124 protein-coding genes, 3 tRNA genes and 1 riboswitch (1 of these 128 only partly in view) are annotated in these 106908 nt (G+C 66.4%); of the genes, 76 read left to right on the forward strand and 51 right to left on the reverse strand.

Translation table 11 applies throughout. From position 1 onward, the window contains the following. Positions 1-78: 78 nt before the first annotated feature. The 3 genes from gmk to ACODRZ_RS09305 form a co-directional block, all read right to left on the reverse strand. Positions 79-744, reverse strand: coding sequence for a guanylate kinase (gene gmk, locus ACODRZ_RS09295; protein WP_488973027.1), 666 nt, complete (start codon positions 742-744; stop codon positions 79-81). A gap of 159 nt (positions 745-903) precedes the next feature. Beyond that, on the reverse strand, positions 904-1341 hold the full coding sequence (locus tag ACODRZ_RS09300; RefSeq protein ID WP_488973026.1) for a hypothetical protein: 438 nt from the start codon (positions 1339-1341) through the stop codon (positions 904-906). 30 nt (positions 1342-1371) lie between these two features. Continuing rightward, positions 1372-1866 (reverse strand): SspB family protein, encoded by a 495-nt coding sequence (locus tag ACODRZ_RS09305; RefSeq protein ID WP_488973025.1) that lies wholly within the window; start codon positions 1864-1866, stop codon positions 1372-1374. 184 nt (positions 1867-2050) lie between these two features. On the opposite strand from ACODRZ_RS09305, the gene hisB reads away from it, so the two are divergent. The 16 genes from hisB to ACODRZ_RS09385 all read left to right on the forward strand — a co-directional run bounded on the left by hisB (position 2051) and on the right by ACODRZ_RS09385 (position 12163). Further along, positions 2051-2653 carry an imidazoleglycerol-phosphate dehydratase HisB gene (gene hisB, locus ACODRZ_RS09310; protein WP_271181994.1) on the forward strand — a complete coding sequence of 201 codons (603 nt, stop codon included), beginning with the start codon at positions 2051-2053 and terminating at the stop codon, positions 2651-2653. Further along, entirely contained in the window at positions 2653-2949 is a 297-nt protein-coding gene (locus ACODRZ_RS09315; protein WP_488973024.1) for a YciI family protein, read from the forward strand. The genes hisB and ACODRZ_RS09315 overlap by 1 nt, the downstream gene beginning before the upstream one ends. Then, entirely contained in the window at positions 2946-3569 is a 624-nt protein-coding gene (hisH, locus tag ACODRZ_RS09320) for an imidazole glycerol phosphate synthase subunit HisH (protein WP_488973023.1), read from the forward strand. Before ACODRZ_RS09315 ends, hisH begins: the two co-directional genes overlap by 4 nt. A gap of 135 nt (positions 3570-3704) precedes the next feature. Then, positions 3705-4436: a 1-(5-phosphoribosyl)-5-[(5-phosphoribosylamino)methylideneamino]imidazole-4-carboxamide isomerase gene (gene hisA / locus ACODRZ_RS09325; protein ID WP_008831786.1), complete on the forward strand. Its 732-nt coding sequence runs from the start codon at positions 3705-3707 to the stop codon at positions 4434-4436. Then, the gene (locus tag ACODRZ_RS09330; protein WP_488973022.1) at positions 4433-4675 is read left to right on the forward strand and encodes a hypothetical protein; all 243 of its coding nucleotides are present in this window, start codon (positions 4433-4435) and stop codon (positions 4673-4675) included. Before hisA ends, ACODRZ_RS09330 begins: the two co-directional genes overlap by 4 nt. A 5-nt stretch (positions 4676-4680) precedes the next feature. Then, positions 4681-5442, forward strand: coding sequence for an imidazole glycerol phosphate synthase subunit HisF (gene hisF / locus ACODRZ_RS09335; RefSeq protein WP_488973021.1), 762 nt, complete (start codon positions 4681-4683; stop codon positions 5440-5442). 154 nt (positions 5443-5596) lie between these two features. Next, positions 5597-5764 carry a PEP-CTERM sorting domain-containing protein gene (locus ACODRZ_RS09340; protein ID WP_488973020.1) on the forward strand — a complete coding sequence of 56 codons (168 nt, stop codon included), beginning with the start codon at positions 5597-5599 and terminating at the stop codon, positions 5762-5764. 42 nt (positions 5765-5806) lie between these two features. Beyond that, entirely contained in the window at positions 5807-6133 is a 327-nt protein-coding gene (locus ACODRZ_RS09345) for a phosphoribosyl-ATP diphosphatase (protein WP_488973019.1), read from the forward strand. 13 nt (positions 6134-6146) lie between these two features. Continuing rightward, complete coding sequence (locus ACODRZ_RS09350) at positions 6147-6524, forward strand: histidine triad nucleotide-binding protein (protein WP_008831782.1); 378 nt, start codon at positions 6147-6149, stop codon at positions 6522-6524. A gap of 241 nt (positions 6525-6765) precedes the next feature. Beyond that, complete coding sequence (locus tag ACODRZ_RS09355) at positions 6766-7251, forward strand: YbgC/FadM family acyl-CoA thioesterase (protein ID WP_488973018.1); 486 nt, start codon at positions 6766-6768, stop codon at positions 7249-7251. Beyond that, complete coding sequence (tolQ, locus tag ACODRZ_RS09360; protein ID WP_488973017.1) at positions 7248-7955, forward strand: protein TolQ; 708 nt, start codon at positions 7248-7250, stop codon at positions 7953-7955. Before ACODRZ_RS09355 ends, tolQ begins: the two co-directional genes overlap by 4 nt. Then, positions 7955-8398, forward strand: a complete 444-nt coding sequence (locus ACODRZ_RS09365; protein WP_211149742.1) for an ExbD/TolR family protein — start codon at positions 7955-7957, stop codon at positions 8396-8398. The genes tolQ and ACODRZ_RS09365 overlap by 1 nt, the downstream gene beginning before the upstream one ends. Before the next feature lie 24 nt (positions 8399-8422). Then, positions 8423-9439 carry a hypothetical protein gene (locus ACODRZ_RS09370; RefSeq protein WP_488973016.1) on the forward strand — a complete coding sequence of 339 codons (1017 nt, stop codon included), beginning with the start codon at positions 8423-8425 and terminating at the stop codon, positions 9437-9439. Further along, positions 9436-10827: a Tol-Pal system beta propeller repeat protein TolB gene (tolB, locus tag ACODRZ_RS09375; RefSeq protein ID WP_488973015.1), complete on the forward strand. Its 1392-nt coding sequence runs from the start codon at positions 9436-9438 to the stop codon at positions 10825-10827. The genes ACODRZ_RS09370 and tolB overlap by 4 nt, the downstream gene beginning before the upstream one ends. A gap of 160 nt (positions 10828-10987) precedes the next feature. Further along, on the forward strand, positions 10988-11533 hold the full coding sequence (pal, locus tag ACODRZ_RS09380) for a peptidoglycan-associated lipoprotein Pal (RefSeq protein WP_488973014.1): 546 nt from the start codon (positions 10988-10990) through the stop codon (positions 11531-11533). Positions 11534-11629: 96 nt separating this feature from the next. Beyond that, entirely contained in the window at positions 11630-12163 is a 534-nt protein-coding gene (locus tag ACODRZ_RS09385; protein ID WP_488972881.1) for a J domain-containing protein, read from the forward strand. 370 nt (positions 12164-12533) lie between these two features. Here ACODRZ_RS09385 and infC read toward each other — a convergent pair whose 3' ends face one another. Further along, positions 12534-13055: a translation initiation factor IF-3 gene (gene infC, locus ACODRZ_RS09390; protein WP_488972879.1), complete on the reverse strand. Its 522-nt coding sequence runs from the start codon at positions 13053-13055 to the stop codon at positions 12534-12536. A gap of 165 nt (positions 13056-13220) precedes the next feature. Next, positions 13221-13913, reverse strand: coding sequence for a ligase-associated DNA damage response endonuclease PdeM (gene pdeM, locus ACODRZ_RS09395; protein WP_488972878.1), 693 nt, complete (start codon positions 13911-13913; stop codon positions 13221-13223). Between the two features lie 89 nt (positions 13914-14002). Between pdeM and hemF the strand changes: the two genes are divergently transcribed. Next, positions 14003-14866, forward strand: coding sequence for an oxygen-dependent coproporphyrinogen oxidase (gene hemF / locus ACODRZ_RS09400; protein WP_488972877.1), 864 nt, complete (start codon positions 14003-14005; stop codon positions 14864-14866). 35 nt (positions 14867-14901) lie between these two features. Further along, complete coding sequence (locus ACODRZ_RS09405; RefSeq protein WP_488972876.1) at positions 14902-16164, forward strand: MFS transporter; 1263 nt, start codon at positions 14902-14904, stop codon at positions 16162-16164. 4 nt (positions 16165-16168) lie between these two features. On the opposite strand, the gene uvrB is transcribed toward ACODRZ_RS09405, so the two are convergent. Then, positions 16169-18355, reverse strand: coding sequence for an excinuclease ABC subunit UvrB (uvrB, locus tag ACODRZ_RS09410; protein WP_488972875.1), 2187 nt, complete (start codon positions 18353-18355; stop codon positions 16169-16171). A 117-nt stretch (positions 18356-18472) separates the two neighbouring features. On the opposite strand from uvrB, the gene ACODRZ_RS09415 reads away from it, so the two are divergent. Together ACODRZ_RS09415 and ACODRZ_RS09420 are read left to right on the forward strand one after the other, a co-directional pair. Then, on the forward strand, positions 18473-19042 hold the full coding sequence (locus ACODRZ_RS09415) for a DUF3617 domain-containing protein (RefSeq protein ID WP_488972874.1): 570 nt from the start codon (positions 18473-18475) through the stop codon (positions 19040-19042). A gap of 21 nt (positions 19043-19063) precedes the next feature. Then, positions 19064-19840: an esterase/lipase family protein gene (locus ACODRZ_RS09420; protein WP_488972873.1), complete on the forward strand. Its 777-nt coding sequence runs from the start codon at positions 19064-19066 to the stop codon at positions 19838-19840. 103 nt (positions 19841-19943) lie between these two features. Here ACODRZ_RS09420 and ACODRZ_RS09425 read toward each other — a convergent pair whose 3' ends face one another. Together ACODRZ_RS09425 and ACODRZ_RS09430 are read right to left on the reverse strand one after the other, a co-directional pair. Then, positions 19944-20705: a hypothetical protein gene (locus tag ACODRZ_RS09425; protein WP_488972872.1), complete on the reverse strand. Its 762-nt coding sequence runs from the start codon at positions 20703-20705 to the stop codon at positions 19944-19946. A gap of 17 nt (positions 20706-20722) precedes the next feature. Then, on the reverse strand, positions 20723-22231 hold the full coding sequence (locus tag ACODRZ_RS09430; protein ID WP_488972871.1) for a YifB family Mg chelatase-like AAA ATPase: 1509 nt from the start codon (positions 22229-22231) through the stop codon (positions 20723-20725). A 144-nt stretch (positions 22232-22375) separates the two neighbouring features. On the opposite strand from ACODRZ_RS09430, the gene ACODRZ_RS09435 reads away from it, so the two are divergent. The 11 genes from ACODRZ_RS09435 (at position 22376) to ACODRZ_RS09485 (ending at position 31875) form a co-directional block, all read left to right on the forward strand. After that, positions 22376-23134 (forward strand): alpha/beta hydrolase, encoded by a 759-nt coding sequence (locus ACODRZ_RS09435; protein ID WP_488972870.1) that lies wholly within the window; start codon positions 22376-22378, stop codon positions 23132-23134. Positions 23135-23202: 68 nt separating this feature from the next. Next, a complete protein-coding gene (rpmH, locus tag ACODRZ_RS09440; RefSeq protein WP_008831762.1) occupies positions 23203-23337 on the forward strand; it encodes a 50S ribosomal protein L34 in 135 nt (44 codons plus the stop codon). Between the two features lie 228 nt (positions 23338-23565). Further along, positions 23566-23949 carry a ribonuclease P protein component gene (gene rnpA, locus ACODRZ_RS09445; protein WP_488972869.1) on the forward strand — a complete coding sequence of 128 codons (384 nt, stop codon included), beginning with the start codon at positions 23566-23568 and terminating at the stop codon, positions 23947-23949. Beyond that, positions 23946-24191 (forward strand): membrane protein insertion efficiency factor YidD, encoded by a 246-nt coding sequence (gene yidD / locus ACODRZ_RS09450; protein ID WP_330705127.1) that lies wholly within the window; start codon positions 23946-23948, stop codon positions 24189-24191. Before rnpA ends, yidD begins: the two co-directional genes overlap by 4 nt. 81 nt (positions 24192-24272) lie before the next feature. Beyond that, positions 24273-26078, forward strand: a complete 1806-nt coding sequence (gene yidC, locus ACODRZ_RS09455; protein WP_488972868.1) for a membrane protein insertase YidC — start codon at positions 24273-24275, stop codon at positions 26076-26078. A 23-nt stretch (positions 26079-26101) separates the two neighbouring features. Continuing rightward, the gene (gene yihA, locus ACODRZ_RS09460; protein WP_488972867.1) at positions 26102-26731 is read left to right on the forward strand and encodes a ribosome biogenesis GTP-binding protein YihA/YsxC; all 630 of its coding nucleotides are present in this window, start codon (positions 26102-26104) and stop codon (positions 26729-26731) included. 364 nt (positions 26732-27095) lie between these two features. Beyond that, positions 27096-28229: a DUF47 family protein gene (locus ACODRZ_RS09465; protein ID WP_488972880.1), complete on the forward strand. Its 1134-nt coding sequence runs from the start codon at positions 27096-27098 to the stop codon at positions 28227-28229. A gap of 9 nt (positions 28230-28238) precedes the next feature. Next, positions 28239-29240: an inorganic phosphate transporter gene (locus ACODRZ_RS09470; protein WP_488972866.1), complete on the forward strand. Its 1002-nt coding sequence runs from the start codon at positions 28239-28241 to the stop codon at positions 29238-29240. Positions 29241-29405: 165 nt separating this feature from the next. Then, on the forward strand, positions 29406-30071 hold the full coding sequence (locus ACODRZ_RS09475; RefSeq protein WP_488972865.1) for a glutathione S-transferase family protein: 666 nt from the start codon (positions 29406-29408) through the stop codon (positions 30069-30071). A gap of 2 nt (positions 30072-30073) precedes the next feature. Then, positions 30074-30934, forward strand: a complete 861-nt coding sequence (locus tag ACODRZ_RS09480) for a S1/P1 nuclease (RefSeq protein ID WP_488972864.1) — start codon at positions 30074-30076, stop codon at positions 30932-30934. Positions 30935-30966: 32 nt separating this feature from the next. Continuing rightward, the gene (locus ACODRZ_RS09485) at positions 30967-31875 is read left to right on the forward strand and encodes a DMT family transporter (protein ID WP_488972863.1); all 909 of its coding nucleotides are present in this window, start codon (positions 30967-30969) and stop codon (positions 31873-31875) included. 6 nt (positions 31876-31881) lie between these two features. On the opposite strand, the gene ACODRZ_RS09490 is transcribed toward ACODRZ_RS09485, so the two are convergent. The 3 genes from ACODRZ_RS09490 to ACODRZ_RS09500 all read right to left on the reverse strand — a co-directional run bounded on the left by ACODRZ_RS09490 (position 31882) and on the right by ACODRZ_RS09500 (position 34561). Next, positions 31882-32661: an SDR family NAD(P)-dependent oxidoreductase gene (locus tag ACODRZ_RS09490; protein WP_488972862.1), complete on the reverse strand. Its 780-nt coding sequence runs from the start codon at positions 32659-32661 to the stop codon at positions 31882-31884. Between the two features lie 87 nt (positions 32662-32748). Then, positions 32749-34074 (reverse strand): NupC/NupG family nucleoside CNT transporter, encoded by a 1326-nt coding sequence (locus ACODRZ_RS09495; RefSeq protein ID WP_488972861.1) that lies wholly within the window; start codon positions 34072-34074, stop codon positions 32749-32751. Between the two features lie 289 nt (positions 34075-34363). Next, complete coding sequence (locus ACODRZ_RS09500; RefSeq protein ID WP_488972860.1) at positions 34364-34561, reverse strand: hypothetical protein; 198 nt, start codon at positions 34559-34561, stop codon at positions 34364-34366. A 243-nt stretch (positions 34562-34804) separates the two neighbouring features. On the opposite strand from ACODRZ_RS09500, the gene ACODRZ_RS09505 reads away from it, so the two are divergent. The 11 genes from ACODRZ_RS09505 to ACODRZ_RS09555 all read left to right on the forward strand — a co-directional run bounded on the left by ACODRZ_RS09505 (position 34805) and on the right by ACODRZ_RS09555 (position 42537). Continuing rightward, positions 34805-35467, forward strand: coding sequence for a queuosine precursor transporter (locus tag ACODRZ_RS09505; protein ID WP_488972859.1), 663 nt, complete (start codon positions 34805-34807; stop codon positions 35465-35467). Positions 35468-35547: 80 nt separating this feature from the next. After that, entirely contained in the window at positions 35548-36447 is a 900-nt protein-coding gene (gene argB, locus ACODRZ_RS09510) for an acetylglutamate kinase (RefSeq protein ID WP_488972858.1), read from the forward strand. 65 nt (positions 36448-36512) lie between these two features. Further along, the gene (locus tag ACODRZ_RS09515; RefSeq protein ID WP_488972857.1) at positions 36513-37058 is read left to right on the forward strand and encodes a hypothetical protein; all 546 of its coding nucleotides are present in this window, start codon (positions 36513-36515) and stop codon (positions 37056-37058) included. Between the two features lie 166 nt (positions 37059-37224). Beyond that, positions 37225-37518 (forward strand): YggT family protein, encoded by a 294-nt coding sequence (locus ACODRZ_RS09520; protein ID WP_488972856.1) that lies wholly within the window; start codon positions 37225-37227, stop codon positions 37516-37518. Then, positions 37518-38408, forward strand: coding sequence for a bifunctional methylenetetrahydrofolate dehydrogenase/methenyltetrahydrofolate cyclohydrolase FolD (folD, locus tag ACODRZ_RS09525; protein WP_488972855.1), 891 nt, complete (start codon positions 37518-37520; stop codon positions 38406-38408). The genes ACODRZ_RS09520 and folD overlap by 1 nt, the downstream gene beginning before the upstream one ends. Next, positions 38405-39094 (forward strand): Cif family virulence factor, encoded by a 690-nt coding sequence (locus ACODRZ_RS09530; RefSeq protein WP_488972854.1) that lies wholly within the window; start codon positions 38405-38407, stop codon positions 39092-39094. The genes folD and ACODRZ_RS09530 overlap by 4 nt, the downstream gene beginning before the upstream one ends. A gap of 10 nt (positions 39095-39104) precedes the next feature. Then, positions 39105-39731, forward strand: coding sequence for a MarC family protein (locus ACODRZ_RS09535; RefSeq protein ID WP_488972853.1), 627 nt, complete (start codon positions 39105-39107; stop codon positions 39729-39731). Further along, positions 39728-40084, forward strand: a complete 357-nt coding sequence (locus ACODRZ_RS09540; RefSeq protein WP_488972852.1) for a YnfA family protein — start codon at positions 39728-39730, stop codon at positions 40082-40084. The genes ACODRZ_RS09535 and ACODRZ_RS09540 overlap by 4 nt, the downstream gene beginning before the upstream one ends. Positions 40085-40151: 67 nt before the next feature. Further along, positions 40152-40508 (forward strand): hypothetical protein, encoded by a 357-nt coding sequence (locus ACODRZ_RS09545; RefSeq protein ID WP_488972851.1) that lies wholly within the window; start codon positions 40152-40154, stop codon positions 40506-40508. A 212-nt stretch (positions 40509-40720) separates the two neighbouring features. Next, complete coding sequence (locus ACODRZ_RS09550; protein WP_488968833.1) at positions 40721-41731, forward strand: LLM class flavin-dependent oxidoreductase; 1011 nt, start codon at positions 40721-40723, stop codon at positions 41729-41731. An 8-nt stretch (positions 41732-41739) separates the two neighbouring features. Continuing rightward, positions 41740-42537 carry an IclR family transcriptional regulator gene (locus ACODRZ_RS09555; protein WP_488968834.1) on the forward strand — a complete coding sequence of 266 codons (798 nt, stop codon included), beginning with the start codon at positions 41740-41742 and terminating at the stop codon, positions 42535-42537. On the opposite strand, the gene ACODRZ_RS09560 is transcribed toward ACODRZ_RS09555, so the two are convergent. Then, entirely contained in the window at positions 42534-43604 is a 1071-nt protein-coding gene (locus ACODRZ_RS09560) for a glycosyltransferase family 4 protein (protein WP_488968835.1), read from the reverse strand. The two genes, ACODRZ_RS09555 and ACODRZ_RS09560, sit on opposite strands and share 4 nt — an antisense overlap. Then, positions 43601-44506, reverse strand: a complete 906-nt coding sequence (locus ACODRZ_RS09565; RefSeq protein WP_488968836.1) for a UDP-2,3-diacylglucosamine diphosphatase — start codon at positions 44504-44506, stop codon at positions 43601-43603. Before ACODRZ_RS09565 ends, ACODRZ_RS09560 begins: the two co-directional genes overlap by 4 nt. Positions 44507-44767: 261 nt before the next feature. On the opposite strand from ACODRZ_RS09565, the gene ACODRZ_RS09570 reads away from it, so the two are divergent. Further along, positions 44768-45442, forward strand: coding sequence for a response regulator transcription factor (locus ACODRZ_RS09570; protein ID WP_488968837.1), 675 nt, complete (start codon positions 44768-44770; stop codon positions 45440-45442). 96 nt (positions 45443-45538) lie between these two features. Here ACODRZ_RS09570 and ACODRZ_RS09575 read toward each other — a convergent pair whose 3' ends face one another. After that, on the reverse strand, positions 45539-46147 hold the full coding sequence (locus ACODRZ_RS09575; protein ID WP_488968838.1) for an LON peptidase substrate-binding domain-containing protein: 609 nt from the start codon (positions 46145-46147) through the stop codon (positions 45539-45541). 5 nt (positions 46148-46152) lie between these two features. After that, a complete protein-coding gene (locus ACODRZ_RS09580) occupies positions 46153-47055 on the reverse strand; it encodes a tetratricopeptide repeat protein (protein WP_488969141.1) in 903 nt (300 codons plus the stop codon). Positions 47056-47268: 213 nt separating this feature from the next. On the opposite strand from ACODRZ_RS09580, the gene ACODRZ_RS09585 reads away from it, so the two are divergent. The 3 genes from ACODRZ_RS09585 to ACODRZ_RS09595 all read left to right on the forward strand — a co-directional run bounded on the left by ACODRZ_RS09585 (position 47269) and on the right by ACODRZ_RS09595 (position 47975). Next, positions 47269-47343: transfer RNA gene (locus ACODRZ_RS09585), tRNA-Gly, on the forward strand. A 111-nt stretch (positions 47344-47454) separates the two neighbouring features. After that, positions 47455-47799, forward strand: coding sequence for a VanZ family protein (locus ACODRZ_RS09590; RefSeq protein WP_488968839.1), 345 nt, complete (start codon positions 47455-47457; stop codon positions 47797-47799). A 101-nt stretch (positions 47800-47900) separates the two neighbouring features. Then, a tRNA-Gly gene (locus ACODRZ_RS09595) sits at positions 47901-47975 on the forward strand. Positions 47976-48200: 225 nt separating this feature from the next. Here ACODRZ_RS09595 and ACODRZ_RS09600 read toward each other — a convergent pair. Together ACODRZ_RS09600 and ACODRZ_RS09605 are read right to left on the reverse strand one after the other, a co-directional pair. Beyond that, positions 48201-49547, reverse strand: coding sequence for a TldD/PmbA family protein (locus ACODRZ_RS09600; RefSeq protein WP_488968840.1), 1347 nt, complete (start codon positions 49545-49547; stop codon positions 48201-48203). Positions 49548-49844: 297 nt separating this feature from the next. Then, on the reverse strand, positions 49845-50216 hold the full coding sequence (locus ACODRZ_RS09605; RefSeq protein WP_488986195.1) for a hypothetical protein: 372 nt from the start codon (positions 50214-50216) through the stop codon (positions 49845-49847). Between the two features lie 292 nt (positions 50217-50508). Here ACODRZ_RS09605 and lptB point away from each other — a divergent pair, with 292 nt between their 5' ends. From lptB to ACODRZ_RS09620, 3 genes are all read left to right on the forward strand, one after another. Next, positions 50509-51294 (forward strand): LPS export ABC transporter ATP-binding protein, encoded by a 786-nt coding sequence (gene lptB / locus ACODRZ_RS09610; RefSeq protein WP_488968842.1) that lies wholly within the window; start codon positions 50509-50511, stop codon positions 51292-51294. A gap of 26 nt (positions 51295-51320) precedes the next feature. After that, positions 51321-52853, forward strand: coding sequence for an RNA polymerase factor sigma-54 (gene rpoN, locus ACODRZ_RS09615; protein WP_488968843.1), 1533 nt, complete (start codon positions 51321-51323; stop codon positions 52851-52853). A 181-nt stretch (positions 52854-53034) separates the two neighbouring features. Then, positions 53035-53721 (forward strand): energy transducer TonB, encoded by a 687-nt coding sequence (locus ACODRZ_RS09620; RefSeq protein WP_488968844.1) that lies wholly within the window; start codon positions 53035-53037, stop codon positions 53719-53721. Between the two features lie 299 nt (positions 53722-54020). Here the strand turns inward: ACODRZ_RS09620 and dinB are convergent, their stop codons facing one another. Continuing rightward, positions 54021-55148: a DNA polymerase IV gene (gene dinB / locus ACODRZ_RS09625; RefSeq protein ID WP_488968845.1), complete on the reverse strand. Its 1128-nt coding sequence runs from the start codon at positions 55146-55148 to the stop codon at positions 54021-54023. Between the two features lie 92 nt (positions 55149-55240). On the opposite strand from dinB, the gene ACODRZ_RS09630 reads away from it, so the two are divergent. Next, positions 55241-56506, forward strand: coding sequence for a multidrug effflux MFS transporter (locus ACODRZ_RS09630; protein ID WP_488968846.1), 1266 nt, complete (start codon positions 55241-55243; stop codon positions 56504-56506). An 18-nt stretch (positions 56507-56524) separates the two neighbouring features. On the opposite strand, the gene ACODRZ_RS09635 is transcribed toward ACODRZ_RS09630, so the two are convergent. From ACODRZ_RS09635 to crtY, 6 genes are all read right to left on the reverse strand, one after another. Further along, positions 56525-56671 carry a lmo0937 family membrane protein gene (locus ACODRZ_RS09635; protein WP_008829807.1) on the reverse strand — a complete coding sequence of 49 codons (147 nt, stop codon included), beginning with the start codon at positions 56669-56671 and terminating at the stop codon, positions 56525-56527. A 268-nt stretch (positions 56672-56939) separates the two neighbouring features. Then, positions 56940-57881, reverse strand: a complete 942-nt coding sequence (locus tag ACODRZ_RS09640; RefSeq protein WP_488968847.1) for a phytoene/squalene synthase family protein — start codon at positions 57879-57881, stop codon at positions 56940-56942. Positions 57882-57966: 85 nt separating this feature from the next. Beyond that, positions 57967-58560, reverse strand: coding sequence for an LOG family protein (locus ACODRZ_RS09645; RefSeq protein ID WP_488968848.1), 594 nt, complete (start codon positions 58558-58560; stop codon positions 57967-57969). Between the two features lies 1 nt (position 58561). Beyond that, on the reverse strand, positions 58562-58999 hold the full coding sequence (locus ACODRZ_RS09650; RefSeq protein ID WP_488968849.1) for a hypothetical protein: 438 nt from the start codon (positions 58997-58999) through the stop codon (positions 58562-58564). Then, entirely contained in the window at positions 58996-60474 is a 1479-nt protein-coding gene (locus ACODRZ_RS09655) for a phytoene desaturase (RefSeq protein ID WP_488968850.1), read from the reverse strand. Before ACODRZ_RS09655 ends, ACODRZ_RS09650 begins: the two co-directional genes overlap by 4 nt. After that, complete coding sequence (crtY, locus tag ACODRZ_RS09660) at positions 60471-61670, reverse strand: lycopene beta-cyclase CrtY (protein WP_488968851.1); 1200 nt, start codon at positions 61668-61670, stop codon at positions 60471-60473. The genes ACODRZ_RS09655 and crtY overlap by 4 nt, the downstream gene beginning before the upstream one ends. Before the next feature lie 38 nt (positions 61671-61708). On the opposite strand from crtY, the gene ACODRZ_RS09665 reads away from it, so the two are divergent. The 3 genes from ACODRZ_RS09665 (at position 61709) to ACODRZ_RS09675 (ending at position 63800) form a co-directional block, all read left to right on the forward strand. Next, entirely contained in the window at positions 61709-62290 is a 582-nt protein-coding gene (locus tag ACODRZ_RS09665; protein ID WP_488968852.1) for a GNAT family N-acetyltransferase, read from the forward strand. Between the two features lie 14 nt (positions 62291-62304). Beyond that, positions 62305-62889: a DUF2585 domain-containing protein gene (locus ACODRZ_RS09670; protein ID WP_488968853.1), complete on the forward strand. Its 585-nt coding sequence runs from the start codon at positions 62305-62307 to the stop codon at positions 62887-62889. A 65-nt stretch (positions 62890-62954) separates the two neighbouring features. After that, positions 62955-63800 carry a MipA/OmpV family protein gene (locus ACODRZ_RS09675; protein ID WP_488968854.1) on the forward strand — a complete coding sequence of 282 codons (846 nt, stop codon included), beginning with the start codon at positions 62955-62957 and terminating at the stop codon, positions 63798-63800. Here the strand turns inward: ACODRZ_RS09675 and ACODRZ_RS09680 are convergent. From ACODRZ_RS09680 to ACODRZ_RS09690, 3 genes are all read right to left on the reverse strand, one after another. Continuing rightward, positions 63788-64396 (reverse strand): uracil-DNA glycosylase family protein, encoded by a 609-nt coding sequence (locus ACODRZ_RS09680; RefSeq protein ID WP_488968855.1) that lies wholly within the window; start codon positions 64394-64396, stop codon positions 63788-63790. The two genes, ACODRZ_RS09675 and ACODRZ_RS09680, sit on opposite strands and share 13 nt — an antisense overlap. Positions 64397-64434: 38 nt before the next feature. Then, complete coding sequence (locus ACODRZ_RS09685; protein WP_488968856.1) at positions 64435-65313, reverse strand: DUF1838 family protein; 879 nt, start codon at positions 65311-65313, stop codon at positions 64435-64437. A 95-nt stretch (positions 65314-65408) separates the two neighbouring features. Next, a complete protein-coding gene (locus tag ACODRZ_RS09690) occupies positions 65409-66035 on the reverse strand; it encodes an SOS response-associated peptidase family protein (protein WP_488968857.1) in 627 nt (208 codons plus the stop codon). 43 nt (positions 66036-66078) lie between these two features. Further along, positions 66079-66189: riboswitch (TPP riboswitch) on the forward strand. Between the two features lie 62 nt (positions 66190-66251). On the opposite strand from ACODRZ_RS09690, the gene thiC reads away from it, so the two are divergent. Beyond that, entirely contained in the window at positions 66252-68111 is a 1860-nt protein-coding gene (gene thiC / locus ACODRZ_RS09695) for a phosphomethylpyrimidine synthase ThiC (RefSeq protein ID WP_488968858.1), read from the forward strand. Positions 68112-68273: 162 nt separating this feature from the next. On the opposite strand, the gene ACODRZ_RS09700 is transcribed toward thiC, so the two are convergent. After that, positions 68274-68582 carry an alkylphosphonate utilization protein gene (locus tag ACODRZ_RS09700; RefSeq protein ID WP_488968859.1) on the reverse strand — a complete coding sequence of 103 codons (309 nt, stop codon included), beginning with the start codon at positions 68580-68582 and terminating at the stop codon, positions 68274-68276. 98 nt (positions 68583-68680) lie between these two features. On the opposite strand from ACODRZ_RS09700, the gene ACODRZ_RS09705 reads away from it, so the two are divergent. From ACODRZ_RS09705 to ACODRZ_RS09730, 6 genes are all read left to right on the forward strand, one after another. Next, entirely contained in the window at positions 68681-68965 is a 285-nt protein-coding gene (locus ACODRZ_RS09705) for a hypothetical protein (protein ID WP_488968860.1), read from the forward strand. Then, entirely contained in the window at positions 68962-69705 is a 744-nt protein-coding gene (locus ACODRZ_RS09710; protein ID WP_488968861.1) for a DUF72 domain-containing protein, read from the forward strand. Before ACODRZ_RS09705 ends, ACODRZ_RS09710 begins: the two co-directional genes overlap by 4 nt. 118 nt (positions 69706-69823) lie before the next feature. Continuing rightward, positions 69824-70417, forward strand: a complete 594-nt coding sequence (locus tag ACODRZ_RS09715) for a hypothetical protein (protein ID WP_488968862.1) — start codon at positions 69824-69826, stop codon at positions 70415-70417. A 39-nt stretch (positions 70418-70456) separates the two neighbouring features. Next, positions 70457-70759 carry a YciI-like protein gene (locus tag ACODRZ_RS09720; protein WP_488968863.1) on the forward strand — a complete coding sequence of 101 codons (303 nt, stop codon included), beginning with the start codon at positions 70457-70459 and terminating at the stop codon, positions 70757-70759. Further along, positions 70756-71136: a DUF4440 domain-containing protein gene (locus ACODRZ_RS09725; RefSeq protein ID WP_488968864.1), complete on the forward strand. Its 381-nt coding sequence runs from the start codon at positions 70756-70758 to the stop codon at positions 71134-71136. Before ACODRZ_RS09720 ends, ACODRZ_RS09725 begins: the two co-directional genes overlap by 4 nt. 184 nt (positions 71137-71320) lie before the next feature. Then, positions 71321-71611: a hypothetical protein gene (locus ACODRZ_RS09730; protein WP_488968865.1), complete on the forward strand. Its 291-nt coding sequence runs from the start codon at positions 71321-71323 to the stop codon at positions 71609-71611. 39 nt (positions 71612-71650) lie between these two features. Here the strand turns inward: ACODRZ_RS09730 and ACODRZ_RS09735 are convergent, their stop codons facing one another. Continuing rightward, the gene (locus ACODRZ_RS09735) at positions 71651-72136 is read right to left on the reverse strand and encodes a hypothetical protein (protein ID WP_488968866.1); all 486 of its coding nucleotides are present in this window, start codon (positions 72134-72136) and stop codon (positions 71651-71653) included. A 204-nt stretch (positions 72137-72340) separates the two neighbouring features. Continuing rightward, positions 72341-72613, reverse strand: coding sequence for a hypothetical protein (locus ACODRZ_RS09740; RefSeq protein WP_488968867.1), 273 nt, complete (start codon positions 72611-72613; stop codon positions 72341-72343). 389 nt (positions 72614-73002) lie between these two features. Here ACODRZ_RS09740 and ACODRZ_RS09745 point away from each other — a divergent pair, with 389 nt between their 5' ends. Then, entirely contained in the window at positions 73003-73365 is a 363-nt protein-coding gene (locus tag ACODRZ_RS09745) for a COG3650 family protein (protein ID WP_488968868.1), read from the forward strand. A gap of 11 nt (positions 73366-73376) precedes the next feature. On the opposite strand, the gene ACODRZ_RS09750 is transcribed toward ACODRZ_RS09745, so the two are convergent. Continuing rightward, positions 73377-73805, reverse strand: a complete 429-nt coding sequence (locus tag ACODRZ_RS09750) for an OsmC family protein (protein WP_008832148.1) — start codon at positions 73803-73805, stop codon at positions 73377-73379. Positions 73806-74219: 414 nt separating this feature from the next. Between ACODRZ_RS09750 and ACODRZ_RS09755 the strand changes: the two genes are divergently transcribed. Next, positions 74220-74567 carry a hypothetical protein gene (locus tag ACODRZ_RS09755; protein WP_488968869.1) on the forward strand — a complete coding sequence of 116 codons (348 nt, stop codon included), beginning with the start codon at positions 74220-74222 and terminating at the stop codon, positions 74565-74567. A 127-nt stretch (positions 74568-74694) separates the two neighbouring features. On the opposite strand, the gene ACODRZ_RS09760 is transcribed toward ACODRZ_RS09755, so the two are convergent. The 3 genes from ACODRZ_RS09760 to ACODRZ_RS09770 form a co-directional block, all read right to left on the reverse strand. Then, positions 74695-75846 carry a glycosyltransferase family 4 protein gene (locus tag ACODRZ_RS09760; RefSeq protein WP_488968870.1) on the reverse strand — a complete coding sequence of 384 codons (1152 nt, stop codon included), beginning with the start codon at positions 75844-75846 and terminating at the stop codon, positions 74695-74697. A 147-nt stretch (positions 75847-75993) separates the two neighbouring features. Beyond that, positions 75994-76506, reverse strand: coding sequence for a hypothetical protein (locus ACODRZ_RS09765; RefSeq protein WP_488968871.1), 513 nt, complete (start codon positions 76504-76506; stop codon positions 75994-75996). Between the two features lie 244 nt (positions 76507-76750). After that, entirely contained in the window at positions 76751-77125 is a 375-nt protein-coding gene (locus tag ACODRZ_RS09770) for a hypothetical protein (RefSeq protein WP_488968872.1), read from the reverse strand. Positions 77126-77381: 256 nt separating this feature from the next. Here ACODRZ_RS09770 and ACODRZ_RS09775 point away from each other — a divergent pair, with 256 nt between their 5' ends. The 6 genes from ACODRZ_RS09775 to ACODRZ_RS09800 all read left to right on the forward strand — a co-directional run bounded on the left by ACODRZ_RS09775 (position 77382) and on the right by ACODRZ_RS09800 (position 83449). Next, the gene (locus ACODRZ_RS09775; RefSeq protein WP_488968873.1) at positions 77382-77639 is read left to right on the forward strand and encodes a hypothetical protein; all 258 of its coding nucleotides are present in this window, start codon (positions 77382-77384) and stop codon (positions 77637-77639) included. Between the two features lie 177 nt (positions 77640-77816). Then, entirely contained in the window at positions 77817-78545 is a 729-nt protein-coding gene (locus ACODRZ_RS09780; RefSeq protein WP_488968874.1) for a response regulator transcription factor, read from the forward strand. Next, positions 78545-79870: an ATP-binding protein gene (locus tag ACODRZ_RS09785; RefSeq protein WP_488968875.1), complete on the forward strand. Its 1326-nt coding sequence runs from the start codon at positions 78545-78547 to the stop codon at positions 79868-79870. The genes ACODRZ_RS09780 and ACODRZ_RS09785 overlap by 1 nt, the downstream gene beginning before the upstream one ends. Before the next feature lie 136 nt (positions 79871-80006). Then, a complete protein-coding gene (locus tag ACODRZ_RS09790) occupies positions 80007-80696 on the forward strand; it encodes a carbonic anhydrase (RefSeq protein WP_488968876.1) in 690 nt (229 codons plus the stop codon). Then, positions 80693-82234 carry a SulP family inorganic anion transporter gene (locus tag ACODRZ_RS09795; RefSeq protein ID WP_488968877.1) on the forward strand — a complete coding sequence of 514 codons (1542 nt, stop codon included), beginning with the start codon at positions 80693-80695 and terminating at the stop codon, positions 82232-82234. The genes ACODRZ_RS09790 and ACODRZ_RS09795 overlap by 4 nt, the downstream gene beginning before the upstream one ends. 363 nt (positions 82235-82597) lie before the next feature. Further along, entirely contained in the window at positions 82598-83449 is an 852-nt protein-coding gene (locus ACODRZ_RS09800; protein ID WP_488968878.1) for a TorF family putative porin, read from the forward strand. 70 nt (positions 83450-83519) lie between these two features. On the opposite strand, the gene ACODRZ_RS09805 is transcribed toward ACODRZ_RS09800, so the two are convergent. Together ACODRZ_RS09805 and typA are read right to left on the reverse strand one after the other, a co-directional pair. After that, positions 83520-84137 carry a YitT family protein gene (locus ACODRZ_RS09805; RefSeq protein ID WP_488968879.1) on the reverse strand — a complete coding sequence of 206 codons (618 nt, stop codon included), beginning with the start codon at positions 84135-84137 and terminating at the stop codon, positions 83520-83522. Between the two features lie 133 nt (positions 84138-84270). Beyond that, entirely contained in the window at positions 84271-86103 is a 1833-nt protein-coding gene (typA, locus tag ACODRZ_RS09810; protein ID WP_008832136.1) for a translational GTPase TypA, read from the reverse strand. A gap of 315 nt (positions 86104-86418) precedes the next feature. Between typA and ACODRZ_RS09815 the strand changes: the two genes are divergently transcribed. Both ACODRZ_RS09815 and ACODRZ_RS09820 read left to right on the forward strand, forming a co-directional pair. Beyond that, the gene (locus tag ACODRZ_RS09815) at positions 86419-89133 is read left to right on the forward strand and encodes a TonB-dependent receptor (RefSeq protein ID WP_488968880.1); all 2715 of its coding nucleotides are present in this window, start codon (positions 86419-86421) and stop codon (positions 89131-89133) included. Between the two features lie 242 nt (positions 89134-89375). Further along, on the forward strand, positions 89376-89858 hold the full coding sequence (locus ACODRZ_RS09820; RefSeq protein WP_488968881.1) for an RDD family protein: 483 nt from the start codon (positions 89376-89378) through the stop codon (positions 89856-89858). Position 89859: 1 nt separating this feature from the next. Here ACODRZ_RS09820 and ACODRZ_RS09825 read toward each other — a convergent pair whose 3' ends face one another. Next, a complete protein-coding gene (locus ACODRZ_RS09825) occupies positions 89860-92385 on the reverse strand; it encodes an ABC transporter permease (protein ID WP_488968882.1) in 2526 nt (841 codons plus the stop codon). Further along, positions 92378-93205, reverse strand: a complete 828-nt coding sequence (locus ACODRZ_RS09830) for an ABC transporter ATP-binding protein (RefSeq protein ID WP_488968883.1) — start codon at positions 93203-93205, stop codon at positions 92378-92380. The genes ACODRZ_RS09825 and ACODRZ_RS09830 overlap by 8 nt, the downstream gene beginning before the upstream one ends. A 56-nt stretch (positions 93206-93261) precedes the next feature. Between ACODRZ_RS09830 and ACODRZ_RS09835 the strand changes: the two genes are divergently transcribed. Further along, entirely contained in the window at positions 93262-93957 is a 696-nt protein-coding gene (locus tag ACODRZ_RS09835; protein WP_488968884.1) for an arylesterase, read from the forward strand. A gap of 83 nt (positions 93958-94040) precedes the next feature. On the opposite strand, the gene recF is transcribed toward ACODRZ_RS09835, so the two are convergent. Together recF and ACODRZ_RS09845 are read right to left on the reverse strand one after the other, a co-directional pair. Next, positions 94041-95129 carry a DNA replication/repair protein RecF gene (gene recF / locus ACODRZ_RS09840; RefSeq protein ID WP_488968885.1) on the reverse strand — a complete coding sequence of 363 codons (1089 nt, stop codon included), beginning with the start codon at positions 95127-95129 and terminating at the stop codon, positions 94041-94043. A gap of 106 nt (positions 95130-95235) precedes the next feature. Beyond that, entirely contained in the window at positions 95236-95976 is a 741-nt protein-coding gene (locus tag ACODRZ_RS09845) for a queuosine precursor transporter (RefSeq protein WP_488968886.1), read from the reverse strand. 98 nt (positions 95977-96074) lie between these two features. Here ACODRZ_RS09845 and ACODRZ_RS09850 point away from each other — a divergent pair. The 3 genes from ACODRZ_RS09850 (at position 96075) to ACODRZ_RS09860 (ending at position 97923) form a co-directional block, all read left to right on the forward strand. Further along, positions 96075-96151 (forward strand) — tRNA-Arg (locus ACODRZ_RS09850). A 42-nt stretch (positions 96152-96193) separates the two neighbouring features. Next, complete coding sequence (locus ACODRZ_RS09855; RefSeq protein ID WP_488968887.1) at positions 96194-96508, forward strand: PilZ domain-containing protein; 315 nt, start codon at positions 96194-96196, stop codon at positions 96506-96508. Between the two features lie 161 nt (positions 96509-96669). After that, positions 96670-97923 carry an MFS transporter gene (locus tag ACODRZ_RS09860; protein ID WP_488968888.1) on the forward strand — a complete coding sequence of 418 codons (1254 nt, stop codon included), beginning with the start codon at positions 96670-96672 and terminating at the stop codon, positions 97921-97923. A 15-nt stretch (positions 97924-97938) separates the two neighbouring features. Here ACODRZ_RS09860 and ACODRZ_RS09865 read toward each other — a convergent pair whose 3' ends face one another. From ACODRZ_RS09865 to ACODRZ_RS09905, 9 genes are all read right to left on the reverse strand, one after another. After that, complete coding sequence (locus ACODRZ_RS09865; protein ID WP_488969142.1) at positions 97939-98733, reverse strand: NUDIX hydrolase; 795 nt, start codon at positions 98731-98733, stop codon at positions 97939-97941. A gap of 462 nt (positions 98734-99195) precedes the next feature. Next, on the reverse strand, positions 99196-99525 hold the full coding sequence (gene grxD, locus ACODRZ_RS09870; RefSeq protein ID WP_488968889.1) for a Grx4 family monothiol glutaredoxin: 330 nt from the start codon (positions 99523-99525) through the stop codon (positions 99196-99198). Between the two features lie 29 nt (positions 99526-99554). Then, positions 99555-99788, reverse strand: coding sequence for a BolA/IbaG family iron-sulfur metabolism protein (locus ACODRZ_RS09875; protein WP_488968890.1), 234 nt, complete (start codon positions 99786-99788; stop codon positions 99555-99557). A 10-nt stretch (positions 99789-99798) separates the two neighbouring features. Next, on the reverse strand, positions 99799-100116 hold the full coding sequence (locus ACODRZ_RS09880) for a DUF1476 domain-containing protein (RefSeq protein ID WP_036529513.1): 318 nt from the start codon (positions 100114-100116) through the stop codon (positions 99799-99801). 232 nt (positions 100117-100348) lie between these two features. After that, positions 100349-100948: a 3-isopropylmalate dehydratase small subunit gene (gene leuD, locus ACODRZ_RS09885; RefSeq protein WP_488968891.1), complete on the reverse strand. Its 600-nt coding sequence runs from the start codon at positions 100946-100948 to the stop codon at positions 100349-100351. Further along, entirely contained in the window at positions 100948-101130 is a 183-nt protein-coding gene (locus ACODRZ_RS09890; protein ID WP_488968892.1) for a hypothetical protein, read from the reverse strand. The genes leuD and ACODRZ_RS09890 overlap by 1 nt, the downstream gene beginning before the upstream one ends. A gap of 17 nt (positions 101131-101147) precedes the next feature. After that, positions 101148-102596, reverse strand: a complete 1449-nt coding sequence (gene leuC / locus ACODRZ_RS09895) for a 3-isopropylmalate dehydratase large subunit (RefSeq protein WP_488968893.1) — start codon at positions 102594-102596, stop codon at positions 101148-101150. A 217-nt stretch (positions 102597-102813) separates the two neighbouring features. Then, positions 102814-103077, reverse strand: a complete 264-nt coding sequence (locus ACODRZ_RS09900; protein ID WP_008832914.1) for a hypothetical protein — start codon at positions 103075-103077, stop codon at positions 102814-102816. 101 nt (positions 103078-103178) lie between these two features. After that, a complete protein-coding gene (locus ACODRZ_RS09905) occupies positions 103179-103541 on the reverse strand; it encodes a hypothetical protein (RefSeq protein WP_008832915.1) in 363 nt (120 codons plus the stop codon). A gap of 148 nt (positions 103542-103689) precedes the next feature. Between ACODRZ_RS09905 and ACODRZ_RS09910 the strand changes: the two genes are divergently transcribed. After that, the gene (locus tag ACODRZ_RS09910; protein WP_488968894.1) at positions 103690-104205 is read left to right on the forward strand and encodes a sterol desaturase family protein; all 516 of its coding nucleotides are present in this window, start codon (positions 103690-103692) and stop codon (positions 104203-104205) included. Between the two features lies 1 nt (position 104206). Here the strand turns inward: ACODRZ_RS09910 and ACODRZ_RS09915 are convergent, their stop codons facing one another. Continuing rightward, on the reverse strand, positions 104207-104566 hold the full coding sequence (locus ACODRZ_RS09915) for a YbaN family protein (RefSeq protein WP_488968895.1): 360 nt from the start codon (positions 104564-104566) through the stop codon (positions 104207-104209). After that, positions 104563-104976 (reverse strand): SufE family protein, encoded by a 414-nt coding sequence (locus ACODRZ_RS09920; RefSeq protein ID WP_488968896.1) that lies wholly within the window; start codon positions 104974-104976, stop codon positions 104563-104565. The genes ACODRZ_RS09915 and ACODRZ_RS09920 overlap by 4 nt, the downstream gene beginning before the upstream one ends. Before the next feature lie 246 nt (positions 104977-105222). Between ACODRZ_RS09920 and ACODRZ_RS09925 the strand changes: the two genes are divergently transcribed. Beyond that, positions 105223-106908, forward strand: partial view of an NAD(+) synthase gene (locus ACODRZ_RS09925; protein WP_488968897.1) — the 5' portion only. It continues 369 nt past the right edge of the window; only the first 1686 of its 2055 coding nucleotides appear in the window; it begins with the start codon at positions 105223-105225; its stop codon lies beyond the right edge, outside the window.

Raw genomic sequence — 106908 nt, forward strand, 5'->3', positions numbered from 1 at the left:
GAGCGGGATTTAAAGACCGGCTCTCAAACCCGCTCAGGCTGAGCTTGTCGAAGCCCCCGCGTTACAGCGCGAGGCCCCTCAATCGTCCGGCTGCATCAGTTCGCGCACGAAGCCGATCAGGCCCGTCTGCCTCGCGCGGCGCAGGCGTTCGGCGTGGAGGATCTTCTTCACTTCCTCGAAGCAGCTGGCGATGTCGTCGTTGACCACGACATAGTCGTAGCCGTCCCAGTGGCTGATTTCCGAGCGCGCGCGCTCCATGCGGCCGTGGATCACTTCGGCGCTGTCAGTGCCCCGGCCGGTCAGGCGGCGGCGCAGTTCCTCGATGCTGGGGGGGAGCAGGAACACGCGGACCACGTCGCGCTCCAGCTTTTGATAGAGCTGCTGCGTGCCCTGCCAGTCGATGTCGAACATGTAGTCGACGCCGTCCTTCAGCCCTGCCTTAACCTGCGCCTTGGGGGTGCCGTAGCTTTGCCCGAAGACGGTGGCCCACTCCAGGAACTCGCCCGCCTCGACCATGCGGTCGAACTGTTCGTGGGTGATGAAGTGGTAGTGCTCGCCGTCGATCTCGCCGGGGCGGGGCTGGCGGGTGGTGCAGGACACCGAGTTGCGCAGTTGCGGATCGTGCTCCAGCAGCATGCGCGCGATCGTCGTCTTGCCCGCGCCCGAGGGGGAGGACAGGATGAACATGAGACCGCGCCGTGCAAGCGTGCCGGTGGTGTCGGGAGAGGGAGTGGACTGGACCATGGCCCCCGATGCCGATGGTTGGCGCGGGAATCAAGGATTCGTGTTCGTGTGACGCGGGGGCTTCGACAAGCTCAGCCTGAGCGGGAATTAAAGACCTGCTCTCAACACCGCTCAGGCTGAGCTTGTCGAAGCCCCCGCCGCGCGCGCCAACCGGGCGTTTCAGACCTCTTCCGCCCCGTCCTCGGCCATGTTCTGCAACTGATCGGCACCCTCCGCGCGCGCCTGGCGTGAGCGGCTGCGATCGTAGAGCGTCTTGGCCACCAGCGCGCCGCCGACGACCAGCGCCCCCGGCACCGATCCCAGCGCGACTCGGGCCAGCGCGCCGTGCAGCAGCGTTTCGCCCATGGTCCGCCCCTTGAGGATCGACTTGGCCTTCTTGGGCGAATAGCTCGCGCCCAGCACGCCGCGTTCCACGCTGCGGCGCATGATGGTGGTGGCGGTGCGCAGGGCGATGTCGGCGATGATGAGGTTGGTGGCGGGGTTCGGGCTCGGCCCGTGCAGCTCGCCGCCGTTGTCGGCCAGCGTCTTCAGTCCCTTGGCGGGTGCCGCGACGACGCTGGCGGCCTTCCTGGCGCTATCTTTCAGAACCGTTGCCATCTTTCGCCCTGCTCTACCGGGCGAGCCCGGTCATTTCTTCTTGCCGAAATCCACCGAGACGACGTTGGAGCCGTCTTCGCTGGGAGTAATGCGCGACGCCACATCGCGTTCCGCATCGTTCTCAGCCGGGGCGGGCTCGTCGGCCTCGTCCTCGACCATGGCCTGAAACTGCAGGCCGAAGTCCACCGCCGGATCGACGAAGGCGGTGATCGCCGAGAAGGGAATGTCCAGCTTGGCGGGCATGGCGTTGAACGAGAGGCTGACGGTGAAGCCGTTCTCCGAGACGCCCAGATCCCAGAACTTGTTCTGGAGCACGATCGTCATCTCGTCCGGGAACCGCGCGCGCAGGTCGGCGGGAATGCTGACCCCGGGAGCGCCGGTCTTGAAGGTGATGTAGAAGTGGTGGCCGCCCGGAAGCACGCCGCCGGAGCTTTCGACCTGGCCGAGAACACGGCCGACGACGGCGCGCAGGGCCTCCTGCACGATCTCGTCGTAAGGGATCAGGCTGTCTGTGGTATCGTTCATCGCGCCCTACGTGCTCATGGTTCTCCGGCCGGTCAAGCGTGTTCGAGCGTAAAATAACATGTCGGGCCGGGTTTTCCCTAGCTCGAAGCACTTGCGACCGAAGATTGCTATATAAACGCGCAGGCCGCATTCTTGTGCCGCGACTGAATTGATTCCGGCGCGTACAGGTATATAGGCACGGGCCATGCGTACCGCCTCGATCATCCGCAAGACCCATGAGACCGACATCGCCGTGGAGGTGAACCTCGACGGCACCGGCGCCTATGACGTGTCCACCGGCATCGGCTTCCTCGACCACATGATCGAGCAGTTCAGCCGCCACTCGCTGATCGACATCAAGTGCCACATCAAGGGCGACCTCCATGTCGACCAGCACCACACGACCGAGGACAGCGCCATCGCCATCGGCCAGGCCATAACGCAGGCGCTGGGCGACAAGGCGGGGATCGGGCGCTACGGCGACGTGAACTCGCCGATGGACGAGGCGCTGAGCCGCGTGTCGCTGGACATTTCGGGCCGCCCCTACCTCGTGTGGAAGGCTGCTTTCACGCAGGACAAGCTGGGCGAGTTCGACACCGAGATGGTCGAGCACTGGTTCCACTCGATCGCGCAGGCGGTGGGCATCACCCTGCACATCGAACTGCTCTACGGTACCAACAATCACCACATCTGCGAAGGCATCTTCAAGGGCTTCGCCCGCGCCATGCGCAGCGCGGTGGAACTCGATCCGCGCAAGGGCGGGGCGATCCCCTCGACCAAGGGCATTCTCGGGCAGGCGAGCCTCTGATGGCGATCTTCATCCTCAACCTCACTTACGTCACCACCGACATTGCCGAGGTGGATGCCCTGCTGGCCGATCACCTCGCATGGCTGGAAGCCGGGCGCGGGAAGGGGCACTTCGTCGCCTGGGGCCGCAAGGTCCCGCGCGAAGGCGGCGCGATCATCGCGAAGGGTGACAGCCGCGAGGCGATCGAGGCATTGGCGGCCACCGATCCGTTCATCGCGGGCGGCGTCGCGAAAGTCGACGTGATCGAATGGGTGCCGACCTTCCTCGGCGAAGGGCTGGAGGCTCTGGCCCAATGACCCTCGCGCTGATCGACTACGGCGCGGGCAACCTGCACTCGGTCGCCAATGCGCTGCGCGCGGCGGGGGCCGAGGACGTGGCGATCACCGCGAACCCCGACGTCGTGCGCGCGGCCGACCGCATCGTCCTGCCGGGCGTAGGCTCGTTTCGCGCCTGCGCGGAGGGCTTGTGGGGCATTCACGGCATGGTCGAGGCGATGGCCGAGCGCGTCCATGTCGGCGGTGCGCCGTTCCTCGGCATCTGCGTGGGTATGCAGCTGCTCGCCACGCGCGGGCTGGAGCATGGCGTCACCAAAGGCCTCGACTGGATCGAGGGCGAAGTGCGCCTGATCGAGCGTACCGACCCCGAGATCAAGATCCCGCACATGGGCTGGAACGACGTGAACCTCGGCCGCAAGGACCCGGCGCAGGGCCTGATCGATCCGGGCGAGGCGTATTTTCTGCACTCCTACCACTTCCAGCCCGATGACGGCGCATGCGTGGCGGCGATGACCGACCACGGCGGCGGCCTCGTCGCGGCGGTGGCGAAGGACAATGTCGTCGGCGTGCAGTTCCATCCGGAAAAGAGCCAGGGCTACGGCCTCTCGCTGCTGGCGCGGTTCCTGGAATGGAAGCCGTAGCGCCTTGCTGCGGGGGCTTCGACAAGCTCAGCCTGAGCGGATTCAGGGTGGTGCTTTCGAGTTTTCGCGAATTACACCAATACCGCTCAGGCTGAGCTTGTCGAAGCCCGCACGCAACCTTCAGGAAAGCCGCACATGATCGTCTTCCCCGCCATCGACCTCAAGCAAGGGCAGGTCGTGCGCCTCGCCGAAGGCGACATGGACCGCGCCACCGTCTACGGCGACAACCCCGCCGCGCAGGCGATGCTGTTCGCCGAGGCCGGATCGCAGTTCCTCCATGTCGTCGATCTCGACGGCTCCTTCGCAGGGCGCGCCGAGAACCGCGAGGCGGTGGAGGCCATCCTCGAGGTCTTCCCCGGCCACGTCCAGCTCGGTGGCGGCATCCGCACCCCCGAGGCGGTCGCAGGCTGGTTCGACCTTGGCGTCAGCCGCGTGGTCATGGGCACCGCCGCGCTGAAGGACCCGCAGTTCGTCAAGGACATGGCGAAAGAGTTCCCCGGCGGCATCGTCGTCGCCGTGGACGCGCGCGACGGCATGGTCGCGACCGAGGGCTGGGCCGAAGTCTCCGACGTCTCGATCGTCGACATGGCCCGCCGCTTCGAGGACGCAGGGGTAGCTTCGCTACTGTTCACCGACATCGGCCGCGACGGTCTGCTCAAGGGCGTCAACATCGACGCCACCGTCGATCTCGCCCGCCGCACCGACCTGCCGGTGATCGCATCGGGCGGCGTGAAGGGCCTCGACGATATCCGGCTGCTGGCGCTCCACGCCAAGGACGGGATCGAGGGCGTCATCACCGGCCGCGCGCTCTACGACGGCCGCCTCGACCTCGCCGCCGCGATCCAGTTCGCGGAGCGCGAGGGGTGAACGAAAATCGCCTCATGGCGGTGCTGGCGTTCGTCATTTTCGTGCCGGCCGCGATCTTTGCGTTTCGCGACTGGCGCGAGGGCAAGGCGCGGTTGATGCTGTTCAGCCGCGCGCGTAATCCGATTGTGACGACAAAAGCCGCCGATCCGCGCAAGTTTGCGCTCTACACGGCGTTCAATGTCGCTTTGTGCGGCATTGTGGCGGTCTTTGCCGTGCTGCTGTTCTTCAAGCCGGAGTAAGCCGAATGACCGTGCGAATCCGCGTAATTCCGTGCCTCGACGTCCGTGACGGGCGGGTGGTGAAGGGCGTCAACTTCGTCGACCTCAAGGATGCCGGAGACCCCGTCGAACAGGCCCGCGCCTACGACGCGGCGGGCGCTGACGAGCTGTGTTTCCTCGACATTTCCGCCAGCCACGAAGGCCGCGGCACCCTGCTCGACGTGGTCCAGCGCACCGCCGAAGTCTGCTTCATGCCCCTGACCGTCGGCGGCGGCGTGCGGACTGCCGAGGACGCCCGCGCGCTCCTACGGGCGGGCGCGGACAAGGTGGCGGTGAACTCGGCCGCCGTCTCGCGCCCCGAAGTGGTGGCCGACATCGCCGAGAAGTTCGGCTCGCAGTGCATCGTCGCTTCGGTCGATGCGCGGCAGGTTTCCCACGGAAAGTGGGAGATATTCACCCACGGCGGCCGCAAGGCGACCGGCATCGACGCGCTGGAACACGCGATCAAGCTGGCCGACTACGGCGCGGGCGAACTGCTCGTCACCTCCATGGACGGCGACGGAACCCAGAACGGCTACGACCTCGCCCTGACCCGCATGATTGCGGAGGCCGTGTCGGTCCCGGTGGTGGCTAGCGGCGGCGTCGGCAATCTCGATCACCTCGTGGCAGGCGTGACCGAGGGCAAGGCGAGCGCGGTGCTGGCCGCCTCGATCTTCCACTTCGGCAAGCACACCATCGCCGAGGCGCACTCGGCCCTGCGCGCGGCGGGAATCCCTGCGCGCGGGTGAATGCACGGCAAGGTTAACGGTTCGCCGTTAGTCGAATGCGACTAACGGAGTGAACCACATCGGGACAACCCGCGATCGGCACTTGCTGCATCGCACCCCGTGGTCGATGGCCAATTTCAGGCCATTCGGATCAACAGGAGGATTCGCGGTGCCCATGTTGAAGTATATCCCGGCGTTCGTCGCGACTTTCGTTGCGCCGGTTCCCGCCTATGCCGCAGGGGGCATCCCGCTTCCCGAACCCAGCAGCATGTTGCTGCTCGGCCTTGGCGTCGTCGGCGTCGCCGTGGGCCGCAAGCTGTCGTCCAAGCGCGGCGAGGACTGACGCGCTCTTGACCGCGCGGCCCGTGCACCGCATGGGCTGAGCATGAGCAGCCTCGACACTCTCGCACGCCTCGAAGCCACGATCGCCGAGCGTCGCGCGGCCGATCCCGATTCCAGCTATGTCGCCAAGCTCAACGCCAAAGGCCTGCGCAAGATCGCGCAGAAGCTGGGCGAGGAGGCTACCGAAACCGTGATCGCCGCGCTGACCGAGGATCACCAGACGCTGGTCGGAGAGGCGGCGGACCTCATCTTTCACCTCATGGTCCTGCTCGGCGCCAAGGACGTGCCGCTGGCCGACGTGCTCGCCGAACTGGACCGCCGCGAAGGTGTCTCGGGAATTGCCGAGAAAGCTGCACGCCCGAAGGACTGAACCGGAGAACCCGATGCCCATCGATCCGAAGCTGCCTTACGACGACAACAACGTCTTCGCGAAGATCCTGCGCGGCGAACTGCCGTGCTCGAAAGTCTACGAGGACGACCACGCACTCGCCTTCAACGACATTCGCCCGCAGGCGCCGGTTCATGTGCTGGTGATCCCCAAGGGCGCCTATGTCTCGTGGGACGATTTCACCGCCAAGGCCGACGATGCTGAGATCGCCGGCTTCATGCGCGCGGTGGGCAATGTGACGCGGCAGCTGGAACTCGACGGGCCGGGCTATCGCCTCATGGTGAACATGGGAACGAACGGCCATCAGGAAGTGCCGCATCTGCATGTGCACATCTTCGGTGGGCGCCAGTTTTTCCAGATGATCGGGGAATAGGGCCTTTTGCCCACCCTCTGTGGGCAGTGGGCGGGGGCTTCGACAAGCTCGGCCTGAGCGGGTTGAGGGAATACCTTTGTTTCCGCTCAGGCTGAGCTTGTCGAAGCCCCCGCGACTGGAGCCCATGGCCTCGGCTAAGGGACAATCCACCGAAAATTTACCCCGCAATACAGCCTCCAGGGCCGGTTCCTGCGCTCGCGGGGTTGAAGTCGCCCTGCGCCCCGTTACACAACCGCCCGGAATGACGGACGCACCATCCTCCCCTCTCATGCCTCAATCGGGCGTGATCGACGGCAAAGTCCACCGCTACCCCTTGCGCGTGTTCTACGAGGACACCGACGCGGGCGGAGTGGTCTATCACGCCAACTACCTGCGCTGGTTCGAGCGCGCCCGCTCCGACCTGCTCGACGTGCTAGGCATCGACCAGCGCGCCTCGCTGGAGGCGGGCACCGGCCTCTACACCGTGGCCGAGGCGAACTTGCGCTATCTCTCGCCCGCGCGGCTCGGCGACACCGTTATCATCGAAACCTGGGCGGAAAGCACCGGCCGCGTCGCCAGTGTGCTGCGACAGGTCGCATTTCGCGGTGACGTCAAGCTATGCGAGGCGGCCGTAAAGGTCGCGTTCATAAGCCCTGAAGGACGACCGCGCCGACAGCCCGAGGCCTGGCAACAGGCTTTCGCCACACTTGAACCCATCGCCGCTCCGGCCCCGGAAGGACCAGAATGACGCTCGACCTGCTCGCCTCGACCATCAGCTTCGCCGGTGACGACAACCATCTCAACCCGGTGAAACTGTTCCTCGATGCCGACATCGTGGTGCAGGCGATCATGGCCGGGCTCGTCCTCGCCAGCGTGTGGGTGTGGATGATCATCGTCACCTTCATCGTGCGCATGGGGGCGATCACCCGCCGCTGCGACGAGTACGAGGAGGGTTTCTGGGAAGCGCAGAACTTCGATACCTACCAGAAAGAGCGCAAGCGCGGCGACGTGCCGATGGGCAAGGTTGCTGGCGCGGGCCTCGGCGAATTCAAGCGTAACGTCGGCGCCGGCATCGATGCCGAGGGCGCCCGCCAGCGCATCGCCACGATCCTGAACTCGTCGGTGGGGGAGGAGGCGGACAAGCTCTCCGACCGACTGAACTTCCTCGCGACCGTCGGCTCGGTGGCGCCCTTCGTCGGCCTGTTCGGTACGGTGTGGGGCATCATGAAGAGCTTTTTCGACATCGGCCAACAGCAGAATTCCTCGCTCGCGGTCGTCGCGCCGGGCATTTCGGAGGCGCTGTTCGCCACCGCCATCGGCCTGTTCGCGGCAATCCCGGCGGTCATCGCCTACAACCGCTTCTCGCATAAGGTGAACGGCTTCGAGGCGCGCCTGCAGCGCTTCGCCGACCATCTCCACGCCGCGTTGACGCGCCAGCTGGAGCAGCGCTGATGGGCATGGGCGTCTCGGGCGGCGGAGGCCGCAGGCGAGGGCGCGGCGGGCGCGGGCCGATGGCCGAGATCAACGTCACGCCGCTCGTCGACGTGATGCTGGTGCTGCTGATCATCTTCATGGTCACCGCGCCGCTGCTGAAGGCGGCGGTGCCGATCGAACTGCCCGAAAGCCGCGCCAAGGCGATGAGCGAGGAGCAGGGCCAGATCACCATCACCCTGCGCCGCGACGGCGCGGTATTCTACGAGCAGGACGAACTCGCGTCCGGCGAACTGCCCGAGCGTCTGGCCTCCACGCCCGCCGGTCCCGACGGCAAGCCGCCGCTGGTCACGCTGCGCGCCGACAAGGCGCTCGACTATGGCCGGGTGATGGAAGTCATGGGCGAACTCAACCGCGCCGGCTTCACCTCGATCTCGCTGGTTACCGATGTCAGCGGCGGTTAAGGCGCGCCGGGTAGGGTCGGTCTGATGGCGGTACTGGGTGTGCGCAAGGATGAACGGGTCGGCCTCGTCGTCGCCGTGCTGTTGCACGGCGCGGTGCTGGCCGCGATCCTGTACAGCCCGCGCTCGAACAATGTGGTCAAGCCGCCCGAGCGCATCGAGGTGACGATCAGCGACGAGGTCGCGATGACCTCGACCGCGCCGAACCCCGGCGAGGCGTCCCCGGACAAGAGCCCGGAACTTGGCCAGCCCGCACCGGCCGCCGCGCCGCCGCCCGAGCCCGCACCTGTGGCGGAACCCGAACCGGCCCCCGCTCCGGAGCCCGCACCGCGCGTGGTGGAAAAGCCGAAGCCTGAGCCGAAACCCGAGCCCAAGCCGGTTCCGAAACCCAAGCCGGTCGAGAAGCCCAAGCCGAAGCCCGCTCCTCCAAAGCCTGCTCCGCCCAAGGCGAAGCCGACGCCGCCCAAGCCTGCCGCGAAGCCCGCGCCCAAGGCGCCGCCGCGCAAGTCGAGCGCGATCGACGACATCGTCCGTAAGCCTTCGCCGCAACCCGCCTCGAAGCCCGCGACAAGGCCCGCGCCCGCCGGCCAGTCCTCGGGGTCGAGCAATTCGGCGACGCCGCCCAAGAAGGCAGGCACCAGCGCCTTCGACGATGCGTTCAAGAGCGGCACCCCCGGCGCCACCTCCAGCGCGCCCAAGCAGACCGGCACGCCTGCCTCCGAGATCGGCCCTTCGGCCCGCTCGGCGCTGGGCGCGGCGATCAACCGGCAGCTCAAGCCGCACTGGCAGGCCCCGCAGGGCGCCGACGTCGAACTGCTGACCACCAAGGTCCGCTTCCGCCTCAACCGCGACGGCAGCCTTGCCGGAGCGCCCGAGGTGATCGGCACCAGCGGCGTCAACGCCTCGAACCGTGCGCAAGTGCAGCGTCATCAGGAACAGGCCGTGCGCGCGGTAAGGCTTGCGGCGCCATTCAACTTGCCCGACGATCTCTACGAGGGCTGGAAGGTCGTCACGACCACGTTTGACAGAAGGCTATCGCAATGAAGATAACCCGCATTCTAGCACTGGGATTGATGCTTACGACGAGTGTGGCGGTATCGGGTACGGCCTTCGCGCAAGGCGCCCCGGCACCCGTGGTGAACGCGCCGCCGCCGCAGGATGGCGGTCTAGAGGTCACCGTGTCCGACGACAGCGCCTGGAACGACCTCGGCATCGCCATCACCACCTTCGCCACCGATCAGGACGTGCCGACGCGGACCAATGCGGGCACCACCGGCCAGCTCGGCCGGGCGCTGGCGCAAGTCGTGGCGGGCGATCTCAAGAACAACGGCCTGTTCAAGCCCTCCGGCCCCGATGGCCTGCCGCAGCCCGCCTATGGCCAGATTCAGGCGCCCGACTACACGCCATGGGTCGCGCGCAGCGCCGACATGCTGGTGCAGGGCTTCGTGCGCGCGGGCGCCGACGGCAACCTGACGATCGGCTGCTATCTCTACGACGTGCAGCTCAAGCAGCAGCTGGTGAAGGGCGGCTGGCAGGTTCCGCCGTCCGACTGGCGCCGCGCCGCGCACAAGTGCGCCGACATGGTCTATTCGCGGCTGTCCGGCGAAAGCCCGTTCTTCGATTCCAAGATCGCCTATATCGCCGAGACCGGTCCCAAGGACCACCGCATGAAGCGCCTCGCGATCATGGATTCGGACGGTGCCAACCACCGCTTCCTGACCAGCGGCCAGTCGATGGCGCTGACCCCGCGCTATTCGCCGGACTACAGCAAGATCATGTACCTGTCCTACCTCAACGGACAGCCGAGCATCTATTCTTATGATCTCGCCACCGATCGCCAGACGCTGATCGCCCGCACCGGCGCGCCGACGCTGGCGCCGCGCTGGTCGCCGGACGGCAAGTGGGTGCTCTATTCGATGGCCAAGGGCGGCACGACCGACATCTATCGCATCTCCTCGGCAGGCGGCGGCACTCCGCAGCGGCTGACCAACGGGCCGGGCATCAACATCGGCGGTTCGTACTCGCCCGACGGCTCGCAGATCGTGTTCGAGAGCGACCGTTCGGGCAGCCAGCAGGTCTACGTGATGAATTCGGACGGCTCGAACCAGCGCCGCATCAGCTTCTTCGGCGGCCGCGCGGCGACGCCGGAATGGAGCCCGCGCGGCGACCAGATCGCCTTCACGCACATCGCAGGCAACTTGCGCATCGCGGTGATGAACCCGAACGGCGGCGGCATGCGCCACCTCACGAACTCGTGGCAGGACGAGGCGCCGACGTGGTCGCCGAACGGGCGGATCGTGCAATTCTTCCGTACCGAGCAGCGTAGCGGCCTCGCCTCGATCTGGCAGGTGGACCTGACCGGCCGCAACGAGCGCAAGCTGCCGACCCCGGTGGGCGCGTCGGACCCGGCATGGGGGCCGATCCGGCCCTGATTTACGCCTCGATGCAGGAGGTTGGCGGTTCCGGCGCGATCCGGGGCCGTTTCCTCGCGTTCAGGTTGCCCGACGTTCATCTTGACTGTGTAGAGAATTGAACGGAACCATCACACCATGCCGCCCATTCTATCGGGTCGAGCGACATAGGAGATTGCCGATGCCTTCTTCCCTCTCATCCTTGCGGATCACCCGCGTCGGCGCGACGGCGCTGGTCGTTGCGGGCGCTCTTGCGATCTCGGCTTGCGGCAAGAAGGCTCCGGCCCAGCTTCCGCCCGATCCCGGCCCGGCGACCAGCACCGACACCGGCCAGTCGAGCGGCGGCTACGGCATGGCCCAGCCCGGCAGTCAGGCGGACTTCGTCGCCAAGATGATGGGCGCCGACACGATCTACTTCGCCCTCGACGAATCGACCGTCGATGCGCAGGACCAGACCGCACTCGCCAAGCAGGCGCAGTGGCTGCAGCAGTACCCCAACAAGCGCGCCACGATCGAGGGCCACTGCGACGAGCGCGGCACCCGCGAATACAACATCGCGCTGGGTGAGCGCCGCGCCAATGCCGCCAAGAACTACCTGGCGAGCCTGGGCATCGACCCCTCGCGCATCACCACCGTCAGCTACGGCAAGGAGCGCCCGATCGCGCTCGGCTCGGACGAAGCCTCGTGGGCGCAGAACCGCCGTGCGGTGACCGTCACCATCGACTGACAGGGTTCCGGCGCGCGGCTTTGCCCCCCCCCCGGTCCGTTTTTTGCCCGCCGAGAGGGTTGCATCGCCGTCGAGTCGCGGCGTATCGCCGATCTGATGAGCCGCGCACGCCGATCCGCAGACTGGGGTTTTCCGCGCTGGCGCGGCTATGGCAGCGCGCGCGAGGCTGTCGAGGTGCGCCTGTGCGATCGCCACGGCTGCAATGACCGCGGTGAATGTCCCGCTCCCAAAAGCCCCAACAGCCGCGATCGCTGGATGTTCTGCCAGAAGCACGCCGCGGAATACAACGCGGGCTGGGATTATTTCGCCGGCCTCGACGCCGAGGAAGCCGCCGCCCGCGAAGCGAGCGAGCAGGCGGAAACCGCAGGCTACAAGGAAGCGCAGCACTATGGCTGGGGCGGTTCGGGCGACGGCTCGCGCAGCCGCGACGAACTGCGCGCGCTGGAAGCCCTGGGCCTCGATCCCGATGCGGACTTCGATGCGGTGCGCAAGGCGTGGCGCACGAAGGCGAAGGAAGTCCACCCGGACGTGAAGCCCAACGATCCCGAGGCCGCCAAGGCGTTCCAGACCTATCAACTCGCCTACGAGGTGCTGCGCGCGGCCGAAGAACGCCGCGAGTGGAAGGGCTGAGGGCCGGATTTCGTTCACGGGGCTTTGACAAGCTCAGGGTGAGCGGAGGTAGAGCAGGCCTCGCAATTCCGCTCAGGCTGAGCTTGTCGAAGCCCCCTCGGCACACGCCCGGCGTCTGTTTACACCCTTCGTCACCCTGAACTTGTTTCAGGGTTCATCGCGCGCCGTCACTCGGAGCGTGATCCGCAATCCGACAGTGCCGTTGGCGAAACAAAACGCAGGCTTAAGCGGCCCAATGGAGCCTGAAACAAGTTCAGGGTGACGATGCTTATCGGGCGGGCCTTGTGGATTACATCCCCCCGCCCCGAACGACAAAGGGCGCGGCCATCGGCCACGCCCCTCGCTCTCGTCGTAACCGACGGTGCCCGCCTTACTTCGGCGAAAGCACCATCAGCATCTGGCGGCCTTCCATGCGCGGATAAGCCTCGATCTTGGCGATCTCTTCCACTTCCTGCTGGACGCGGCGAAGCAGATCCATGCCCAGCTGCTGGTGCGAAAGCTCGCGGCCACGGAAGCGCAGCGTCACCTTGACCTTGTCCCCGTCCTCGATGAAGCGCACGACATTGCGCATCTTCGTGTCGTAGTCATGGTCATCGATGTTCGGACGCATCTTGATCTCCTTGATCTCCTGCGTCTTCTGCGTCTTGCGAGCGGCGTTGGCCTTCTTCTGCGCCTCGTAGCGGTACTTGCCGACGTCGAGGAACTTGCACACCGGCGGATCGGCGTTCGGCGAGACTTCAACGAGGTCCAGGCCTACGTCCATGGCCTGCTCGATCGCCTGGCGCGTGTACATGACGCCGAGATTTTCACCGTTCTCGTCGATGACGCGAACCTTGTCGGTCTGGATCATGTTGTTGTAGCGCGGTCCACTCTTGACCGGTGGCGTCATCATGCGCCGGGGTGGGGGTGCTATATGCGTTCTCCTGAGTCGTTAACGTCGACGTGGCGGGATTCGGCGGTCATTAATGCGATTCGTCGTCCCGCGCAAAGCAGGATTTCGTGACAACGCATATGGATCGCCCCGGTCGAAAACCGACCTGAGGGGGCATATAGGCCTTCAGGCGGCTTTGCGCCAGAGCGGATAGCGGACCAATTGCCCGCGTGCCGGCACCAGTGCCTCGATCGCGTCGGCCGGCTGGAGCGCGGACAGGATCGCCGGGTCGCCGGCGTTCATGCCTCCGGTGAGCGCGCCAAAGGCAGGCAGGATCAGCCGGTTTTCGCTGCGTACCGCGCAAGGCCGTGCGATCCGCCGTCCGCGGGCCTCGATCATCAGGCGGGGGTGGAAATGGCCGGAGACTTCCGCCTCGCACGTGCCGGGCAGCGCCTGGTGGCGCAGCGCAAGGCCGCCCAGTGCCAGTTCCTCGACCCGAATGCCGCCAGCCGCTTCGCCCAGATGAAGGTCGTGGTTGCCGGTGATCCACACCCAGTCGAGCGCGCGGGTGAGGGCGGCCAGCATTCCGGCCGCGTGCGGCTCTAGCCGGTCAGGTCCGTGGCTGTCGTGGAAATTGTCGCCCAGCGCGAAGACCCGCCGTGCGCCGGTCGCCCGCACTGCCGCTGCCAGACGCTCCAGCGTCTCGCGGCTGTCGTAGGGGGGCAGCATCTGGCCGCCGCGCGCGAAGAAGCTGGCTTTCTCCAGATGCAGGTCGGCGACCAGCAGAGCCTGTTCGCGCGGCCAGTACAGCGCGCTTGCGCCTTTCATGGTGCTGTCGAGCAGCGCCATCTCCTGGCCGCAGAACGAAAAGGGAACCATGGCTTTCCCTTGCCGCAGCTTGTCCGATTTGGCAAGCGCCGTGCCAAGCGAAGAATGCCACAAGCGCGGCAACCTGCCATGAGGACACGATGACGGACTGGACTCCCTACACGACGCGCGCCAGCGACTGGTTCCGCACCTTGCGCGACCGGATCTGCGCCGAATTCGAGGCGATCGAGCGTGAGGCCGGTTCCGACGCGGCTTTCGGTTATACCCCCTGGCAGCGCGCCGCCGTCGAGGGTGAGGGCGGAGAAACCGGTGGCGGTACGCGCGGGTTGATGAAGGGGCAGGTCTTCGAAAAGGTCGGTGTCAACATCTCGACCGTCTCGGGCGGGCTGGCGAAGGATTTCGCGGCGACGATCAACGGCGCCTCCGCCGAGAACAACGGCTTCACCGCCACCGGCATCAGCCTCGTCGCACACATGGCGAACCCGCATGTCCCGGCGGTCCACATGAACACGCGGTTCCTCACGACGACGAAGGCGTGGTTCGGCGGTGGCGCCGATCTCAATCCGCCGCTGCCCTACGACGAGGATACCGCAGAGTTCCACGCCGAATTCAAGGCCGCCTGCGACGCCCACGGCACCGACTATTACGAGCGTTACAAGGCTTGGGCGGATGAGTACTTCTACATCCCCCACCGCAAGGTCCATCGCGGCGTCGGCGGCATCTTCTACGATCACCTCGAATGCCCCGACGAAGCCGCGTGGGAGGCCAATTTTGCCTTCACGCAGGCCGTGGGCGAGGCGTTCCTTGCGGTGTTCCCGAGGCTCGTGCGGCGCCGGATGGGCATGGAATTCACCGCCGCCGACAAGGCGCAGCAGCTGGAATGGCGCGGCCGCTATGCCGAATTCAACCTCGTCTATGACCGTGGCACTCTGTTCGGCCTGAAGACCGGCGGCAACATCGACGCCATCCTGATGAGCCTGCCGCCCGAAGCGACCTGGAGCTGAAGGAGCAAGTCGGGGGCGGCGGCGTTGTAAGGCCTATGCCAACTGCCCCCACCGCCACGCTGGACCGCCGCTCGCTCGCCCTGGCGGCGCTTTCCACCGTGGTGGAGTGGTACGACTTCACGCTCTACCTCTATCTGGCGACGGTGCTGTCGCGGGTGTTCTTCCTTGGTAAAGACGCGGTGCTGACGGCGCTGCTGGGTTTCGCGATGGCTTATCTGATGCGGCCGGTCGGTGCGGCGGTGTTCGGCCATTTCGGGGATCGGCGCGGACGCCGCGCCACGCTGCTCGCCTCGATGGCGCTGATGACGGCGGCGATGCTGCTGACCGCGCTGCTGCCCACGGCAGCGCAGATCGGCCCAGCAGCCGGCGCGGCGCTGTTGGCCCTGCGCTGCGTGATGGGTTTCGCGGTGGGCGGAGAATACACCGGCGTCGTCGCCTACCTCCTCGAAGGCGCGCCCCGTCACCGGCGCGGCCTCGTCACCTCGCTGGCGGCGGCGACGAGCGAGATCGGCGGATTGCTGGCGGCGGGCATATCCGCGCTGGTGGTGAGCCTGTTGCCCGCGGCCGCGCTTGGCGGCTGGGGATGGCGCATTCCCTTTTTCTTCGGCGCGGCACTGGCCGGCCTGATCCTGCTCGCCCGGGCGGCCATGGCGGAATCGCCCGAGTTCGAGGCGCACCGCGACGCCGGGACCCTGGCGAAGCGCCCGCTCGGCCACGCCCTTTCCCGTCACCGGGCAGGGATTCTGCGCGGCTTCGCGATCTCGGCGCTGGGATCGATCACGTACTACGTCGGCATCACCTACGTACCCGTCTATCTGACTTCGTCCGGGAGCCTGAGCGAAGCGGAGGCGCTGCAGCTGGCGACGATCGCTGCGGTGGCGGTGATCGTGGTGACGCCTTTCTTCGGCCTCTTGTCTGACAGGTATGGCCGCCGGCCGGTGCTGGTGGGGCTGGCGATCCTCTCGGCCGCGCTGCCCTATACGCTATTCCAGCTGCTCGCCGGCGTTGCGCCCGGTGCCGCGCTGGCGGGCGCCGTCCTGCTGGCGGCACTGGCAGGCGGCATAAGTGCGGTGGGCGCCGTCGCCACCGCAGAGCAGGTCCCCGCCGAAGGCCGCCTCAGCGGCCTGGCCCTGGGCGCGACTAGCGCAACGGCGCTGTTCGGCGGCTTGACTCCGTGGCTGGCGCAGGTGCTGACCGCTGCAACCGCTTCCCCTAGCGCCCCGGGCGTGATGATCGCCCTGGTGGCGCTATGTGTGCTGCCGGTGCTCTGGACTTTGCCGGAGACGCGGCCGGGGTGACGCCCTACTTCCCGAACTTGCGCTGCGTCTTGCCATAGCGCATCTTCCGCGTCCCAGGCTTGCCCTCGTTGCTCCGCCCGACCCTTGGCGCCTTGTGTTCCGCCTCGGGCAGGCCCAGTTCGCTTTGTTCAAGGCGCCTGATCTCGTCGCGCAGCCTTCCAGCCTCTTCGAACTCCAGGTCCGCTGCCGCCGCGCGCATGCGCTTCTCCAGATCCTCGATGTACGAGCGCAGGTTGTGCCCGACGAGGTTGTTGGTGGCATCGTCCTCCAGATCCACCACCACGCCGTCGCGGCTGGCGGTGTCGGCCACGATGTCGGCGATGCGGCGCTTGATCGTCTGCGGCGTGATGCCGTGTTCGAGGTTGTATTCCTCCTGCTTGGCGCGGCGGCGGTCGGTTTCGGCCATCGCGCGCTCCATCGATCCGGTCATGCGGTCGGCGTAGAGGATCACGCGCCCGTCCACGTTGCGCGCGGCGCGGCCGATGGTCTGGATCAGCGAGGTCTCAGAGCGCAGGAAGCCCTCCTTGTCCGCGTCCAGAATGCACACGAGGCCGCATTCGGGAATGTCGAGGCCTTCACGCAGCAGGTTGATGCCGATCAGCACGTCGTAAACGCCCATGCGCAAGTCGCGGATCAGCTCGATGCGCTCCAGCGTCTCCACGTCGGAGTGCATGTAGCGCACCCGCACGCCCTGTTCGTGCATGAACTCGGTCAAGTCCTCGGCCATGCGCTTGGTGAGGGTGGTGACGAGGGTCCGGTAACCCTTTGCCGCCACCTCCTTGCACTCGTTGATGCAGTCCTGCACCTGATCCTCGACCGGGCGGATTTCCACCGGTGGGTCGATCAGGCCGGTGGGGCGGATGACCTGCTCGGCGAAGACGCCGCCGGTCTGGTCCATCTCCCAGTGGCCGGGCGTGGCCGAGACGGCGAAAGTCTGCGGGCGCATCGCGTCCCACTCGTTGAAACGCAGCGGGCGGTTGTCGATGCAACTGGGCAGGCGGAACCCGTATTCGGCCAGCGTGATCTTGCGGCGATGGTCGCCCTTGGACATGGCGCCGATCTGCGGCACCGTCTGGTGGCTCTCATCGACGAACAGCAGGGCGTTGTCGGGCAGGTATTCGAACAGGGTCGGCGGCGGCTCGCCGGGGATGCGCCCGGTCAGGAAGCGGCTGTAGTTCTCGATGCCGTTGCACGATCCGGTGGCGGCGATCATCTCAAGGTCGAAGTTGGTGCGCTGTTCAAGGCGCTGCGCTTCCAGCAGCTTGCCCTCGGCCTCCAGTTCCTTGAGCCGCTCGGTCAGTTCGAAGCGGATCGCCTCGCTCGCCTGCCGCATCGTCGGCCCGGGCGTGACGTAGTGCGAGTTCGCATAGACGCGCACCTTGTCCAGCACCGCGCCCTTCTTGCCGGTGAGGGGATCGAATTCGGCGATCTCCTCGATCTCGTCGCCGAAGAAGCTGATGCGCCACGCCACGTCCTCCAGATGGCTGGGGAACAGCTCCAGATTGTCGCCGCGCACGCGGAAGTTGCCGCGCGAGAACGCCACGTCGTTGCGCTTGTACTGCAGCGCGACGAGCTTGCGGATGATCTCGGTCTGGTCCTGCGCCTTGCCGCTGACGAGGTCGAAGATCATCGCCGAGTACGTCTCGACCGAACCGATGCCGTAGAGGCACGATACGGACGCCACGATGATCACGTCGTCGCGTTCCAGCAGCGCGCGCGTGGCCGAGTGGCGCATCCGGTCGATCGCCTCGTTCACCGAGCTTTCCTTCTCGATGTAGGTGTCCGACCGGGGCACGTAGGCTTCGGGCTGGTAATAATCGTAGTAGGAGACGAAATATTCGACCGCGTTGTCCGGGAAGAAGTCCTTGAACTCGCCATAGAGCTGGGCGGCCAGGATCTTGTTCGGGGCCAGGATCAGCGCGGGACGCTGCAGTTCCTCGATTACCTTGGCCATCGTGAAGGTCTTGCCCGAGCCGGTGACGCCCAGCAGCACCTGTGTCTTCTCGCCGTCGGCCGCGCTGGCGACGAGATCGGCGATGGCAGTAGGCTGGTCCCCGGCCGGTTCGTAATCCGAGACGATCTTGAACGGCCGGCCGGGCATCGACTTGTCAGGCCGCTGCGGCTTGTGGGGGACGAAGGTGCCCGAAGTGTCCGGTTCTTCGAGGCCGCGACGGATGATAAGCTCTGCCATGGCGGAACATATGGGGTATATGCTTTCCCGCGGCAACAGGGCGTTGGCGTAGGGGCAGGGCGGTGTTAGCCCTCGGTCCGTCTCTTGGGAGAGGAGAGGACCATGAAGGGCAGGATCATGATCGCGGCGCTGGGCGTGATGACGGGCGCGCTGGTGCTTGCGGGATGCGGATCGAAGGACGACGACGGAAACGCCGGGGGCGACGCAGTTCCGAAGTCGGCTCAGGAGGTGAAGCAGGAGGCGGCCAAGCTCGATACCCCCGAGCCGGGCCAGTATCGCCAGACGGTCGAGATCACCCGGCTCGAAGTGCCGGGCATGCCCAGGGAAGCAGCCGAGCAGATGAAGTCGATGATGACGGCGAGGCAGGAAAGCACGATCTGCCTGACAAGGGCCGATGCCGAAAAAGGCTATCGCGACATGTTCAAGGGCGTGGGCAAGGGGAACGAGTGCTCTTATTCGAAGTTCGACGTTGATGGCGGCAGGCTCGATGCCCAGATGGATTGCCGGTCCGCCAGTGAAGGCTCCGCGAATCAAGGCAGATCGATGATGACGCTTAATGGCACGGTCAGGCGCGATGGTTCAGATGTCACGGTCGATATGGATACGACTGGTGGGCCTGCTCCGATGGGTTCGATGAAGATGACGATGCACCTGACCACCAAGCGTCTCGGTGACTGCAAGACATGACGAGGTAACGCGAAGAGAGCGATGGATCCGCTGAACGAAGAAGAGGAACGCTTCGCAGGATCCCTGCGCGCCGCCATCGCGCGGCGCGCCGCCTTTGTGCGCGAACAGCACCCCGAGGGGGTCGGCAAGCCGCCGCTCGAACTGATGTGGGCGGAATTGCGTTCGCTCTACCGCGGCAACCACAAGGTCCGGTTCACGGGGCAGCGGGTCAAGCCCGCGGTCAGCCCGATGCCGGTCATGCTGTTGCCCGGCTTCGGTGCCCATCCCAAGCGGATGAAGCCGATGGCCGATGCGCTTTCCGCTGCCGGACACCATGTCCACCAATGGGGGCTCGGCCTCAATCTCGGGCCGAACGAGCGCAATTTTTCCTACCTCATGCGCCGCGTTGCGGTGATCGCGCGGGAGAACTGGCACCCCGTGGCTCTGGTCGGCTGGAGCCTTGGCGGCCTTTTCGCGCGCGAGATCGCGCGGCGCGAGCCCAACCTCGTCGCCAAGGTGATCACGATGGGGACGCCCTTTTCGGGTGATCCGCGCGCCAACAATGCGTGGAAGGCCTATCAGGTGGTGACCGGGTACTCGGTCGATCGGCCGCCGATCGACTGCGATTTCTCCGCCAAGCCCGAAGTCCCCACGGTCGCCTTGTGGAGCCCGCGCGACGGGATCATCCAGCCCCGCGCTGCGGCAGGCTGGCCGCACGAGCGTGACCGCGCCGTCGCGATCCGCTGCAGCCACCTCGATTTCGCCAGTTCGCCCAAGGTCGTGGCGGAAGTGCTGCGCCAGCTGGACGTGCGGGAGTAGGGCTTCTTCCGGTTGCTCATGCCGGGGGACGTGGCGCGTTGCGTTGAGGGCTTTCAGATCGGCCGCGCAGCGTTGCCGATCACGCACGATCAAGCCCATGCCGTCACGGGAGGATCTGGATTTTATCTCCGGGAATGTGCGTGAAGGCACCGCCATCGCCATCGGCGGTGAACCTGACCAAGACTTCTGCAGTGCGCTTGCAGACGGTAATCGGCCAGATTTCTGACCAGCCGCCCTTGTATCGGATACCGAAAGTATCAACCCCGAGGCCAGGTTCTTCGGATGCGATCCGTACCACTCCCAGGGATGATGCGCTTCCGGTGTCGCAATCGAAACCGCGTCGTTTGAGGGCGGCGATCGCGGCAAGGCTGGCCGATGGCAGGGTATCTCCCAATAGCGAGTCCCAGGCATAGGAGAGCCCGCGATTGACGCGAATGGCGTTGAGGCCGTTGTCCGTCCGCTGAATGACCATGTAACGGACCGGAGCCTTATCGCAGCCGGACATTTGCGTTGTCACGAACCAGGCATTTCTGATCGCCCTTCGCGAAAGGGCGTTGAAGGCGTAGCGATCCGCTGTTGCCGGTTCGATTTTCGTAATCGTCGCGGCCGAACCGGCGCATTCGGCGTTCGTGGCGTAGATTTCCGTCGCTTTTTTCCGGATCGCGGCCTCCAGGGTCGACTTGTCAGGAGCAGGTGCCGCCTCGTTCCATTCGTTAAGACGATTGAGAACCAACGGATGTTGGGCATGAGCCGCGCTGAAAGGCGCAAATAGACAGACTGGCAGAGCCAGATTGCGAAGACGCACCGCGAAATCCTTCGTTGGACGAGAAGCAGTTCGATTAAACTCGGGCGGCTCGATCTCCAAGCCTATGTGCAGAAAGCTTACCCCACTGGCGGCCGCCGTCGATAGCTCAGCGCCTCGGCCACGTGAATCCGCCTCACCTCGTCCGATCCCGCCAGATCAGCGATCGTCCGGCTGGTTCGCAAGATCCGCGTGTAGCCCCGCGCGGACAGCCGCATGGCTTCGGCAGCCTGCATAAGCAGCCGCCGTCCGGCTTCGTCCGGAGTGGCGTGGGCTTCGAGCAGGTCGGCGTCGAGTTCGGCGTTGGTGCGTGCCTTCGTGCCTTGCAGGCGCGCCGCCTGTACCTGACGCGCCCGGGCGACGCGGGCGGCGACTTCGGCGCTTCCTTCGGTCGGCGGCGGCAGGGCGAGATCGGCGGCGCGGACAGGATCGACTTCGACGTGAAGGTCGATCCGATCGAGGAGCGGGCCTGATACCTTGCTCTGGTAGTCTGCCCCGCATCGCGGCGCGCGCGAACAGGCGAGGGCAGGGTCGCCCATGTAGCCGCATCGGCACGGGTTCATCGCTGCGACAAGCTGTACGCGGGCAGGGTAGGTGAGATGCGCATTGGCGCGCGCGACCGTAACCTCACCGCTTTCCAGCGGCTGGCGCAGCGAGTCGAGTGCCTGGCGCTGGAACTCCGGCAGTTCGTCCAGGAACAGCACGCCGAGGTGCGCCATCGACACCTCCCCGGGGCGCACCTTGATACCGCCACCGGTCAGCGCCGCGATCGAGGCGGAGTGGTGCGGCGCGCGAAAGGGCCGCGCGCGGCTGATGCGCCCGCCTTCCAGTGTCCCCGCGACCGAGGCGACCATCGACACTTCGAGCGCTTCCGCCGGAGTGAGTTCGGGCAGGACACCCGGGAGACAGGACGCGAGCAGCGACTTGCCCGCGCCCGGCGGACCCACCATCAGGAGGTTGTGCGCGCCTGCCGCCGCGATCTCCAGCGCGCGGCGAGCGGTTTCCTGCCCCTTGACCTGCCGGAGATCGGGACCGCCGGTGGCAGCTTCGACCTCGCCCAGTGGGGGCGTCTGCAGCACCTGGATGCCGCGCAAGTGATTGAGCAGACTGATGAGGTTGGGCGCGGCGACCACCGGGACACCGCTGGCCCAGCGCGCTTCCGAGCCTTGCGGGGCGGGGCAGATCAGGCCCTTCTCATACTCGCTGGCGTGGATCGCGGCGAGGAGCACGCCGGGAGAGGGGATCACACGGCCGTCGAGCGCGAGTTCGCCTACCGCCACGAAATCGCCCAGTTGCTCGGCATCGATCACGCCCATCGCCGCCAGCAGCGAGAGCGCCACCGGCAGGTCGAAGTGGGAACCTTCCTTGGGCAGGTCGGCGGGGGAGAGATTCACGATGATGCGCTTGGGCGGCAGCGCGAGGCCCATGGCGGTAAGCGCCGCGCTGACCCGCTGCGTGCTCTCGCGCACGGCCTTGTCGGGCAGGCCAACGAGCGTGAAGCCCGGCATTCCCGGCGCCACCTGGCACTGCACCTCGACGGCCCGCGCCTCGAGACCGAGATACGCGACAGTCGAGACGATGGCGACCAAGAAACACCCTCCTCACAGGTAATGGCAGGAGGATCATCCTAGTAGCGCCACCTCATTTCGGCGCTACGTACAAAAATATACCTTACAGCACTTTAACCGGACCTGTGAGCGGTAGGGTAAGGGTGATCGCGGCATAGGCTGGTGATGCGCTCGCTCTCCGCATGTCTCGCTCTGGTCGCCCTTTTCGCCGTGTCCCCCCTGTCGGCGCAGGTGATCGAGTATGAGGCTGTCGACGAGATATCCGATCCCGTCGTTGCCGGGGGCGAGCGCACCCTTTTCACGACCGTGGTTGAAGCGCCCGTGATCCCGCAGGGGGCGGCCTATGGCCCGTTCCGCGTGCTTGACGAAGGCCGCGCGGCGCTGGTCGACGTGACCGATTCGCGCACGCCCGGGCAGTTCACGGCTATGCTGCGCGACCATCCCGGCATCGCCACGATCGAGATGATCGACTGCCCCGGCACCGAGGACGATCTGGCCAACCTGCAGGTGGGCCAGATGATTCGCCGCAGCGGCATCGTCACTCACGTTCCGGCGGGCGGCTCGGTGCGGTCGGGCGGGGTCGAGCTGTTCCTGGCGGGCGTGCGGCGCTATGCCGATCCCGGCTCTGAGTTCGCGGTGCATTCCTGGCAGGACGATACCGGGCTGGAGCCCTCCGACTACGCCGCCAATGCGCCCGAGAATCGCCGGTACATCGATTACTATCGCGCCATGGGCATGGGCACCGCCGAGGCCCAGGCGTTCTACGCCATGACCAATTCGGTTCCGTTCGCCTCGGCGCGCTGGCTGGATGCAGGCGAGATGAGTGCATGGGTGCAACTCGACGAGGTGAAAGTGGAGGTCGCGCCCCGTTTTCAATTCGTCCAGCTTGCGGCTCTTGTTGACTCACTGCCCTCGTTCCAGTAACGGCGGCCAACGATTTCCATGGTCGTCCGGTTTGGGCGGCCCTTTTTGTTAGATTTTCGAGGACTGACATGAAGCGCACTTTCCAGCCGAGCAACCTTGTTCGCGCCCGTCGTCACGGCTTCCGTGCCCGCACCGCGACCGTTGGTGGCCGCAAGGTTCTGCGCGCTCGTCGCGCTCGCGGCCGCGCCAAGCTTTCGGCCTGATCAGCCGGGATCGGCAGGGGGTTAGCGCTCCTGCCAAAAGCGGCGCCAGCCCACGCTTTCGCCTTGCGCGAGGGCATGGGCTGGCGCCGTTTTGCTTTGCGAATCGGTGGTGTATCGACAGGGCTTCGACAAGCTCAGCCTGAGCGAGATTTAGAGAAGCGCTCTCAAACCCGCTCAGGTTGAGCTTGTCGAAGCCCCATCGGCCAAGCCCGCCCGAGCCAGCATGCGATGACCGACGCCTACACGATCCTGTCCCGTCGTTCGGACTTCCTTGCCGCCAATCGCGGCCTGCGAGTCGCGCGTCCCGGCTTCGTGCTGCTCGCCAACCGCAATGACGGGCTGGGGCGGCGCGCCGGGATCACGGTGACCAAGAAGATCGGCAATGCCGTGGTGCGCAACCGCATGAAGCGGCGCTTTCGCGCGCTGCTGCGCGAACTGCTGCCCGAGCATGGCCTTGCCGACACCGACCACGTGCTGATCGGCCGCGAAGGCGGGGTGGAGCGCGACTTCGAGAAGCTGCGCGTCGAACTCGTCGCGGCGCTGGGTCGGGCGCGGGACGGGAAGGGCGACGCGCCCCGGCCTCACAATCGCAAGCGCGGCCCTCGTAAATGAAGCGAATCGTCGCCTTCCTCGTGTCGCTTCCGGGGCTGGCGATCATCGGGATTGCCCGGCTGTGGCAACTCGGTCCTTCGGCGATCATGCCGCCCACCTGCCGCTATTCCCCCTCCTGTTCGCAGTACGCGATCATCGCGGTTCGCAGACATGGTGCGATCAAGGGTGGATTGCTGGCGCTGTGGCGTCTATTGCGCTGCAATCCCTGGGGTGGGCATGGGCACGATCCCGTGCCGGACTGAACCTTAGATACTAGCGAATTGACGCCGGTGGCCCCACATGGCCGCCGCCGAGACGAAGATACGGGCAGGAAACAGGCTTTCGTGGAAAACCAGCGTAACATCATCCTCGCGGTCGTGCTGACCGCGCTCGTGCTCTTCGGCTGGGAGGCCGGGGTCGGCTATTTCTATCCGCAGGCCAAGACCCCGACGCAGACCGTCGCGGCGGGCGGCGCTGAAAACGCGACCAAGCCGACCAAGCCCACCCGCGAGGGCGGTCTGATGGACGCCGCCGACCGCACGCTGGAAGCGAAGGATCTCTCGACCGAGCTCGCCGCCAAGGGCCGCGTCAGGATCCAGGCGCCGGGCCTTTCGGGCTCGATCAACCTCAACGGCGCGATCGTCGACGACCTCGTCATCAATCGCCACCGCGAGACGGTCGAGAAGAACTCCGGCCCGGTCCGTATCTTCTCGCCCTACGGCACGCCCGCGCAGCAGTTCACGCAGTTGGGCTGGGTCGGGCAGGGCATCGAGACGCCGGATACCAACAACCCGCGTGTCTGGACCGCACCCGCCAACGCGGTGCTGACGCCGAGCACCCCGGTTACGTTGACCTGGACCAACCCCACCGGTCAGCGCTTTGGCATCACTTATTCGATCGATCAGAACTACATGATCACCGCGAAGCAGACCGTGGCGAACACGGGCGGCAACGCGGTTTCGGTCAAGCCCTTCGCGATCGTCAACCGTACCGAGAAGACCGCCAGCCTCGACACCTGGAACGTCCACTCCGGCCCGATCGGCGCCTTCGACGGTTCGGTTGATTTTGAGGCGAGCTATAAATGCTCGGGCGGCCTGTTCGCGATCTTCTCGTCGTGCGTTGACGTCGCGGAGAAGAAGGAAGTCACCAATTCCGGGGCTACCGATTGGATCGGCTTCACCGACGTCTACTGGATGTCGGCGCTGATCCCCTCGGGCGCGAAGGCGACAAGCACTTTCCGCTCGATGGGCAACCAGATCTTCCGCGCCGACGTCGTCTACGATCAGGCGATCGTCCAGCCGCGCACCGCGCAGAGCGTGACGACCAAGATCTTCGCAGGCGCCAAGGAGCACAAGGTGCTCGACGCCTACGAGGCGCAGGGCATCGCCAACTTCGGCCTCGCGATCGACTGGGGCTGGTTCCGCTGGTTCGAGAAGCCGATCTTCTGGCTGCTCACCAAGCTGTTCAGCCTCGTCGGCAACTTCGGCGTCGCCATCATCCTGCTGACCCTCATCGTGCGCGGCATGATGTTCCCGGTGGCTCAGCGCCAGTTCGCCTCGATGGCGGCGATGCGCGCGATCCAGCCGAAGATGAAGGCGATCCAGGAGCGCTACAAGGACGACAAGCAGAAGCAGCAGCAGGAGATCATGGCCCTCTACAAGCAGGAGAAGGTCAATCCCCTCGCAGGCTGTCTGCCGATGTTCCTGCAGATCCCGGTGTTCTTCGCGCTCTACAAGACGCTGATCCTGGCGATCGAGATGCGCCACCAGCCCTTCGTGCTGTGGATCAAGGATCTCTCCGCGCCTGATCCGCTGCATGTGCTCAACCTGTTCGGCCTGCTGCCGTTCGATCCGCCCAGCTTCCTGGCGATTGGCGTGCTGGCGCTGCTGCTCGGCGTGACGATGTACCTGCAGTTCCAGCTCAACCCCGCGCAGATGGACCCGGCGCAGCAGCAGGTGTTCAAGCTGATGCCGTGGTTCATGATGTTCATCATGGCGCCGTTCGCCTCGGGCCTGCTGGTCTACTGGATCACCTCCAACATCCTGACGATCGCGCAGCAGAAGTTCCTCTACAGCCGACACCCGCAGCTCAAGGCGCAAGCCGAGAAGGATGCGGCGGACAAGGCCCGTGCGGCGGCGCGCAGCAAGTGAGTGACGATCGCGTGAATGAAGAAATGGCAGAACTGACGGAGCGCGCGCGCAAGCTGTTCTCGGGACCGGTGACGTTCCTGAAATCGGCGCCGTCGCTCCAGTTTCTGCCCGATCCCGATGCGCCGGAAATCGCCTTTGCGGGCCGGTCGAACGTGGGCAAGTCCTCGTTGCTGAACGCACTTGTCGGCCGCAAGGCGATCGCGCGTACTTCGGTGACGCCGGGCCGCACGCAGGAGTTGAACTTCTTCGACGTGGCCGAGCCGCTCAAGTTCCGTCTCGTCGACATGCCGGGCTACGGCTTCGCCAAGGCCCCACCCAAGGTGGTCGAGACCTGGCGCCGTCTGGTGCGCGATTACCTGCGCGGCCGCGTCGAGCTGAAGCGCACGCTGGTCCTCATCGATTCGCGCCACGGCGTGAAGCAGGTCGATCTCGACATGATGGAGATGCTGGATCAGGCTGCAGTGGGCTACCGCCTGGTCCTGACTAAGGCGGACAAGATCAAGGCCAGCGAACTGGAGGCGGTCCATGCCGCCACCATCGCCGAGGCCCGCAAGCATCCCGCCGCGTTCCCGGTGGTCCACGTCACCAGCTCTGAAAAGGGCATGGGGATCGAGGAGCTGCGCGCCGCTGTGCTGAGCGATTCGGAACTCTGAACAAGCCACTGGTCCCGGGGCGGGCCGCGCTATCCTCTCTAGTCCTCGTCACCCTGAACTTGTTTCAGGGTCCATCAGGCGGCCTTGGCCGGAGCGTCGTTTTTCACCATCGGCCCTGCCGGTTGACGGGGCCATACACCTGCGCTGGCGGCGCAATGGACCCTGAAACAAGTTCAGGGTGACGGGATGCGACAAGCGAGCCTTCCGCAGCATACCAACCGCCTGCGTAAGCCGACGGAAATCATCCCTTCATCATCTGCGTCCACAATCGAGACCGTGTCTCTGTTTGTGACATTTGCATGACGGCGCGCTGTCCCCTATGGGCGGCACCTTCATGCGCAGGGATGACAAGGAGATCTCGCCGGTGCGCCAGATTGCCGTTCTCCCCTATCGCACCGTCGGCCCCGCCATCGATGCGCCGATCCAGATCATGCTCATCACCTCGCGCTCGACGCGGCGCTGGGTGATTCCCAAGGGCGGGCTGATGAAGGGGCTGCAGCCGCACGCCGCCGCCTCGAAGGAAGCGGAGGAGGAAGCGGGCGTGCTCGGCGCGACGTGCCCGGTGCCGCTCGGTTCCTACCGCTACCGCAAGCAGCGCAATTCCGGCGCTTCGGTCTGGGCCGACGTCGACGTCTATCCTTTCGCCGTCACTGACGAACTTTCCACATGGGACGAGCAGCACCAGCGCGAACGGCGCTGGTTCTCCCTGGAGGAAGCGGCTAGGGCGGTCGACGAAGAGGACCTTCGCGCCCTCATACGTTCCTTCGGCGCACGAGAATTCCGCGCCGCCGCCAGTCCCGCCCGCCTGTTCGGCGCGGCCGTGGACACGGTGGCAAGCAAGACAGGGGTCAATGCCATGTTCGCCTGGTTCCAGAAGCTGCTGCCCGAGCAGGGCAACTTCTTCGACCTGTTCGAGAAGCAGGCCGCCACGCTGGTGGCCGGCGCCGATGCGCTTGCCCGTCTGGCGCAGGGCGGCCCCGGCCGCGCCCAGCACATCCGCGAGATCGCCGAGCGCGAGCACGACGCCGACGACATCACCCGCGAAGTGCTGCAGACGGTGCGTCGCAGCTTCCTGACGCCGTTCGACCGCTCGGCCATCACCAGCCTCATCAACACGATGGACGATGCCATCGACGAGATGCAGCAGACCGCCAATGCCTCGGACCTCTACGAAGTCGTCGAGTTCGAGCCCGAGATGATCGACATGACCGCGATCATCGTCGACGCCGCGCGCCTGACCGCCGAGGCGATCCCGCTGCTGCGCAAAATCGGCGACAACGGCCACCGTCTCCACGAACTGACCGAGCGTCTGGTCCGCATGGAAGGTCACGCCGACGAGATCCACGCCGCAGGCCTCAAGCGCCTGTTCAAGGCGGACCTCAAGGAGCCGATGCACTTTTTCGTGCGGCAGGAAATGTTCAAGCGTCTCGAGCGCGTGGTCGATCGTTTCGAGGACCTCGCGAACGAGATCGACGGGCTGGTCATCGACCACTCGTAAGGCCCGCACATGGACCACACTCTTGCCCTGCCGCTGCTGATCGGCCTCGTCGCGCTCGCGCTGGCGTTCGATTTCCTCAACGGCCTGCACGATGCCGCCAACGCCATCGCGACGGTGGTGGCGACGCGGCTGCTGTCTCCGGTGTTCGCGGTGCTGTTCGCGGCGGCGGGCAATTTCCTGGCGTATTTCTTTGTCGGGCTCCACGTCGCCGAGACGGTGGGCAAGGGCATCATCAACGTCGATGCCGTCACGCCCGCCGTGGTGTTCGGAGCGCTGGTAGGCGCGATGTTCTGGAACGTCCTGACCTGGATCAAGGGCATCCCTTCCAGTTCCAGCCACGCGCTGATCGGCGGCCTGTTGGGCGCGGGCATGGCGCATGGCGGCTTCGCGGTCGTCGAAAGTTCGGGCACGGTGAAGACCATCGCGGCGATCTTCATCTCGCCGGTGCTGGGCTTTGCCATCGCCATGCTGCTCATGCTGCTGACCAGCTGGCTGTTCAAGGGCACGTCGCCGCGCCAGTCGAACGGCATCTTCAAGAGCCTGCACCTGCTCTCCAGCGCGGCCTATTCGATCAGCCATGGCGGCAACGACGCGCAGAAGACGATGGGTATCATCGCCGTGCTGCTCTACTCGACCGGGCACATGTCGGGCGGCTTCCATGTGCCGCACTGGGTGGTCCTGTCGTGCTACCTGGCGATTTCGCTGGGCACGCTTTCGGGCGGCTGGAAGATCATCAAGACGATGGGCTCAAAGCTGACCAAGCTCAATCACCACTCGGGGTTCTGCGCGTCAACGGCGGGCTCTATCGTAGTATTCGGGGCTTCGGCGCTGGGCATTCCGGTCTCGACCACGCACGCCATCACCGGCTCCATCGTCGGCACCGGTGCGGCGCGGCGGTCGAGTGCCGTGCGCTGGTCGGTGGCAAGCCGGGTCATCGTGGCATGGTTCGTGACCATCCCGGCCAGCGCGGCGGTCGGTGCGCTGTTCTACATGATCACACGGGCGTTCTGAGGGCGGCGCGTCGTGCGGCGGGGGCTTCGACAAGCTCAGCCTGAGCGGTTTTGAGGGAGCGCAAATCAACGCCCGCTCACCCTGAGCTTGCAGAAGGGTCAGGCTCGACACATCGCCCCCCAGCCTCTAGGCCCGCTGTTCAGCAATCCCGAGGAACGCCGTCCCGTGAAGCTCATCATCGGCAACAAGAACTACTCCAGCTGGTCGCTGCGCGGCTGGCTTGCCTGCAAACAGTCGGGCCTGCATTTCGACGAGATCACCGTCCCCCTGTTCGGCGAGGAATGGGAAGCCTTCAAGAAGTCTTCCGACGACCTTGCCCCCAGCCACGGCAAAGTTCCGATCCTGTGGGACGGCGAGGCAGTGGTGTGGGATTCGCTCGCCATCGTCGACTACCTTGCCGACAAGGTGGGCCGCGATCGCTTCTGGCCCAAGCAGGACGCCGCGCGCGCCATGGCGCGATCAATGGTGGCGGAGATGCACTCCGGCTACCTCTCGCTGCGCCGCAACTGCCCGATGAACATCCGCTCGCGCGTCGAGCTGTCGGGGCTGGAGGAGGAGACGCGCGGTGACATCGTGCGCATCCTCACCCTCTGGGCGGAGGCGCGTGCGCGCTTTGGCAAGGGCGGGCCGTTCCTGTTCGGCACCTTCGGCGCGGCCGACGTGTTCTACGCGCCGGTGGTCAGCCGCTTCCTCACTTACGGCATCGGCGTGCCCGGCTTCGCGCAGGCCTATATGCAGGCGGTGTGGGAACACGAATGGATGCAGGCCTGGATTGCCGCCGCCGAGGCGGAGGACTGGGTCATCGAACAGTACGAGCACCCGTTAGCCTGATCATGATACGCAAAGTTCTCCTGCTCCTTGCCGCGATGGCGACCGTCGTTTCCAGCCCCGCCTTCGCCTGGGGCGCGATGGGCCATCGCACTGTCGCGGGCATCGCGATGGCCAACGTCCGCCCCGCCACCCGGGTCGCCATCCGCAAGCTGCTCGCCCACGAGCGCGAGATGGACACGCCCAAGTGCTCGATGCGCACGATCGAGGACGCCGCGACATGGCCAGACTGCATCAAGGGCGAGCGCTGGCGCTGGGCATACCAGAATTCCTGGCACTACCATGACCAGCCGGTCTGCGGGACGTTCGACCTCAAGCAGCTGTGCCGCGACGGCATGTGCGCCACAGCGCAGATCGAGCGCGACGAGAAGCTGCTGGCGGACCGCAAGCTGGCGCCGGTGCTGCGGCTCGAGGCGCTGGCGTTTCTCGTTCACTTCGTCGGGGACATCCACCAGCCGCTTCATGTCGGCGAGAACGAGGACATGGGCGGCAACGCGGTGAAGGCCGATTACGGCGACGCGCCGGGCCGCAACCTGCACTCGATCTGGGACACGACGCTGGCCGAGCGCGCGATCACCTCCGCCCGTCCGCCGCTGGTGCGCGTCTATAGCGCGGCCGAAAAGGCGCGGCTGGCGACCGGTACGCTGGAAGACTGGACCCGCGAGAGCTACGAGATCAGCCGCGACGTGCTCTATCCGCTGGCCTTCGGCGGCAAGCTGCCCTGTCACGTGGAGGGCGACGTCAAGGAGCCGCAGAAGATCGTCTGGACCAACGCCGCGATCGAACAGACGATTCCAATCGTCGATGAACGCATCGAACGCGCGGGTCTGCGTCTGGCGCAGATGCTCGACAAGGCGCTGGGGTAATGTCGTCGTCCGGGACGACGAATGGAACTGCCATGCCCAAGTCCCCCTCTAACGCCCGCGCCTTTCTGCTGCTCGGCCTCGTGATGCTGTTCTGGGCGGGCAACTCGATCACCGGCCGCGCGGTGCGGGACGACATTCCGCCGTTCACGCTCGCCTTCGGGCGGTGGCTGGTGGCCGTGCTGGTGCTGGCACCCTTCGCGGCGCGGCGGGCCTGGGCCGAGCGCGCGGCGATCGTCGCCGGATGGCGCTGGATCGCGGCGCTGGGTTTCCTCGGCATCGTCTGCTTCAATTCGTTTGTCTATTCCGGGCTTCACCATACGAGTGCGGCCAACGCCCTGCTGCTGCAGGCGTCGATCCCGGCGCTGGTGCTGGTGCTCGATCGCATGATCTTCGGAACGCGCGCGGGGGCGCTGCACCAGGCGGGCGTCGCGCTGTCTACCATCGGGGTCGTCGCGATCGTGTTCCGGGGGGACGTATCCGCGCTGGCAACATTGCGGCTTGGCATCGGCGATGCGCTGGTGCTGTGCGGCGTCTTGGTATGGGGGCTCTACACCGTGCTCCTGCGCAAGCGACCGCCGATCGCGCCGGCGAGCTTCCTGCTCATGGTGTTCCTGATCGGCGCGGTGGTCATGGCGCCGCTGGCAGCATCGGAAGCCGCGCAGGGACTGGCCGTCTCCTGGAGCCCGAAGGTGCTTGCGACCTTCCTCTACGTCGGCATTTTCCCATCGGTGCTGGCCTACTTCATCTACAACGCCGCGACGGTGCAACTCGGCGCGGCGCGGGCCGGGCAGGCGATCACGCTGATGCCGCTGTTCGGTGCACTGCTCTCCGCGCTGCTGCTGGGCGAACGGCTGGAAGGCTACCACTTCCTCGGCATGGCGCTGATCCTTGCGGGGATCGTGCTGTCGGCGGCTGAACTGGCGCGTCAGCGCTTCAACTGAAGCGAGTCAGCCGGCGCGCTTTCGCATCCCTTCCGCCATGCCCGCCAGTGCCTCGCGGCGGGGACGGGCGCTCAGGGCATCGAACATGGCGCGGTAATGCGCGTGTGGTACGAAGGTCGGTCCCTCGCGCACGTTGTCGAGGGCTAGGCGCGCGACTTCGGCCGGGCTTTGCAGGTTGGCGATGCCCTCCATCCCGGCGGTCGCCTCGGTTTCGGTAGCACCCGGGCAGAGCGTCAGCACGTCCACGCCGGTGCCCTGCATCTCTCCCCAGAGCGCCTCGCCCAGCGCTACGACCAGCGCCTTGGTGGCGGAGTATGCGGCCGAGTACGGGCAGCCGATCAGGCCCTCGACCGAGGCGGTGAAGATCAGACCTCCGCTCGCCCGTGCCTTGAGGCGGGGGATCAGACCGTGGGCCAGCTGCATCGGCGCGTGGCAGTTGACGGTGAGCATCCGCGCCATCGCGGCCGGGTCCTGCGCCTCGAACGGGCCCTTGATGTTGAAGCCGGCATTGCTGACGACGAGGCCGATGTCGGTGCCCTCGGTCGCCTCGAGTATCCGCGCGGGAGTCGCCGGGTCACCAAGATCGGCACCGAGCACGGTGGTCCGGGTGCCGTGCGAGGACGCCAGCCGCTCCGCCAGCGCGTCGAGCCGGTCGGTCCGGCGCGCGGTAAGGACGAGGTGGAAGCCCCGGTCGGCCAGTTCCTCGGCGAAGGCGAGGCCGATCCCTGAGGAAGCGCCCGTCACCAACGCGGTAGGGCCGTAAGTCTCGCGGAATCGGTCGGTCATGGTCTGGTCCTCTCAAGGGGAGAGAAGACCCAAGCCTCAGGCCGGTGTCCAGTTTCCCCGGGGCAACATCGCCGGGACGGACCGGTTTTAGGCGACGGTGAGGAACAGCCCCGCCAGCGCTGCGCTCATCAGGTTCGACAGGCTGCCCGCCGCCAGAGCGCGGATGCCCAGCTTGGCGATGATCGGGCGCTGGTTGGGGGCAAGGCCGCCGGTCACCGCCATCTGGATCGCGATCGAGGAGAAGTTGGCGAAGCCGCACAGCGCGAAGGTCACCACCGCCACGGTGCGCGGGGACAGCAGGCCGTCCTTGCCCAGTTCGATGAACGAGACGAATTCGTTGAGCACGATCTTGGTGCCGAACAGGCCGCCCGCGTGCAGCGCCTCGGTCCAGTCGGGCGTGGCGAGGAGGTAGAAGATCGGCGCGAAGATGTAGCCCAGCAGCGACTGGAACGTCACGCCCTGGAAGCCGAAGAGGCCCGCCGCCCAGCCGACGAAGCCGTTGGCCAGCGCGATCAGCGCCACGAACGCGAGAACCATCGCGCCCACCGCGACCGCCAGCTTCACGCCGGTCTGCGCGCCCTGCGATGCGGCCATGATGATGTTGGCGGGCTTTTCCTCCTCGTGCTCGACGGCTTCGGGCTCGTCGACGTGGACGCCGGGGAGGTGGGTGACGTCGGCGCGGTTCATCGCGGCGGCGGCGGCACCGGCGGGGGGCAGGGTGCTCTCATGGACCTCGGCGTCCGATGCGACGACGGGCCGCGGGTCGGGCATGATCATCTTGGCCATGAAGATGCCGCCCGGCGCCGACATGAAGGCGGCGGCGACGAGGTAGTCGATGCGGATGCCCATCGAGGCATAGGCGGCCAGGATCGTGCCCGCCACGCCTGCAAGGCCCACCGTCATCACGCAGAACAGCTGCGAGGGGTTCAGCGAGGCGAGGTAGGGGCGGATCACCAGCGGCGCCTCGCTCTGGCCCACGAAGATGTTCGAGGCCGCGCAAAGGCTTTCGACCTTGCTGATCCCGGTCACCTTCTCCAGCGCGCCGCCCAGCCAGCGCACCACCAGCGGCATGATCTTCAGGTAGTAGAGGATCGAGATCAGCGAGGCGAAGAAGATGATCACCGGCAGTGCCGCGATGGCGAAGCTGGTGCCGCCGATCTCCGGCGAGGCGAGCGGGCCGAACAGGAAGGTCACGCCTTCGTGCGCGTAGCTCAGCAGCCCCTCGACGCCCGAGGCGGCGCCGCGCAGCATGCGGTTGCCGAACGGCACGTAGAGCACCAGCGCGGCGAGGCCCGCCTGCAGCGCGAAAGCCGCGCAGACGACGCGCGGGCGGATCGCCTTGCGGTCGGTGGAAAGCAGGAAGGCTGCCGCCATGATGAGAACGATGCCGATCAGGCTGTAGGCGACATGCATCGAGGCGCTTGGCTCCGGGAGAGGAAGGGGGGAAACAGCCGCAGACCCTAGAGGCGCCGGAAGCGCAGGGCTAGAGGGTTTCGCGGCGGGTGTCCCGCAAGGTGACAGGTTTACACGGTTTACACTGTCCAGGGGGAAAAGGTGTCACCTTGGAGCTGAAAGTGTCACCTTGCGGGCGAAAAGTGTCACCTTGTGCGGGAAATGTGTCACCTTGCGAGGCATGGCGTGTAACCTTGTGGTCGGGGAAGGGGTGACCGGAAGAGTACCCGGTGCCGCCTTTGTAGGAAAGCTATCCCGCCTGCCGCTTCATCTCCAGATAGGCCGCCTCGCGCGCTTCGGCCTCCAGTGAGAGGAGGTAGCGGCTGGCCTCCCTGTAGGACAGGAACGGCTTGCCATCGGCGACGATCGGCTCGCTGCGGCCGTTGTAGAGGCGGCGCAGCAGGCGGCGCTGGGGGCGGGTGAGCGCGGTGTCTTCGTCTTCGTCCATGGTGCGGCGGCTAGCACGGCGAAGCGGCCATGGCGATGACCGCGCCGCATCCTCCCTGTCGCGCAGCGATGGGGAGGTGGCAGTCGCGCCAGCGACTGACGGAGGGGGCTTTCCGACCCCTCCACCACCGACTGCGTCGGCGGTCCCTCTCCCCATCGCTGCGCGACAGGGCGGATGCGACGAAGCGCGCATTTTCTCTACCTAACCCTAGTCCAACGCCGCTTTGCCCGTTACAGGGAGGCGATGGATCGACCCGTCACTGCGCCCGCGCCCATCATCACCCGCTCGCTTTTCGTCTTTTCACTGCTCTACGGCGGTCTCGTCGTGCTGGCGGGGGTGCTCGGGACCAAGCTGGCCTCGCTGGGCCACTGGCCGGTGCTGGGCGATCTCGCGGTCGAATCGGGGATCTTCGCGTTCCTGTTGCTAGTGGTGCTCTCCAGCGCCATCGCCGAACTCCACGGGCCGGACACCGCCAACAAGCTGGTGCGCTTCGGGTTCATTCCGCTGATCGTCTCGATGCTGCTGCTGACCTTCGTGATCCACGTGGTTCCGCCGGCTGCGTTCTGGGGCGACCAGGAGGCCTATGCCCGCCTGCTCGGGCAGGGCGCACGGATGCAGTTCGCCGGGCTGATCTCCTACGGCGTGTCGCAGACGCTGAACGTCCTGATCTTCTCCAAGCTGTCGCAGGCTGGCGGCAAGCTGCTGCTGGTGCGCGCGTGGATCGCCTCGATGCTGTCGCAGGTGATCGACACGGTGCTGTTCATCACCATCTCCTTTATCGGAACAGGGCTGCCGATCGTGCAGATCATGGAGGGCCAGATCATCTCGAAGCTGGTGCTCTCGACGATCATGGTGCCGCCTTTCATCTGGTTCTTCGTGAAGCTGGGCAGGAAACTGGATTCCTGAGCCGATAAACGGCACGATTACGCCGAAAAAATCACGTTAAGCGGGTTCAAAATTGCGCGCGGGGGCGTATTAGCCCCCTCATGTCGAATCCGCACCACCCCGCACTGCTGGCCAAGGCCGAAACCCTCGTCGATGCGCTGCCCTACATGCAGCGATATGCGGGGCGCACGTTCGTGGTCAAATACGGCGGCCACGCGATGGGCGATCCCGAGAAGGCGGTGGACTTCGCCGAGGATGTCGTGCTGCTCAAGGCCGTGGGCATCAACGTCGTCGTCGTCCACGGCGGCGGGCCGCAGATCGGCGCGATGCTCAAGAAGGTCGGCGTCGAAAGCCAGTTCATCGACGGGCTGCGCGTCACCGACAAGGCGACCGCCGAAGTGGCCGAGATGGTCCTGTGCGGCGCGATCAACAAGGAAATCGTCGGCTGGATCGCCAAGGCGGGCGGCAAGGCGATGGGCGTCTCCGGCAAGGACGGCGGCATGGTCACCGCGCGCAAGGTCTCGCGCACCCGCAAGGACCCCGACAGCCTGATCGAGCAGGTCGTCGACCTCGGCTTCGTGGGGGAGCCCGAGCACATCGACACCCGCGTGATCGAGACGATCTCGGGCGCAGGGATGATCCCGGTGATCGCCCCGATCGCGGCCGGGCCGGACGGCGGCACCTACAACGTCAACGCCGATACGATGGCGGGCGCCATCGCCGCGGCGCTGGGTGCCTCACGCCTGTTCCTGCTGACCGATGTGCCCGGCGTGCTCGACAAGCAGGGCAAGCTGATGACCGACCTGACGCCCTCGGCCATCGCGGGTCTGAAGGAAGACGGCACGATCTCGGGCGGCATGATTCCCAAGCTGGAGACCTGCATCCACGCCGTCGAGGCGGGCTGCGAGGCGGCGGTCGTCCTTGACGGACGGGTTTCGCATGCCATGTTGCTGGAAATATTCACGCAGGAAGGCGCCGGTACGCTCATTCGGGCGGGGTAGACTTTCCGAAGCTGGGACAATTTGGCGTGGGGGGGAACCACGGAAAGAAAGGTAATGCCGACCAGATGCGTACCAAAGCTGTCCTGACCGCCCTGCTTTCCGCCTCGTTGCTGGCGCTTTCCGCCTGCGGCAAGGCCGGTGAGGACCCGGCCGTGCTTGACAGCGCGAGCGCGGATGTGGGCTCCACCGATGCGGTCGTCGACGTGGGGCCGGTGGACGGCGCGACTTCGGCGCCCGCCGCCAGCACGCTCGACACCGGCGCGCTGACCGAGCGCCGTGATCCGGAGCGGCTGCTGCGCTACTACGTCAGCGCGGTTCGTATCGGCGACTGGGGCGCGGGCGCCAGCGCCTGGAGCCTTGATGCGCAGATGACCGCGCAGAAGCTGCAGGGCGAGTTCGGCGGCGCCAAACCGCGCCTCGCGGTCGGCAAGGGCGATATGGAGCGGGCGGCGGGCTCGCTCTACTATGAGGCGCCGATCGTGGTTGATTTCGGCGACGGGCGCCCCTCCAAGCGCGGCACCATCGTCCTGCGCCGCGTGAACGACGTGCCGGGCGCCAGCGAACAGCAGCTGAACTGGCGGATCGAGCGGACTTCGACGCTGACGCAGTAGTTATCGACATCCCGGATCAGGTCCGGGACGACGACTTGGTCGATCCCGATCCAACTCCTGCAGACGCGCCCTTGCCCACCGCCCACCCGCTCGGCTATCAGCGCGCGCAGAACCATGCCGCAGGTGCGAACACTCGCGGTCCCGAACGTCATTCTAGGAGCCGGCCTTGCTGTTCCTCACCATTTTCCAGATCGTCAGCTACCTGATCGACATCATCGTCTTCGTGGTGATCGTGCAGTTCGTGCTTGGCCTGCTGATCGCGTTCAACGTGGTCAACATGCACAACCAGTTCGTGTCGGCAGTCTATACCGCGCTCAACGCGATCCTCGAACCGATGCTGCGGCCGATCCGCAAGTTCATGCCCAACACCGGCGCGATCGACTTTTCGCCGATGGTGCTGATCATCGGCCTCAAGATCCTGCAGATCATCTTCGGCAACCTCGCCATGGCGGGCTACTGATGAGCCAGATCATCGACGGAAAGGCCTTTGCCGAAGGCCTGCGCGCCCGCGTCGGCACCGCTGCGGTGGGCTTCGAGGCGAAGACCGGCCGCAAGGCGGGCCTCGCCGTGGTGCTGGTGGGCGAGGATCCCGCCAGCCAGGTCTACGTGCGCAACAAGGGCAAGCAGACGCTTGCGGCGGGCATGAACAGCTTCGAGCACAAGCTGCCCGCAGACACGTCCGAAGCGGATCTGCTGGCCGTGGTCGAGCAGCTCAACAATGACCCGGCGGTGGACGGCATCCTCGTCCAGCTGCCGCTACCCGCGCACATGAACGAGCAGAAGGTGATCGCCACGATCAACCCGGACAAGGACGTAGACGGCTTCCATGTCGTCAACGTCGGCCGTCTGGCGACCGGCCTGCCGGGCTTCGTACCCTGCACGCCGCTGGGCTGCGTGATGCTGCTGAAGGACCGGCTGGGCTCTCTCTCAGGTCTGGATGCGGTGGTGATCGGGCGCTCCAACATCGTCGGCAAGCCGATGGCGCAGCTGCTGATCGCGGAAAGCTGCACCGTCACTGTCGCGCACAGCCGCACCAAGGATCTGCCCGAGGTGGTGCGCCGCGCCGACATCGTGGTGGCGGCGGTCGGCCGTCCCGAGATGGTCAAGGGCGACTGGCTCAAGCCCGGCGCGACCGTGATCGACGTGGGCATTAACCGCGTTCCCGGTGCCGAGGAAGGCAAGACGAAGCTCGTCGGCGACGTCGATTTCGCCTCTGCGGCCGAAGTCGCGGGTGCGATCACGCCGGTTCCGGGCGGCGTGGGGCCGATGACCATCGCCGTCCTGCTGCGCAACACCGTGGTCGCCGCGCACCGCAATGCCGGGCTCGCCTTCGACGAGGCGGCCCTTTGAGAAAGCTCGCGTTCGGTCTGGCGCTGGCGGCCGTTTTCGCGGCCTCCGCCCAGACCGATGCGCGGCCCAGACGCCAGCTTCCGCCGGGTGCGGGAACGGCCAACCCCAGCGTCCTCGTCGCCGAGGAGATCGCCTTCGCCCGGCTCGCGCGCGAGAAGGGCCAGTGGAAGGCGTTCCGAGAATTCGCCGACGATACCGCCATCATGTTCGTGCCGCAGGAAGTGCAGGCGCAGGACTGGCTGAAGAAGCAGGCCGATCCTGCTGCTCCCCTGCAGTGGGAGCCGCATCAGGTCTGGATGAGCTGCGACGGCACGCTGGGCGTCACCAAGGGCGCCTGGCAGCGCCCTGACGGCTCGGTCGGCTGGTACACGACGATCTGGCAGCGCCAGAAGAAGGGCGAGTACCGCTGGGTACTCGACCACGGCGACACCCTGCCGAGCGCCTTGCCGGAGCCCGACATGCTCACCGCCCGCGTCGCCAAATGCGGCCGCCGCCCCGACGCGCCGCCGCCGGGCACGCCGCCTGCGGACGCGCGCACCTTCACCGGCGGCAACTCGCTCGACGGCACCTTGCGCTGGCACGTTACGGTGCTGAGCGGGGACGACACGCGATGGGTCAGCGTGGATCTGTGGAATGGTACGCAATTCGAGCCGATCGTGCAGGACAAGGTGACGCCGCAAGGTTAGGGTAGGGCGGATGTACGAGCTTTTCCTCAGCGCCTTCGTCACGCTCTTCGTCGTCATCGACCCGCCGGGCTGCGCGCCCATCTACGCCGGGCTCTCCGCCGGGGCGAGCCGCGCGCAGGCGATCTCCATGGCGACCCGCGCCTGCGTCATCGCGGCGATCATCCTCGTGGTCTTCGCGCTGTTCGGCAAGACGCTGCTGAACGCGCTGCACATCGAACTCGACGCCTTCCGCATCGCGGGCGGCATCATGCTGTTCATGATCGCCATCGACATGGTCTTCGAAAAGCGCACCCAGCGCCGCGAGGAGCGGGCCGAGAAGATCAAGGCGACTCCGGAGGTGGAAGACGTCTCCGTTTTCCCGATGGCGATGCCGATGCTGGCGGGGCCGGGCTCGATCGCGACGATGATGCTGCTGACCAGCCGCGCGCACGGCAGCGAGCAGACGCTGACGATCCTGGGCGCCATGCTGGCAGTGATGCTGCTCGCCTTCGCCGCGCTCGCCGCCGCCGGGCCACTGATGAAGGTATTGGGCGACAAGGTCGAGGCGGTGATCACCCGCCTGCTCGGCGTGCTGCTGGCGGCGCTGGCGGCGCAGTATGTGATCGACGGCGTCAAGGCGACGCTGCTTTCTGCATGAGCGGGGGCGTGATCCAGACCGCCCCCATCTATCTCCTCGGCGTCTACCTCCTCGCCGCACTGGCCGAGATCGGCGGCTGCTTCGCGTTCTGGGGCTGGCTGCGGATGGGAAAGCCCGTCTGGTGGCTGGTGCCCGGCTGTGTCTCGCTGGTGGTCTTCGCCTGGCTGCTGACACTGGTGGACACCTCGCAGGCGGGCCGGGCCTATGCGGCCTATGGCGGCATCTACATCACCTCGGCGCTTCTGTGGCTGTGGCTGGTCGAGGGCGTGCGGCCCGACCGCTGGGACATGGGCGGCGCGCTGCTCTGCCTTGCGGGAGCGGCGGTGATCCTGCTGGGACCGCACAAGACCTGAGGGCGCGGTTCATCGGGCGTTCAGGCCTCGCCCGGACACTTCGGTGGTTCCTGCGTGGAGATCGCCGATGACACTACGCTATCTGCCGCTCGCCTTTATTGCCCTGATGCCTGCGACCGCCATGGCGCAGATCGTCGCCGACGAGCCCGCCGGGGCGCGGGTGGACGCAGCGTCCATCGTGACCGGCACTTATGGCCCGGACCTGCGCGAAACCTGGCGTAACATCGAGAAGGGGCGCGATGCCGGGCAGCTTTCCAAGCCGCAGGCGAAGGCATTCCGCAAGGAGGCCCGCCAGACCAACGCGCTGGCCGAGCGCTATTCCCGCGATGGCCTGACGGCATCCGAAGCGCGCGAACTGGACATGCGGGCACGGGCGCTCGACAGCCTCGTCGGCGCAGCGCGCAGCCGCAACGGCGTGAAGTAAAGCGCACTTATCCTCCCTGTTGCGAAGCAATGGGGAGGGGGACCGCTCGCGTAGCGAGTGGTGGAGGGGGAGAAACCCCTCCGTCAGCCCTGCGGGCTGCCACCTCCCCATTGCTTCGCAACAGGGAGGATAACACTCATCGCCCCCGCGCCTTGCCGCCTGGGTGGCTCCCTCTAATCTCCGGCCACACCACAAAGGCGGGAGAAGGCTGCATGACCGGTGGGCTGAAATTCAGCTACCTCTACGATTTCCGCAACCCGGCGCCGTGGCACCGCCCGCCCGAGGTACTCTACGCCGAAATCCTCGACGTGGTCGCCGAAACCGAAGCACTGGGCTTCGACGGCGCCTTCGTGCCCGAGCACCATCTTGCCGAGGATGGCTACATGTCCTCGCCGCTGGTGGCGCTGGCGGCGATGGCGGCACGCACGCAGCGGATGCGGCTCGGCACCGGTATCGCACTTGGCCCTCTCTACGAGCCGCTGCGGTTCGCGCAGGACTGTGCGGTGCTGGACAGTCTATCCGGCGGACGGCTGCAACTGGGCCTCGCGATCGGCTACCGCGCGCGCGAATATGCGGCGCACGGGCTCGATTTCACCAAACGCGGCGCCCGCTTCGACGAGTTCCTGCAGGTCGTGCGGCGTCTCTGGGCGGGCGAGACGGTGGACTTCGAGGGCCGCTTCTTCACTCTTCACGGCGCAAAGGCCGGGCCGCTCTCCAGCCGGGGCCATATCCCGCTCTACATCGGCGGCTTCGCGCCCAAGGCGATGGAGCGCGTGGCGCGGCACGGCGACGGCTACTTCGGCAACCCGGAAATCTGGCCGCTCTACCGCGAGAAGCTGCAGGCCGCCGGCAAGGACCCGGCCGATGCACGCATCTGGATACAGGGCCTGATGCTGGTCGTCGCCGAGGACAAGGCGGCCGCGCTGGAGGAACTGGCGCCCCATTTCCACCACGTCAACAACAGCTACGGCGCCTGGATGAACGAGGATAAGGCCATCGGCCTCGACGGTCCTGTCATCCAGCCGATGAGCCTCGACGCCTTCAAGGCCAGCGGCATCCTGCAGATCCTGACGCCGTCCGAGGCGGTGGCGCACTTCCGGTCCTTGCGCGAACAGGCCCCGGTCGAGCAATTCACGATGATGATGCCGCCCGGCCTTCCGGCGGAGCGCTTCCTCGCTTATGCCGGGCTCTTCGCGCGGGAGGTTCTCCCGCATTTCCAGTGAGGGCGTGCGTGATCGAGGATGCGGAGAAGGACGGCGAGCGCCGGGGCGGTTCGCCGCAGTCGGTCACCCGGGTCATCCGCCTGCTCGAAGCGCTCTGCGTCAGCAGCGAGCCCGTGTCGCTGGCCGACCTCAGCCGCCGCCTGAGCACCCCCAAGAGCAGCCTCGCGGCGCTGCTGCGCGGGCTGGCGGACGAGGATTTCGTGGTGGCGACGGAAGGCGCGTGGCGGCTCGGGCCGGGGGCTTTCGGCCTCGGCAGCGCGCTGACCGAGGCGCGGCGACGGCTGCAGAGCTCCGATCTCGTGCGCGAGGGGCTGCGGCGGCTGGCGGCGCGCAGCGGGGAGACGGTGTTGCTGGCAGTCGGTGATCAGGACCACGGGATGATCACTTACGTCGATATGGTCGAGAGCAGCAACGTGGTGCGCTATTCGGTGTCGATCGGTGACCGGCGGCCGTTCTATGCGACGGCGGCGGGACGGGCGCTGCTGTCCACCTGTTCACCCACTGCGGTCGACGCATACCTGAAGCGCGTGACACCGGCGCGGCTGGCCCCCGGAACCGAGATCGATCCCGCCGTGCTTGGGCAGGCGGTGGAGCAGGCCCGCGCGGAGGGCTATGCGCAGACCGTGGATCAGGCCGCCGAGGGAGTCACCGGTACGGCGGCGGTGGTGCGCGATGCGGCGGGCGGTGTGGTCGGGGCTCTGGTGATCGCCGCGCCCAGCGCGCGTGCGGCGGGGCGTCTGGAAGACCTCGCCCGACTGGTGCGGGACGAGGCCGCCACGATCTCGCGCAGCCTGGGCTTCCTCTAAGCCGCCGACCTCAATCCGCGCTCGGCGTTTTCCAGCGCGCCTTCGATCGCGGCGAGGAACTGGTCCGTCGCGCGTTCCCACGAATAGAGCGAGCCCAGCGCTGCGGCGTCGGTCCGCTCCACCGTCAGCGCGCCTTCGACGGCGCGGGCGAGTGCAGTGTCGATCGCGCCTGCCGCCCAGCCGACGCGGTGGTCCACGCCCCGTCCGTCGGGGCCGAGAATGTCGATCGGGCCGGTGACCGGGAAGGCGGCCACCGGAGTGCCGCAGGCCAGCGCCTCGATGACGACGAGGCCGAAGGTGTCGGTGAGGCTCGGGAACACGAAGCAGTCGGCGCTGCGATAGGCGGAGGCCAGAGCCTCGCCCGACAATGCGCCGAGGAACAGGACGTGCGGATAGCGGCGGCGCAGATTGTCGAGCGCCGGGCCGTCACCCACGACGACCTTGCTGCCGGGCACGTCGAGGTCGAGGAACGCCTCAAGGTTCTTCTCCGGCGCGACGCGGCCGACGTTGAGCAGGACCGGGCCGGGAAGCGCGCTCATCTCTGCAAGGCGCGGGCCGTCGGGACGGAACAGCGCATGGTCGATGCCCCGGCTCCACGCGCGGGTGGGGCCGATGCCGCGCCCTTCGAGTTCGGCGGCAAGGCTGCGGGTGGAGACCATGACCGCCTGGCTCTGCGCGTGGAAGCGCTGCAGGATCGGCCAGAAATACTCGGCCGAAAGCCCGGTGCGTACCGCACAGTATTCCGGGAAGCGGGTGTGGAAGGCCGAAGTGAAGGGCACGCCGCGCGCGAGGCACCAGCCGCGCGCCGCCCAGCCGATCGGGCCTTCGGTGGCGATGTGGACGATCTCGGGCGCGGCCTTGTCGAGCATTCGGCGCACGCCGAAGCGTGGCGCCATCGCCAGCCGGATCGAGGCATAGCCCGGCATCGGCATCGTCAGGAAGCGGTCGGGGGTGATCGTCTCGACCTCGTGCCCACGGGCGGTGAGGTGTTCGACGGTCGAGGTGAGGGAGCGGACGACGCCGTTGACCTGCGGCAACCAGGCGTCGGTTGCCAGGGCCAGCTTCACGATACGGCCTCCGGGGCGGCTTCCTTGTCTGCGGCGTGCTCCTCGGCGGCCGTTTCGGCGATCGTGTGGCCGCCGGTTTCCTTGACCCAGTCGATCAGCGCCATGTGGCCAGTGAAGTCCTCCGCCAGCGCGGTGCAGCTTTCGACCCAGTCGCCATCGTTGTAATAGGTGATGCCGCCGAATTCGCGGATCTCGGCGCAGTGGATGTGGCCGCACACGACCCCGTCGAACCCGCGCGAGGTGGCTTCGGTGGCGACGGCTTCCTCGTAGCTGCCGATGAACTGGACGGCGTTCTTGACCTTCTTCTTCATGTAGGCCGAGAGCGACCAGTACGGCATGTGCAGGCGGCGGCGCACCGCGTTGAACACGATGTTGGCGCGCAGCAGCATCGAGTAGGCCTGGTCGCCCAGGAACGCGAGCCACTTGTGGTAGAGCACGACGCCGTCGAAGGCGTCGCCGTGCGTCACCAGCAGGCGGCGGCCGTCGACGGTGGTGTGCACGTGCTCCAGCGCCAGCTCGACCCCGCCGAAGCTGAGGCCCGCATAGTCACGCAGCATCTCGTCGTGGTTGCCGGCGATGAAGATCACGCGGGTGCCGCGATGCGCCATCTTGAGGATGCGGCGGACGACTTCGTTGTGCGCGTCGGGCCAGTACCAGCCCTTGCGCAGCCGCCAGCCGTCGACGATGTCGCCGACGAGATAGAGCGTCTCGCATTCGTGCGCGCGCAGGAAGTCGACCAGCATGTTCGCGTTGCAGCCGCGCGTGCCGAGGTGGATGTCCGAGATCCAGATCGTGCGGTATTTGCGTTTGGGGCGGAAGCCCTTGGGGTCGGGAAGGTCGAGCCAGGCGGGAATCCCGCTATTGTTGCCACGTCCGATGAAGTCTTCGATCTGCTCGCGCATGGTCGTTCGTCCCCAAATTCCCTGCGATTGCGCGGCCTATGACAGCGAGCCGTTGCGTCGGCGTGACGGTTGCAGGTCAATTCGATGACAAGTGCCAAGCGGCTTGTTGATAAGCGATATTTCCCGATTGTTTCCATCTTCGGGGCGGTCTTCGCGAATTCACCGCCATGTCACCGATATGTCACCGGGTCGTCACACTCGGGAGGCAAAAGCCGCGCGTACTCTGGGGCAGACTATCTCGAAAAGGCGGACAACGGGGCAATGCGGCGGATCGACATTTTGCTGGCGAGCGAACTTTCGGGTGGGCTCGCCCCGTTTCGGCATGACCAGTTCGATGTCGTGCTGCACCGCTGGACCGACTTCGCCGAGCTTCCGCTGATCGAGGGGGCCTTGTGGGTCTTCATAGACTGGGTGCTGCCCGAGATGTCCGGCCTCGAATTGTGCCGCCGCCTGCGCGCGGACAGCCTGACCGCCCATGCCCACGTGACCATGGTGCTGGAGGAGGACAACCAGGAAGACCGCAAGCGCGCGCTGCGCATGGGTGCGGACGACTACATGGTCGGCCCGCTGACGCGCAATGCCCTGCTGGACCGGGTGCTCGGCGCCAACCTTGGCGAGCAGGACAGCGCGGGCATCCGCGTCGTCACGCAGGGCGAACTGATGGTGGACGTCGCCGCGTTCCAGGCGCGCTTTCAGGGCAAGCCGATCTCGCTCATGCCCAACGAACTGCGCCTGCTGCGTTATTTCATCGAGCACCCCGGCCGCGTGTTCAGCCGGACGCAGCTGATCTCGGCGCTCGGCAAGCAGGAGCCGCCGGTGGACGAACGCACGGTGGACGTGTGGATCGGTCGTCTGCGCCGGGCGCTCAAAGGCGTGGGCGCGGGCAATCCGCTGCGCACGGTGCGCTCGCTGGGGTATGTGTTCGACGCGGTTTGATGCGTTTTTTCGTCATTGCGAGCGAAGCGAAGCAACCCAGGGCGGCGTAGTACTGCCCTGGGTTGCTTAGCTTCGCTCGCAATGACGAGGTGGAAGCTACTGCAACGTCGCACCGTCCTCGTCACCGTCACCGGCCCGGCCGAAGAACTGCATCAACTGCACCAGCAGTTCACACCGCGCGGAGAGCCCTGCAGCCTCCAGCAGAGCCTGCTTGGCGGCGGGATCGAACGGCGCGATCTGCGAGACGCCGTTGATCAGCGACATGTCATCGAGCCGTCCGACCTGGTCCCAGTCGACCACGTAGCCCTGCGCCTGCGCGAAGCGCTTTGCCTCGCGCTCGAAGCTGGCGCGCTCGATGGGCGCGAGCACTTCCTCCGGCTCCTCCAGCAGTTCCGCCTCGACCTGACGGAAAGGCGTGGTCACGTCGAGTTCGCGCAGGATGCGGAAGCGCTGTTCGCCGTCGAGGATGATGTTGAAGCGGCCGTCTTCCAGCGCCTCCACGTCGCCGATGCGGCCCACGCAACCGACCGCGAAGAGCGGGGCGCCCTCCACCTGCTTTTGCGGCTGGATCATGCCGATCCGCCGGTCGCGGGCGAGGGCGTCGCTCACCATCGCGCGGTAGCGCGGCTCGAAGATGTGGAGCGGCAGTTGCAGCCCCGGGTAGAGCACCGCGCCGGTCAGCGGGAAGATGGTGATCCGCGCCAACCGCGTCAGCCGAACAGGATCGTCGAGAGCTTGCGGCGGGTCGCCGAAACCCAGGGATCTTCCAGCCCGATCGCCTCGAAGATCTGCAGCAGCTTGGCCTTGGCCGCGCCCTCGTTCCACTCGCGGTCGGCGGCGATCATGCGCAGCAGGGTTTCGGCGGCACCGTCGCGTTCACAGGCGGCGAAGGCCGCGCCCGCGAAGGCGAACTGGGCTTCCATGTCGGCTGGACGCTCGGCGGCGGCGGCGCGCAGGGCGGCGAGTTCGCTGTCTTCGGGCTTGTCCTTGGCGAGCGCCAGCACGCCGCGGGCGCGCTCGACGTGCGGGTCGGTGGAGAGCGGCTCGCCCAGCGAATCGAGCACCTGCTCGCCTTCCTCGATACGGCCCGCAGCGACGAAGGCGCGGACGAGGCCGCCCAGCACTTCGCCATTATCGGGCGCCATTTCGAGGATCTGCATGAAGATGCTGGCGGCGCGTTCGCCGTCACCCTCTGCCAGCGCTTCCTCGCCCATGGCGATAAGCGGGGCGAGGTCGGGCGCGGGTTCGGCGCCGCCCGGCTGCACCGGCAGCTTGGCGAGCAACTGATCGAGCATGCCCTTCAGCTGCGATTCGGTGCGCGCGCTGGTGAGGTCGGCCACCGGCTGGCCCTGGAAGATCGCGTAGACGGTCGGGATCGACTGCACGCGGAACTGCGCGGCGATGAACTGCTCCTCGTCCACGTTGACCTTGGCAAGGATCACGCCCTTGTCGGCGTATTCGGCGGCGACCTTTTCCAGCACCGGGGTCAGCGCCTTGCAGGGGCCGCACCATTCCGCCCAGAAGTCGAGGATCACCAGCTGGGTCATCGAAGGTTCGGCGACCGCCTTGCGGAACCGGTCCACGGCCTTCTGTTCGTCGAGGTTGAGACCCATGCTGGCCAAGATTCGTGCTCCGCTTGCGAAAAATCAGATACCTAGATTGGCCTTTCGCGCGCGTTTGTGAAGGGAGAATGCGCCAATTCGGCCCGTTTCCGAGGCTGTCGCAAAAACTTTGCTTTTTGTGCTTGCCGACCCTCCGAACCGCTGCTAGTGGGCCGCCTCCACAACGGACGGGCCGCTTTCCAGCAGGCCATCCGAAACGCCAGAGCGGGCGTAGCTCAGTGGTAGAGCACAACCTTGCCAAGGTTGGGGTCGAGGGTTCGAATCCCTTCGCCCGCTCCAGTCTTCCCATAGCGTGAGAATACCTCCTTTCGGGGACCGACCGCATCATGCGGGTGCGGGGCCGGGCAAGTTCAGTTTGAATTTGCTGCGGCGCATCACGATAGTGGCATCATGCTGAACCTGTTTCGAATCCTGTTCTGGCTGGCGCTCGTCTTCGCCGTCACGATGGCCGTGCTGCCGCATCCCCCGCAGTTTCCCGGCGAGCCGAGCGACAAGTTCCAGCACATGATGGCCTTTTCGACTCTCGCAGTGCTGGGTGTGCTGGGCTACCCGCGCGTGCCCAAGGCCGTGATCGCGGTCGGGCTGGTGCTGCTCGGCGCCGGAATCGAACTGGTGCAGATGATTCCCGCACTCCATCGCGATGCGGAGGTCATGGACCTCGTCGCGGACACCTTCGCGATCCTCGTGATGCTTGGCGTGGTGAGCCTTGCGCTGGGCCTTCGCAAGCTTCGGTAAAATTTGTGACGGGAGGCTCTTGCAGAGGTCGCGAACCGCTGCTAGTGGCCCCTCCACCCGGACGGAAGCGGTCTTCATCGCACTGTCCGCCAAACGCCAGAGCGGGCGTAGCTCAGTGGTAGAGCACAACCTTGCCAAGGTTGGGGTCGAGGGTTCGAATCCCTTCGCCCGCTCCAGTTTGCTTTTTCAGACATTGTTGGTGCAAGTAGCGATCAAGCGCTCTGCAGCGCGGCATTTCGTCTATAAGCCCGTCATCCCTGCGAAGGCTGGGACCGCTGGCCCGTTACGGCCAACTATCGTCAGGGCATCCGAACGAGAGTTGGGCTTTTCACGGCCAGCGGTCCCAGCTTTCGCTGGGATGACGGGGTTTGTTTGAGGCGTTGATGCGCGCGGCGAGGGAATCAATCCCCCGCCACGGTCATCCCGTCCACGCGCAAGGTCGGCACGTTGATCGCGCGGTGCCATTCGAGGTCGTTCGCCGCCGTCAGCTGCGCGAACATGCGTAGGAGGTTGCCCGCGACGGTGAACTCCGCCACCGGCCCGGCCAGTTCGCCATCGACGATGCGGAAGCCCGCCGCGCCGCGGCTGTAGTCGCCCGTCACCCCGTTGACACCCTGACCGATCAGCTCGGTCACGTAGACGCCGTCCCTCACGTCGGCCATCAGTTCGGCCGGAGACAAAGTCCCCGCCGCGAGGTGGACGTTGCCGGTCGACACGCCCGGCGCGCCGCCGCCGTTGCGCGCGGCATGGCCGGTCGGCGCGAGGTTCAGCTGGCGCGCCGAGGCCGAATCGAGCAGCCAGCCGGTCAGCCGTCCGTCCTCGATAATGTCGCGCGCCGAAGTGGCCAGACCCTCGCCGTCGAAGGGGCGCGAGCGCAGGCCGCGCGGGGTGTGCGGTTCGTCGACGATGAGGATGCCGGGAGCGAAGATCTGCTCACCCAGCTTTTCGAGAAGGAAGCTGGAACGCCGCGCGATGGCGCTGCCGGTGATCGCGCCGAGCAGGTGGCCGACCAGCGAACTGGACACGCGCGGATCGAAGATCACCGGCATGGCGCCGCTCTTGAGCTTGCCCGAGCCGAGCTTGGCGACGGTGCGTTCCCCGGCAAGGCGGCCGATCTCGGCGGGGGAGGGCAGGTCGGCATGATGGTGCGTGCTGCGCCAGGCGTTGTCGCGCTGCTTGTCCGAACCCTCGCCGCCGACCACCGAGGCGCTCAGCGAATGGCTGGTCGAGCCGTAGGCGCCGGAAAAGCCGTGGCTGGTGGTGAGCGCGAAGACGCCGTGGCCGAAGCTGGCGGTGCCGCCGTCGGAATTGGTGGTGCCGGTGACGGCGCGCGCGGCGTCCTCGGCTTCCAGCGCGGCTTCGCGCAGGGCCTCGGGGCTGGGTTCGTGCGCGTCGATCAGGTCGAGCTCGGGCCAGGGGCCGCGCGTCAGCAGTTCATCGGGGGCTAGGCCGGCATAGGCGTCCTCGGGCGCGGCGCGGGCCATGTCGATGGCGCGGGCGGCCAGTTCGTCGAGGGCTGCGGGGGAGAGGTCGGACGAGCCGATGCTGGCCGAGCGCTTGCCCACGAAGACACGCAGCGCGATGTGCTCGCTTTCGGAGCGCTCGACGTCCTCCAGCTTGCCGAGGCGGACCTGGATGCCTTCGGAGGAGCTGGCGCCATAGACCGCATCGGCGGTCTCGGCCCCGGCGCGGCGCGCGCGCTCCACGAGGTCAAGCGCGCGGTCCCTTGCCTGATCCGGACTGAGCATGACCTGTGAAACTCCCGATAAAAAGCCGATATTGCGGCCTTGCCCTAGTCGCCGTGGGGGCGAAGGGCAAACGGGAGTTATCCGCGCGCTCGTCTTTGCAGGGGCGTCTCATATGACGTTTCGGTTCCGCGCCCCGTCATCCTGAACTTGTTTCAGGATCCATCGGGCAGCTTTACCGGAGGGCTGATGTCGCCATCGGCCCTCTCGGTTCGTAGCGGCAGAGCACCGAGCGTGCGGCGCGATGGACCCTGAAACAAGTTCAGGGTGACGAAAGAAAGGAAGGAGTGGATACCGGTTTCAGGCGAAGAGCAGCGCCAGTCCCTTGAACAGGGCGGTGAGGGCAAACGGCAGGCCGATCGCCAGCAGCCACAGCGCCAGCCGGTCGCGCCGGTAGTAAGGCGCGAGCGCGGGGTCGTGTGCCTGTTCGTCGGTCAGGCGGTTCCAGCGCGATTCGAAGCGGCGGCAGGCGGGGATGATCGCGACGACGAGGATCACCAGCGCGAAGTACGGCAGCAGCGAGCCGCCGTGCGCCTTGAGTGCGCCGATCGTCACGAAGATCTGCAGCGCGGTATACGCGAGCAATGCGTAAGCGATGTGGTCGCTCATCTTGCGGCGCCAGTCGTTCGGCGCCGGACCCGCATGAGGGTGGGTGTGCGGCGAATCCGTCATGGGTGCGCCGTATGACCCCGAGTGCGACACCTCGGGGTGGGAACTGGAACCTCGCACCGGTTGGTGCGCTGCATGGTCCGTCATCCTGTCCATAAGGGCGATTCTCCTCGTCCTCTTGGTAATGAGTACATCACTGAAAGCGGTTCATGACAAGTTCAGTTCCATTTTCCGCAATTGCGAAGGGCTCTCCTATGGGAATTCCCCCGAGTCATGCACGAAACCTGCCAAGTGCATCATCTAAGCGGAAATGCCGTCTTGCGGGGGCGTGCCTCACTGCGGTAAGTGCCCGGCGATGACGGCAGAAATTCAGCAGGATCACGGGCCAGCAGCCACCGACTCCGCAATTCTGGCGGAGCGTGGCGGGCTTGAGGTCATCTCGATCGCCAAGAGCTACGACAAGCGCGCGGTGCTCACCGACATTTCGCTTTCGGTCGCGAAGGGCGAAGTGCTGGGCCTGCTCGGGCCGAACGGCGCGGGCAAGACGACGTGCTTCTACTCGATCATGGGGCTGGTCCGGCCGGACTCCGGGCGCATCCTGATGGACGGCGTCGACGTGACGCGCCTGCCGATGTACCGCCGCGCGATCCTCGGCCTTGGCTATCTGCCGCAGGAAACCTCGATCTTTCGCGGCATGACGGTGGAGCAGAACATCGGCGCGGTGCTCGAACTGAACGAGCCCGATCGCGACGTGCGCCAGGCGGAACTCGACCGTCTGCTCGAGGAATTCGGCCTGACGCGGCTGCGCTCCAGCCCGGCGATGGCGCTCTCGGGCGGTGAACGCCGCCGCTGCGAGATTGCCCGCGCGCTGGCCGCCAAGCCCTCGATCATGCTGCTGGACGAGCCGTTCGCGGGCATCGATCCGCTGTCGATCTCGGACATTCGCGACCTCGTGCGCGATCTCAAGACGCGCGGCATCGGCGTGCTGATCACCGACCACAACGTGCGCGAGACGCTCGACATCGTCGACCGCGCCTGCATCATCTATGGCGGTCAGGTGCTCTTCGCCGGCAGCCCCGAGGCGCTGGTGGCGGACGAGAACGTGCGGCGGCTCTATCTGGGCGAAGGCTTCACGTTGTGACGCGGTTCTTCCCGGGCCTCTGATCCATGGCTCTGGGGCCACGCCTGGATCTCAGGCAGAGCCAGTCGCTGGTGATGACGCCGCAGCTTCAGCAGGCGATCAAGCTGCTGGCGCTGTCCAACCTCGAGATTGAAACCTTCATTGGCGAGGCGCTCGACGCCAATCCGCTGCTCGACGCCGGTTCGCCCGATTCGGTGGCTTCGCCGCCTGCTGTCGAGACGGTGGAGGCCGCGCCCGACGCGCGTGTCACCACACTGGAAACCTCCGGCGTCGATCGGCTGATCGGCGAGGGGCGCGGGGCCGACGACCGCCCGCTCGATATCGATTCCGCCGCCCTTGACCGTGATCGCGACACCGGCGACGGGGCCATGCGCGACGAAGCCGCCTGGGGCGCCGATTTACGGCTCGGCGGCGGCGAGGACGGTCCCGGCATCGACGATCGCGCCGCGCACGGCGGCACCTTGTCCGAACACCTCGAGGCCCAGGTCGGCGCGGCGGCGCGGGATGCCTTCACCGAGGGCGTCGCACGCTACATCATCGGCCAGCTCGACGAGGCGGGTTATCTGCCGGTCAGCCTGTCCGAACTCGCGGGAGATCTCGGCGTGGAGCCTGCCGAGATGGAGGAGGGGCTGGCGCTGGTCCAGTCGCTCGATCCGACCGGCGTCGGTGCGCGTTCGCTGTCGGAGTGTATCGCCCTGCAGGCGCGCGAGGCGGATCGCTACGATCCGCTGATGGCCAAGATGATCGACAACCTCGATCTGCTCGCCAAGGGCGAACTGCCCCGGCTCAAGCGCATCTGCGGGGTGGACGACGAGGATTTCGCCGACATGCTGGCTGAACTGCGCGGCTATGACCCCAAGCCCGGCCTGCGCTTCGGCGGCGAGCCGAGCGGCGCGGTGACTCCCGACATCCTCGTGACGCCGCGCCCCGAAGTCGATGGCAAGCCGGGCGGCTGGGACGTGGCGATCAATCAGGCGACGCTGCCGCGCCTGATCGTCAATCGCGGCTACTACGTGGAGTTGAAGGGCGAGTGCGACGACAAGGCCTCGCGCGCGTGGCTGTCGGACAAGCTGGCGGATGCGAACTGGCTGATCAAGGCGCTCGACCAGCGGCAGAAGACCATACTCAAGGTCGCGGCCGAACTGGTGAAGCAGCAGGAAGGCTTCTTCCGCAATGGCGTCTCGCACCTCAGGCCGCTGACCCTGCGTGCGGTGGCGGAGGCGATTTCGATGCACGAATCGACCGTCAGCCGCGTCACCTCGAACAAGTTCCTCAACTGTCCGCGCGGCACTTACGAGCTGAAGTATTTCTTCAGCTCCGGCGTTGCCTCGGCGGACGGCGAGGGCGGTGCTTCGGCCGAAGCGGTGAAGGCCGCGATTCGCCAGCTCATCGACGCCGAGGACCCCAAGGCGATCCTGTCCGACGATGCGCTGGTGGAACTGCTCAAGGGCAAGGGTTTCGAACTCGCCCGGCGCACCGTCGCCAAGTATCGCGAGGCGATCGGGCTGGGCAGTTCGGTGCAGCGGCGCCGTCAAAAGGCCCTTGCGGGAGCGCGTTGATTTTGCGCCATGTTGCGGCACGGCACGACCTAACCATGGTGATCATGTGGGCGCACCATTAAATACTTGGCATGGTTAGTAAAAAGTAATTTCCAAGAATAGTGGCTGTGGTATCTTCCAGATGACCGGTGCCGTACCTGCGGTGAACGGCAGGATGCGGGCCGCTGTTGAGGAGAAGCCCATGTCTTATGTCGACGGGAATTCCGGAAGTACACGCAAGGCCCTGACTGGCGGTGTCGTCGTCCTGATCCAAGGCGGTCTGGCACTGGCGCTGATCAACGGTTTCGCGGTGACCTTCTTCGAAAAGAAGGAGCCTCCGCGCCTTGCCAGCGAGTTCTTTCCCACCAAGCCCGTCACCCCCGACTTGCCGCCGCCTCCGACCGCAGAGCCGGACCAGAAGCTGGTGCGCGACACGCCGATCGCCGCGCCCGTACCGCGCATGGAGATCACGCCAAAGGCCGCGATCACCGGCGTTACCGTCGATCCGATACCGGTCAGCGGCGCCACCGAGTTCAGCAGTGACTTCGTGCTGCCCTCGACCGTGCCGAGCGAACCGGCAGCGCGTTTCACGTCCAAGGTCGCCCGGCCGCGCGGCAACGTCGCGGGCTGGGTCACCACTGCGGACTACCCGACCGCCGACATTCGCGCGGGCAACGCCGGGACGGTGCGCTTCCGCCTCGCCATCGACGCGGATGGCCGGGTGTCGGGCTGCACGGTCACGCAGTCGAGCGGCTTTGCGGGGCTGGACGCCGCGACCTGCCGCAACGTGACGCGGCGCGCGCGCTTCGATGCCGCGAGCGATGCCACCGGCGGCAAAGTCGCCGGGACGTATGACGGGACCATCCGCTGGGTGATCCCGAACGATTGAGCCTTTGGCGGCCCTCGGGTCGCCCGGCCGGAGTACGGCTCGTTCCGCCAACCAGAGAGCCGGCTCCGGCCGTCAGTTTTTGGCGGGAACTTGTGAGGCTTGCGCGGGTTTAGAGGCTGTGTCCCCGGTCAAGGGCGGTCCTCAGGGGCCGCCCTTCCATTTTTGGGGCCGTTTATCCTCCCTGTCGCGCAGCGATGGGGAGGGGGCAGCCCGCAGGGCTGACGGAGGGGTTTCTCCCCCTCCACCACTCGCTACGCGAGCGGTCCCCCTCCCCATTGCTTCGCAACAGGGAGGATTCTTCATAACAGTGACAACTGCCCGTCATTCGCGGGCCGCGCATTCTCCTCTCGCTGCTCCAGCGCTGAGAGCGTCAGGCCCATCAGGCGGATCGGCTGGGGCAGGGGCAAGTGGTCCTCCAGCAGCGCATGGCCGATCGCCGAGAATTCCGCCTTGTCGGTGACGAAATGATGGAGCGACCGTGCGCGGGTGAGGGTCTGGAAATCGGCGTAGCGCAGCTTCATCGTCACCGTCCGGCCGCGCGCGCCGGACCGTTCGATGCGTTCCCACACCACGTCGACGATGTGGTCCATGGTCTCGCGCAGGGCCACCGGGTCCTCGATGTTCTCGAAGAAGGTGCGCTCGCCGCCGACCGACTTGCGCGGGCGGTCGGCGCGGACCTGGCGCAAGTCCACGCCCCGCGCGGCGCGGAACAGGTATTCGGCGAAGCTGCCGAAGTTGGCGCGCAGGAATGCTAGGTCCTTGGCGGCGAGGTCGGCACCGGTCTCGATGCCGAGGCGCGCCATCTTCTCCGCCCCGCGCGGGCCGACGCCATGGAAGCGCCGCACCGGGAGCCCGGCCACGAATTGCGCGCCCTCGCCGGGGCGGATGACGCACAGGCCGTCGGGCTTGTTCTGGTCGCTGGCGAGCTTGGCGAGGAACTTGTTGTAGGACACCCCGGCGCTGGCGGTCAGTTGCGTGTCGGCCTTGATCCGGCGGCGGATTTCCTGCGCGATGCGGGTGGCCGAGCCGATGCCCTTGAGGTCGGCGGTGACGTCGAGATAGGCCTCATCGAGCGATAACGGTTCGACATGGGGGGTATAGTCGAGGAAGATCGCGCGGATCTGCTGGCTGACCTCGCGGTAGACCTCGAAGCGCGGCTTGCGGAAGATCAGGTCCGGGCACAGTCGCACCGCGCGGGAGGAAGGCATCGCCGAGCGGACGCCGAACTTGCGCGCCTCATAGCTCGCCGCCGCCACCACGCCGCGCCCGGACGAGCCGCCGACCGCCACCGGCAGGCCGCGTATCGAGGGATCGTCGCGCTGTTCGACGCTGGCGTAGAAGGCGTCCATGTCGACGTGGATGATCTTGCGCAGGCCGTCGGCCTCGTCCTCTCCCGATCCGGGGCGATGATCGTCCTGCGAAAACATGTGCACATCATATAGCGCCGTTCGGGCCGAATGCGCCATCCGGAGCCGGATTTCACTGGCCATCCAATGCCAAGTGCGGCATGCGCCAGCGCATGACCTCCCCCGCACCACGCTCCGACAAGTTCCCGATGGGTGAGCTCGAATTCGTCGTCATGATGGCTTCGTTCCAGGCCCTGCAGGCGCTGGCGATCGATGTCATGCTGCCCGCGCTGGGCGCGATCAGCACCGACCTGCACTTGTCCGACCCCAACCAGCGGCAGCTGATCGTGGGCGTGTTCCTGATCTGCTCGGGGTTTGGCTCGCTGTTCCCGGGGGCGCTGGCGGACCGTTTCGGGCGTCGTCCCGTCGTGCTGGCGGCGATCACGACTTACGTGCTGCTCTCCATGGTCTGTGCGGTTTCGGCCAGTTTCGAGCTGCTGCTGATCGCGCGCGGGGTGATGGGATTCGTGACCTCGGCGATGATCGTCATGCCTATGACGATCCTGCGCGACCGGTTCGAGGGCGACCGCATGGCGCGCAGCCAGTCGCTGATCGCGATGACTTTCATGGTCGTGCCGATGATCGCGCCGATGCTGGGCCAGACGGTGCTGCTGTTCGCGGGGTGGCGCTGGATCTTCGGGATCATGGGCGGCCTTGCCGCCTGCGTCTTCGCCTGGGCCTGGCTTCGCCTGCCCGAGACGCTGCATCCCGATTTCCGCCAGCCGGTGCGGCTGGGCGTGATCGCGGGGAACATGGGGCTGGCGCTGAAGGAGCGGGCCTCGCTCGGCTACTTCCTCGGCGCGGCCTTCGTGCAGGGGGCGCTGTTCGGCTATATCAACAGCGCGCAGCAGCTGGTGGGCGAGCACTTCGGGGCGGGGACGATGTTCCCGGTGATCTTCGGCTGCATGGCGCTGGTCATGGCCTGCACCAACTTCGCCAATGCCCGCATCGTCGAGCGGTTCGGCGCGCGGCGCGTTTCGCATGCGGCGCTGCTGGGCTATATCCTGCTGGGCGGTATCCACCTCGTACTCGCGATGCGGGGCGAGGGGCTGTGGACCTTCCTGCCGCTGATGACGCTGTCGATGTGCATGCTCAGCTTCATCGGTTCGAACTTCCAGGCGATCTCGCTGCAGCCTTTCGCGCGGATCGCGGGGGCGGCGGCATCGGTCATGGCTTTCGTGCGGATGGTGCTGGGGGCGACGCTGGGGTCGCTGATCGGGCAGGCCTACGACGGCACCGCGCGGCCGATCATGGCGGCCATGGTGATCTGCGGGCTCATCGCGCTGGTGCTGGTGCTCTATTCGGAAGGCGGGCGGCTGTTCCGCCGTCTCAACCCGCCGGAGTATTACCGCAATGCGCCTCCGCCAGTGGGTCACTGACGGGGCGCTCGCGCTTTTCTATACCCTGCGGCCGCGGAACAGCTGAACGAGGCCGACGACGATCGCGATAACCAGCAGCACGTGGATCAGCGCGCTGGAAACATGGAACACGACGAAGCCAAGCAGCCAGAGCACGATGAGGATGGCGGCGATGGTGAATAGCATGGACGTAGCTCCCGAGAGTTGTGTGCGGGAGTAACGCCGGGCGCTGGGGATTTGTTTCCGGTCTATTGCTTAGGGTGTGGTGAGGCGGGATTGCCTTATCCACTCCGTCACCCTGAACTTGTTTCAGGGTCCATGGGGCGGTTGGTGCCGGAGCGTTGTGTTGCCAACGGCGCCCTCGGTTTGCGGATCATGCCACAGGGCTCTCGGCCTGATGGACCCTGAAACAAGTTCAGGGTGACGATGTAGTTGGGGTGAGGTTGCGCTTGAATCAGTTCGACCGCCGCGCCGCCAGTTCGCGGCGCGACGGCTTCGGCACGGCAGCGGGCACGGGCACGCGCCGGGCCTCGAAGAAAGCGCTCGCGATCAAGCGCAGCTTTTGCGGCATGCTCACCCGCGCGCGGTGGTCCCATGCGTGGGCGCCGAGGCGTTCCACCTCCCGCGCGATGCCGCCGTAGATGCCTGCCGCCGAGAGCACGGCCCAGCGCTGCCGGAACGCCAGCCTTGCCGCGCCGACGCGGGCCGAGGCCTCGTAGTCGCGCGCCATCGCGCAGGCGCGCGCGACTTGCGGCACGAGGGCGTGGCGATAGTGCGGCTTGGTGATCTCGCCGGGGGGGATGTCGGCCTCCACCAGCCACTCGACCGGCAGGTAGCAGCGGCCGTTGGCGTCGTCCTCCCACACGTCGCGCACGATGTTGGCGAGTTGGAAGGCGATGCCGAGGTCGCAGGCGCGGTCGAGCGTGTCCTCGTCGTCGGCGGACACGCCCATGACGGCGGCCATCATCACCCCCACCGCGCCCGCCACGTGGTAGCAGTAGCGCAGCATGTCGGTCTCGGAGCGCGGGCGCCATTCGGCGGCGTCGAGCGCGAAACCGGCGAGCACGTCCTCGACCATGGCGGGGGTGATCGGCGTTTCGCGCATCAGCTGCCCCAGTGCGTCGAACGCGGGCGAGCCGGTCGCCTCCCCGGCCATCGCCAGTTCGGTGAGGGTGCGGATCGTCGCGAGGCGCGATTCGGGGTCGAGCTTGCCGGGGATCGACATGCCGCCATGATCCTGCTCGTCGGCGATGTCGTCGCAGGCGCGGCACCAGGCGTAGAGCAGCCAGACCCGCTCGCGCGTCTCGCGGTCGAACAGGCGGCTGGCGGCGGCGAAGCTCTTCGACCCGAGGCGGATGGACTCGCGCGCCTCGGCGACGAGGGCGGCGCGGTTCATGCTTCGACAAGCTCAGCATGAGCGGAGGGGGCAGTTCCGAAACGGTTCTTGCTCAACGCCCGCTCACCCTGAGCTTGTCGAAGGGTCACAGCGTGTTCGGGTCCATGTTCACGATCGGCACGATCGGCTGGTGCGCGTGCATCCGGTCGAGCAGCGGCGCGAGTTCGGTATCGGCCAGCAGGATGCCCTGGTGCGCGGGGCGCACGAAGCCGACTTCGGCCATGTGGCGGTTGAAGGCCAGCAGCCCGTCGTAGAAGCCGAAGCTGTTGAGCACGCCGACCGGCTTGTTGTGATAGCCCAGCTGCGCCCAGCTGACCGCCTCCCACAACTCGTCCATGGTGCCGACGCCGCCGGGCAGGACGAGGAAGCCGTCGGACAGCTCGGTGAACTTGGCCTTGCGCTCGTGCATGGTCTTCACGATCGTCAGTTCGCAATCGTAGTTGGCGACTTCGCCGCCCTTGCCGTCCTTGCCGGTGAGCGCTTCGGGGATGACGCCGATGCACTCGCCGCCCGCCGCCAACGCGGCACCGGCGACGGCGCCCATGAGGCCGAGGCGACCGCCGCCGTAGACGACGCCGATGCCCTGCGTGGCAAGCGCGGTGCCGACGTCCGCGGCAAGCTGGACGTAGCGGGGATCGGCGGGAGTGGCGGAGCCGCAATAGACGGCGAGACGCTTCATGTCAGTCAACTACCTTGATATTAACCAGCGCGCCCTCCGGAAGATCGCGCGTCTGCCGGGCGAGGTCACCCGTGATTTGGACGAGGCGGACGAAATCGATCCGCACCAGATTTTCGTGGGCATAGTCCCCGGCGACGAGCGCCTGCGGGGTGAGGCTGTAGACCTCGCCCAATGCCGGAGGCCCTAGCCGCTTTGCCGCCGCATCGACAAGGGCGTCGGCGCGCCAGATCGCCTTCGTCTCGTCGCGCGCCATGTACGCCCTGGCTTCGGCCTCGGTGCCGAGCGGGGTGACTTCGCCAAGATCGGGATCGACGTAATGGAATGCGCCCGCGCTGTCGGTGACGAGCATGTGGCCCATCAGGCTGTGCGCGACCATTTCGGCGAACTGCACGCCGGTCCAGCCCCATGCGGCGTTGAGGGCGTGGACTTCCCGGCTCACTTGAGGTCTTCCAGCATCAGCTTGGCGGTGGCCTTGGCGCTGCCGACGACGCCGGGAATCCCTGCGCCCGGATGCGTGCCCGCGCCGACGAGGTAGAGGTTCTTCAGCTTGTCGTCGCGGTTGTGGCCGCGGAAGAAGGCGCTCTGCGTCAGGATCGGCGAGAGGCTGAAAGCGTTGCCCTTCCATGCGCCGAGGTCCGCCTCGAAATCGGGCGGGGCGTAATGGAAGCGGGTGACGATGCGGTCCTCGATGTCGGGGATCAGGCGGCGGCCGACTTCGCGGATCACGCGCTGTTCCAGCACCGGGCCGACTTCCGCCCAGTCGATCGGCAGCTTGCCCATGTGGGCGACGGGGACGAGCGCGTAGAAGGTGCTCTTGCCCGGCGGCGCCATCGAGGGATCGGTGACGGTCGGGTGATGGAGATAGATCGAGAAATCGCGCGGCAGCACGCCATGCTCGAAGATGTCGTCGAGCAGGCCCTTGTAGCGCGGGCCGAACAGGATGGTGTGGTGCGGGATGCCGGGCCAGGTGCCTTCCAGCCCGAAGTGCACGACGAACAGGCTTGGCGAGAAGCTCTTCTTGGTGAGGCTCCTGGCCATCTCCTTGCCGCGCACCGTGTCGCCGAGGAGGCTGGCGTAGGTATGCATGAGGTCGCCGTTGGAGGCGACCGCGTCGAAGCGTTCGCGCCAGCCGCTCTCGCATTCCACTTCGGTGACCTGATCGCCGATGGTGTGGACCTGCCGGACCTTGTCGCCGATGCGCAGCGTGCCGCCGAGGCGCTCGAACAGGTTCGCCATACCCTGCGCCAGCTTGTTGGTGCCGCCCTTGGTCCACCACACGCCGCCGTCCTTTTCCAGCTTGTGGATCAGGGCGTAGATCGCGCTGGTGCTCATCGGGTTGCCGCCGACCAGCAGGGTGTGGAACGAGAGCGCCTGGCGCAGATGCTCGTCCTTCACGTAATGCGAGACCATCGAATAGACCGAGCGCCACGCCTGATAGCGCATCATCGCGGGCGCGGCCTTGATCATGCTGGAGAAGTCGAGGAACGCCTCGTGCCCCAGCTTGACGTAGCCTTCCTGCCAGACCCCGGCGGCGTAGCGTTCGAATTCCTCGTACCCGGCAAGGTCGCCGGGGGCGACGCGGGCGATCTCGCGGCGCAGGGAACCTTCATCGTTCGAGTAGTCGAAAGTGACGCCGTCGGTCCAGTTGAGGCGGTAGAACGGCATGACCGGCATCAGCGTCACGTCGTCGGCGATGTCGTGGCCGGAGAACTTCCACAACTCGCGCAGGCATTCGGGATCGGTGACGACGGTGGGGCCGGCATCGAAAGTGAAGCCCTCGCGCTGCCAGGAGTAGGCGCGGCCGCCCACCTTGTCGCGCGCTTCGATGAGGGTGGTGGCGATGCCGCTGCTCTGGAGCCGGATGGCGAGGGCAAGGCCGCCGAACCCGGCGCCGATGACGCAGGCCTTCTTCACGATACGGCTCCCAGATCAGCCAGCGGACGCCCGCGTCCGGTCAGGCTGGCGAGCGCCGCGCCCACCGGCACCGGCGGCTTTCCGGCCAGCACGCGCGCCATGTCGAGCGGGGTCGAGCGGCCTGCGTAGAAGCGTTCGATCAGCCCCTCGGGCAGCGTGTAGAAGCGCGCCAGCATGCGCCAGCGATCCGGGCCGTGTGCGGCGCCGAAGAGCATCTTGCTCAACATTCGATAGAAGCGCCCGTGGCGCCAGTGCTGTGCGGCCCTGTCATGACTGGTCCTCAATAGGGCGGACCCGGAGAGATTGTCGAGGCTGGTCAGGTAAAGCGCGAATCTTGCAGCATCGGGAATCGAGTAGGACGTCAGCGGATGGCACAAGGCGGCGCGGGTTCCGGCGCGCGGCAGGGGGCTTCCGGCGCGCCAGAACGCCTCGAAATCGCCCTCGGCGATCACGGGCAGGACCCCGGTTTCCTCGTAGGCGACGCTCTCGACCTGCCAGCCTTGCGCGCGGGCATAGTCGGCGATGCGGGTGCGCAGGGCCGGAAGGGCGAGGTCGAGGGTGTCGGAATAGTAGGTATCCTCGACGAAGACCTCGGTGTCGGAGAAGGGCAGGCAGTAGACGAAGCGGTAGCCGTCGATCTGCTCGACGGTGGCGTCCATCACCACCGGGCGCGCCAGCCCATGCGGCGCGGCGAGGCGCAGCGACTGGCCGACGAACTTCTGCCAGCCGCCTGCCATGTGCGGCAGGCCATGGCTGCCCCTTGCGTCGATCACTGCCCCGGCGGTGAAGCGGCGACCGTCGGCAAGGGTGACGCTGGCGGCGTCGGCGTGCTCGATCTCTACGCCGGTGAGTACGGCGTCGGCTGGGAGGGCTGCGCGCACTGCTTCGTCGAGTTTGGTGCCGGTTGCGCTCCGGTAGGGTGTCCTTAGGTGCCGCTGAGTGCCGGGAAAACGCACCTCGTAATCGTCCCAAAGGGCAACGACGATGGGGTTCAGCAGGGCCTCGCCGCCTTCGGGCAGGTCGCTGGCGAAGAAGGACCAGACGTGGTCGCCGCCAAGTCGCTGGCCGCGCTCGAATATTGCCACGCGCAGGTCCGGTCGCCGCGCCGCGAAGGCAAGCGCGATCAGCCCTCCGGCAAGGCCGCCGCCGAGTATCGCGAGGTCACAGAACGCCGGATCGGCCGATTTTTGCTGCATCGCGGCGTTGTTTAGGCACTGCGAACGATTGCTGCAACTTGGCAGAACCCTCGCTTTACTGCATGTTCGTGACGATGACAGGGCAACTGACCGTTTGCGACGCCGCGTCGGGGGATGCGGCCGCAATAGCCGAGATTTACGCGCACTACGTGCTGGAAAGCACCGCGACGTTCGAGACCGAGCCACCCGACGTGGTGGAATCGGAGCGGCGGATGCGCGAGCTGATAAAGGGCGGCTATCCCTTCCTCGTCATGCGCGACGATGACGACCGCGTGCTCGGCTTCGGCTTCGCGCAGCGCTACGGTCCGCGCGTGGGCTATCGCTATAGCGTCGAGACGACGATCTACGTGGGGAAGGGCAGCCTGAACCGGGGGATAGGCAGCGCGCTGCTCCAGGCGCTGCTGACCGAGTGCGAAAAGCGCGGTTTTCGGCAGGCTTTCGCCGTCATCGCCGCTTCGGAACCGGCCTCCGTCGTGCTCCACGCGCGTGCTGGGTTCCTGCCGGTCGGTACACTGACGGCGGCGGGCTGGAAGCACGGTCAGTGGATCGACGTGTTCCTCATGCAGCGCCGCCTCGGTGACGGGAACGAGACGCTGCCTGAAGGCGCTGCCGTATCCTGAACCCCGCAGGACGCTTGCCTCTGCTGCCGCATCGTCCGGCGGTGTGGCTGGCGCTTGGCCTTGGCCTTGCGCTGCTGGTGGTCGAGCTTGCCATGGGTCGCCCGGGCATCTGCCCTTGCGGCGTCGTGCGATTCTGGGCGGGCGAGGTCCAGTCCGACCAGAACAGCCAGCAGATCGCCGACTGGTACAGCTTCAGCCATGTCATACACGGGCTGATCTTCTATTTCATCGCGCACCTGCTCTGGCGCTGGACTGCGCTGGGCCGCGTCCTGTCCCCGCGCTGGGCCTTGCCGCTGGCGGTGGCGTTCGAGGGCGGCTGGGAACTGCTGGAGAATTCTCCGCTGATCATCGAACGCTACCGGGCGGTCACGATCAGCTACGGTTACAGCGGCGACAGCGTTCTCAATTCACTGAGCGACGTGGGGTGGATGGCATTGGGGTTCCTCGTCGCCGCGCGCCTTCCAACCCTTGCGAGCGTGGCTCTGGCCCTCGTGTTTGAGGCGTTTACGCTGTTCATGATCCGGGACAATCTGACCCTCAACGTACTGATGCTGGTGCACCCGATCGAGGCGGTGCGTGACTGGCAGGCGTCGGCCTGAAAGCCGCGCATGGCAACTGTCCGACAATAAAAGCGTTTGTCCTTCAACATCTTCAGGGGACGACCATGCGTTCACGCATCATTTTCCAGCTTTCTGCGGCCGCGGCCGCGCTCGTTTCGGTGCCGGCCCTCGCGCAGGAGGAGCCGGTCGATAACGTCCTCGACGGCGATTACCTGACCGTCGGTGTCGGTGCCGTCTACGTTCCCAGCTATCGCGGTTCGGACGATTCCGTGGTTTCTCCGGTGCCTCTGGTGCGCGGCCACTTCAAGGGCGTGGACATCAACCCGCGCGTCGCCGGCGTGGCGCTGGACTTCATTCCCGACGACAAGGATTCGGGGATCGGCTTCTCGCTCGGCCCGGTGGCGACGGTCTCGTTCAACCGCAACCGTCGCATCAAGGACCCGGTAGTGCGTGCCGCAGGCAAGCTGGACCCCGCCATCGAGGTCGGCGCGACGGCGGGCGTGACCAAGTACAGGCTGCTCAACGCATACGATTCGCTCACGCTGTCGACCGACGTGAAGTGGGACGTGAACGGCGCGCACAAGGGCATGACGTGGTCGCCCGCGATCAGCTACGCGACACCGCTCAGCCCCGCGCTGGTCACCGTGGTCGCGGTGAGCGCGCGCCATGTCGATGACGACTTCGCGCGCTATTACTATTCGGTCAACCCTGCGCAGAGCACGGCGAGCGGGCTTCCACTCTACAACGCCAAGGGGGGCTGGGACAGCGTCAACACCTCGCTGCTGATGGCCTACGACCTGTCGGGCGACGTGCGCGACGGCGGCCTCTCGGTCTTCGGCGTGGCGAACTATTCGCGCATGTTGAACGACGGCAAGGACACGCCTTTCACTTCGTTGCGGGGTAGCGCGGACCAGTGGGTCTTCGGCGCCGGCGTCGCCTATACGTTCTGACGCGGGTCGCCTGCGACCGCTTCCGCCACACGGCGGCGCAGGTCAGGCAGCACGTCCGCCTCGAACCACGGGTGCTTCGCCATCCACAGCCGGCTGCGCCAGGCCGGATGGGGCAGGGGGAACAGGCCATCCGGCGCATCGCGCCACTGCCGCACCGTCTCGGTGAGGTTTGGTGCGAAGCCGCGCGGGAGATAGCGTTTCTGGGCGTATTGCCCCACCAGCAGGGTCAGGCGCCGCTCGGGCAATTCGGCAAGCAGGGGGGCGTGCCAGCGCGGGGCGCACTCCGGGCGGGGCGGCTTGTCGCCGCCGCTCGCCTTGCCCGGATAGCAGAAGCCCGACGGCATCTGCGCGACTCTGGCAGTGTCGTAGAAGGCCGCCTTGTCGAGCCCCAGCCAACCGCGTAGCCGGTCGCCGCTGTCGTCGTCCCAGCCGATGCCGCTTGCATGGACCTTGCTCCCCGGCGCCTGACCGATGATGAGCAGGCGCGCGGAGGCGTTCGCGGCGACGAAGGGGCGGGGCTCGAAGCCCAGCGCGTCCTCGCACAGGCGGCAGGCGCGAATCTCGCCGAGCAGGGTGTCGAGAGCGGGAGGGGCCATTCCTCGCAGATGGTCACCGCCCCGCCTCGCGGCAAGTCTTACCCTGCCTTGTCCAGCGCAGCGACCGGATCCTGCGCAATCTGCGGATAATACGTCCTGAGCATCGCGTGCCAGTCGGCAGGCAGGTCTTCGAAGCGCTTCACCTTGCCGCCGTTGCCGAACAGGTTGAGCGTGCCGGGGCGGTCACCCATTTTCAGCCATTCCGGCCAGCTGCGCACGTCGTTGGACTGCACCCGTGTCTCCACGTTGCTCACCGCCGGGTCGAGCACGAGGGGGCTGGGTGCGGACAGCGTGCTGACCTCGTTCAGGTAGGACACCGAGCCGTCGGGAGCCGTCACGCGGGCGTGGGATCGGTCCCTGACCGCGATCTCGCCATCGCGCAGGGCGAAAGGAGGGGCGGGATGATGGACATGCTCGAAGCGGGGCGCACCCGGGATGTCGGGAATGTCGATCTCGTTCGTCGCAGAGACACGCACGCGGGTGGGGATGGGGCCGCGACCGCCGACTTTCACGGTTTCTCCCGTCACGGGGTTGCGCAGGTCGGTCAGGCGCAGGCCGGTGTTCACGTCGACGCGGAAGCTGATTTCCAGGTCGATCAGTTCGAAACTGCCGTCCGCACTGTGGGTGATGCGCTGGATCGAGCCGAGGTTGATGGCATAGACCGGGATCAGATCGCCCGCGATCGCAGCCATGTAAGGGCCTTTGATCCACGAGAAGACGAGACCGTCGTCATTGCGATAGCGCAGTTTCCGATAGATCAACGAGGCGTCGGCGGCATTGGCGGGATCGAGCAGGCGTTTCCTGGACGTTGCCGCCGTCGCCGGGAATGCCGGAAGCGAGGCCGCTGCGATGGCGGCTGCGCTCAGCACCAATGCACTTCGGCGGTCCAGTCCTGATGCATCTTTTTTTTCGATCATATCGCTCTCCCTAACTGCGATCGAGAAACTTGATCGTATGACGGAGGGCGACAAGCGGGGCGTGCGCGACTGACCGCGTCTCGGATACCGGCCCCTCAGCCGGCTGCGCGCATGTCCAGCAGCGACGACGAGTAGGGTGCGACCAGTGCTTTCGCCCTGTCCCAGCCGCCGCGCAGCCACAGGTCCTGCACGGCCGGGTCGGGCGGGAGGATCACCGGCATCGTATCACGCCCCTCGGCTTTCAGCGCTGCGTTCGCCCCGCATGAGAGCAGCGCGAAGGAGGGGATTTCGCTGTCCTTCCAAACTGCCGCCATGGCGAAGACCGGCTGGTCCGAGCACGCAAACCAGCACTGGCGGCGCTTGCCGTCCGTGGGCGAGGGGCGGCCCCATTCCATGAAAGCGGTGGCGGGGATCAGGCAGCGGAACTCGCTGTTGCGCAAGTTGCCGATCCAGAACGGACTTTCCAGATTGCGCACCGTCAGGATGCCGCGCTGCTCGTGGACCGAAGGCGGCGGCGGCACGCCCCAGAGGCGCGGGATCATCCGGCGCGGGGTGCGATATTGCGGCCTCGGTCCGGCGATGGCTTCTCGCCCCGCGGTGATGACCGGTGCGAACTGCCCGGGCGCGACGTGGCCGCCGTTCCACGGATCGTTGCCGGATTCGGCCCCGAAGGAGCGCGCGACATGCGGCGCGGGCGCGTCGAGGCGATAGAGCATCGGCATAGCGCCAAGCCTCTAGACCCAGCCGATACGCCCGTCTATCGTGGCGCCGTCCCCGGGGAGCCAGCAAGTGGCTGAGAGTTGTGGGTATGCTCCACAAGACCCGTCGAACCTGAACCCGTTAGTACGGGCGGAGGAAGTGGAGCGTCGGGTTTGAGCATGTTTCAACGCCCGCAATGCGTCTCTTTTTTCGTCCCATGGAAAGAAGAGAGGCAATCCATGGCAGACATCAATTCCAAGCTCGAAATCGGCGTGACCACCGGCCCCATCCGTGGATCGAGGAAGATCCACGTCGGCCCGCTGGGCGTGGCAATGCGCGAAATCCACCTCGAACCCGGCAGCGGCGAGGCTCCGGTGCGGGTCTATGACACTTCCGGCCCCTACACCGATCCCGATGTCACGATCGACATCTCGGCGGGCCTTGCGCCCAGGCGCCGCGAATGGATCGTCGCGCGCGGCGATGTGGAGGACTACGCCGCGCGTGAGGTGAAGCCCGAGGACAACGGCCTCAAGGGGCCTGACCGTTCGGCGGGCGTCCCGGCCTTTCCCAATGTCGTCAGGCGGCCCTTGCGCGCGAAGGCGGGCATGAACGTCAGCCAGATGCACTACGCCCGGCGCGGGATCATCACGCCGGAGATGGAATATGTGGCCGAGCGCGAGAACCTCGGCCGCGCGATGCTCAGGGAATATGCACGCGACGGGCAGGACTGGGGCGCATCGATCCCGGACTACGTGACGCCCGAATTCGTGCGCGAGGAAGTGGCGCGCGGCCGCGCCATCATCCCCTCCAACATCAATCACCCTGAGAGCGAGCCGATGGCGATCGGGCGCAATTTCCTGGTCAAGATCAACGCCAACATCGGCAACTCTGCCGTCGCGTCGGACGTGGCGAACGAGGTCGACAAGATGGTCTGGTCGATCCGCTGGGGCGCCGACACCGTCATGGACCTTTCGACCGGGCGCAACATCCACGACACGCGCGAATGGATCATCCGAAACTCGCCCGTGCCGATCGGCACCGTGCCGATCTATCAGGCGCTGGAGAAAGTCGGCGGCATTGCCGAGGACCTGACCTGGGAGGTGTTCCGCGACACCCTGATCGAACAGGCCGAGCAGGGCGTCGATTACTTCACCATCCACGCCGGGGTGCGGCTACCCTTCGTGCCGCTGGCGGCGAAGCGCGTGACCGGCATCGTCAGTCGCGGCGGCTCCATCATGGCCAAGTGGTGCCTGGCGCATCACAAGGAATCGTTCCTCTACGAACGCTTCGACGAGATCACCGAGATCATGAAGGCCTACGACGTCGCCTATTCGCTGGGTGACGGCCTGCGCCCCGGCTCGATCGCGGATGCCAACGACGAGGCGCAGTTCGCCGAACTCTACACGCTGGGCGAACTGACCAGGCGCGCCTGGGAGCAGGACGTGCAGGTCATGATCGAGGGGCCGGGCCATGTGCCGATGCACAAGGTCAAGGAGAACATGGAAAAGCAGCTGGCCGCCTGCGGCGAGGCGCCGTTCTATACCCTCGGTCCGCTCGTCACCGATATCGCGCCGGGCTACGACCACATCACCAGCGGCATCGGTGCCGCGATGATCGGCTGGTACGGCACCGCGATGCTCTGCTACGTGACGCCCAAGGAGCACCTCGGCCTGCCCGACCGCGACGACGTGAAGGTGGGGGTTGTCACGTACAAGCTGGCCGCCCATGCCGCCGATCTGGCGAAGGGCCACCCGGCGGCCAAGGTCCGCGACGATGCGCTGTCCCGCGCGCGGTTCGAGTTCCGCTGGCGCGACCAGTTCAACCTGTCGCTCGATCCCGACACGGCGGAACAGTACCACGACCAGACGCTGCCTGCGGAGGGCGCCAAGTCCGCGCATTTCTGCTCGATGTGCGGGCCGAAGTTCTGCTCGATGAAGATCAGCCAGGAAGTGCGCGATTTCGCGGCGAAGCAGAACCAGCCGGTCGAAACCTTCGTCGCCGCCGAAGAGGCCGAGGCCGGCATGGCCGAGATGAGCAAGGTGTTCCGGGAAACCGGCAGCGAACTCTACATGGGTTCGGGCGGGCGCGAGCACGACTGAGTCCCGGCCTTGCCGATGGGGCTTCGACAAGCTCAGCCTGAGCGGGTTTGGGGGATTGTACCAACCCCGCTGAGTGGGGGTGGGGAGGTTCTACACCAACCCCGCTCACCCTGAGCTTGTCGAAGGGTCAGGCACGACCTGTCGAAACCCCATGGGCACGGCTTACCGCTTGCGCACGAACTCCGCGCGCAGGACCAGTCCCTTGATGCCGGGGTAGCGGCAGTCGATCTCCTGCGCGTCGCCGGTCAGGCGGATCGAGGGGATCACGGTGCCGCGCTTTAGCGTCTGGCCCGCGCCCTTGACGTCCAGATCCTTGATGAGCGTCACCGAATCGCCGTCGGCCAGCGGATTGCCGACCGCGTCGCGCACTTCGACCGTCTCGGCCGCCGCGCGTTTCGCCTCCAGTTCGGAGGCGGGCAGCCATTCGCCGCCCTCCTCGTCGTACACGTAGTCCTCGTCGTCGCTTGCCATCGGCCAATCTCCTGATCTGCCGAGGCCTTGGCAGGGCGACGCGGGTTTGACCAGTGGTTCGCAGCGGTGCAGGCTGCCGCTTTCCAAGGAGGCCCTGCATGCGCAATCCGACGGCAGACTGGATGAAGCTCGCTCACGACAGCTACTGGCTATGGGCCGAGAGCCTGATGGTCATGGGGATGCGCACCACCGACATGATGACCGGAAGGGGCAGCGACCGCGAGAACGCGCTGATGGTCTCCGAAAAGGTCAGGGCGGCCGCCGAAGTGGGAACGATGCTGGCGACCTCCGGTGCCTCCCCGAAGGCGGCCGGGAAGGCGGTGCGCCACTACCGCCGCAAGGTCACCGCCAACCGCAAACGCCTCGCCCGGAAGAAATCATGAGCGTCCACATCGGAATCGGCGGCTGGACTTACGAGCCATGGCGCGGGCTGTTCTACCCCAAGGGCCTCACCCAATCGCGCGAACTGGCTTACGTGGGCGAGCACCTGACCGGCACCGAGATCAACGCCACCTTCTATCGCGGCCAGAGCGCCGCCAGCTTCGCCAAGTGGCGCGATGCGGTGCCCGAGGGTTTCCGTTTCGCGCTCAAGGGCAGCCGGTACTGCACCAACCGCAAGGATTTGTCCGAGGCGGGCGAGAGCGTCGAGCGGTTCATGGCGCAGGGCCTCGTCGAACTGGGCGACAAACTCGGCCCGATCAACTGGCAGTTTGCTGCCACCAAGAAGTTCGACGCCGCCGAGATCGCCGCCTTCCTCGCCCTTCTGCCCGCCAGCCATGAAGGCCTGACGGTGCGCCATGCGATCGAGGCACGGCACGAGAGCTTCGACGATCCCGCATTCTTCGACTTGTGCCGCAAGGCCGGGGTAGCGGTGGTGCTGGCCGATTCGCCCAAGTACGCGGTGCTGGATGCGACGGACTGCGCGCCGTTCGTCTACGCCCGCCTCCAGAACGCGCAAAGCGAACTGGAGCAGGGCTATCCGGACGAAGATCTCGACACATGGGCAAAGCGGATCAGCGACTGGGCCGGCCAAGGCCGCGAAGCGTTCGTCTTCTTCATCAACGGCGCGAAGGAGCGGGCTCCCGCTGCGGCAATGAAGCTGATCGAGAAAGCCGGGCGTTGAGGATGCTGCGGGGCGCGACGCCGCCAGTCCCGGGAGCGCGAGGATGATACCCCTCGCATCTTCCTCCTTCGCTGATCCGAACAGGCAACCAGAGCCCGCAAGCATCGTTTCGACAAGCATGAAACGGATTGTCGCGATCACCGCTCTCGCCCTGCTGCCGCTCGCTGCCTGCTCCTCCGGGCCGGAGGAGCCGAGCGTGACCGCCTCCGCATCCGAGGAGGCTCTGGCCAGTGAGGCCGCGTCGTCGGAAGCTCCACCGGCGGCTCCTCCCGCCAGCAATGCGAAAGTTCTCGGCCTCGAAGGGCTGGGCGACCTCCGGATCGGTCAGCCGGTGCCAAAGGGCGGCAGCTGGGCCGTGCGCGGGGCGCAGGAGAGTGACAGCTGCACGACGGTGGGCTCGCCCGACTATCCCGGCGTCTACGCCATTGTTACCGGAGGCAAGGTGAGCCGGATCACGCTGGGCGCGAACTCCACAGTCAAGCTGGCCGAGGGCATCGGCGTCGGTGCCACAGAGGCCGACGTGAAGAAGTGGTTCGCCGGCTTCCGTGAGGAACCGCACAAGTACGAGGCTGCTCCGGCAAAGTATCTAACGGCGCCCAATGCCCGGCCCGGAGAGTCGGCTCTGCGCTTCGAGATCGGGGCGAACGGCAAGGTCAGCTTCATCCATGTCGGCGAGATGCCTGTGCTGGCCTATGTGGAAGGCTGTGCCTGAGGGCTTTTCGGGAGGCGTGATGCTGGGCATGGTCGAACGATGAACCATTATCTGCTGATCTATCACGTCGCCCCCGACTATCTTCAGCGCCGGGGAGAATTCCGCGCCGAACATCTCGGACTGGCGTGGGATGCCGTCAATCGCGGCGAGTTGCTGCTGGGCGGCGCGGTCGAGGACCCGCTCGACACGGCGATGCTGCTGTTTGCGGGCGAGGGGCCTGAGGTTGCCCAGGCGTTCGCAGCAGCCGATCCCTACGTGACCGAGGGCCTGGTCGAACGCTGGAGCGTGCGGCGCTGGGCTACGGTCGTGGGTGAAGGTGCCTCTGCTCCGGTGCGACCTTGAGCGAACTGGCCATCCGCGCCCGCCGAGCCGCCTTCAATCGGGCCATCGCGGACGGTGATGCGGCGGTGATCGGGCCGCTGCTGGCACGTGACTGCGTGATGGTTACCGGCACGGACAGCGCGGTGATCGCGGGCCGCATGGCGCAAGTGAAGGTCTGGCGCCGCGAGTTCGGCCATGCCGCGCGACTGGTCTACGTGCGCACGCCCGAGAGCGTCACCGTCTCGCTGGTCGAATCGATAGCAATGGAACATGGACGCTGGCACGGTGCGGAAGTGGACGCGGATGCCCCGCTGGCCTCGGGCACTTACGCCGCGAAGTGGCGGGAGGTGTCCGGCGAATGGGTTATCGAGGCAGAGATTTTCGTGACGCTTTCATGACAGGGGTGTGAAGCGTGGCATGAAATCGTTTCCTACGGCGGGTGAGTTCGATTAAGGAGCCGCCCGCAACCCGGCGCGCCGGTCGAGCGCTCCGGGCAATTCCCGAGGATGTTCGATGCCTGGCAGCCGGCTCTCCGGACCGCGCGCAATCGTTGCGTGCGGGCGGGGGCATAAGGACGTGTCGATGAAGCAGGATGTCGCCGGAGAAGCTCTGCTGCGTGATACCGGCAAGCTCTGGGTCGAGGCCGGATCGGTGATCGCGCTGCGCACCGCCCGCATCGGCTGGGGCGATCCTCAGGCGGGCGACGAGATGGTCCGCATGGTCACCGAGAAGGTCTGGGCGGGCTGGGAAGTCGGCATGGCGCTGGCTACCGGGCAGTTCGGGCACGATCCGGAGACCGTGTGCCGTCGCACGGTAAACCACTACCGCCGCGCCGTGCGCAGGAATCTGCGCCGCCTCTCGGCCAACGACTGAGGCACGAACTCCGCTCGCAGCGGATTCAGATCAGCAACATCAAGGTGCGTTCTCGGCCGACATGACGTCCCGGGCCGCATCGGCGGCGCGCGCTGCGGCATCGGCGGCGGCGTCCGCACGGGGCGGAGTCGGCGTGGCGAGGGGGGCAGGCAAGGTGTCTCCGATGGCTTGCTGGTCTTCGTCCCGATACGGCGCGTGATTGCCGTACTGGCGGCGTTCCCAGGCGCCGTCGTCATAGTCGTCGGGCGGGCCGTAACCATAGGGCGCATAGTCCTGAGGAGGATCGGCCGGCGTCGGCGGCCCGCCATCATCGGACCCGCGACCGAAAGGCCAGGCTGGAGAATTGAGGGCGGACAGGCCCTCGTCCAGCCAGGAGCGCCGTGCGGGCGGATTGTCGCCCAGAGTGGCCGAACGATACGATTCAGGCTTCGAGAAGTTTGGCAGCGCGCCGGTAGTCAGCGCCGCGAAGGCCGCACCGGCCATGCCGCCGACAACCAGCAACAGGGCGAACTTGGCTCCACTCATCGGTTCGGGCCACGGCTGTCTTGCATGGCGATGCGTTATCCCGTCGCAGCTGTCGGTCTGCTGAACGCAAAGAAAAAGGCGCCGTCCCGCGCTTGTGGGGGACGGCGCCTGGTTCGGCGCTCAGCGGCTGCCCGGGCGTTGGGAGAGGAGGAGTGCCCGGGGGAAGCGCGAGCGCGCGATCAGTATGCCCGATCGGTGGCTCGATTACTCGCCGAGGTGCAGCTTGGCGGCTTCGGCGGTGGTGAACGAGACATAACGGCTGTTGTAGGTGCCGGTCACGCGGCCGCCCTTGACGTAGAGGCGGAAAGGAACGCCGGCCGAGGTGGCGCCGTCGATCACGGTCACCTTGCCCTTCTGGGCAGTGGTGTAGTTGTAGTTGACGCCCTCGTGCGAGAATTCGCGGCTGTCGTCGGCCTGGGCGACGGCGGGAACGGCGAGAAGAGCAACGGCGGCAGAGGCGAGAACAGTCTTGAACATGGCAAAATCCTTAGATTCTGATGAGGCTGGATCGCCTCGGGCGACATTTATCTTGTGCGCTGCAGCAAAAGCGGATGTTGAACGGGAGTGCAATTTCAATACCCGAACCCAGTGTTGCAAGTTATGCAACTATTGGAAAATGTGCCTGATTTTTAAGCAAATGGCTTGATCTGTTGTCAGGAAAAAAACAGGCATGACCGCAAAATATTTGCCATTCGGCCAGCGAATCAGCCGAATCGTGCTGCTGCTTGCCCGAATCGGTCGAGGGTCATTTGCCTGTGGGATGATCGAGGCGTAGCGTGCAATTCATGACGATCACCCTATCACGTCGGTGCAGCGCGCCGCTGGCATTTCTCGCAGTTGCAGCATGTCATCCTGCCTCTGAGGGCATGCCGGGCGATCCGGCCGACCACAAGCCGTGGGGCGGTATCGCCGCCACCGAAACCTTGCACTTTCTCGGCACCGAGCCGTTCTGGGGAGGAGAAGCCAAGGCTTCGAGCATGACCTACACCACGCCGGAAAACGCCAAGGGCGAGACGGTGCCGGTGCACCGCTTCGCAGGGCGAGGCGGTGTTTCGTTCAGTGGGGAACTGTCAGGCGGCCCGGCGACGCTGGCCGTCACGCCATCGGCCTGCAGCGATGGCATGTCGGACACCCGCTATCCCTTCACCGTAACCCTACGGATCGGCGAGCAGACGCGGCAGGGCTGCGGTTGGACGGACCGCAGCCCGCGCAATGGCGGCAAAGGCTAATCAGGGAGTAATCAGTCGCCGAGCGACTTTTCCAGGGTGATCTCGCAGTTCAGCAGCTTCGAGATCGGGCAGCCGGCCTTGGCTTCGTCGGCGATGCTGGCGAAGTCCTCGGGGGTAATGCCGGGGATCGATGCGGTGAGGGTCAGCGCCGACTTGGTCACGGAGAAGCCGTCGCCATCCTTGTCGAGCGTCACCGTGCATTGTGTGTCGAGGGTGCCTTCGGCGTGGCCGGCGCGGGCCAGCGCGAAGCTGGTCGCCATGGTGAAGCAGGCGGCGTGGGCTGCAGCGATCAGTTCCTCGGGGTTGGTGCCGGGCTGGCCCTCGAAGCGGGTGCCGAATCCGTAGGGCTGGTCGGACAGGACGCCCGAGCGCGTCGTGATGGAGCCCTTGCCGTCCTTGCCGAGACCGACATAACGGGCGGAAGCGGTATTGGTGGTCATGTGAGGTTCCCCTGATGTGATGGTGCTGCTGGCGGCCGAAGTGGCGCAGGCTGCAACGCGGATAGGTTCTGCAGGTTCCGAGAGGCTGTCGCGTGACGATCCGCAATGCGCGTTGAAAGTCTGGCGCATTGCAGCAGGATCCTACGCCGGGGCGATGCATCGGGGAAGGGGTGTTCGCACTGGCGGATTATGCTGACGGCGGTGTGCCGCCAGATTACGCCGCAAAGGGATCACGGGTGTAATACCAAGCGGTACACCTATCGTTGCGCACTGCAAAAAGCGCAGAAATCCTAAGCTTATTGAGGATTGTTCGCTTTGTCGCGGTTCGCGCGCATGATAGGCCTTGGTCTATCGAACGACGGTCCGCGACGACGGCGCCGCACTATGAGAGGATGCCAAAAGAGCATGGTTGTCATGAAGCGATTCCTGACAGCGTTGCAGGCGGGGTCCGTCCTGTCTGCGATAGTGGTCATCAGCGCGGCGCCCGGAACCGGCCACGCTGCCGAAGTGTCCGTAGAGGCGGATGCGATGACCGGTGCCTATTACATGCGCGACAGTCTGGTTCCCCGAGCGGACGATCTCGCCCTGATCCAGCGCAAGCCCGCGCTCTACCTTGCCAGTTTCAACGACGGCATGGCGACGGTGGCTTATTCGCTGGACCATGGGCGGATCGTCTACCGGGTGGTCAGTGGCGAGATCGGCGATGACGCCCGGGCCGAGATAGATCGCGCGTTGGTGCGTCTGCAGCGCCGGATCGCATGACGGGATAAAAAGAGAAAAACGCAGGGAGAACGCGCGCGAGGGTCGGCTGGGCCTTCGCGCAGAGCCGAGGGAAGGGGAGAAGCAAGGCGCGGCGGAGCTGCAACCGCCGCGCCTTGTTGTTAAGACGTCAAGCGCGCGCCTTCTGGCGGATCAGGCGCACATACGTATCGGCCACGGCCTGATTGATGCGGTCCCAGCTGAACTCGCTCGCCCGCGCGACGCCGGCTTCGCCATGGGCGCGTCGCAGTTCGGGCTGCTCGATGTAGCTCTTCAGCGCCTCTGCGAACTGATGCACCGCGCCGGGCGGGATCAGGCGGCCCGAGACGCGGTCGTCGACGAGGCTCTGGCTGCCGGTGGCGGCGGCCGCGACGACGGGCAGTCCGCAGGCCATGGCCTCGAGCGTGACGTTGCCGAAGGTCTCGGTCACCGAAGGGTTGAACAGCACGTCCATCGAAGCGACCGCGCGGCCGAGATCGGCTCCTCCCTGGAAACCGACGAAGGAGCCGCCGGGAAGGCGTTCCTCGAACCACTCGCGTGCAGGGCCTTGGCCGATGACCAGCACCTTGTGAGCGATGCCCTTTCGGCGCAGCTCGTCGAGCGTGTCCGAAAAGACGTCGAGCCCCTTTTCCATGACCAGGCGACCGAGGAAGCCGATGGCGACTTCATGGTCGGCGATGCCGTGGCTGCGACGCCATTCAAGGTCGCGGCGACCGGGATTGAAAATCTCGTGGTCTACGCCGCGCGACCAGATCGAGACGTCGTAGTTCATGCGCTGTTCGCGCAGGAGCTGCGCCATGCTTTCCGAAGGCGCGACGAGGGCGTCGCAGCGGCGGTAGAAGCGGCGCAGGATCGCCTCGACCACCGGCTCGCCCCAGGCCATGTTGTAGTAGCGCAAGTACGTTTCAAAGCGGGTGTGGACCGAAGCCAGCACCGGCAACTGCCGGTTGCGCGCCCATGTCACCGCCTCATGGCCGACCGGGTCGGGCGAGGAGACATGCACGACGTTGGGGGCGAACTTCGCAAGGTCGCGGCGAGCCTTGCCAGAGATCGAGAACGGAAAGCGGTATTCCGGACGTCCGGGAATCGCGAAAGAGCGTACACTGACGAGGTCGCCGGTAGGCTCGAAGGCGGGCTCTGCCACGGTAGGCGCGTAGACGCGCACTTGCGCGCCCTGTCGCAGGAGGTAGCCGACGAGACGATTGAGCGCCTGGTTGGCTCCGTCGCGGACGTAGTTGTAGTTGCCCGAGAACAGGGCGATGCGCAGGTCAGCGGTGTCCATGATGGAGCGCCCCATAGCCGCCCTGACAGCACTTGGCGAGGGCGGATGATCGGGCGCTCCCCGATGGATTTCAGGCCGGGATGCGTCGCGGGCGACGGAGACCGCATACGGCCGTCCGCCGCCCGGGGGACGCATCGGGTTTACCGGTCAGCGGCGGTCGCGCCAGCGGCGGTCGTCGCGACGATCCCAGCGGCCGTCCCGGCGGTCCCAGCGATCGCGACGGTCCCGGCGATCATAGCGGTCCCGGCGATCGTAGTACCGATCCCGGCGCCAGTCGCGACCGCGATCCCAGCGATTGCCGCCGTCGCGCCAACGCTCGCGATACCAGGGCGAATAGTACCGGTCGTAATAGCGGTCGCGGTAATAGCGGTTGGGGTTGCCGGCGTAGTAGTAATAGTAGCCGGGCCGGTCGCGCACGGTCACATAGCGGCGCGAGCCCCAGTAACCGCGGTCGTAGTACCGCCCGTCGTCGCGATCGGCGAGCGCCGCGCCCAGGGCAAGGCCGATCACGCCCGCGCCGATGGCGATGGCGGCGGTATCGTCACCCCGGCCATAATAGCGGTCGCGTGCCTGCGCAGGCGATGTGCTCACCAGCACGGATGCGGCGAGTGCCGCCCCGAGCGCGAGCCTTTTCCCGAAGGACTTCAACTTGGTATTCATGACTTTGCGTCTCCCTTTCCGGGCCAACCGGGTAACGGCGGTTGCGGTGGGCACGTTGGTGAGGTCATGCGCCGGACGGACTGAACCGTGACTGAACTTGTCGCGAAACGTATCAGGCGTGCGGTGAACGGTGGCCGTCCCGCACGCAAAGACGCCCGGCCGAGGAGGAGGGGCCGGGCATCTCGCAAAGTCGGGGAAGGACCGAAAAGTCGTTACCCGGCTTCACTGGTAGAAGGCGGGTCGATCAGTAGCCGCGGCGCCAGTCGCCCCGGTCGCCGTAGTAGCCACGGCGCTGGTCGTCGCGATGATCGCGGCTGTAGCGCTCGTATTCTCCGCGTGAGAAGCGGCGGCCGTCGCGGTCCCAGTAATAGCCGTCGCGATAGGACCAGCTCGAACCGTAATAGCGATCGTCGTAGCGGGCGTCGTAATAGCGGTCGTTGTCGCGGCTGGACGAGGCGGCGATGGCGCCCACAGCGAGCCCCAGGATGCCCGCGCCGACAGCGACGGCGGCGGTGTTGTCGTTGCCCCGGTGCCAGTCGCGCGCCATCGCCGGCGTCGTGGTGGCAAGGGCAGTCGCGGCAAGGCCCACAGCAAGAGCGGCCTTCTTGAAAATGGTCATGGCTTCAACTCCTTGTTCGGGGTGGCGGATCAAGGAAGCCGTTGTCCCCGTGTGAGCTTTGGTATAAGCGAAGGCTCCTGAACCGGGTCGAAGCGGATCTGGCAGAATCCATTCACGATTGTACGCAATTGTATGTGTGGCGCCTGAAGGCCGCAGGAGCGGCTGCCTCAGAAATGTTTCGTCACGGCTCTGCACGAAATGTGACATGCAAGCCCCCCAATCTGGCGTCATTGCATTGCCAGATTGGAGAAACCCGATGATTTCCGCCGCCCTTCTTGCCCTTGTCTCGCTTTCCGTCCCCGCTTCGGCGCCGCTTGCCTATGCCGGTGAGAGCGTCGCTGCCTCGAAGGGCCACCCCGCCGTCGTGGCGCGCGGGCAGGGCAAGGCTTCGGCTCCCACCGTCTGCCATCCCGACCCGTCGAAGGGTCGTGCCTGCCGCCACGCCATCGTCCAGGCCGAGCAGGCAGAACGCCTGGTTCTGGCCGTTGCCGACACGGCCGTGACCAAGGACTGACGCGCCCGCCGCCTCGACCTTCCTTCCGGACCTTATGCGCGGATTTCCCGCGCGGAACGGGCGGCAGGGACATTTTATGACCGGCGCGGTTTGCGTGACCGCGCCGGTTGCCTATAGACAGCAGAGACAACCAACACGATGACGGTCGCCCCCCGCTACAGACTTCCGCACGAGACGATGACAACCCCTCCCACGATCCTACTGGTCGAAGACGACGGTGCGCTGCGCACCCTGACCGCGCGGGCGCTGCGTCAGAGCGGTTTCAATGTGCTCACCGCCGCCACCGGCGCGGAGATGTGGGTGACGCTGCGCGAGGCGACGGTAAACCTTGTCGTGCTCGACATCATGCTCCCGGGCACCAGCGGCTTCGACCTTTTCCGCCGCCTTCGCCGCGAAAGCGACGTGCCGATCATCTTCGTCAGCGCGCGCGGCAGCGAAGAGGACCGCGTGCTCGGTCTCGAACTGGGCGCGGACGACTATCTCGCCAAGCCGTTCAGCACCCGTGAACTGGCCGCGCGCGTCAGCGCCGTCCTGCGGCGCGGTGGCGGCCTCGATTCCACAAGCGAGCCGGTGCCCGAGATGCGCGCCGCCGATTCGATCCGCTTCGATGGCTGGGAAGTCTCGATGGCGCGCCGTGAACTGCGCTCGCCGAGCGGCGCCATCGTCGACCTGACCGGCGCGGAGTTCGACCTGCTCTCGACCTTCCTCGGCTACCCGCAGCGCGTGCTGGGGCGTGAGCGCCTGATGGAATTGTCGCGTTCGCGCATCGGCGACAGTTCCGACCGCTCGATCGACGTGCTGGTCAGCCGCCTGCGCCGCAAGCTGCAGGCCGAAGGCGCCGAATCCCCGATCGTGACCGTTCGCGGTGTTGGTTACATGTTCAAGGCGGAAGTGATCCGGACCTGATGGCCGGCAGGCTCGTCGCCCTGTTCAGGCGGATGGGCCTGCCCGAGCGGCTGCTCGCAGTCCTGCTGGTCGTCGTGGTCATCGACTTCGTGGCCAATTCGTTCCTGTTCGAACGTGTCGATTCCTTCATGCTGCGGCGGGACGATGCCGAGCGTATCGCCGAGAATCTCGTGCTCGCGCGCCGGACGATGGAGCACGCCGACACTGACGAGCGTGATCAGATCGCCCACGTTCTCAGTACTGACCGTTTCCAGCTGCACTGGTTCGCGCCCGGCACCCGCCGTCGCGGTTCCCTCGGCCTTACGAACCTGCGCGCACAGGTGGTCGACCTTCAGCCAGAACTGGCGATGGCGGATCTCGAGCTTCATCTCGAGGAACTGCCCGGCAAGGGCAACATCGGCGGTTCGATCCGGCTTTCCGACAACAGCCTCGTCAAGTTCCATACCCATGCGAAATCGGCGTGGAAGCTGACGCTCGGCCGGATCGCCGGGCTGGTTCTGCCGACGCTGCTGCTGTTCGCGCTCGCCTGGGTGCTGATGCGCACCACGCTCAAGCCCCTGCGCACCCTGATCGGTGCGACCCGCCATCTCGGCTCCGGCCCGCCGCGCCCGGTGCCGGAACGCGGGCCGGACGAACTGCGCGAACTCATCCGCGCGCTCAACGAGATGCAGGAGCGCATCCACCAGTCGCTGGTGGACCGCACCCAGACGATGCTGGCGATCGGGCACGACCTGAAGACCCCGCTCGCCCGCATGCGGCTTCGGCTGGATGACGAGAGCGTCGATCCCGAAGTGCGTGACGGGCTCAATCACGACATCGACGAGATGCGGATGCTGCTCGATTCGATCCAGGCTTACGTCGATAGTGATGGCCGCTCGATCCCGGCCGAGCGGATCGACATCGCGGTCATGGCCGAAACGCTGGTCGATACCGCTGCCGACCATGGCGCCAATGCGACCTATTCCGGCGTGTCCAGCCTGGAAGTGAAGGTGCGCCCCGTCGCGATTCGCCGCGCCTTGTCGAACCTGATCGAAAACGCCCTCCATTATGGAGGCAACGCCCGCGTCAGCGTGCGCCGTGACGGGGGCGGGGTGGAGATCATCGTCGATGATGACGGCCCGGGCATCCCTGACGATCGCATTACCGACGCACTGCAGCCTTTCGTCCGCCTCGACACGGCGCGGGCACGCGATACTGCGGGAATGGGCCTGGGCCTGCCGATCGTGCGCAAGGCCGTGCGCACCGAAAACGGCACGCTGGACTTGCGCAACCGGCCGGAGGGCGGCCTGCGCGCGACGATCCGGCTGCCACTCGGGACGGAGTGAAGTTGGCATCGGCCACGCTGCATCGCAGCAAACTTTCGTAACGTTCGCGCATGATCAGCGACAACGATGACACCTAGCTTTTCAATGTGAGCCGCAGTGCGCGCACTGACGGCCAGGAAAAAAGAAAGGTGTTCCAGTGAACGAACTCATCGGTCGCGTCTTCAACTTCGAGAAGACCCTGTTCCCCGCCGCCAGCGAGCTTTTCGGCAAGCTGACCACGCACGGGCAGTCGCCCAAGGCACTGATGATATCGTGCGCCGATTCGCGCATCGTGCCCGAGCAGATCATGCAGGCCGAGCCTGGCGACCTGTTCGTCTGCCGCAACGCGGGCAACATCGTGCCGCCCTATGCGACGCAGAACGGCGGTGTCACCTCGACGGTCGAATATGCGGTCATGGCGCTTGGCGTGCGTGACATCATCGTCTGCGGCCACTCGGACTGCGGTGCCATGAAGGCGCTGTCGGATCCCACCGGCCTCGAAACGATGCCGAACGTCGCCGCCTGGCTGAAGCATGGCGCCGCTGCCGAGAACATCGTCAGCAACTGCCACTCCGACCTCGAAGGCAAGGAGCGCGTCCGTGCCATCACGCTCGAGAACATCATTGCGCAGATCAGCCACTTGCGCACGCACCCCTCGGTCGCTGCCGCGATCGCCAAGGGTGAGATGACGCTGCACGGCTGGATGGTCGACATCCACGCCGGTCAGGTGCTCGGCCTCAACGGCGACACCGGCGAGTTCGTGCCGCTGCGCGAAGACCGCGACCTGCCCGTCGCACTGGCCGCACGGACCCGCTTCGCCACCGAATACGCAGAAGCGGCGGAATGACCTCCGCTTCCTCCAGCATGGGAGATGGCCGCTCCGGCCTCTTCTCCCATTTCGGACGGGACTTCACGGCATCGATCGTGGTGTTCTTGGTCGCCATGCCGCTGTGCATGGGCATCGCCATCGCTTCGGGCGTACCGCCTGAAAAGGGGCTCGTCACCGGCATCATCGGCGGCGTTGTCGTCGGTCTGCTGGCGGGCTCCCCGCTGCAGGTCAGCGGTCCTGCCGCCGGCCTTGCCGTCATCGTCTTCGAGTTCGTTCGCGAGAACGGGCTCGAGGCGCTTGGTCCCGTCCTGCTGCTTGCGGGCGTGCTCCAGCTCATTGCCGGGGCGCTCAAGCTGGGCGGACTGTTCCGCGCGATCAGCCCGGCCGTCGTCCACGGGATGCTGGCGGGTATCGGCGCGCTGATCGTGATCGGCCAGTTCCACATCCTGTTCGACGCCAAGCCGCTGTCGAGCGGTCTCCAGAACCTCGCGGCTATGCCCGCTCGCGTCTTCGGCCTCGACTTCTCGAATGCCGCCGCGACCGAAATGGCACTGCTGGTGGGCGTCTTGACGATCACCGTGATGCTCGCCTGGGAAAAGCTGCGTCCCAAGTCGATGGGTCTGGTTCCCGGCGCGCTGCTCGGCGTGGTCTCCGCCACGGCGGTCGCATGGGGCATGGGCCTCGACGTCGCCCGTATCGAGGTCCCGGCCTCGATCGCCTCGGCCTTCAGCCTGCCTACCAGCGCCGCATGGTTCGCACCTTTGAGCCAGCCTGCGCTGCTCATCGCCGCAGTTGCTATCGCTTTCATCGCCAGCGCCGAGACACTGCTTTCGGCTGCCGCCGTCGATCGCATGCATGACGGCGTGCGCACCAACTACGACAAGGAACTGAGGGCGCAGGGCATCGGCAATTTCCTGTGCGGCGTGTTCGGCGCGCTGCCGATGACCGGTGTTATCGTGCGCTCCTCGGCAAACGTGCAGGCAGGGGCCAGGACTCGTCTGTCGACGATCTTCCACGGCGTGTGGATACTCGGCTTCGTCGCCCTGCTGCCCTGGCTGCTGCGCGAGGTGCCGATGGCTGCGCTCGGCGGTGTGCTCGTCGTGACCGGCTGGAAGCTCGTCAGCCTCAAGCACGTCACGCACCTGTTCAAGGCGCATGGGCCGTTGCCCGCCGCGATCTGGGCGGCCACCTTCGTCCTCGTGGTGACCACCGACCTGTTGACCGGCGTTTTGGTCGGCCTGGCGCTTTCGGTCGTCGAATTGCTGCCGCACTACAAGCATCTGCGACTCAAGGTTGCCGAGCATGACGAGGGTGAGGCGACCCGCGTCGAGCTGAACGGCGCAGCCACTTTCGTCGGGCTTACCCGCCTGAACGCGGTCCTGGAGAAGCAGCCTGCCAACCGTCCGGTCCACCTCGACCTGGGCCGCGTCAAGGCGATGGACCACACCACGGCAGAGACGCTGTCCGAATGGATCAGCCGCCGCCGTCAGGGTGGCCAGCGCGACCGGATCACCGGCCCCGATGCCATTCTGCGTCCGCTGCCGCTGGCCAGCTGACGCTCTGATCGAACACCTGGCGGGCCGGGAACCCTCACACCCGGCCCTCTAACCTTACCGGGCGGAGCGCAGTAGCGCTTCCGCCCGGCTTTCTTTCGGGCGACAGACTTTTCTACTCGCAGAGCGAACTACGTCGGAATCACGCTCGGCAATATCGCACCAGCGTGCTTGTGTTGCTATGCAACCACACTTGTTGCGCTGCAGAACTGAGAAACAGTTCGTTACGATATGGCAAGAATAAAGACAGGTCCGCGCCATATCCATGAACCTGCCGGCATGAAACGGGCTCGCCACGCAGCGGAGCCCGGCTTGCAGGCCGCAGGACGGAACATGCTACAACAGTAACATGAGGGTGTTCCGACTATGAAGTTTCGTCTCTTTGCCGGCGCCGCCGGCCTCGCGGCTGCGTTTCTTGGCGCCGCGACTCCCGCGATGGCGCAGGAGGAAGCCCCCAGTGAATTCACCGTTGCGGGCAGCGTAGCGCTCGTCACCGATTACCGTTTCCGTGGCGTTTCGCAGTCCGACAAGGAACTCGCGGTTCAGGGCGGTGTTTCGGTAACTCACGCCAGTGGTTTCTACGTCGGCACCTGGGGCTCGAACCTCTCCGGCTGGGGCACCTTCGGCGGCTCGAACACCGAACTCGACATCTACGGCGGTTTCGCGACCGAAGTGACCCCGGGCCTGAAGATGGACGTGGGCGTGACCTGGTACATGTATCCGGGCGGTGCTTCGGAGACCGACTTTGCGGAGCCTTATGTCAAGCTGTCGGGGACCGTCGGCCCCGCGAGCCTCCTCGTCGGCGCGGCTTACGCGCCCAAGCAGCAGGCACTTGGTCGCTGGTACTATGATGCCGATGCCTATGCCGCAGGCATTCCGGACGCTCCGGGCGCAAAGTCGGACAACTTCTACCTGTGGACCGACGCCAGCGCCGGTATCCCCGACACGCCGCTGACCCTCAAGGGACACATCGGTTACTCGAACGGCAACTCGGGCCTTGGCCCGAACGGCACCAGCGTCGCACCGACCGGCAACTATGTCGACTGGATGCTGGGCGCGGACCTCGCTGTCGGCCCGGTCGTGCTTGGCGTAGCCTATATCGACACGAATATCTCGAAGTCGGAGTCGGCCTATCTGACGCCGAACTTCTCCTCGACCAAGAACGGTTCGTCGATCGCCGGATCGACCGTGGTGTTTTCGCTTTCCGCAGCATTCTGATCACTGCAGGGCAAAAACCGGGGAGGCGCGGCTCTTGCAGTCGCGCCTCTTTGCGTTGGCAAGGCCGGCATCAGTAACCGGTGTAGCGACCGGGACGATGCCATGCCCAGAGAATGCCCGCCGTCGCCGCGACACCGAGCAATGACCAGCCCATCCGCACCGCGTCGAGCCGTGATGCCGCGAACAGCAGGACCGAGCCGTCGATGATGAGCTGCGTGCGCCCCGCGTTCCATCCGCGCGTGCGATAAAGCCACAGGACCAGCGCGCCGGAACCGCCGGTTGCCGCGCCATGGCGGGCCAGGGCCAAGGCTCCGAAGCCGATCACGCTGCCGCCGACCACGGCTGCCACCGGATCGCTGACCCAAGCAATCTCGATGCCCAACGGAGCCAGCGCGGTCATCGCGAACAGACTGAGGGTCACCACCGCGGTCTTGATGAGGAACGTCCAGCTCATCGAGCGCAAGGTGATCGCCATCAGCGGCGCCGAGATCACCGCGTAGAGCAGGCCTACCGGCCAGCCGGTCGCATAACTCAGCACCAGTGCCACGCCCGCGACGCCGCCGGTGGCCAGCCCCGCCGCGCGCAGTAGGACGAGCCCGACCGCCAGATGGACCGTGCCCACGAACATCGCGTAGATGTCCTCTCCGTGCCCGTGGGGAGTGGGGGAGGGTGCATTCGAAGACGTCATGGCAATATGCCCCCTGCTTTTCCTAAAACACGAAAGGTCGGAGCGCCCTGGGGCGCCCCGACCTTTCATTCATCCGTTACTGCATCCCCCCGCGATCGCTCTTTTCAAAGCCCGACCGCAGGGGAGGGCAAAATCAGGCGCTTTCCTTCTTGCGGCTCTGCTTCTTGCGCTCGTTCGGGTCCAGGTGGACCTTGCGCAGGCGGATCGACTGCGGGGTGACTTCGACCATTTCGTCGTCGTCGATGTAGGCGATCGCCTGTTCCAGCGTCATCACGCGCGGCGGGGTGAGGCGAATGGCGTCGTCCTTGCCGGTCGAACGGAAGTTCGTCAGCTGCTTCGACTTCATCGGGTTCACTTCGAGGTCGTCGGTCTTGGCGTTCTCGCCAATCAGCATGCCCTCGTAGATCTTTTCCTGGGGCTTGATGAACAGGACACCGCGATCTTCGAGCGAATTGAGCGCGTAGCCGACCGCTTCACCGGTGCAGTTCGAAATCAGCACGCCGTTCTGGCGGCCTTCGATCGGACCCTTGTGGGCGTCGTACTTCTCGAACAGGCGGTTCATGATGCCGGTGCCGCGGGTGTCCGAGAGGAACTCGCCGTGGTAGCCGATCAGGCCGCGCGAGGGGGCCGAGAAGGTGATGCGGGTCTTGCCCGAGCCCGAGGGACGCATGTCGGTCAGCTCGGCCTTGCGGCGCTGCATCTTCTCGACGACCGTGCCCGAGTGCTCGTCGTCCACGTCGATCACGACGGTTTCGTAAGGCTCGGTGCGGCCGCCCTTTTCGTCGGTGCCGAACAGCACGCGCGGACGGCTGATGCCCAGCTCGAAGCCCTCGCGGCGCATGGTTTCGATGACGACGCCCAGCTGGAGTTCGCCGCGACCGGCGACTTCGAAGCTGTCCTTGTCCGCCGATTCGGTGACGCGGATGGCGACGTTGGTTTCCGCTTCGCGCATCAGGCGATCGCGGATCATGCGGCTGGTGACCTTGTCGCCTTCACGGCCCGCGAGCGGCGAGTCGTTGACGGCGAAGCGCATCGCCAGGGTCGGCGGATCGATCGGCTGTGCCTGGATCGCCTCGGTTACCGAAGGATCGGCGATGGTGTTCGACACGGTCGCCTTTTCGAGACCGGCGAGCGCGATGATGTCACCGGCGCGGGCTTCTTCCACGGGAACGCGGTCGAGGCCACGGAACGACAGCACCTTGGTGGCGCGGCCCACTTCGACGACCTTGCCGTCCATGTCGATGGCGCGGATCGGGTCGTTGACCTTCAGCGTGCCCGACTGGACGCGGCCGGTGAGGACGCGGCCCATGAAGTTGTCGCGGTCCAGCAGCGTGGCGAGGAACGAGAACGGCGCGTCGACGTCGAGGTTCGGCGCGGGGACGTGCTCGACGATCTTCTCGAACAGCGGGGTCAGGTCGCCTTCGCGGCGGTCCGCATCGTAGCTGGCGTAGCCGTTGCGGCCCGAAGCGTAGAGGGTCGGGAAGTCGAGCTGCTCGTCATTGGCGTCGAGGCTGACGAAGAGGTCGAACACTTCGTCGAGCACTTCGGCGTGGCGGCCGTCGGGACGGTCGATCTTGTTGACGACGACGATCGGCTTCAGGCCGAGGCCCAGCGCCTTGCCGGTGACGAACTTGGTCTGCGGCATCGCGCCTTCCGAGCTGTCGACGAGGAGAACCACGCCGTCCACCATCGAGAGGATGCGCTCCACTTCGGCGCCGAAGTCGGCGTGTCCGGGCGTGTCGACGATGTTGATGCGATAGCCGTTCCACTCGATCGAGGTCGGCTTCGCCAGAATGGTGATGCCGCGCTCCTTTTCGAGGTCGTTGCTGTCCATCGCGCGCTCTTCGATGCGCTGGTTGTCACGGAACGTGCCGGACTGGCGGAACAGCTGGTCGACGAGGGTGGTCTTGCCATGGTCGACGTGCGCAATGATCGCGATATTGCGCAAGGGAAGCGGGGCGGACATTGTTGTTCTCTCTGTACGAGGGCCGGAGGCGAGCAGCCATCTTTGTGCTGCACCGCAAAATTGCCGCGCCCTTAGCCGATGGCGGGCATTTCGGCAAGCTTAGTGAGATGAGGCGGACTGCGCGGGATAATGGCGTCCGACATACTTCGTCACATCATGTGTCGATAGTACAACAATGGTGCAAAATGTCCGCAGCTATGCACTGCTCCCGATTGTGGGAGGTCGTGGAACGGCATAAGCTGGCTCTCTTACCAATTGCGATCAGCCTCGCGCACCACGACGCGGGCAGTCGTGCAGGAAGGGACAGGGGATCCGATGAAGGGTGTTTTGGCGGGCATCTGCGCGCGGGGTACGCGCATCTTCAACGAACGCATTTTCAGCGAACGGGGGATCATGGCGCGCAAGTCCGCGCTGCTGGCGGGGGCATCCGCAGCACTGTGGGCGCCGGCGGCTCTGGCGCAGGATGCGGCGCCTCAGGCAGCCGACGAGCAGTACACCGATACCATCATCGTCACCGCGACCAAGCGCGAGCAGACCTTGCAGGACGTGCCCGTCGCCGTCTCGGTGACCAGCGGGGCGACGCTGGAACGGGCGCAGATGCGCGATCTCAAGGACCTGCAGACGCTGGTGCCGTCACTGCGCGTCAACCAGTTGCAGTCGAGCGCCAACACCAATTTCTACATTCGCGGCTTCGGCAACGGCGCCAACAACGCGGGCATCGAGCCTTCGGTCGGCCTGTTCATCGACGGCGTCTACCGCTCGCGCTCGGCCTCGATGATCGCCGACTTCCCCGATGTCGAGCGGATCGAGGTGCTGCGCGGGCCGCAGTCCACGCTGTTCGGCAAGAACGCCTCGGCGGGCGTGATCTCGATCGTTACCAGGAAGCCGCAGTTCCAGTTCGGCGGCAATATCGAGGCGAGCTACGGCAACTACGACGCCGTCGTGGTCAAGGGCACGGTAACCGGGCCGCTGAGCGAGAACGTGGCGTTCAGCCTCGCGGGGGGGCTCAACAAGCGTGACGGCATCGTCAAGGATCTCGCCACCGGCGAGCGCACCAACGAGCGCGACCGCTGGTTCGGGCGCGGGCAGTTGCTGTTCGACAACCATGACGGCCTCGAACTGCGGCTGATCGGCGATTACGGCAAGATCGACGAGAACTGCTGCGCGGTGGTCAACTTGCGGCAGGCGACGCCGACGGCGGCGATCTTCGCGCTGGGCGGCGCGGTCAACCAGCCGGGCGAGAAGTACGACAACATCGTCTACAACAACTTCGAATCGTCGAACAAGATCGAGAACTGGGGCGTTTCGGGCCAGCTCGACTACGATCTGGGCGGCGCGAAGCTGACCTCGATCACTTCCTATCGCCGCACCAATGCGCTGACCAACCAGGATTCGGACTTCTCCAGCGCCGACCTGCTCGGCCGCAACTGGCAGGACCTTCGGATCAAGACCTTCACGCAGGAACTGCGCGCCAACTTCGAGGTGGGCGAGAAGATCACCGGCCTCATCGGCGGCTACTATTTCAACGAGAAGATCGACCAGAACAACGAGGTCTTCTGGGGCGACGATGCGCGCCCTTACGCCAACCTGCTCGTCCAGAGCCTTTCGGGCGGGGCGCTCAGCGTGCCCGCGCTGGAGACCGCCTTCGGCGCCTACGAGGGCAATCCGGCCAAGTACGCGGGCCAGTTCTTCGCCTCCGGCACCGGCCTGACCGAAGCGTACGAGCTGAAGAACGAGGCGTGGTCGATCTTCGGCCAGCTCGATTTCGAGGTGGCGCCGGGGCTGACCGTGACCGGTGGTCTCAACTATACCCACGACCGCAAGCGCTTCGCCACCGATACGACGTCGAACGATGTGTTCTCGGGGATCAACTTCGATGATCCGCGCTATTCGGCGTTCCGCCAGCAGCTGCTTCTCGGCGGGGCGCTGCGTTCGGTGGGCGTGGATCCGACCAACCCGGCGGCGATCTTCGCCTTCGCGACGAACCCGCAGACCGCGCCGGTCTATCAGCAGCTGGTCGGCTTCGCGAACGGCAACGCCAACAATCCGGCCGCGAACCCGCTCAATCCGCTGCGCGCGCTGCAGTATTTCCCGCCGTTCATGAACGTGCCCAACGCGGTCGAGCCGGGCAAGGTGAGCGACGGCGACTTCAGCTACACCGCGCGCGTGGCCTGGGACGTGACCCCCACGGTCAACCTCTATGCGGCTTATGCGACCGGCTATAAGGCAGCCTCGATCAACCTGTCGCGCGACAGCCGCCCGACGCCTGCGGACCTCGTAGAACTGCGCGCACAGGGGCTGGCGGTGACCAACCTGACCTCCGGCAGCCGCTTTGCCAATGCCGAGAATTCGACGGTCTACGAGGCGGGCATCAAGGGCAACTGGGGGATCGTCTCGGCCAACGTCGCGGTGTTCAAGCAGGAGATCAGGAACTTCCAGTCGAACATCTTCACCGGCTCGGGCTTCTTCCTGGCGAACGCGGGCAAGCAGTCGGCCTTCGGTATCGAGTTCGAAGGCTCGGCCAAGCCGATCGACCAGCTGACGCTGACGATGGCCTGGACCTATCTCGATCCCAAGTACGACACCTTCCAGCTTTCGGCCTTCGGCGATCTTTCGGGCACCACCCCGGCGGGCGTCCCGCCGCTGTCGGCGACGTTCTCGGCCGAGTTCGTGCAGCCGGTGGGCACGCGCGGCGACCGGATCATCCTGCGCGGCGACTATCACTACGAATCGCAGTTCCGTCTGGTCGAGGGCCTGCCCGGCCTCGTCGTGCGCGACAGCGCGGGCAACGTCACCAGCGTGGCCGCCGCGCTCGCCGCCGCGCGGGAGTTCAAGCAGGACATCAACGACATGAACGCCTCGCTGACTTACGCGATGGCGAACGGGCTGGAGCTGACGGTCTGGGGCCGCAACCTGCTGAACGACCGCACCATCCTGCAGATCTTCGACAGCCCGGCGCAGCCCGGCTCGATCTCGGGCTATCCGAACCAGCCGCGCACTTACGGCGTGGCGGCGCGCTACCGGTTCTAAGCCGGAGCGCGTGAAGCGCGTACCCGCCGCGCCGTCTCTGGGAGGAGGTACGGCAAGAGAAGCGGGGCGCGGACCTGAAAAGGGGCGCGAGAGGCCAGACCTTTCGCGCCCCTCTTTCTTTCAGGGTGCCGGTCTTTCAGGGTGCCGGCCAAGCGTGCAGAAAGTCTTTGTAATTTCTCGCTTCCGGTGTGAATCTCCGGTCCATCGTCCGGCCGGGCAGGCCACGACCTAGGGGGAAATGCATGGTTCCGTATGGCGGTTTCTGGTGGCGCGTGCTCGCCTACATCATCGACTGGGTGATCCTGCAGATCGCGTCATCGTTCGTCAGCGGCCTGTTCGGCTTCGGCCTTGCCCTGCCGCTGACCGGGATCGGCGTGGATGATTTCACGACCATGTGGACGATGGCGCTGGGCATGATCAGTGCGATCTTCGTGCTGAACTGGCTCTATTTCGCGCTGATGGAAAGTTCCAAGCTGCAGGCCACCGTCGGCAAGCTAGCGATCGGCGTCGTCGTCACTGACCTTCGCGGCGAACGGCTGAGCTTCGCGCGCGCCACGGGCCGCTATTTCGCCAAGATCCTGTCCACCATGATCCTGTGCATCGGTTACATCATGGTGGCGTTCATGCCGCGCAAGCAGGGCCTGCACGACCTGATCGCCAGCACGCTCGTCTACAAGACCCGCGATCCCGCCATGCTGTTCGACAACCGCGAGGTTTTCGCCTGATCTAGAGTTCTCTCAGTGCCCTTGCCGGTTTCGCCCGCAGCAGCGGCAGCGTGCCGGCAAGGGCGAAGCCGAGGACCAGCACCAGCCCTGCGGCCAGCACCGCCAGGACACGCGGCCAGTCGGGCAGCCAGGTGAACTCGAACAGCTTGACGATCACCGCCCAGGCCATTGCGCTTCCCGCGCCCAGCGCGACGACGGCCAGCACCACGGCAAGCAGCCCGTACTCCGCCATCTGCGCCGCGAGCAACTGCCCGCGACTGGCGCCCAGCACGCGCAGGATGACGGTGTCGTAAGTCCGGCTGGCGCGTGCCGCCGCGATGGCACCGAGCAGCACGGCCAGCCCCGCCAGCACCGCGACCGAGGAGGCCGCCAGGATCGCCGCCGACATCTGGTCCAACAAGGCGCGGGCATCGCGCAGCAGGCTGCCCGTCTCGATCACCGAGGTCGAGGGGAACGCGCGCACCAGTCGCGGCAGCAGGCCCGCCGTCGACGCGCCCCTGGGCACTTCGATGGTTGCCGCAAGGTTGTGCGGGGCGTCGGCCAGCGCATTGGGAGAGAACACCAGCACATAGTTGAAGCCCAGGCTGTCCCAGTCGATCCGTCGCAGCGCGGCGATACGCGCGGTCTTCTCCACGCCCAGCACCCCTACGGTCACGTAATCGCCGACCTTGAGGCCGATCGCCTCGGCCAGCCTCTCATCGACCGATACCAGCGGCTCGCCGCGATAGAACTCGGGCCACCACTGGCCGGAGGTGACGGTGCTGCCTTCGGGCACGTTTGCCGAATAGGTCAGTCCGCGCTCTCCGCGCAGCGCCCAGGCGCCATCGGGCAGGTCCTTGCCGAGACTGGCGGTGCGGGTCATGTGGTCCCTTGGCCCATAGGCGAGGATGCGGCCGCGCAGGTTCGGGACCAGCTTGAGCGTCGAGCCGGGGATCGTCCGCTCGACAGCGTCGGTGAAGGCACCCGCCTTGTCCTTGGGCACGTCGAGCACGAAGAAGTCCGGCGCGCGTTCGGGAACGGTGCGGCGGATGTTGGCATCGAGGCTCGTCTGCACCGCCGCGATCAGCACGAAGGCGGAGAGCCCGAAGCCGAGCGCCGTCACCAGCGATCCGGTCTGCGCGCCCGGACGGTGGAGGTTCGCCAGACCCGCGCGCAGCATTGGTCCGCGCGGCCTCGGCAGGCGGGCGGCGAGCCTGCGGATGCCGAGCCCGACGAGCGCCAGCAGGCCGAGCATGGCGGCGGAGGCGGCAAGGAAGCCCAGCGTCACCAGCGGCTGCGCGGCATTGAGCAGCGCCAGCGCGACGATGGCGGCAAGGCCGAGCCCGACCGGCAGGAACAACGCCTTGCGATCGGCTGCGAGCGGCGCGACGCGGGCGCGCATCAGCGCCATCGCGGGCCAGCTGCGGGCGCGCACCAGCGGCGGCGCGGAAAAGATCAGCGCGACCAGCAGGCCATAGGCCGCCGCCGTCGCCAGCGCGGCGGGGGATACCGTGAAGCCGGGCTCGACGGGTAGAAGGCTCTGCAGCGCCGAGGCGAGCAGCGGCGTCACCAACACCCCGGCGGCAAGACCCGCCAGACTGCCGACCACCGCCGCCGCGCCGACCTGCAGCAGGTAGATGCGCGCGATGTCCCCACTGGTGGCGCCAAGCACCTTGAGCGTGGCGATCGAACCGCGCCGTGCCTCCAGATAGGACGACACGCCGCCGCCGATGCCGATGCCGGCGATCACGAGCGCGGCAAGACCGACGAGCACCAGGAATTCGCCCATGCGGGTGACGAACCGCTCGGTCGAGGGCGATGCCGCCAGCCGGGTGCGGGTGTCGAAGCCATCGCCGAAGCGGGCTTTCAGTCCATCGACTGCGGCTTCCGGGTCCCGGGCAGGATCGGCGAAGCGCACCCGCACGACGCTGCGGTACATCGCCCACGGCACGGTGAGGCCGGCACTGCCGGGCAGGGCGAGCGGGACGACGGCGGTGTCGCCCAGCGCGAAGCCTTCGCTCATCTGCTCCGGGTCGGTGGCGATGATGCCGCCCACGGTTACGGGCACGCCGCCGATCGCGATGCGCTGGCCTTTCGTCACGCCGAGGCGCGCGGCGGTGCCTTTCGCGATCCATGCCGTGCCGGGCGACGGGGCGCCCACGCGGCGGCCGTCGGTCAGTTCGAGGCGCCCGTAGAGAGGCCAGTTGCCGTCCACCGCCTTGAGCGCGACGGGTGCGGTGGCGTCTCCCTTCGTGGCGATGGCCTGCATCCGCAGCCCATGCGAAACACGGCCGAGACGGGCGAGCGCGGCGTCCTCTTCCTTGTCGAAGGCGCGCTGCCAGACTCTCAGTTCAATGTCGCCGCCGAGGATTTCCCGTCCGCGCGTCCCGAGTTCGCGTTCGATGGAGCCGGTCAGCGTCCCGATCGCGGCGATCGCGCCGACGCCGAGGAACAGGCACACGAGCAGCAGCCGCAGTCCCTTGAACCGCGCCGAGAGATCGCGGCGGGCCAGAGCCCATGCGGTGCGCCAGGGAAGGGCATCAGCCAAGAGTGGCGATCCCGTCGGCAAGCGGGTCGCCTGGATCATGGGATGCAAGCGTGTCACTTGGATCATGTGATGCAAGCGTGTCGCTTGGATCATGTGATGCAAGCGTGTCGCTTGCGATGCGCCCGTCGCCGATGGTCACCACCCGCTCGCAGCGGTGGGCGAGGCTTTCGTCGTGCGTGATGATGAGAAGGGTGGCGCCGGTTTGGGCGCGGCGGGTGAAAAGCAGGTCGATGATTGCGGCTCCGGTGGCGGCGTCGAGGTTCCCGGTCGGCTCGTCCGCGAAGACCAGCGCCGGGCGGGGGGCAAGGGCGCGGGCGATGGCGACGCGCTGCTGCTCGCCGCCGGAAAGCTGCGCCGGATAATGCGAGAGCCGGTGGCCGAGCCCGACCGCGATGAGTTCCGCTTCGGCCCGCGCGCGGGCGTCGGGCATCCCCGCCAGTTCCAGCGGGGTCGCCACGTTCTCCAGCGCGGTCATCGTCGGGAGGAGGTGGAATGCCTGGAGCACCACGCCGATACGTCCCCGCCGCGACCGGGCGAGGGCATCTTCGTCCATCCCCGCGAAGTCCTGCCCGGCGACCTCAAGCGTGCCCGAACTGGCGCGCTCCAGCCCGCAGAGCACCGCCATCAGCGACGACTTGCCCGAGCCCGAAGGACCGAGCAGGGCCAGCGTCTGGCCCCGGGGTACGGAAAGGTCGACGCCCTTGAGGATATCGACCGCACTGTCGCCAGAACCCAGCGTCAGGCGCAGGTCGCGGGCGAGGATGGTGACATCGGAGGTGGCGGAAGGGGCGATGGGGGCTTGGGGAGGGCTTGTCACCATCCTTATATGGGATAGCACCAGTGCTTCCGACAAGTCGGCCCTTTCAGGAGAATGCCTTGCGCTTCGTTTCCCTTGCGCTCCTTGCTGTCTCGACCCTGGCGCTTGCCGCCTGCGACAAGGCTCCGGCGCCTCCGGCCCAGGAGAGCCGGTCGGCCGTCGATGCGCCGCCGCAGATCCCGGTGATGGGGCCGGAGCGTCCCATCCTGGCCTTCGGGGATTCCCTTCTGGCAGGCTACGGTCTGGAGGACGGAGAGAGCTATCCCGACCGGCTCGAACAGGCCTTGCGCGCGCGGGGCGTGAACGCGCGCATCGCCAATGCCGGGGTTTCGGGCGACACTACGGCGGCGGGGCTGCAGCGGCTCGATTTTACGCTGCGGAGCCAGCCGGTGAAGCCGCAGCTGGTGATCATCAGCCTGGGCGGCAACGACATGCTGCGATCGCTGCCGCCCGCGGAGACGCGCGCCAATCTCGAGAAGATACTCCAGCGCCTGCAGCAGGAGAAAATCCGCGTGGTGCTGCTCGGCATGCTTGCGGCGCCGAACCTGGGCCGGGACTATGCCTCGGGTTTCAATCCGATCTATCCGCAACTGGCGGAGAAGTACGGAGCGGTGCTGGTGCCGTTCTTTCTCCAGCCGGTGATCGACAAGCCGGATCTCATGCAGGGCGATCACGTCCATCCCACCGCCATCGGAATCGACGCGATCGTCGCGGCGACGGTGGATGACGTGGCGGATGCGCTGCCTAAAGGGTGAGGCCCTTTGAAAAGCCTGGAACGAGCGGAGGTATTGTTGACCTTTCAAACCCGCTCAGGCCAAGCTTGGCGAAGCCCCAGGGATTAAACCCGCCGCACCCTTCCTGCGCTGACTTCCCACACCGCCGCTTCGCCCGCGATCGCCTCGAACGGCGCGATTTCGGTTCCCGTCAGCCACACTTGCGCGGAACCCATCCGCAGGCGGTCGAACAGCGCCTCGCGCCGCAGCGGGTCGAGATGCGCGGCGACCTCGTCCAGCAGCAGCAGGCGCGGGCGGTTCTCGCCATCTGCCTCCAGCAGCTGCGAATGCGCGAGAGTGATGGCGATGAGCATCGCCTTCTGCTCGCCGGTCGAGCACTCGGCCGCCGCTTGGCCTTTCCCCGCCATCGTCACCGCCAGTTCGTCGCGGTGTGGGCCGATGAGGGTGCGCTGGGCGGCGCGTTCGCGCGCTCGCCCTTCGCGCAGGGCGATGGCAAGGGCGCCGGCCTCCGCCGGACCGCCGGGCTGGTAGGCGAGCGAGGGGCGCGCGAAGGGGGCCTCGGGCAGCCGCGCGAGCGCCTCCTCCAGCCGGGTGACGAGCCGTGCGCGTGCGGTCGCCACCAGCGCCCCGGCTTCGGCGATCTGGACTTCGATCGCGTCCAGCCAGTGCGGATCGGGCGCGCGCTCGTCGGAAAGCAGGCGGTTGCGTTCGCGCAGTGCGGTCTCCAGCCGCGCCGCATGGCCGGCGTGGGCAGGTTCGATCGCCAGCACCAGCCGGTCGAGGAACCGCCGCCGCGCGCCCGCGCTCTCGACGAAGAGGCGATCCATCGCCGGGGTCAACCAGCCGATCGAGAGCCATTCCGCAAGGCTCAGCGCCGAGGCGTTCGCGCCGTTCACCTGCACCAGCCGCCGTCCGGGGCGCTCCGCCGCGACACCGGTGCCGAGGCGGACGGGCTCTCCTTCGGGCATCGAGAGCGCGGCGTTCACCGCGAAGCCGCCATCGCCGTCCTGTGCGGGCACGTCCGCCAGTTGTGCCCGGCGCAGGCCGCGCCCGGGCGCAAGCAGGCTGATCGCCTCCAGCACGTTGGTCTTGCCCGCGCCGTTCTCGCCGACGAGCAGGTTGAACTGCGCCGTACCTTCCACCGCAGTCTCACGGTGGTTGCGGAAACGGGACAGGAGGATGCGGTCGAGCATGGTCGGCGCGGCCTAGAGCATTTTCAAGTCAGGTGGAAACACCTGACGACTGGCAAAAATGCGGCAGCCACAGAAAAAGCGCGGCTACGCGCCGCACTCACAACGTTCAGACCGATTTTGCCTTTGCGAAAGGCGAGAAATCGAGGTTGTCGTCGAGCACCTCGACGCCTTCGCGCGCCTTGAGCCAGCCGACGACGACGTAGGTTACCGGCGTCAGCACCGCTTCCCACAGGACTTTCATGGCCCAGTTGGTGACCATGACCGTCAGCACCTGCTCGTGCGTCCAGGTGCCGAGGAAGGCGATGGGGTAGAACAGCGCGCTGTCGGCGGCCTGTCCTACCACGGTCGAGCCGATGGTGCGCATCCACAAGTGCTTGCCGCCGGTCATCAGCTTCATCTTGGCGAGGACGAAGGAATTGACGAACTCGCCCGCCCAGAACGCGGTGAGCGAGGCGAGCACGATGCGCCAAGTTGAGCCGAACACGGCCTCGTAGGCGGCCTGTCCGGTCCAGCCGGAATCGGGCGGCATGGCGACGACGACGAAGCTCATGAAGGCCATGAAGATCATCGCGAAGAAGCCCGCCCAGACGCAGCGGCGCGCGTTGGCGTAGCCGTATACTTCGGTCAGCACGTCGCCGATGACGTAACTGACGGGGAAGAACAGGATGCCCGCGCCGAACGTCACGCCGCCGATGTTGGCCAGCTTCGACGCGCCGATCAGGTTCGACAGCAGCAGGATCGCGACGAAGGCCGCCATCACGTAGTCGAAATAGCGGAAGTGCCGACGGGCGCCGGTAAGGCCGTCGATGCGGGAGAGAGGCGATGGAGCGTCGGTGGCGGCGGTCATTGCCTGTGCGTAACGTGGCTTTGCTGCAGCGCAAAGCACAAGTTTGCGCGACCAGCGGTTTGCGTAGGCGGGTAACCGCGCTATGGGAAATCCGGCGCGCGCCCGTAGCTCAGCTGGATAGAGCACGAGCCTTCTAAGCTTGGGGTCACAGGTTCGAACCCTGTCGGGCGCGCCATCGCTTAATCGATGATCAACCAATCGGTCGTATCATCATGCCATGACCCGCACCGTTCTTCCTCGACGATCTCAGCGACGCGCCGTGGCGCTGGCCGTCCAGTGCCGCACGCAAGGTGGCCTCAGGGACGACGGAGAGATTTCCGACATCTCGGTCGAGGGTTGCTGCCTGCGGATGCGGGGGATCTATTTCCGGGTCGGCGCGCGCCTGATCGTGCGGCCTTCGGGCATGGAGAGCATGTCCGGCGTGGTGCGCTGGGTGAGCAGCGATCTGGCCGGCGTAGAGTTCGACCGCCCGCTTTACGGCCCGGTGCTTGAGCACATCGCGGCAACCCATGGGGCGCACGCCCGAGCCTGAATGGCTGGCATCTGAGCCAAACGCCGCCCCCGCGAATTCTCGTTCAGACTTCCGGAAACTTCTGGCCAAGGCGATCCGGCCCCCCGCACACTCTTCCGTACAGACCGGCACCGAACCGCCGGCATCATGCAGCATCACGCTCAAGCATCGGGAGAGAGCGCTTGGCATCACCTGTCGGACCGGGGGGCGAAGCTCCCAACCATCCGCTCGCGGTACGCATGGGCGTGATCGCGGGTGTCTCGCACAATGTCGTGATCGGCACCGTCATGGGCTCGTTCGGGCTGATGCTGGCGTCGGTGGAGCAGCGTCTCGGCGTCAGTGCCGAGCAGGCGGCGGCGGGGATTCCGCTGGTGCTGGTCGGCTCATCGGTGCTTGCGCCGTTCGTCGGCGTGCTGATCGCCAAGGTCTCCTTGCGCCTGCTCCTCCTCATCGGTGCGCTGTTGACCGTGGCGGGCTATCTCACGCTGGCCTGGACGCAGAGCTATGCGCTCTATCTGCTGGCCTATGGCCTGTGTTTCGGCCCGGCGATGAGTCTGGCCGGATCGATCGGCCCGGCAACCCTGGTAGCGCGCTGGTTCAGCCGCAATCGCGGGCTGGCGCTCGGCATCGTCCATCTTCCCGTGGTCATCGCAGTGGTGCCCTGGACGCTGGAGCGGGCGCTTTCGGTCGTCCCGCCTGGCGCGATCTACTTGTCCATCGGGCTGATCGCGGCCGTGCTGCTGCTTCCGCTGAGCCTGCTCGCCATCGACCATCCGCCCGGACACGCCGAGACGGCGGCGCCCGAACCCGATGCCAAGCGTACCGCCGATGGATCGTTCAGCGTGGCGCAACTGCTGGCGCGGCCGCGCTTCTGGGCGATCTCGCTGGCGGCGGTGGCAAGCATGACGAGTTCGGTGCTGCTGGGCTCGCTGCTGGTGCCGATGGGGCTGTCGTGGGGCTTCACCCGGCCTGAGGCGGCGCTGCTGCAGTCGATCATGTCGCTGGTCGGGATCGCCGGGTCGGTGCTGTTCGGCTGGATCGCAGACCGGATCGGCGGGGCGAGGGCGCTGGCGCTGATCGGCCTGGACTGCGCGGTGCTCTGGGCGATCCTGCTGCAGCACCCGCCGTTCTGGATGGCGGCGGTGGTGATCGGCCTGATCGGCATGCACGGCGCGGGCGCGATCCCGACGCTGGGCAAGGGGCTGACCGATTCGTTCGGACAGGCCAGCTACAGCCGGGGCTTCGGGCTCAATACGCTGATCGGCCTGCCGTTCATCGCGGTCGCCGTGGTCGGCTCGGCGCGCGTCCATTCCGTGACCGGCAGCTACGATGGTGCGATCGTGGCGATCAGCGTGTTCTTCGTGGCCGCGATCGCGCTGGGCCTCTATGGAGGGACGGGGGCAAGGGCCAAGGACCCGGTTGCCGCACCCGCCTGAGTTAGTCTCCGTCAGTCACCCCCTGCGCGCGGTCGCCTTGAGCTGCCCCAGCACCGGGTAGCCGCGCCCGGCGGGGATGACGAGCCATTCACCGTCCTCGCGTTGCTCGGTCTCGGGGTGAATGCGCATGACCGGGTGCGCGGCGATGTCGGCAAGCGCTTCGGCGTGATCGGCATATTGCGCCAGCCGGTCGAGGTTGCGGCGCGTCGGGAAGATCACGGAAATCTCGCCCCGGTCCGCCATTGCCAGGGCGTCGGCGGCGCTCGTCCAGAACAGGCGCGAGTTCTCGGTCGCATCGACGGTCACGTCGACCGCGCCCGTTCCAATGTCTGCGACGAAGAAGCGCGTGTCGAAGGCCCTGTCCCACAAGGGGCACCAGTGGGCGAAGAAGGTGAGGGCCTGGGGATCGAGTTCCCAGCCGAACCGGTCCAGCACCGTGTCGAGGCGGCCGATCTCCAGCAGCACCGCGCGCGCCTGGGCGGCTTCGGCGGCGGTGACCGGCGCGCGGGTCGCGATCATGAGCCCGGCTTCTTCCAGCGTCTCGCGGATCGCGGCGATGCGGGCGGAGGCGATTTCCTCCGATTCGTCGGGCAGCAGGCGGCGGGCGAGTTCGCGGTCGGCGGGATCGACGCGGCCACCGGGAAACACCGCCGCGCCGCCCGCGAAGCGCATGCCGTCGGAGCGCTGCAGCATCAGCAGTTCGGGCGGCCCGCCGTCGGCGGCATGGCGGAACACCACCACGGTGGCGGCGGGGACGACGGCGGGGCCGTCTGCGGGCATTGCCTGGTCGGATGGGGCACTGATGGTGATGGACATCGTCGCCGATCTTGCCCCTGGGGGAGACGCCTGCAAGCGGAAAATCGCGTCGCGACTCCGGTGCCGCTTGCGGATACAGTGTCGGGCAGGTTTACAGTCCGTGCCGCGCAAGCTGACAGCCGGATCGATGAAATGGCTGATTTCCGTGGAAAATCAAAACTGGCACGCGCCATGCTTATGAAGTATCGTACCCCGAGAGAAGCAGTCTCGATAGAGGCGGGGCCGGATAGTCTCCCGGCTCCGCCTCCCCGGGGTTCTCCCATCCATCAAGGCATTCGTCGTCCCGGACCTGATCCGGCACTAGTGGCTGTTCTAGCCGACTGCAGGCTGCGAGCCGCCTCGACGTGACCGAAACCGGCCATGGCTGGTGATGCCGGATCAAATCCGAGGTGACGGGCGATAAAAAAGGCCCGGGAATCGCTTCCCGAGCCTTCATTTCGGTCAGTCGTGCGGGGCTTAGCCCTGCGCGGCGATTCCGCTGTCGGCCATGAGCTGATGCAGCTCACCGGCTTCGTACATTTCCATCATGATGTCGCTGCCGCCCAGGAACTCGCCCTTGACGTAGAGCTGGGGGATCGTCGGCCAGTCCGAGTAGCTCTTGATGCCCTGGCGGATTTCCATGTCCTGCAGCACGTCGACGGTCTCGTAAGGGACGCCGAGGTGTTCGAGGATGGCGATCGCGCGGCTGGAGAAGCCGCACTGCGGGAACAGCGGGGTGCCCTTCATGAAGAGGACCACGTCGTTGCTCTTTACGATGTCGCCGATACGGGCGTTGACGTCGGACATTTCAGTAAAACCCTTAAGTGTATGCGACGTCAGTTGGGGACGGCGGTGGTGAGTTGCAAGGCATGAAGGACGCCGCCCATGCGGCCGCCCAGCGCTTCGTAAACCATCTTGTGCTGCGCGACGCGCGGGCGTCCGGCGAAGGCGGCCGAGACGACGTGCGCGGCGTAGTGGTCATTGTCCCCGGCGAGGTCGGTGATCGTGACTTCCGCGTCCGGCAGCGCGGCGCGGATCATGGTCTCGATTTCGGTTGCGGTCATGCCCATCGGATAGTCCTCAGCCCAGGAAAGCGCGGCGCGCTTCGACTTGCTTGGCGGCCAGTGCAGCGCGCACTTCCGCCTCGGTGGTATCGACTCCGGCGGCGGTCAGGTCGCCCAGCAGCTTGCGGATGACGTCTTCGTCGCCGGCTTCCTCGAAGTCGGCCTGGACCACGGCTTTGGCATAGGCGTCGGTTTCGGCCTGCGACAAGTCCATGCGTTCGGCCGCCCATTCACCGACAAGGCGGTTGCGGCGGGCCTGAATGCGGAACAGCGTGTCGGCGTCGTGAGCGAACTTCGCTTCTTCGGCGCGCTCGCGGTCCTGGAAACTCGTCATCGGACAACCTCGGGTTAAAGCGTTGTCCATGCCGATAGGGAACGCGGGGCTGCGGGGCAATCCTTGATTCGCAATAGCGACCGATGGATCGAGAGGCGAAGAATCCTCCCTGTCGCGAAGCGATGGGGAGGGGGACCGCCGCCGCAGGCGGGGGTGGAGGGGGAGAAGACCCCTCCGTCAGCCCTGCGGGCTGCCACCTCCCCATTGCTTTGCAACAGGGAGGATTCGAGGGTCAGGCCGCCAGTACCGGGCTGGCAAGGAACGGCAGCGTTTCGCGCGCCTTGCCTTCGTATGTCGCGATGGTGTCGCCCTGCGCCATCGTCAGGCCCACTTCGTCGAGGCCGTTCAGCAGGCAGTGCTTGCGGAACGGATCGATCTCGAACGTGAAGCGATCCTGGAACGGCGTGGTCACCGACTGCGTGTCGAGATCGACATCGATGGTCTGGTCCTGCGCCACTTCCAGCAGGCGGTCGATGGCCGCCTGCGGCAGCGCCACGGTAAGGATGCCGTTCTTGAAGGCGTTGCCCGAGAAGATGTCCGAGAAGCTGGGCGCGATCACACAGGTCACGCCCATGTCGAGCAGCGCCCAGGCGGCGTGCTCGCGGCTGGAGCCGCAGCCGAAGTTGTCACCCGCGATGAGGATCGGCGCACCGGCCCAGCGCTCGTCGGTGAAGACGTTGCCGTCTTCCTGCTTCACGGCCTCGAACGCGCCCTTGCCGAGCCCGGTGCGGGTGATCGTCTTGAGCCAGTGCGCCGGGATGATGACATCGGTATCGACGTTCTTGCGGCCGAAGGGAATCGCCTTGCCGGCGACGTGGTGGATCGCCTGCATCAGTCCGTCTCGCTCGGGAAGTGCGGGGCGGTGTTGGTCTTCGGCGGCTGCGCGTCGGCCTTCTTGCGGTCGTTGCGGCGCTTCACGAAGAGCAGGGCGGCGGCGATCGCGGCAGAACCGATGGCGGCACCGGCAGCGATGGCGGCGCGGCCTGCGAGCGAGTTGTCGGAATCGTTGGACATGAAACTATCCTATCAGTTCAGGCCGGTTCGGTCACGGGCGCCAGATCGCGCACGTCGGTCAGCTTGCCGGTGACGGCGGCGGCGGCGGCCATGGCGGGGCTCATCAGGTGGGTGCGCGCACCCGGACCCTGACGGCCGGTGAAGTTGCGGTTGCTGGTGGAGGCGCAGCGCTCCCCGGCAGGCACCTTGTCGGGGTTCATGGCAAGGCAGGCCGAGCAGCCCGGCTCGCGCCATTCCAGACCCGCATCGATGATGATCCTGTCCAGACCTTCGGCCTCGGCCTGCGCCTTGACCAGGCCCGATCCGGGGACGACGATCGCCCACTTCACGTTGTCCGCCTTGTGGCGGCCCTTGAGCACTTCGGCGGCGGCGCGGATGTCCTCGATGCGGCTGTTGGTGCAGCTGCCGATGAAGACGTTCTGCACTTCCACGTCGGTCAGCTTCGTGCCGGGCGTCAGGCCCATGTAGTCGAGGCTGTGCTTGACCGCGTCGCGCTTGGAGGCGTCGGCGAAGTCCTCAGGCGCGGGGACGAAGCCGCCGATGCCGGAGGTGTCCTCGGGGCTGGTGCCCCAGGTCACGGTGGGCTGGATGTCCTCGGCGCGGATGAACACGGACTTGTCGTAAGTCGCGCCCTCGTCGGTCGCCAGGCTCTTCCACCACGCCACGGCCTTGTCCCAGTCCGCGCCCTTGGGCGCGTAGGGGCGGCCCTTGACGTAGGCGAAAGTCGTCTCGTCCGGTGCGACGAGCCCTGCGCGGGCGCCGCCCTCGATCGACATGTTCGATACCGTCAGGCGGCCTTCGACCGACATCTCGCGGAAGACGTTGCCGGTGTACTCGATCACGTAGCCGGTGCCGCCGGCAGTGCCGATGACGCCGATGACGTGCAGGATCACGTCCTTCGGGGTGACCCCGGCGCCGAGCGTGCCCTCGACGCGGACTTCGAAAGTCTTCGACTGCTTGAGCAGCAGCGTCTGGGTGGCCAGCACGTGCTCGACCTCGGACGTGCCGATGCCGAAGGCCAGCGCGCCCAGCCCGCCGTTGCAGGCGGTGTGGCTGTCACCGCAGACGATGGTGGCGCCGGGCAGCGAGAAGCCCTGCTCGGGGCCGACGACGTGGACGATGCCCTGTTCCGGATCGGCGTCGCCGATGTAGCGGATGCCGAACGAAGGCGCGTTCTTCTCCAGCATGTCGAGCTGCTGGGCGCTCTGCGGATCGGCGATCGGCACGCGGTTGCCGTTCGCGTCGCGGCGCGCGGTGGTGGGCAGGTTATGGTCAGGCACCGCGAGCGTAAGATCGGGACGACGCACCGGGCGACCGGCAGCGCGAAGGCTCTCGAAAGCCTGCGGGCTCGTCACTTCGTGGACGATGTGCCGGTCGATGTAGATGAGGCAGGTGCCGTCGTCGCGTCTATCGACGACGTGGGCGTCCCAGATCTTCTGGTAAAGGGTGCGGGGTGCGTTTGTCATGATCAGGCGCGATTAGGCCCCACCCTCGCGAAATTCAAGGGGCAGGGCGATTCGTGTCGCTGTTCGGATGAAACTTTCATTCAATCCGGATATATCTGACGACCGATCGTTGCTGCCGGGAAGGCTCCCGCACGGTCATGCGAAACGCGCCCGGTCCATGCGGCCGGGCGCGTTCGGGAAGGTGCGGGCCGGAATTCAGGGTCACCGGCCCGGTTGCTCAGTGGTGGCGACGATCGTATCGGTCATGGCGATCGTAGCGCGAACGATAGCGGCGATCGTCGTGGTGGCGGCGGTCATTGCGCCAGTAGTGCTTCGAAGCGCGGTGATGCTTCACGTAACGCGGCGGGGCGTGGTGGCCGCGGCGCGCATGGTCGCGCTGGTCGTGGTGGTAGGGTGCGGCCTCGGCGACGGCCGGGGCCAGCGAGGCGCCGCCGAGCAGCGCGACAAGGGCCGGGGCGATGATCTTGGTCAGCTTGTTCATGGGGGATTCCTGTGTGGGGGGATTGTTCTGCCGGGAGGGAAACCGCGAGCTACGACAAAGGCTGCCGGATTATTCCGCGACTTGGGGTTCCCGGTCGCCGATCAGCCGCGGCGGCGGTCGTAATCGTGGCGCTCCATCCGCAGCGAGGCGTAGACCTTGTTGACGCGGTTGCCGAGGATGCGGGTCTCCTGCGCGGAGAGGCCGCCGCGCGAGTACTGGCCGTAGAGGCGCTGGATATCGACCACGTCGCGGCGCAGGCCCGAGGCTTCGCGCTGCGAGATCGTCCGGCGGGCGGCGGCGCGGTCGATATTGGCGCGCAGGCCCTGGATGTCGGAGCGAATGTCGTAGTGGCGGGCGGCCTGGACGTGGCGGTTCGGCGCGGCCTCGGCGATGCCGGGGGCGATGGCGCCAAGGCCGGTGACGGCGATCAGGGCGGGGGCGATGAACTTGGTGAACTGGCGCATGGGTCGCACTCCTTGCTGGAAACTGGTTTCGGAAGGTCGCTTCCGATGCATTCAGATTTAGGACTTCCAAACTGAACGCCAGATAGATGACCCGTCGCAAGGTTGTGTGCGATTGTAAGAGAGTGTCGCAGGAGCCTATAAGCCCGCTATGTCCGCTTTTGCCGCCGTCCTGATCGTCCTTGCCTCCGCCGCCGCGATGGAGTTCGTCGCGTGGTCGAGCCACAAGTATATCATGCATGGCTTTGGCTGGGCCTGGCACCGCGACCACCACGAGCCGCACGACAAGGTGCTGGAGAAGAACGACCTCTACGCCGTGTTCGGGGCGGCAATCAGCATCTCGATGTTCGCGCTGGGCTCGCCGCTGGTGATGGGGGGGCGGGCGTGGTGGCCGGGGACGTGGATCGGACTGGGCGTGCTGGTCTACGGCGTGATCTATACGCTGATTCACGATGGCCTGGTCCACCAGCGCTATTTCCGGTGGGTGCCCAAGCGCGGCTATGCCAAGCGGCTGGTGCAGGCGCACAAGCTGCACCATGCGACGATCGGCAAGGAGGGCGGGGTCAGCTTCGGCTTCGTAGTCGCCCGCGATCCTGCGGTGCTCAAGCGAGAACTGCGGGCACAGCGCGAACGGGGTATCGCCGTGCTGCGCGAGGCGGTGGAGTAACCTACTCCGCCCGCGTCCAGATCCACGTCCCGATCGTCGCCAGCACCGCTAGAGGGATCAGCGCCCACATTTCGCCTGCGGTGAACCATACGATCGCGACGCTCAGGCCCATGGTCGAGATCGCGGCGATCTTGCCCTTGCGGCTGATCGCGCGCCGGTCGCGCCATTCGCGCAAGTGGTGGCCGTACTTCGGGTGCTGGTAGAGCCGCTCCGCCCATTCCGGGTGGCTCTTCGAGAAGCATCCGGCGGCGAGAATCCAGAAGATCGTCGTCGGCAGCAGCGGCAGGAAGATGCCCAGCGTGCCGATCCCGACGAGGATCACCCCCGCCGTGATCCAGAGGTACTTCTCAACCGGTTTCATGCATTGGGGACATACCGCGCGGCAGTCTCCCGGATCAGCGCGATCATATTGGGTATGCCCTGCGTGCGGTTGGACGAGAGCTGGTTCTTCAGGTCGAACGGTTCGAGCGTCGCGGCGATGTCGGTCTGCGCGACGGCGACGGCGGGCTTGTCCTGCACGGCAGCGATCACCAGCGCGACGATGCCCTTGGTGATGGCGGCATTGCTGTCCGCCAGGAAGTGCAGAGAGCCGTCGTCCCTGGCCATCGGATAGACCCAGACGCTTGCCGAGCAGCCGCGCACCTTGGTGGCGTCGGTCTTGAGCGCATCGGGCATCGCATCCAGTTCGCGCCCCAGTTCGATCAGGAGGCGATAGCGTTCGTCGCCGTCGAGAAATTCGTACTCTTCGCGGATATCATCGAGGCTGCGCATATACCCGGCATTTAGACGCGGGGGCGGCAAGGGCAAGAGGATCTTGCGAACATTTCTCAAAGGCCGATCGTCGTCTGCGGGCTTGATCCGGGACCGCTGGCGGTCTTTAGGTGCGTGGTGACGGCGGGGGCTGTGATGAGTTGAGCCTGACCCTTCGACCAGCTCAGGGTGAGCGGAGGTTGTTTCGTACTCCCCGTCCCGCTCAGGCTGAGCTTGTCGAAGCCCCCGCGAATTCGAGGAATGCCGATGACCGCGCAAAGCCACCCGTTCTATTCCATACACGAGCACGGCTTCGTCCGCGTTGCCACTTCCACCCCTCATGTGAAGACCGCCGACGTCGCCGCCAACCGCGAGGCGATCCTCGCCGAAGCGCGCCGCGCCCATGCGGCGCATGTCGACCTGCTCGTCTTCCCCGAACTCAGCCTCTCCTCCTACGCCATCGACGACCTGCACCTGCAGGGCGCGATGATCGAGGCGGTCGAGGCGGCGGTGGCCGAGATCGTCAAGGCCAGCGCCGACCTCTCGCCGGTGCTGCTGGTCGGCGCCGCGCTGGAGAGGAAGGGGCGGCTCTACAACTGCGCGCTGGTCATCGCGCAAGGGCGCCTGCTGGGCGTGGTGCCCAAATCCTACCTGCCCAACTACCGCGAGTTCTACGAGAAGCGCTGGTTCGCCAGCGGCAAGGCCGTGCGCAATTCGACCATCACGGTGAACGGGCAGGAGGTGCCGTTCGGCGTCGATCTCGTCTTCGCGTCCGAAGTGCTGAGGAACTTCCGTTTCTTCGTCGAGATCTGCGAGGATTTCTGGGCGCCGACGCCGCCGTCCTCGCTGGGTGCGATGGCGGGGGCGACGATCCTGGCGAACCTGTCCGCCTCCAACATTGTCATCGGCAAGTCGGACGAGCGCCACATGCTCTGCCGCGCGCAGTCGGCCCGGGCCATGGCGGCCTACATCTACTGCGCGGCGGGGCACGGTGAGAGCACCACCGACCTCGCGTGGGACGGGCAGGGCATCGTCTACGAACTGGGCGACCTGCTGGCGGAATCGGAGCGTTTCTCGCTGGAACCGGAACTGTGCGTGGCTGACGTCGATTGCGACCGCATCGTCATGGACCGCCTGCGCTCGCCCACCTTCAACGATGCAGCCGACGTCGCGGGCAAGCCTGAAGAAACCTTCCGCACCGTCCCGTTCCGCCATGCGCCTGCGGGCGGCGACATCGGCCTCGTGCGCCCGGTCGGCCGCTTCCCGTTCGTGCCTTCGCGTGCCGACAAGCTGGACGCCGATTGCTACGAGGCGTTCAATATCCAGGTCGACGGTCTGATGCGCCGCATCGAATCGACGCACGCGAAGTCGCTGGTGATCGGCATTTCGGGCGGGCTCGATTCGACCCACGCGCTGATCGTCGCCGCGCGCGCCTGCGACCGGCTGGGCCTGCCGCGTGAGTTCATCCGGGGCTACACGATGCCCGGCTTCGGGACGAGCGAGGGCACCAGGTCGAACGCCTGGAAGCTGATGGACGCGGTCGGCATCACCGCGCAGGAAATCGACATCCGCCCCGCCGCGACGACGATGCTGCAGGACATCGGCCACGCCTTCGCAGATGGCGAGCCGGTCTACGATGTGACGTTCGAGAACGTGCAGGCGGGCCTGCGCACCGACTACCTGTTCCGCCTCGCCAGCCAGCACGGCGGCTTCGTGCTGGGGACCGGGGACCTTTCGGAACTGGCGCTGGGCTGGTGCACTTACGGCGTCGGCGATCACATGAGCCACTACGCGGTCAACGCGGGCGTGCCCAAGACGCTGATCCAGTACCTCATTCGCTGGTGCGCCACGACCGACCAGTTCAGCGCCTCGACCGAGGAGATCCTGCTGGCGATCCTCGCGACGGAGATTTCGCCCGAACTGGTGCCCGCAGGGTCAGACGGCGCGATCCAG

Source organism: Novosphingobium sp. FG90 (assembly GCF_057808725.1).

What these genes read in the sequence shown, in the direction of transcription:
- gmk (WP_488973027.1), bottom strand. Translation starts at nt 744, where the DNA reads ATGGTCCAGTCCACTCCCTCTCCCGACACCACCGGCACGCTTGCACGG.
- ACODRZ_RS09300 (WP_488973026.1), bottom strand. Translation starts at nt 1,341, where the DNA reads ATGGCAACGGTTCTGAAAGATAGCGCCAGGAAGGCCGCCAGCGTCGTC.
- ACODRZ_RS09305 (WP_488973025.1), bottom strand. Translation starts at nt 1,866, where the DNA reads ATGAACGATACCACAGACAGCCTGATCCCTTACGACGAGATCGTGCAG.
- hisB (WP_271181994.1), top strand. Translation starts at nt 2,051, where the DNA reads ATGCGTACCGCCTCGATCATCCGCAAGACCCATGAGACCGACATCGCC.
- ACODRZ_RS09315 (WP_488973024.1), top strand. Translation starts at nt 2,653, where the DNA reads ATGGCGATCTTCATCCTCAACCTCACTTACGTCACCACCGACATTGCC.
- hisH (WP_488973023.1), top strand. Translation starts at nt 2,946, where the DNA reads ATGACCCTCGCGCTGATCGACTACGGCGCGGGCAACCTGCACTCGGTC.
- hisA (WP_008831786.1), top strand. Translation starts at nt 3,705, where the DNA reads ATGATCGTCTTCCCCGCCATCGACCTCAAGCAAGGGCAGGTCGTGCGC.
- hisF (WP_488973021.1), top strand. Translation starts at nt 4,681, where the DNA reads ATGACCGTGCGAATCCGCGTAATTCCGTGCCTCGACGTCCGTGACGGG.
- ACODRZ_RS09340 (WP_488973020.1), top strand. Translation starts at nt 5,597, where the DNA reads ATGTTGAAGTATATCCCGGCGTTCGTCGCGACTTTCGTTGCGCCGGTT.
- ACODRZ_RS09345 (WP_488973019.1), top strand. Translation starts at nt 5,807, where the DNA reads ATGAGCAGCCTCGACACTCTCGCACGCCTCGAAGCCACGATCGCCGAG.
- ACODRZ_RS09350 (WP_008831782.1), top strand. Translation starts at nt 6,147, where the DNA reads ATGCCCATCGATCCGAAGCTGCCTTACGACGACAACAACGTCTTCGCG.
- ACODRZ_RS09355 (WP_488973018.1), top strand. Translation starts at nt 6,766, where the DNA reads ATGACGGACGCACCATCCTCCCCTCTCATGCCTCAATCGGGCGTGATC.
- tolQ (WP_488973017.1), top strand. Translation starts at nt 7,248, where the DNA reads ATGACGCTCGACCTGCTCGCCTCGACCATCAGCTTCGCCGGTGACGAC.
- ACODRZ_RS09365 (WP_211149742.1), top strand. Translation starts at nt 7,955, where the DNA reads ATGGGCATGGGCGTCTCGGGCGGCGGAGGCCGCAGGCGAGGGCGCGGC.
- ACODRZ_RS09370 (WP_488973016.1), top strand. Translation starts at nt 8,423, where the DNA reads ATGGCGGTACTGGGTGTGCGCAAGGATGAACGGGTCGGCCTCGTCGTC.
- tolB (WP_488973015.1), top strand. Translation starts at nt 9,436, where the DNA reads ATGAAGATAACCCGCATTCTAGCACTGGGATTGATGCTTACGACGAGT.
- pal (WP_488973014.1), top strand. Translation starts at nt 10,988, where the DNA reads ATGCCTTCTTCCCTCTCATCCTTGCGGATCACCCGCGTCGGCGCGACG.
- ACODRZ_RS09385 (WP_488972881.1), top strand. Translation starts at nt 11,630, where the DNA reads ATGAGCCGCGCACGCCGATCCGCAGACTGGGGTTTTCCGCGCTGGCGC.
- infC (WP_488972879.1), bottom strand. Translation starts at nt 13,055, where the DNA reads ATGATGACGCCACCGGTCAAGAGTGGACCGCGCTACAACAACATGATC.
- pdeM (WP_488972878.1), bottom strand. Translation starts at nt 13,913, where the DNA reads ATGGTTCCCTTTTCGTTCTGCGGCCAGGAGATGGCGCTGCTCGACAGC.
- hemF (WP_488972877.1), top strand. Translation starts at nt 14,003, where the DNA reads ATGACGGACTGGACTCCCTACACGACGCGCGCCAGCGACTGGTTCCGC.
- ACODRZ_RS09405 (WP_488972876.1), top strand. Translation starts at nt 14,902, where the DNA reads ATGCCAACTGCCCCCACCGCCACGCTGGACCGCCGCTCGCTCGCCCTG.
- uvrB (WP_488972875.1), bottom strand. Translation starts at nt 18,355, where the DNA reads ATGGCAGAGCTTATCATCCGTCGCGGCCTCGAAGAACCGGACACTTCG.
- ACODRZ_RS09415 (WP_488972874.1), top strand. Translation starts at nt 18,473, where the DNA reads ATGATCGCGGCGCTGGGCGTGATGACGGGCGCGCTGGTGCTTGCGGGA.
- ACODRZ_RS09420 (WP_488972873.1), top strand. Translation starts at nt 19,064, where the DNA reads ATGGATCCGCTGAACGAAGAAGAGGAACGCTTCGCAGGATCCCTGCGC.
- ACODRZ_RS09435 (WP_488972870.1), top strand. Translation starts at nt 22,376, where the DNA reads ATGCGCTCGCTCTCCGCATGTCTCGCTCTGGTCGCCCTTTTCGCCGTG.
- rpmH (WP_008831762.1), top strand. Translation starts at nt 23,203, where the DNA reads ATGAAGCGCACTTTCCAGCCGAGCAACCTTGTTCGCGCCCGTCGTCAC.
- rnpA (WP_488972869.1), top strand. Translation starts at nt 23,566, where the DNA reads ATGACCGACGCCTACACGATCCTGTCCCGTCGTTCGGACTTCCTTGCC.
- yidD (WP_330705127.1), top strand. Translation starts at nt 23,946, where the DNA reads ATGAAGCGAATCGTCGCCTTCCTCGTGTCGCTTCCGGGGCTGGCGATC.
- yihA (WP_488972867.1), top strand. Translation starts at nt 26,102, where the DNA reads ATGGCAGAACTGACGGAGCGCGCGCGCAAGCTGTTCTCGGGACCGGTG.
- ACODRZ_RS09470 (WP_488972866.1), top strand. Translation starts at nt 28,239, where the DNA reads ATGGACCACACTCTTGCCCTGCCGCTGCTGATCGGCCTCGTCGCGCTC.
- ACODRZ_RS09480 (WP_488972864.1), top strand. Translation starts at nt 30,074, where the DNA reads ATGATACGCAAAGTTCTCCTGCTCCTTGCCGCGATGGCGACCGTCGTT.
- ACODRZ_RS09485 (WP_488972863.1), top strand. Translation starts at nt 30,967, where the DNA reads ATGCCCAAGTCCCCCTCTAACGCCCGCGCCTTTCTGCTGCTCGGCCTC.
- ACODRZ_RS09490 (WP_488972862.1), bottom strand. Translation starts at nt 32,661, where the DNA reads ATGACCGACCGATTCCGCGAGACTTACGGCCCTACCGCGTTGGTGACG.
- ACODRZ_RS09495 (WP_488972861.1), bottom strand. Translation starts at nt 34,074, where the DNA reads ATGCATGTCGCCTACAGCCTGATCGGCATCGTTCTCATCATGGCGGCA.
- ACODRZ_RS09500 (WP_488972860.1), bottom strand. Translation starts at nt 34,561, where the DNA reads ATGGACGAAGACGAAGACACCGCGCTCACCCGCCCCCAGCGCCGCCTG.
- ACODRZ_RS09505 (WP_488972859.1), top strand. Translation starts at nt 34,805, where the DNA reads ATGGATCGACCCGTCACTGCGCCCGCGCCCATCATCACCCGCTCGCTT.
- argB (WP_488972858.1), top strand. Translation starts at nt 35,548, where the DNA reads ATGTCGAATCCGCACCACCCCGCACTGCTGGCCAAGGCCGAAACCCTC.
- ACODRZ_RS09515 (WP_488972857.1), top strand. Translation starts at nt 36,513, where the DNA reads ATGCGTACCAAAGCTGTCCTGACCGCCCTGCTTTCCGCCTCGTTGCTG.
- folD (WP_488972855.1), top strand. Translation starts at nt 37,518, where the DNA reads ATGAGCCAGATCATCGACGGAAAGGCCTTTGCCGAAGGCCTGCGCGCC.
- ACODRZ_RS09535 (WP_488972853.1), top strand. Translation starts at nt 39,105, where the DNA reads ATGTACGAGCTTTTCCTCAGCGCCTTCGTCACGCTCTTCGTCGTCATC.
- ACODRZ_RS09540 (WP_488972852.1), top strand. Translation starts at nt 39,728, where the DNA reads ATGAGCGGGGGCGTGATCCAGACCGCCCCCATCTATCTCCTCGGCGTC.
- ACODRZ_RS09545 (WP_488972851.1), top strand. Translation starts at nt 40,152, where the DNA reads ATGACACTACGCTATCTGCCGCTCGCCTTTATTGCCCTGATGCCTGCG.
- ACODRZ_RS09550 (WP_488968833.1), top strand. Translation starts at nt 40,721, where the DNA reads ATGACCGGTGGGCTGAAATTCAGCTACCTCTACGATTTCCGCAACCCG.
- ACODRZ_RS09565 (WP_488968836.1), bottom strand. Translation starts at nt 44,506, where the DNA reads ATGCGCGAGCAGATCGAAGACTTCATCGGACGTGGCAACAATAGCGGG.
- ACODRZ_RS09570 (WP_488968837.1), top strand. Translation starts at nt 44,768, where the DNA reads ATGCGGCGGATCGACATTTTGCTGGCGAGCGAACTTTCGGGTGGGCTC.
- ACODRZ_RS09580 (WP_488969141.1), bottom strand. Translation starts at nt 47,055, where the DNA reads ATGGGTCTCAACCTCGACGAACAGAAGGCCGTGGACCGGTTCCGCAAG.
- ACODRZ_RS09590 (WP_488968839.1), top strand. Translation starts at nt 47,455, where the DNA reads ATGCTGAACCTGTTTCGAATCCTGTTCTGGCTGGCGCTCGTCTTCGCC.
- ACODRZ_RS09600 (WP_488968840.1), bottom strand. Translation starts at nt 49,547, where the DNA reads ATGCTCAGTCCGGATCAGGCAAGGGACCGCGCGCTTGACCTCGTGGAG.
- ACODRZ_RS09605 (WP_488986195.1), bottom strand. Translation starts at nt 50,216, where the DNA reads ATGACGGATTCGCCGCACACCCACCCTCATGCGGGTCCGGCGCCGAAC.
- lptB (WP_488968842.1), top strand. Translation starts at nt 50,509, where the DNA reads ATGACGGCAGAAATTCAGCAGGATCACGGGCCAGCAGCCACCGACTCC.
- rpoN (WP_488968843.1), top strand. Translation starts at nt 51,321, where the DNA reads ATGGCTCTGGGGCCACGCCTGGATCTCAGGCAGAGCCAGTCGCTGGTG.
- ACODRZ_RS09620 (WP_488968844.1), top strand. Translation starts at nt 53,035, where the DNA reads ATGTCTTATGTCGACGGGAATTCCGGAAGTACACGCAAGGCCCTGACT.
- dinB (WP_488968845.1), bottom strand. Translation starts at nt 55,148, where the DNA reads ATGTTTTCGCAGGACGATCATCGCCCCGGATCGGGAGAGGACGAGGCC.
- ACODRZ_RS09630 (WP_488968846.1), top strand. Translation starts at nt 55,241, where the DNA reads ATGACCTCCCCCGCACCACGCTCCGACAAGTTCCCGATGGGTGAGCTC.
- ACODRZ_RS09635 (WP_008829807.1), bottom strand. Translation starts at nt 56,671, where the DNA reads ATGCTATTCACCATCGCCGCCATCCTCATCGTGCTCTGGCTGCTTGGC.
- ACODRZ_RS09640 (WP_488968847.1), bottom strand. Translation starts at nt 57,881, where the DNA reads ATGAACCGCGCCGCCCTCGTCGCCGAGGCGCGCGAGTCCATCCGCCTC.
- ACODRZ_RS09645 (WP_488968848.1), bottom strand. Translation starts at nt 58,560, where the DNA reads ATGAAGCGTCTCGCCGTCTATTGCGGCTCCGCCACTCCCGCCGATCCC.
- crtY (WP_488968851.1), bottom strand. Translation starts at nt 61,670, where the DNA reads ATGCAGCAAAAATCGGCCGATCCGGCGTTCTGTGACCTCGCGATACTC.
- ACODRZ_RS09675 (WP_488968854.1), top strand. Translation starts at nt 62,955, where the DNA reads ATGCGTTCACGCATCATTTTCCAGCTTTCTGCGGCCGCGGCCGCGCTC.
- ACODRZ_RS09680 (WP_488968855.1), bottom strand. Translation starts at nt 64,396, where the DNA reads ATGGCCCCTCCCGCTCTCGACACCCTGCTCGGCGAGATTCGCGCCTGC.
- ACODRZ_RS09685 (WP_488968856.1), bottom strand. Translation starts at nt 65,313, where the DNA reads ATGATCGAAAAAAAAGATGCATCAGGACTGGACCGCCGAAGTGCATTG.
- ACODRZ_RS09690 (WP_488968857.1), bottom strand. Translation starts at nt 66,035, where the DNA reads ATGCCGATGCTCTATCGCCTCGACGCGCCCGCGCCGCATGTCGCGCGC.
- thiC (WP_488968858.1), top strand. Translation starts at nt 66,252, where the DNA reads ATGGCAGACATCAATTCCAAGCTCGAAATCGGCGTGACCACCGGCCCC.
- ACODRZ_RS09700 (WP_488968859.1), bottom strand. Translation starts at nt 68,582, where the DNA reads ATGGCAAGCGACGACGAGGACTACGTGTACGACGAGGAGGGCGGCGAA.
- ACODRZ_RS09705 (WP_488968860.1), top strand. Translation starts at nt 68,681, where the DNA reads ATGCGCAATCCGACGGCAGACTGGATGAAGCTCGCTCACGACAGCTAC.
- ACODRZ_RS09710 (WP_488968861.1), top strand. Translation starts at nt 68,962, where the DNA reads ATGAGCGTCCACATCGGAATCGGCGGCTGGACTTACGAGCCATGGCGC.
- ACODRZ_RS09715 (WP_488968862.1), top strand. Translation starts at nt 69,824, where the DNA reads ATGAAACGGATTGTCGCGATCACCGCTCTCGCCCTGCTGCCGCTCGCT.
- ACODRZ_RS09720 (WP_488968863.1), top strand. Translation starts at nt 70,457, where the DNA reads ATGAACCATTATCTGCTGATCTATCACGTCGCCCCCGACTATCTTCAG.
- ACODRZ_RS09730 (WP_488968865.1), top strand. Translation starts at nt 71,321, where the DNA reads ATGAAGCAGGATGTCGCCGGAGAAGCTCTGCTGCGTGATACCGGCAAG.
- ACODRZ_RS09735 (WP_488968866.1), bottom strand. Translation starts at nt 72,136, where the DNA reads ATGAGTGGAGCCAAGTTCGCCCTGTTGCTGGTTGTCGGCGGCATGGCC.
- ACODRZ_RS09740 (WP_488968867.1), bottom strand. Translation starts at nt 72,613, where the DNA reads ATGTTCAAGACTGTTCTCGCCTCTGCCGCCGTTGCTCTTCTCGCCGTT.
- ACODRZ_RS09745 (WP_488968868.1), top strand. Translation starts at nt 73,003, where the DNA reads ATGCCGGGCGATCCGGCCGACCACAAGCCGTGGGGCGGTATCGCCGCC.
- ACODRZ_RS09750 (WP_008832148.1), bottom strand. Translation starts at nt 73,805, where the DNA reads ATGACCACCAATACCGCTTCCGCCCGTTATGTCGGTCTCGGCAAGGAC.
- ACODRZ_RS09755 (WP_488968869.1), top strand. Translation starts at nt 74,220, where the DNA reads ATGAAGCGATTCCTGACAGCGTTGCAGGCGGGGTCCGTCCTGTCTGCG.
- ACODRZ_RS09760 (WP_488968870.1), bottom strand. Translation starts at nt 75,846, where the DNA reads ATGGACACCGCTGACCTGCGCATCGCCCTGTTCTCGGGCAACTACAAC.
- ACODRZ_RS09765 (WP_488968871.1), bottom strand. Translation starts at nt 76,506, where the DNA reads ATGAATACCAAGTTGAAGTCCTTCGGGAAAAGGCTCGCGCTCGGGGCG.
- ACODRZ_RS09770 (WP_488968872.1), bottom strand. Translation starts at nt 77,125, where the DNA reads ATGACCATTTTCAAGAAGGCCGCTCTTGCTGTGGGCCTTGCCGCGACT.
- ACODRZ_RS09775 (WP_488968873.1), top strand. Translation starts at nt 77,382, where the DNA reads ATGATTTCCGCCGCCCTTCTTGCCCTTGTCTCGCTTTCCGTCCCCGCT.
- ACODRZ_RS09780 (WP_488968874.1), top strand. Translation starts at nt 77,817, where the DNA reads ATGACAACCCCTCCCACGATCCTACTGGTCGAAGACGACGGTGCGCTG.
- ACODRZ_RS09785 (WP_488968875.1), top strand. Translation starts at nt 78,545, where the DNA reads ATGGCCGGCAGGCTCGTCGCCCTGTTCAGGCGGATGGGCCTGCCCGAG.
- ACODRZ_RS09795 (WP_488968877.1), top strand. Translation starts at nt 80,693, where the DNA reads ATGACCTCCGCTTCCTCCAGCATGGGAGATGGCCGCTCCGGCCTCTTC.
- ACODRZ_RS09800 (WP_488968878.1), top strand. Translation starts at nt 82,598, where the DNA reads ATGAAGTTTCGTCTCTTTGCCGGCGCCGCCGGCCTCGCGGCTGCGTTT.
- ACODRZ_RS09805 (WP_488968879.1), bottom strand. Translation starts at nt 84,137, where the DNA reads ATGACGTCTTCGAATGCACCCTCCCCCACTCCCCACGGGCACGGAGAG.
- typA (WP_008832136.1), bottom strand. Translation starts at nt 86,103, where the DNA reads ATGTCCGCCCCGCTTCCCTTGCGCAATATCGCGATCATTGCGCACGTC.
- ACODRZ_RS09815 (WP_488968880.1), top strand. Translation starts at nt 86,419, where the DNA reads ATGAAGGGTGTTTTGGCGGGCATCTGCGCGCGGGGTACGCGCATCTTC.
- ACODRZ_RS09820 (WP_488968881.1), top strand. Translation starts at nt 89,376, where the DNA reads ATGGTTCCGTATGGCGGTTTCTGGTGGCGCGTGCTCGCCTACATCATC.
- ACODRZ_RS09830 (WP_488968883.1), bottom strand. Translation starts at nt 93,205, where the DNA reads ATGGTGACAAGCCCTCCCCAAGCCCCCATCGCCCCTTCCGCCACCTCC.
- recF (WP_488968885.1), bottom strand. Translation starts at nt 95,129, where the DNA reads ATGCTCGACCGCATCCTCCTGTCCCGTTTCCGCAACCACCGTGAGACT.
- ACODRZ_RS09845 (WP_488968886.1), bottom strand. Translation starts at nt 95,976, where the DNA reads ATGACCGCCGCCACCGACGCTCCATCGCCTCTCTCCCGCATCGACGGC.
- ACODRZ_RS09855 (WP_488968887.1), top strand. Translation starts at nt 96,194, where the DNA reads ATGACCCGCACCGTTCTTCCTCGACGATCTCAGCGACGCGCCGTGGCG.
- grxD (WP_488968889.1), bottom strand. Translation starts at nt 99,525, where the DNA reads ATGTCCGACGTCAACGCCCGTATCGGCGACATCGTAAAGAGCAACGAC.
- ACODRZ_RS09875 (WP_488968890.1), bottom strand. Translation starts at nt 99,788, where the DNA reads ATGGGCATGACCGCAACCGAAATCGAGACCATGATCCGCGCCGCGCTG.
- ACODRZ_RS09880 (WP_036529513.1), bottom strand. Translation starts at nt 100,116, where the DNA reads ATGACGAGTTTCCAGGACCGCGAGCGCGCCGAAGAAGCGAAGTTCGCT.
- leuD (WP_488968891.1), bottom strand. Translation starts at nt 100,948, where the DNA reads ATGCAGGCGATCCACCACGTCGCCGGCAAGGCGATTCCCTTCGGCCGC.
- ACODRZ_RS09890 (WP_488968892.1), bottom strand. Translation starts at nt 101,130, where the DNA reads ATGTCCAACGATTCCGACAACTCGCTCGCAGGCCGCGCCGCCATCGCT.
- leuC (WP_488968893.1), bottom strand. Translation starts at nt 102,596, where the DNA reads ATGACAAACGCACCCCGCACCCTTTACCAGAAGATCTGGGACGCCCAC.
- ACODRZ_RS09900 (WP_008832914.1), bottom strand. Translation starts at nt 103,077, where the DNA reads ATGAACAAGCTGACCAAGATCATCGCCCCGGCCCTTGTCGCGCTGCTC.
- ACODRZ_RS09905 (WP_008832915.1), bottom strand. Translation starts at nt 103,541, where the DNA reads ATGCGCCAGTTCACCAAGTTCATCGCCCCCGCCCTGATCGCCGTCACC.
- ACODRZ_RS09910 (WP_488968894.1), top strand. Translation starts at nt 103,690, where the DNA reads ATGTCCGCTTTTGCCGCCGTCCTGATCGTCCTTGCCTCCGCCGCCGCG.
- ACODRZ_RS09915 (WP_488968895.1), bottom strand. Translation starts at nt 104,566, where the DNA reads ATGAAACCGGTTGAGAAGTACCTCTGGATCACGGCGGGGGTGATCCTC.
- ACODRZ_RS09920 (WP_488968896.1), bottom strand. Translation starts at nt 104,976, where the DNA reads ATGCGCAGCCTCGATGATATCCGCGAAGAGTACGAATTTCTCGACGGC.